This window comes from Paenibacillus sp. FSL H7-0350 (genome assembly GCF_038593195.1).
Taxonomy (GTDB): Bacteria; Bacillota; Bacilli; order Paenibacillales; family Paenibacillaceae; genus Paenibacillus_AQ.
Genome location: NZ_CP151972.1, coordinates 749731 through 865073, shown reverse-complemented (window position 1 = coordinate 865073; position 115343 = coordinate 749731). Strand labels below are relative to the sequence as shown.

97 protein-coding genes (2 of these 97 only partly in view) are annotated in these 115343 nt (G+C 52.0%); 7 read left to right on the top strand and 90 right to left on the bottom strand.

The window, feature by feature from the left end; translation table 11 throughout:
• From NYE24_RS04005 to NYE24_RS03960, 10 genes are all read right to left on the bottom strand, one after another.
• Position 1, bottom strand: a 1-nt sliver of a protein-coding gene (locus NYE24_RS04005; RefSeq protein WP_341025366.1) for a MazG-like family protein. 302 nt of this gene lie to the left of the window's left edge; a 1-nt sliver of its 303-nt coding sequence is all that appears in the window; its start codon straddles the left edge of the window (only 1 of its three bases is visible, at position 1); the stop codon falls past the left edge of the window.
• 36 nt (positions 2-37) lie between these two features.
• Positions 38-1048 carry a hypothetical protein gene (locus NYE24_RS04000; protein ID WP_342478102.1) on the bottom strand — a complete coding sequence of 337 codons (1011 nt, stop codon included), beginning with the start codon at positions 1046-1048 and terminating at the stop codon, positions 38-40.
• Between the two features lie 113 nt (positions 1049-1161).
• The gene (locus NYE24_RS03995; protein WP_076153811.1) at positions 1162-1998 is read right to left on the bottom strand and encodes a class I SAM-dependent methyltransferase; all 837 of its coding nucleotides are present in this window, start codon (positions 1996-1998) and stop codon (positions 1162-1164) included.
• 209 nt (positions 1999-2207) lie between these two features.
• Entirely contained in the window at positions 2208-3776 is a 1569-nt protein-coding gene (locus NYE24_RS03990; RefSeq protein ID WP_076153812.1) for a ClC family H(+)/Cl(-) exchange transporter, read from the bottom strand.
• A gap of 161 nt (positions 3777-3937) precedes the next feature.
• On the bottom strand, positions 3938-5404 hold the full coding sequence (locus NYE24_RS03985) for a family 1 glycosylhydrolase (RefSeq protein WP_076153813.1): 1467 nt from the start codon (positions 5402-5404) through the stop codon (positions 3938-3940).
• A 10-nt stretch (positions 5405-5414) separates the two neighbouring features.
• Entirely contained in the window at positions 5415-6254 is an 840-nt protein-coding gene (locus NYE24_RS03980) for a PRD domain-containing protein (protein WP_036690877.1), read from the bottom strand.
• Between the two features lie 47 nt (positions 6255-6301).
• Positions 6302-8194 (bottom strand): beta-glucoside-specific PTS transporter subunit IIABC, encoded by a 1893-nt coding sequence (locus NYE24_RS03975; protein WP_076153814.1) that lies wholly within the window; start codon positions 8192-8194, stop codon positions 6302-6304.
• A 212-nt stretch (positions 8195-8406) separates the two neighbouring features.
• Positions 8407-10146 (bottom strand): ABC transporter ATP-binding protein, encoded by a 1740-nt coding sequence (locus NYE24_RS03970; protein ID WP_051493157.1) that lies wholly within the window; start codon positions 10144-10146, stop codon positions 8407-8409.
• A 447-nt stretch (positions 10147-10593) separates the two neighbouring features.
• On the bottom strand, positions 10594-11769 hold the full coding sequence (locus NYE24_RS03965) for a peptide ABC transporter substrate-binding protein (RefSeq protein ID WP_342478101.1): 1176 nt from the start codon (positions 11767-11769) through the stop codon (positions 10594-10596).
• A 20-nt stretch (positions 11770-11789) separates the two neighbouring features.
• On the bottom strand, positions 11790-11957 hold the full coding sequence (locus NYE24_RS03960; RefSeq protein WP_342478100.1) for a hypothetical protein: 168 nt from the start codon (positions 11955-11957) through the stop codon (positions 11790-11792).
• A 242-nt stretch (positions 11958-12199) separates the two neighbouring features.
• Here NYE24_RS03960 and NYE24_RS03955 point away from each other — a divergent pair, with 242 nt between their 5' ends.
• Entirely contained in the window at positions 12200-12835 is a 636-nt protein-coding gene (locus NYE24_RS03955) for an FMN-dependent NADH-azoreductase (protein WP_036690869.1), read from the top strand.
• Between the two features lie 74 nt (positions 12836-12909).
• Here the strand turns inward: NYE24_RS03955 and NYE24_RS03950 are convergent, their stop codons facing one another.
• On the bottom strand, positions 12910-13275 hold the full coding sequence (locus tag NYE24_RS03950) for a LysR substrate-binding domain-containing protein (protein ID WP_342479197.1): 366 nt from the start codon (positions 13273-13275) through the stop codon (positions 12910-12912).
• Positions 13276-13290: 15 nt separating this feature from the next.
• On the bottom strand, positions 13291-13818 hold the full coding sequence (locus tag NYE24_RS03945) for a LysR family transcriptional regulator (protein ID WP_342478099.1): 528 nt from the start codon (positions 13816-13818) through the stop codon (positions 13291-13293).
• A gap of 101 nt (positions 13819-13919) precedes the next feature.
• On the opposite strand from NYE24_RS03945, the gene NYE24_RS03940 reads away from it, so the two are divergent.
• Positions 13920-14801, top strand: a complete 882-nt coding sequence (locus NYE24_RS03940) for an alpha/beta hydrolase (protein ID WP_076153818.1) — start codon at positions 13920-13922, stop codon at positions 14799-14801.
• A gap of 9 nt (positions 14802-14810) precedes the next feature.
• On the opposite strand, the gene NYE24_RS03935 is transcribed toward NYE24_RS03940, so the two are convergent.
• The 7 genes from NYE24_RS03935 to NYE24_RS03905 all read right to left on the bottom strand — a co-directional run bounded on the left by NYE24_RS03935 (position 14811) and on the right by NYE24_RS03905 (position 20649).
• Positions 14811-15560 carry an ABC transporter permease gene (locus NYE24_RS03935; protein ID WP_341025353.1) on the bottom strand — a complete coding sequence of 250 codons (750 nt, stop codon included), beginning with the start codon at positions 15558-15560 and terminating at the stop codon, positions 14811-14813.
• On the bottom strand, positions 15557-16306 hold the full coding sequence (locus tag NYE24_RS03930) for an ABC transporter permease (RefSeq protein WP_342478098.1): 750 nt from the start codon (positions 16304-16306) through the stop codon (positions 15557-15559). Before NYE24_RS03930 ends, NYE24_RS03935 begins: the two co-directional genes overlap by 4 nt.
• Positions 16303-17016, bottom strand: coding sequence for an ATP-binding cassette domain-containing protein (locus NYE24_RS03925; protein WP_342478097.1), 714 nt, complete (start codon positions 17014-17016; stop codon positions 16303-16305). Before NYE24_RS03925 ends, NYE24_RS03930 begins: the two co-directional genes overlap by 4 nt.
• A 91-nt stretch (positions 17017-17107) precedes the next feature.
• Positions 17108-18118: a HAMP domain-containing sensor histidine kinase gene (locus tag NYE24_RS03920; RefSeq protein WP_342478096.1), complete on the bottom strand. Its 1011-nt coding sequence runs from the start codon at positions 18116-18118 to the stop codon at positions 17108-17110.
• Positions 18115-18792, bottom strand: a complete 678-nt coding sequence (locus NYE24_RS03915; protein ID WP_342478095.1) for a response regulator transcription factor — start codon at positions 18790-18792, stop codon at positions 18115-18117. Before NYE24_RS03915 ends, NYE24_RS03920 begins: the two co-directional genes overlap by 4 nt.
• Positions 18782-18982 (bottom strand): aspartyl-phosphate phosphatase Spo0E family protein, encoded by a 201-nt coding sequence (locus NYE24_RS03910; RefSeq protein ID WP_342478094.1) that lies wholly within the window; start codon positions 18980-18982, stop codon positions 18782-18784. Before NYE24_RS03910 ends, NYE24_RS03915 begins: the two co-directional genes overlap by 11 nt.
• Before the next feature lie 257 nt (positions 18983-19239).
• Positions 19240-20649 (bottom strand): transcriptional regulator, encoded by a 1410-nt coding sequence (locus tag NYE24_RS03905; protein WP_342478093.1) that lies wholly within the window; start codon positions 20647-20649, stop codon positions 19240-19242.
• A 236-nt stretch (positions 20650-20885) separates the two neighbouring features.
• Here NYE24_RS03905 and NYE24_RS03900 point away from each other — a divergent pair, with 236 nt between their 5' ends.
• The gene (locus NYE24_RS03900) at positions 20886-21122 is read left to right on the top strand and encodes a helix-turn-helix transcriptional regulator (protein WP_036690848.1); all 237 of its coding nucleotides are present in this window, start codon (positions 20886-20888) and stop codon (positions 21120-21122) included.
• A gap of 320 nt (positions 21123-21442) precedes the next feature.
• Here NYE24_RS03900 and NYE24_RS03895 read toward each other — a convergent pair whose 3' ends face one another.
• The 15 genes from NYE24_RS03895 to NYE24_RS03825 all read right to left on the bottom strand — a co-directional run bounded on the left by NYE24_RS03895 (position 21443) and on the right by NYE24_RS03825 (position 40927).
• Positions 21443-22195: a (S)-benzoin forming benzil reductase gene (locus NYE24_RS03895; protein ID WP_342478092.1), complete on the bottom strand. Its 753-nt coding sequence runs from the start codon at positions 22193-22195 to the stop codon at positions 21443-21445.
• Between the two features lie 20 nt (positions 22196-22215).
• On the bottom strand, positions 22216-22911 hold the full coding sequence (locus NYE24_RS03890) for a TetR/AcrR family transcriptional regulator (RefSeq protein ID WP_342478091.1): 696 nt from the start codon (positions 22909-22911) through the stop codon (positions 22216-22218).
• A 41-nt stretch (positions 22912-22952) separates the two neighbouring features.
• The gene (locus NYE24_RS03885; protein WP_036690837.1) at positions 22953-24815 is read right to left on the bottom strand and encodes a beta-L-arabinofuranosidase domain-containing protein; all 1863 of its coding nucleotides are present in this window, start codon (positions 24813-24815) and stop codon (positions 22953-22955) included.
• A 123-nt stretch (positions 24816-24938) separates the two neighbouring features.
• Entirely contained in the window at positions 24939-26186 is a 1248-nt protein-coding gene (locus tag NYE24_RS03880) for a hypothetical protein (RefSeq protein WP_342478090.1), read from the bottom strand.
• Between the two features lie 14 nt (positions 26187-26200).
• The gene (locus NYE24_RS03875) at positions 26201-27013 is read right to left on the bottom strand and encodes a hypothetical protein (protein WP_076153827.1); all 813 of its coding nucleotides are present in this window, start codon (positions 27011-27013) and stop codon (positions 26201-26203) included.
• Entirely contained in the window at positions 27010-27699 is a 690-nt protein-coding gene (locus tag NYE24_RS03870; protein ID WP_036690830.1) for an ABC transporter ATP-binding protein, read from the bottom strand. The genes NYE24_RS03875 and NYE24_RS03870 overlap by 4 nt, the downstream gene beginning before the upstream one ends.
• Complete coding sequence (locus tag NYE24_RS03865; RefSeq protein ID WP_076154118.1) at positions 27692-28120, bottom strand: GntR family transcriptional regulator; 429 nt, start codon at positions 28118-28120, stop codon at positions 27692-27694. Before NYE24_RS03865 ends, NYE24_RS03870 begins: the two co-directional genes overlap by 8 nt.
• Positions 28121-28480: 360 nt before the next feature.
• Complete coding sequence (locus NYE24_RS03860) at positions 28481-30052, bottom strand: glycoside hydrolase family 3 protein (protein ID WP_342478089.1); 1572 nt, start codon at positions 30050-30052, stop codon at positions 28481-28483.
• A gap of 30 nt (positions 30053-30082) precedes the next feature.
• Positions 30083-32017, bottom strand: a complete 1935-nt coding sequence (locus tag NYE24_RS03855) for a DUF4838 domain-containing protein (RefSeq protein ID WP_342478088.1) — start codon at positions 32015-32017, stop codon at positions 30083-30085.
• A 326-nt stretch (positions 32018-32343) separates the two neighbouring features.
• Positions 32344-33510, bottom strand: a complete 1167-nt coding sequence (locus NYE24_RS03850; protein WP_036690825.1) for an amidohydrolase family protein — start codon at positions 33508-33510, stop codon at positions 32344-32346.
• Positions 33507-34283, bottom strand: coding sequence for a glucosamine-6-phosphate deaminase (locus NYE24_RS03845; protein WP_342478087.1), 777 nt, complete (start codon positions 34281-34283; stop codon positions 33507-33509). Before NYE24_RS03845 ends, NYE24_RS03850 begins: the two co-directional genes overlap by 4 nt.
• 46 nt (positions 34284-34329) lie before the next feature.
• A complete protein-coding gene (locus NYE24_RS03840) occupies positions 34330-37386 on the bottom strand; it encodes a DNRLRE domain-containing protein (RefSeq protein ID WP_342478086.1) in 3057 nt (1018 codons plus the stop codon).
• Positions 37387-37461: 75 nt separating this feature from the next.
• Positions 37462-39030 carry an extracellular solute-binding protein gene (locus NYE24_RS03835; RefSeq protein ID WP_036690822.1) on the bottom strand — a complete coding sequence of 523 codons (1569 nt, stop codon included), beginning with the start codon at positions 39028-39030 and terminating at the stop codon, positions 37462-37464.
• 43 nt (positions 39031-39073) lie between these two features.
• Entirely contained in the window at positions 39074-39943 is an 870-nt protein-coding gene (locus NYE24_RS03830) for a carbohydrate ABC transporter permease (protein WP_342478085.1), read from the bottom strand.
• A 15-nt stretch (positions 39944-39958) separates the two neighbouring features.
• Positions 39959-40927: an ABC transporter permease subunit gene (locus NYE24_RS03825; RefSeq protein ID WP_342478084.1), complete on the bottom strand. Its 969-nt coding sequence runs from the start codon at positions 40925-40927 to the stop codon at positions 39959-39961.
• Positions 40928-41188: 261 nt separating this feature from the next.
• On the opposite strand from NYE24_RS03825, the gene NYE24_RS03820 reads away from it, so the two are divergent.
• On the top strand, positions 41189-43483 hold the full coding sequence (locus NYE24_RS03820) for an AraC family transcriptional regulator (RefSeq protein WP_342478083.1): 2295 nt from the start codon (positions 41189-41191) through the stop codon (positions 43481-43483).
• 196 nt (positions 43484-43679) lie between these two features.
• Here NYE24_RS03820 and NYE24_RS03815 read toward each other — a convergent pair whose 3' ends face one another.
• The 21 genes from NYE24_RS03815 to NYE24_RS03715 form a co-directional block, all read right to left on the bottom strand.
• A complete protein-coding gene (locus NYE24_RS03815; RefSeq protein WP_256705328.1) occupies positions 43680-43805 on the bottom strand; it encodes a hypothetical protein in 126 nt (41 codons plus the stop codon).
• A 203-nt stretch (positions 43806-44008) separates the two neighbouring features.
• Complete coding sequence (locus tag NYE24_RS03810) at positions 44009-46684, bottom strand: FtsX-like permease family protein (protein ID WP_342478082.1); 2676 nt, start codon at positions 46682-46684, stop codon at positions 44009-44011.
• Positions 46681-47364, bottom strand: a complete 684-nt coding sequence (locus NYE24_RS03805; RefSeq protein WP_036690812.1) for an ABC transporter ATP-binding protein — start codon at positions 47362-47364, stop codon at positions 46681-46683. Before NYE24_RS03805 ends, NYE24_RS03810 begins: the two co-directional genes overlap by 4 nt.
• 82 nt (positions 47365-47446) lie before the next feature.
• Positions 47447-48436 (bottom strand): HAMP domain-containing sensor histidine kinase, encoded by a 990-nt coding sequence (locus NYE24_RS03800; protein ID WP_342478081.1) that lies wholly within the window; start codon positions 48434-48436, stop codon positions 47447-47449.
• Complete coding sequence (locus NYE24_RS03795) at positions 48423-49109, bottom strand: response regulator transcription factor (RefSeq protein WP_341025332.1); 687 nt, start codon at positions 49107-49109, stop codon at positions 48423-48425. Before NYE24_RS03795 ends, NYE24_RS03800 begins: the two co-directional genes overlap by 14 nt.
• Before the next feature lie 21 nt (positions 49110-49130).
• Positions 49131-50375, bottom strand: a complete 1245-nt coding sequence (locus NYE24_RS03790; protein ID WP_341025331.1) for an MFS transporter — start codon at positions 50373-50375, stop codon at positions 49131-49133.
• 125 nt (positions 50376-50500) lie between these two features.
• A complete protein-coding gene (locus NYE24_RS03785; RefSeq protein ID WP_342478080.1) occupies positions 50501-51994 on the bottom strand; it encodes an N-acetylmuramoyl-L-alanine amidase in 1494 nt (497 codons plus the stop codon).
• 155 nt (positions 51995-52149) lie between these two features.
• Complete coding sequence (locus NYE24_RS03780) at positions 52150-53142, bottom strand: alpha/beta hydrolase (protein ID WP_051493153.1); 993 nt, start codon at positions 53140-53142, stop codon at positions 52150-52152.
• A 122-nt stretch (positions 53143-53264) separates the two neighbouring features.
• Positions 53265-54872, bottom strand: coding sequence for a 5'-nucleotidase C-terminal domain-containing protein (locus tag NYE24_RS03775; protein WP_342479196.1), 1608 nt, complete (start codon positions 54870-54872; stop codon positions 53265-53267).
• A gap of 22 nt (positions 54873-54894) precedes the next feature.
• Positions 54895-55722 (bottom strand): carbohydrate ABC transporter permease, encoded by an 828-nt coding sequence (locus NYE24_RS03770; RefSeq protein ID WP_036690803.1) that lies wholly within the window; start codon positions 55720-55722, stop codon positions 54895-54897.
• 12 nt (positions 55723-55734) lie between these two features.
• Complete coding sequence (locus NYE24_RS03765) at positions 55735-56619, bottom strand: sugar ABC transporter permease (protein WP_036690801.1); 885 nt, start codon at positions 56617-56619, stop codon at positions 55735-55737.
• Positions 56620-56704: 85 nt separating this feature from the next.
• Entirely contained in the window at positions 56705-58000 is a 1296-nt protein-coding gene (locus NYE24_RS03760; protein WP_036690797.1) for an extracellular solute-binding protein, read from the bottom strand.
• Between the two features lie 630 nt (positions 58001-58630).
• Positions 58631-59476: a response regulator gene (locus NYE24_RS03755; protein WP_342478079.1), complete on the bottom strand. Its 846-nt coding sequence runs from the start codon at positions 59474-59476 to the stop codon at positions 58631-58633.
• Positions 59473-61293 (bottom strand): sensor histidine kinase, encoded by a 1821-nt coding sequence (locus tag NYE24_RS03750; RefSeq protein ID WP_342478078.1) that lies wholly within the window; start codon positions 61291-61293, stop codon positions 59473-59475. Before NYE24_RS03750 ends, NYE24_RS03755 begins: the two co-directional genes overlap by 4 nt.
• A 192-nt stretch (positions 61294-61485) precedes the next feature.
• Positions 61486-62292: a 4'-phosphopantetheinyl transferase superfamily protein gene (locus NYE24_RS03745; protein ID WP_342478077.1), complete on the bottom strand. Its 807-nt coding sequence runs from the start codon at positions 62290-62292 to the stop codon at positions 61486-61488.
• The gene (locus tag NYE24_RS03740; RefSeq protein ID WP_342478076.1) at positions 62279-63262 is read right to left on the bottom strand and encodes an acyltransferase domain-containing protein; all 984 of its coding nucleotides are present in this window, start codon (positions 63260-63262) and stop codon (positions 62279-62281) included. Before NYE24_RS03740 ends, NYE24_RS03745 begins: the two co-directional genes overlap by 14 nt.
• 27 nt (positions 63263-63289) lie before the next feature.
• Positions 63290-63967, bottom strand: coding sequence for an MBL fold metallo-hydrolase (locus NYE24_RS03735; protein ID WP_036690782.1), 678 nt, complete (start codon positions 63965-63967; stop codon positions 63290-63292).
• Positions 63968-64165: 198 nt separating this feature from the next.
• Positions 64166-65581, bottom strand: coding sequence for a 6-phospho-beta-glucosidase (locus NYE24_RS03730; protein ID WP_036690779.1), 1416 nt, complete (start codon positions 65579-65581; stop codon positions 64166-64168).
• Positions 65582-65594: 13 nt separating this feature from the next.
• Positions 65595-67472 (bottom strand): glucose PTS transporter subunit IIA, encoded by a 1878-nt coding sequence (locus tag NYE24_RS03725; protein WP_342478075.1) that lies wholly within the window; start codon positions 67470-67472, stop codon positions 65595-65597.
• Positions 67473-67498: 26 nt separating this feature from the next.
• On the bottom strand, positions 67499-68050 hold the full coding sequence (locus tag NYE24_RS03720) for a DJ-1 family glyoxalase III (protein ID WP_342478074.1): 552 nt from the start codon (positions 68048-68050) through the stop codon (positions 67499-67501).
• Between the two features lie 14 nt (positions 68051-68064).
• The gene (locus NYE24_RS03715) at positions 68065-68622 is read right to left on the bottom strand and encodes a DJ-1 family glyoxalase III (RefSeq protein WP_342478073.1); all 558 of its coding nucleotides are present in this window, start codon (positions 68620-68622) and stop codon (positions 68065-68067) included.
• Between the two features lie 221 nt (positions 68623-68843).
• Between NYE24_RS03715 and NYE24_RS03710 the strand changes: the two genes are divergently transcribed.
• Together NYE24_RS03710 and NYE24_RS03705 are read left to right on the top strand one after the other, a co-directional pair.
• Positions 68844-69806 (top strand): LysR family transcriptional regulator, encoded by a 963-nt coding sequence (locus NYE24_RS03710; RefSeq protein ID WP_342478072.1) that lies wholly within the window; start codon positions 68844-68846, stop codon positions 69804-69806.
• Positions 69807-69952: 146 nt separating this feature from the next.
• Positions 69953-71329: an MmgE/PrpD family protein gene (locus NYE24_RS03705; protein ID WP_342479195.1), complete on the top strand. Its 1377-nt coding sequence runs from the start codon at positions 69953-69955 to the stop codon at positions 71327-71329.
• A gap of 29 nt (positions 71330-71358) precedes the next feature.
• Here NYE24_RS03705 and NYE24_RS03700 read toward each other — a convergent pair whose 3' ends face one another.
• The 29 genes from NYE24_RS03700 to NYE24_RS03560 form a co-directional block, all read right to left on the bottom strand.
• A complete protein-coding gene (locus NYE24_RS03700; protein ID WP_076153849.1) occupies positions 71359-71856 on the bottom strand; it encodes a DinB family protein in 498 nt (165 codons plus the stop codon).
• Between the two features lie 73 nt (positions 71857-71929).
• Positions 71930-73705 carry an ABC transporter ATP-binding protein gene (locus tag NYE24_RS03695; RefSeq protein WP_342478071.1) on the bottom strand — a complete coding sequence of 592 codons (1776 nt, stop codon included), beginning with the start codon at positions 73703-73705 and terminating at the stop codon, positions 71930-71932.
• Positions 73706-73728: 23 nt separating this feature from the next.
• Positions 73729-75513: an ABC transporter ATP-binding protein gene (locus tag NYE24_RS03690; protein WP_342478070.1), complete on the bottom strand. Its 1785-nt coding sequence runs from the start codon at positions 75511-75513 to the stop codon at positions 73729-73731.
• Positions 75514-75710: 197 nt separating this feature from the next.
• Positions 75711-77015, bottom strand: coding sequence for a PAS domain-containing protein (locus tag NYE24_RS03685; protein WP_342478069.1), 1305 nt, complete (start codon positions 77013-77015; stop codon positions 75711-75713).
• Between the two features lie 418 nt (positions 77016-77433).
• Positions 77434-78990 carry a stalk domain-containing protein gene (locus NYE24_RS03680; RefSeq protein ID WP_342478068.1) on the bottom strand — a complete coding sequence of 519 codons (1557 nt, stop codon included), beginning with the start codon at positions 78988-78990 and terminating at the stop codon, positions 77434-77436.
• A gap of 241 nt (positions 78991-79231) precedes the next feature.
• A complete protein-coding gene (locus NYE24_RS03675) occupies positions 79232-80818 on the bottom strand; it encodes an FAD-dependent oxidoreductase (RefSeq protein ID WP_076153853.1) in 1587 nt (528 codons plus the stop codon).
• Between the two features lie 27 nt (positions 80819-80845).
• On the bottom strand, positions 80846-81763 hold the full coding sequence (locus NYE24_RS03670; RefSeq protein ID WP_342478067.1) for an ROK family protein: 918 nt from the start codon (positions 81761-81763) through the stop codon (positions 80846-80848).
• A gap of 236 nt (positions 81764-81999) precedes the next feature.
• Positions 82000-82833 (bottom strand): MurR/RpiR family transcriptional regulator, encoded by an 834-nt coding sequence (locus NYE24_RS03665; protein WP_036690736.1) that lies wholly within the window; start codon positions 82831-82833, stop codon positions 82000-82002.
• Positions 82820-83557, bottom strand: coding sequence for an N-acetylmannosamine-6-phosphate 2-epimerase (locus NYE24_RS03660; protein WP_342478066.1), 738 nt, complete (start codon positions 83555-83557; stop codon positions 82820-82822). The genes NYE24_RS03665 and NYE24_RS03660 overlap by 14 nt, the downstream gene beginning before the upstream one ends.
• Before the next feature lie 98 nt (positions 83558-83655).
• Positions 83656-85185, bottom strand: coding sequence for a DUF4127 family protein (locus tag NYE24_RS03655; RefSeq protein ID WP_076153856.1), 1530 nt, complete (start codon positions 85183-85185; stop codon positions 83656-83658).
• The gene (locus tag NYE24_RS03650) at positions 85178-85303 is read right to left on the bottom strand and encodes a hypothetical protein (RefSeq protein ID WP_342478065.1); all 126 of its coding nucleotides are present in this window, start codon (positions 85301-85303) and stop codon (positions 85178-85180) included. Before NYE24_RS03650 ends, NYE24_RS03655 begins: the two co-directional genes overlap by 8 nt.
• Positions 85304-85315: 12 nt before the next feature.
• Entirely contained in the window at positions 85316-86914 is a 1599-nt protein-coding gene (locus tag NYE24_RS03645; RefSeq protein ID WP_342478064.1) for a beta-N-acetylglucosaminidase domain-containing protein, read from the bottom strand.
• Between the two features lie 18 nt (positions 86915-86932).
• Positions 86933-87751: a carbohydrate ABC transporter permease gene (locus NYE24_RS03640; protein WP_083677643.1), complete on the bottom strand. Its 819-nt coding sequence runs from the start codon at positions 87749-87751 to the stop codon at positions 86933-86935.
• Complete coding sequence (locus NYE24_RS03635; protein WP_342478063.1) at positions 87751-88632, bottom strand: sugar ABC transporter permease; 882 nt, start codon at positions 88630-88632, stop codon at positions 87751-87753. The genes NYE24_RS03640 and NYE24_RS03635 overlap by 1 nt, the downstream gene beginning before the upstream one ends.
• A gap of 85 nt (positions 88633-88717) precedes the next feature.
• The gene (locus tag NYE24_RS03630) at positions 88718-90040 is read right to left on the bottom strand and encodes a sugar ABC transporter substrate-binding protein (protein ID WP_342478062.1); all 1323 of its coding nucleotides are present in this window, start codon (positions 90038-90040) and stop codon (positions 88718-88720) included.
• 239 nt (positions 90041-90279) lie between these two features.
• Positions 90280-90804: a redoxin domain-containing protein gene (locus NYE24_RS03625; protein WP_342478061.1), complete on the bottom strand. Its 525-nt coding sequence runs from the start codon at positions 90802-90804 to the stop codon at positions 90280-90282.
• The gene (locus NYE24_RS03620) at positions 90801-91520 is read right to left on the bottom strand and encodes an ABC transporter ATP-binding protein (RefSeq protein ID WP_342478060.1); all 720 of its coding nucleotides are present in this window, start codon (positions 91518-91520) and stop codon (positions 90801-90803) included. The genes NYE24_RS03625 and NYE24_RS03620 overlap by 4 nt, the downstream gene beginning before the upstream one ends.
• Complete coding sequence (locus tag NYE24_RS03615) at positions 91513-92334, bottom strand: ABC transporter permease (RefSeq protein ID WP_036690722.1); 822 nt, start codon at positions 92332-92334, stop codon at positions 91513-91515. The genes NYE24_RS03620 and NYE24_RS03615 overlap by 8 nt, the downstream gene beginning before the upstream one ends.
• Positions 92335-92336: 2 nt before the next feature.
• Positions 92337-92885 (bottom strand): nitrous oxide reductase accessory protein NosL, encoded by a 549-nt coding sequence (locus NYE24_RS03610; RefSeq protein ID WP_342478059.1) that lies wholly within the window; start codon positions 92883-92885, stop codon positions 92337-92339.
• Positions 92882-94249, bottom strand: a complete 1368-nt coding sequence (locus NYE24_RS03605; RefSeq protein WP_342478058.1) for a NosD domain-containing protein — start codon at positions 94247-94249, stop codon at positions 92882-92884. The genes NYE24_RS03610 and NYE24_RS03605 overlap by 4 nt, the downstream gene beginning before the upstream one ends.
• 221 nt (positions 94250-94470) lie before the next feature.
• Positions 94471-95862, bottom strand: coding sequence for an erythromycin esterase family protein (locus NYE24_RS03600; RefSeq protein ID WP_342478057.1), 1392 nt, complete (start codon positions 95860-95862; stop codon positions 94471-94473).
• 96 nt (positions 95863-95958) lie between these two features.
• Positions 95959-96789, bottom strand: coding sequence for a phosphoenolpyruvate hydrolase family protein (locus NYE24_RS03595; protein ID WP_342478056.1), 831 nt, complete (start codon positions 96787-96789; stop codon positions 95959-95961).
• Between the two features lie 26 nt (positions 96790-96815).
• Positions 96816-98033, bottom strand: a complete 1218-nt coding sequence (locus tag NYE24_RS03590) for a Tm-1-like ATP-binding domain-containing protein (RefSeq protein WP_342478055.1) — start codon at positions 98031-98033, stop codon at positions 96816-96818.
• 74 nt (positions 98034-98107) lie between these two features.
• Positions 98108-99307 (bottom strand): phosphoenolpyruvate hydrolase family protein, encoded by a 1200-nt coding sequence (locus tag NYE24_RS03585; RefSeq protein WP_036690713.1) that lies wholly within the window; start codon positions 99305-99307, stop codon positions 98108-98110.
• 11 nt (positions 99308-99318) lie between these two features.
• Positions 99319-100071, bottom strand: a complete 753-nt coding sequence (locus NYE24_RS03580; RefSeq protein ID WP_341025295.1) for an energy-coupling factor transporter transmembrane protein EcfT — start codon at positions 100069-100071, stop codon at positions 99319-99321.
• A gap of 3 nt (positions 100072-100074) precedes the next feature.
• On the bottom strand, positions 100075-100890 hold the full coding sequence (locus tag NYE24_RS03575) for an ATP-binding cassette domain-containing protein (RefSeq protein WP_342478053.1): 816 nt from the start codon (positions 100888-100890) through the stop codon (positions 100075-100077).
• Positions 100891-100898: 8 nt separating this feature from the next.
• A complete protein-coding gene (locus NYE24_RS03570; protein ID WP_342478052.1) occupies positions 100899-101708 on the bottom strand; it encodes an ATP-binding cassette domain-containing protein in 810 nt (269 codons plus the stop codon).
• A 29-nt stretch (positions 101709-101737) separates the two neighbouring features.
• Complete coding sequence (locus tag NYE24_RS03565) at positions 101738-103228, bottom strand: AMP-binding protein (protein WP_342478051.1); 1491 nt, start codon at positions 103226-103228, stop codon at positions 101738-101740.
• A gap of 7 nt (positions 103229-103235) precedes the next feature.
• Positions 103236-103787, bottom strand: coding sequence for a biotin transporter BioY (locus NYE24_RS03560; protein ID WP_076153869.1), 552 nt, complete (start codon positions 103785-103787; stop codon positions 103236-103238).
• A 250-nt stretch (positions 103788-104037) separates the two neighbouring features.
• Here NYE24_RS03560 and NYE24_RS03555 point away from each other — a divergent pair, with 250 nt between their 5' ends.
• Positions 104038-105015, top strand: a complete 978-nt coding sequence (locus NYE24_RS03555) for a biotin--[acetyl-CoA-carboxylase] ligase (RefSeq protein WP_342478050.1) — start codon at positions 104038-104040, stop codon at positions 105013-105015.
• Between the two features lie 111 nt (positions 105016-105126).
• Here the strand turns inward: NYE24_RS03555 and NYE24_RS03550 are convergent, their stop codons facing one another.
• The 6 genes from NYE24_RS03550 to NYE24_RS03525 form a co-directional block, all read right to left on the bottom strand.
• Entirely contained in the window at positions 105127-106839 is a 1713-nt protein-coding gene (locus NYE24_RS03550; protein ID WP_342478049.1) for a hypothetical protein, read from the bottom strand.
• 20 nt (positions 106840-106859) lie between these two features.
• A complete protein-coding gene (locus NYE24_RS03545) occupies positions 106860-109982 on the bottom strand; it encodes a family 43 glycosylhydrolase (protein WP_342478048.1) in 3123 nt (1040 codons plus the stop codon).
• 85 nt (positions 109983-110067) lie between these two features.
• Entirely contained in the window at positions 110068-110496 is a 429-nt protein-coding gene (locus NYE24_RS03540) for a hypothetical protein (RefSeq protein WP_342478047.1), read from the bottom strand.
• Between the two features lie 273 nt (positions 110497-110769).
• Positions 110770-112593: a sensor histidine kinase gene (locus NYE24_RS03535; RefSeq protein WP_036690690.1), complete on the bottom strand. Its 1824-nt coding sequence runs from the start codon at positions 112591-112593 to the stop codon at positions 110770-110772.
• On the bottom strand, positions 112590-114056 hold the full coding sequence (locus NYE24_RS03530; RefSeq protein WP_036690686.1) for a response regulator: 1467 nt from the start codon (positions 114054-114056) through the stop codon (positions 112590-112592). The genes NYE24_RS03535 and NYE24_RS03530 overlap by 4 nt, the downstream gene beginning before the upstream one ends.
• A gap of 101 nt (positions 114057-114157) precedes the next feature.
• Positions 114158-115343, bottom strand: the 3' portion of a protein-coding gene (locus NYE24_RS03525; RefSeq protein WP_083677645.1) for an extracellular solute-binding protein. Its footprint extends 437 nt past the window's final position; 1186 of the gene's 1623 nt are visible here — the last part of the coding sequence; the start codon falls outside the window, past its right edge; its stop codon occupies positions 114158-114160.

Sequence of the window (115343 nt, the reverse complement as noted above, 5' to 3'; positions counted from 1 at the left end):
TTGTACCCACTCCTATCTCCTGTCTTATTGAACTAACTTATTGAACTGATCCTATATGCTTGCGTAAATGCACTAACGACATGGGCTGGATTCGCTGAGCTTCGGCGATATTCTCATACAACAGGTGGCTCTTGCCTGCCTGGGCAAACGAATCACGTAAGGCTGCGATCCTTCCTTTTTTGAGATCAAGGAACTGGAAGTCCACCTGCTTCAGATGCTTCATTGCGGTCAAAGGCTCTAACTCCTTCGCAGTCACGGCTGCAGAAATCTCTCTTAGCTGTAACATTTCAAGCTGCGTTGCGGTCCATAAAGGGGCAATGTCATCCAGGGACTTCATCTGATCGAGTTCAAGCTGTATGAGCCCCGGCATATTCGAAAAGTCACACAGAGCCTCCAGCTTCGGCAAGGATAAGTTCAGGTATGTAAGGTTGCTCATGGACTCCAGGGCATCTATCTCTGTTAAGTGACGGATAGCCGCCAGACTCAGCATGGGGACTGTAGAATCTGCAAGCGCATCCAGTGACCCTTTCAAGATGGAGTCATGAATGAAGAGGCACAGCAGCTTCGGCAACCGGCGGACAAATTCCAGCTCATGAATCGTAGTCCGCAAGATTAAGGTATCCAGGCTGGAAGCATCACCTATCGGCGTTAAGTCCTTAAATTGCCCATGCACCGAGAGATATTGCAGCTGCTTGAAGCTTGCGAGGAAGCTTAGGTCAATTGGCTTTTTGGCCGAAATGGATAAAAACTGCAGCCGCGCTAACTTACCAAGTACACTCAGATCCACACTATGAAACAGATTCAACTCCATGGCTGTGATGTGCTGCAGTTCCGCTAGGGTCTGCAGCAATTCCTCCGGATAGCGCACTTTCTTGTCCGCTTGGTTAATCGACAAGACCAGATCCGGGCGTTCGGCAAATACATGCTGATCTAATTCCTGCAGATCCTGAAGCTTGTCCACATCGATGACATACGAAATAAGCGCCCGCTGTCTAAGCGCTTTCACCGCCTGATCCATTGTACCTCTTGTCCAAGGTGCTCCATTCATGGAGTTAGTCCATACTCCCATTCCCGTGATCCCCCGTTCCTTCGGATATAAAAAGTCCCGCCTGTTTGTGGCAGACGGGATTAAGACTAAGTCATACTTATTGAGCGGCTACCTCATAACTTGCGCACCACATAGATGAGATTCATTCCACAATCTAGCGTGCCGGGTAATTTGGTGAACGCAATTTCATGTTCGACAATCAGCTTCCAGAATTCCTGGTCACCCCGGGCATTCTCCAAGGCAGCGTCTCCAGCTTGCGTATATAGTCCGGCAGAGCTTCTCTCCAGAATATTAACCGGAAACTGGGCAAATAAAGCATCTAATTCAGAACTTCTCATCATATGGACGTAATGCTTGCTGGGAACGGGATAATGCTCTTCATCTTGAATCCCTGTGTTCATGATCCACTTGGTAGCCTCAATGCCGAACAGGTCTTTCTCATACCGGATGCCATCCAGATAATACATGGAAGCGCCGATGAAGCTCATCGATCCCAGGATCAATATCCCGCCCGGCTTCAGTACTCTCAGGAGCTCCCGGATGCCATCCGTCTCTCTGTCCAAGAGATAGTTAATGACACCGCCGATACATACCACAGTGTCGAACGTACCCTCTTCAAACACGCTCATATCCAGCACATCTAGTACATGGTATGCCTTGATTTTGTCCGCCAGGGACAGCTCTTGCATTTTGGACTTGTTGAATTCTATCTGATGGCTCGACAGATCAGCAACGGTCAACTCAGAACACATGGTCACCAGGTCCTTAGTATACCTGCCTGAACCTGCACCAATCTCCAGCACTCTATCTGCACTCTTAGTGTAACGCTGAAGAATATCCAGATGCACCTGATACAAAAGCTCGCCTGGCCCATCCTTCGTAAGCCGTGTCCATTCACGGTCACTATAGTTGTCGTACCGGGTTCTCGGGATTTCGGGGTTGTAACTCATGAAAGCCTCTCCTTTTCATATTCAATTGGAACATCGGAGTAATACCGCTAATGTCGCTAATGTCGCTAATATCGCTAATATCGCCTGCACTCATACAACCACCTCCTCCTTGGAATCCGTCTTCATCTATTATACTAGGCCTCGTTCCATTTGGCATCCTAAATTTCCCAGACCGATCAGCCGGATGATTATCGAAGTTACTACTAGAGCTATACCAGGGAACTGACATGGGCCACTTGCCGAACGGTATCCAGAATAATCGGGGAATGGCTGTCGTTGGTCAGAATGACCAGGGTATCCCCTGCCTGAAGCACGAGGCTTCCGGTAGGAATGATTTCGTCAGTTCCCCTTTTGACGGATACGATCAGGCAATAGTCCGGCCATTGGTATTGGCCTATGCCGGTTCCGTCCAGCATCGAGCCTTGATGCACAGGGATCTCCAGAATGATTTTATTTATTTCTGCATGATCCACAGCGTCCTTCCCGTGCAGGAATCTCTCCAACAGCACTTCATAGACGGGCAAGGAACGGAACCATTCGGCCGTCATATAAGCAGTGAGACATACAATACCGATCGGCAGCAGGTTCGTAAAGGAGCCGGTCATTTCCGTAATCAGAATGATGCCGGTGATCGGAGCCTTCAAGCTTGCCGTCAGCAGGCCGGCCATGGCGGCAATCAGCAAATAACCCTCATCCAGCGAATGTCCTCCCAGCAGGCCGTTGGCAATTTGACAGTATAGGGTGCCTATTAGCCCTCCGAGAACAAGCATTGGCAGGAAGATCCCTCCGGGTGCAGATGAACCGTAACTGACGAGGGTGAACAGGAATTTCACAACCAGCAGAAGCAGCAATACCTTTATAGGATAGGGGCTTTCGACCAAATCGTTGATTACGCCGTTTCCTCCCCCCAGAACTGCAGGGAATGTCAGTCCAAGCACACCGGCCAGCACGAAGGGAACTACCGGCCGGGCTTGTGCCGGAATCCACTTCACTCTGGCGTACAGATCCTGGAACAAGTATAGGCCCTTATTAAAGCCGATGCCTGAAATGCCAACCAACATCCCCAGCAGCACCAGATGATAATAACTGGACAGCGGCAGTGATCCCATCCCTGAGAAGTTGAACACGGGGGCGAGTCCGAAGAACTCTTTGGATATAAAATCAGCCACCAGCGACGAGGTTAAGGCGGAGATCATAATCAGCGGGGAGAAATTCATGTGCACTTCTTCCAGGGCGAAAATAACGCCCGCGATAGGCGCATTGAAGGCGGCTGCAAGTCCCGCGCTGGCTCCGCAGGTAATCAGGATATGTGCCTCCGTCTTAGACTTGTGGAACACCCGGCTGAAGCCTTCGGCCATCAGAGCACCGATCTGAATCGAAGGTCCTTCCCGTCCCAGAGAGAGGCCGGCTCCGATGCTGACCGCGCCGCCAACGAATTTGGCGGTGACCGCCTTCCACCAGTTAAGCTGGAGCCGGTTCTGGAGCACCGCCTTCACCTGAGGAATGCCGCTTCCCGAAATGCCGGGCTGCTTCTTAACAAGCATTCCCGTACACCAGCCGGCCAGAACCAGAACCGCCAGCCATAATGGGACCACCCATAGATGATTTCTCTGATACTGATAAAAGATTAAAGATTGCTTAAGTGACTCCTCCAGCACGAAGCGGAACATGACAACCACCGTACCTGATAGTATGCCTATGGCTATACCGCCTGCCAAAAGCCGGAATTTGAAATCAAACCAAGTATCCAGCTGTTTGCGGATTGAATGCTGATTCAATGCAAGTACCTTCTTTTCTTTTTTTGACATAGCTAATATGGTAACAGTATGAGCTTATAAAATCCATGATTTTTGTGGCGCGAGTCAAAAAAAGCCTGCTGTCAGCAGGCTTTTCCGGTTATCTATATTAGGCTATAACGCCGTATTGCGCTGAAAGCAGCTTACAGGCCATTATTCTGGATTACATCCTTATACCAATAAAAGCTGTCCTTCCGTCTGCGCTCCAGTGTGCCATTTCCGTCATTATCCTGATCCACATGGATCAGTCCATACCGCTTCTCCATCTCAGAGGAGGAGTAGCTGATCAGGTCAATGATTCCCCAGGCGGTATAGCCTATAACCTCTATCCCGTCCAGGATGGCTTCATGCATCTGTTCGATATGGGCGCGAAGGTATTCAATCCGGTAGGGGTCATGAATGGCACCGTCTTCCTCTACCTTATCGTAGGCACCTATTCCGTTCTCTACCACATACAGCGGAATCTGATACCGGTTGTACAGATTATTCATCGTCAGCCTTAGTCCGATCGGATCAATCTGCCAGCCCCATTCGCTAAGAGGGAGGTAAGGATTTTTGATGCCGCCCATCGTATTTCCGCTGACCTTCTCCAGACCTTCACTCTCCGCACTGGCCACGAAGGAATTGTAATAACTGAAGGAGATGAAATCTGCGGTATGATCGCGTAGCACCAGATCGTCCCCTTCGGCCTTCACAATGTCTATTCCCTTATCCTTGAAGAAGCGCTGAATATATCCCGGATAAGCCCCGCGAACCTGAACATCGGTGAAGAACAGGTTGAATTCATTATTCTTATGCGCCGCGAGCACATCCTGCGGATTACAGGTATGCGGGTAATGCAGCAGGCTTGTGAGCATACAGCCGATCTGTGCGCCTGGGATCATCTCATGACAATGCTTCACCGCAAGCGCGCTGGCCACAAATTGATGATGCAGCGCCTGATAGACTGCCTGCTCCACCTGCTCCGCTTCTCCGAACCGGTCTGGCACAATTCCCCCGTTCGTGAACGGATGGCGGACAATCCCGTCAATCTCATTGAAGGTAATCCAATACTTCACCTTGTCCTTGTAACGGTCAAAGACGGTGGTGCAGTAGCGCACGAAGAAATCGACCACCTCGCGGGAGGTCCAGCCGCCGTACTGGTTCACCAGATTCATAGGCATTTCATAATGCGACAGGGTTACCAGCGGCTCGATACCGCGCCCCAGCATTTCATCGAACAGCCGGTCATAGAATGCCAGGCCCGCCTCATTAGGCACTGTTTCATCACCATTTGGATAGATGCGTGTCCAGGCGATGGAGAGCCGCAAGGTCCGGAGGCCCATTTCCTGCATGTAGTCCAAATCCTCAGGGTACCGGTGATAGAAGTCTATGCCTCTTCTTTTGGGATAATCCTGGTCAGACTTGTCTTCCATGGCTTTCTTCAACTGCGCATCGCTTACCGCATTATGCTTTTTATAATCACCTTTGCCCAGGTTTCTCTTGTAAGTAGCCATGTCTGCCGTGGACAGCCCTTTGCCGTCTACGTCCCAGGCACCCTCTGCCTGATTGGCAGCGATGGCACCGCCCCATAAGAATCCGTCCGGAAAAATCCGCTGTGTACTCAATATGACCCCTCCACTATTCTTTTCTATTCATCACCCGGCTGATATGGATAATCAGATAGAGCATCTCCTCACTCGACATGAACCGGTGAAACCTGGCTCCAATGTAGGTATTAATGGATGATACACACTTTCCTTCTTCCGGGTATTTATTAGATATCTGGTCAAGCAGCTCGCTGTCTTGCGATTCAAGCATCTTGTTCTCGATCAGGCGCTGCACAAAAAACTGCAGATGAGTCAAAAAACGTGAATAGTTAATGCTCATCGTGTCAAAATCAACACCGTAATGGATTTTGATAATATTCAAAATATCGTTAACCGTCTTGGTCATCATCAGCACCTGGCTCATGTTGTCCTCGGTCTGCTGGGCATTCACCAGATGAAAGGCGATGTTCGCTGCTTCCTCTTCCGGCAGAGAGATTCCGATCTTGTCCCTGATCATCTCCAGCGCCTGCAGCCCGATCTGATATTCACGCGGGTAGAACTTCTGAACCTCCCACCGCATCCGGTTCTGGATCGTTATATTGGACTTGAAGCGTTTGGTTGCCATATATAAGTGATCGGTCAGAGATACATAGAGGTTCTCGCTAAGATGCCTGGATAGAACGCCTTTTGCATACGATATGATCTCATCGGCCAGAATCAGGTATTCCTTGGGGGTCTCGCGCATTAAGGCGGTCATATCGGAAGCCATGTCCTTGTTCTCGACGATGTAGACCTTCTCGATCTCGTGCTCATTAACGGTATCCCCCGGCTTGCTTTTGAAGCCGATTCCCTTCCCCATCACGATGACTTCCTTGCCATCCTCGCGGTCGGCCAGAACTATGTTTACATTGAGAATTTTCACTACTCTCATCGACCTATACCTCACGTTCTCCAGGGCATCTTAGACCCGATAATGTCTTATAAAACGGTAATTAACGGCATCTCCGGTCCGATCTTCGCGCTGTATTCATGTCCGAGAATCTCCAGGTAATCCGGAGTATTGGTGACGATCACTGGCGTAGTCATATCGAATCCGGCTTCCTCAATCGCCTGCATATCGAATTCAATAAGTAGTTGTCCATGCTTGATCGTATCACCTTCCTGCACCACAACATTGAAGTGCTTCCCCTTAAGCTTGACGGTATCCAGCCCCACATGAATGAGGATTTCTACTCCCTCCACCGATTTCAGACCAATGGAATGCTTCGTTCTGAATACAGTCTCTACGGTTCCGTCGAACGGGGCTACAACCTCGCCCTTGCTTGGCTTAATAGCCATCCCTTTGCCCATCGCCTCCTGTGCGAAGGCTTCATCCTTAACCTCTCTCAAAGGAATGGCTTCTCCCTCAATCGGTGCGAAGATAACCATCCGGGATTGTGGTCTTCCGGGTTCCTGCGGAGCTGCTGGTACATCGGCGGATTTCGTTACGGCAGCTGCTGGCTGCTGTCCGTCTGTGTCCTCTTTGAACCCGATGAAGTACACCGCAATTGGTGTAACGACCAGGGAGATCCCCAGCGTAATCAGGGCGTACATGAAGTTGTTCTTTTCTCCGATAAACATCGGCAGTGAAGCGATACCCGGACCCACAGCAGCGTAAGCCTTCAGATTGACGATCCCGGCGAACAGTCCGGCCGAACCGGCCCCGATCATACAGGCGACCATGGTTCTTTTCAGCTTAAGATGTATTCCGTATAATGCCGGCTCTGAGATCCCGAACAATCCGGAGATCCCTGCTGGTAAAGCGATCTGCTTCAGCTTCTTATCCTTAGCCAGGAACCATACCGCCAAAGCACCTGCGCCTTGTGCAATATTGGAGGAGAGCATGGCACTGTGAATCAGTGTTTCATAACCTGGCGACACCATAGCGGCAAAAATGACCGGGTAGAAGACTTTGTGCATTCCGAACATGACAATGAACGGGAGAATGACCGATAATATCACAACCGTCAGCCAGCCGAACTTCCCTTGAATCCAGAACAGCCCGTCGGACAAGCCTTGACCCAAGTAATTTCCAAGTGGTCCTAATACCACTAATGCAAGTGGAGCCATCACCAGAATGATAATCATGGGCTTCAGGAAGATCTTGACGGGTCCCGGCGATACCTTCTCGGCAAACCGTTCCACATAAGACATCAGCCAGACTGTCAGGATAATCGGAATGACGCTTGAAGCATACGAGACATTCGGCACCGGCAGTCCGGCGAACTGGACAGGCACTTCACCTGCCAGCAAGGCGATTAATTTAGGATGCAAGAGCACTCCGGCCAGAGTAACCGAGATGTACGGGTTGGTTTTGAACTTCTGGGAGCTGGAGAAGGCCAGCAGCACCGGCAAGAAGTAGAATGCGGCGTCTGCAATGAAGCTGAGCAGCAGGTAGAGCTGGCTCTCCTTGGTCAGCAGGTTCAGCGAGGTGCTGAGCAGCAGCAATGCCTTCAGCATCCCTGAGGCGGCAATCGCCGGAATGATCGGCTGGAAAATCCCGGTGATGATTCCCGCGAAGCTGTCGAACAGTCCTTTGAAGCTCAGGTCTCTTTTCTTCGGTTCCTCCTGGGCTGGCTTCTTCTTCGTATCTAGTAGTTTAATCAATTCATTGTACACATAACCGACATCGTTACCAACAATCACCTGGTATTGGCCGCCGCTGTATACGGCTCCCATGATGCCGTCTATAGATTTGATTTCATCGGTTTTGGCTTCTTTCGGATGCTTAAGATTCATACGCAGACGGGTAGAACAGTGAATGACTTCATTGATATTATCATTCCCGCCCACTTTGTCGAAAATAGTCTTCGCGGTTTGTTTGTAGTCCATGCTGAACACCTCACATTAGGAAATAGGAGCATAAAAAAAGGCCCAAATCGGGTAGGAATATCAAGCATTCCCACCCAATTCAAGCCTTGCCTGCCGAACAGTAACACGCTGTAATTGGATGATATGAAATTAATTTTTTGTTTTTCCGGAAATAAAAAATCAATTAACCGTTTACATTGCCACTTTAACATGTCGGGATGAAAAAGACAACACTAAATTTTCTGCTTCTCCACCATCTTGTAATACATTCCCTGTTGTGCCAGTAATTCAACCGGACTGCCCTGCTCTGCAATACGGCCCTTATCGACGACCAGGATCACATCTGCATTCTTGACAGTGGACAGCCGGTGTGCGATCACCAGGATCGTCTGCTTCCCCTTTAGGCTCAGCAAGGTATCGTTCAGGTCACTCTCCGTTAAGGCGTCCAGGGCAGAGGTGTATTCATCCAGCATGAGAATCCGGGGTTCACTCATGAATGCCCGTGCTAATAGAATCCGCTGGACCTCGCCGCCGGAGAGATTGTCTCCATGGTTCTCTACCTGCTTGTCATACCCTTCTGGCATGGCTTGTACGAATGAATTCACATGGGCAAGGTTAACAGCAGCATTGAATTTGCGCCATGTCTCTTCGTTCATGTCTTCCTTTTGCAGAGGATAAATGATGTTGTCCAGAATGGACTTATTCCATAACACTCCCTTCTGCGGGGAATAGCCAACATATCGTCTTAGTTCATGTATGTCCAGTTCTCGGATCGAGACCCCGTCCAGGCAGATCTCCCCTTCATCCGGCTCAATAAACCTGTGGATCAGCTCGAATATCGTAGATTTCCCTGAGCCGCTTAATCCAACAATCCCCACGAAGGCTCCGGGCTGAATGTCCAAAGTAAAGCCGGTGATCCCAAAAGAATCTGCCGGAGCATACCGGTACGAGACATTCCTCATCTGCAGGAGGGGGACACGGTGATAGTCGGGAGCTGTAGCTCCCGATGAAATTTTCTCCAGTTCAAGGATATCATTCAGGTTATTAATAATGACCGTCATGCGGCTCCTATCGATGTTCAGCGTAAACAGCGATTTGAATATGCTATACAGCCTTGGAAGAATTACAATGAAGGCCAGCAATGTGCCTGGTGAGATGTGCCCTTTCAGTATCAGGAACAGACTATAGCCGTAAATGATGCCTGTAATGATGGAAATGACCGTATCCGCGACCAGGTTTAACACCACATGATGAAATAGCCTGGACTGCCGGGATATCTTCCACGCCTCGTCATTCCACTCCCTCCAGCGCTTTTGCTCAACCTGATGTCCGTTACATCTGTGGACCGCCTTCAGATTCGTGAACAAATCATTCAAATAATTGATGCCCTTATCCAAAATACCATGATACTGCTTATCCAGGCGCTCCGTCTTGCTCCTGAAGCGCTTGAAGCCGTACATACATAGAGGAAATGAGAATATGGCCGCGAGTGTAAGCTCGGCACTCATTGAGAACATGATCCACAGGGTAGCGATCAGTAGAATAGCATTCGAGACCATAGACATCAGGGTGTCTACCACGAAAATTTCACACAGCATCCCCACCTGCAAGGTGATCCGGTTAATGATTTCCCCCTTGCCAATGCTGTCCACGTTTCTTGGCCGGGTCTGGAGTACGTCAGAGAACAGCCGCAGGCGCAGATTCTTGGATAAATGGTTGCCAAGCTCATTATTGTAATACGAGGTGACGCTGTTCAAGGCGGCGTAAATAACGGGAATTAGAATTAGCAAAAGCATATAGAATGCAGCCGTACCGATCTGCTTGTCTGGCAGGATGTCGTCGAACAGGTCTTTGAACAGGCGTGGCTGAAGAGTCGAGACAAATGCGGCTAAAATATTGAAGAGTAGGATCATAACAAGAATTCCCTTACTATTAGACAATATCTCCTTAATCAATACCCGGGTCGGATTCATAAGCCTGCAAAACCTCCTTCAAAGAGCAGAGCTTATGTAATCATAACGGATCGGGAAAATGAAATTAACCCGTCTAATAATAGGTGAATACCTGTCAGATTATAGGATTATCAAAACGGAACAAAATTACCCTGCGGATGAAGGGTGCGGGTGCCTTCTCTCACCGGCCGCTTGTAAGGAGCAGCATTGTTGCACTTTTGGCAGGATTCCTACCGAAAAGGTTACGGGTTACGCTACATTGTTGCATTATTTGCACAAATTTCAGTATTTAGAGCACGTTAGTGCTGGATTTGTTGCATTTTTTGCAGGATTTCAGCATAGACCGCTTCTACGTGGCAGGATTGTTGCACTTTTTGCAGGATTTCCTAAACAACCAAATAGGCCAGCGTCCGCTAGGAATCGCTGGCTTCTGACTAACAATATGAATGATTATGAATGATTGCAGAATTACTTCCAATACCCCCGGCTGAAGGCGATGGAACCGTCATAATCGATGTACACACCGGCAATCAGGGGATTGCGCAGAATATCGGCCACATAGTTATGCGACGGAAGCATGACCGCTTCACTCATCAGCAGCTTCTCTGCCTTGGCATACAGCTGAACCCGCTTCGCGGAGTCGAGGGTCTGCTCAGCCTGCTTAATGAATTCATCATACCGCTTATTCGACCAGCCGGAGTCGTTGTCGGCGCTATCCGTCCGGAAGTAATTCAGGAACGCCGCCGGATCGTTGTAATCTGCGGACCAGCCTGCACGGGCTACCTGGAAGCTGCCGCTTTGCCGGCTGGCCAGGACAGCCTGCCAGCTCTGCACCTTAATGGTGGTGGTTACGCCGAGCTTATCATTCCATTGCTTGACGAGCCTTTTCACCAATGCAGCATGGTCGTCCCCCTCATTGACAAGGACCGTGAATGGCGGCATCTTACTCAGTCCCTCTTGCCCCAGTCCTTTGGCCAGCAGCTCCTTGGCTTTACTCAGATTCTCCCTATAGTAAGCTGCATCGCTAACCTCTGTACGGTACTGTGCTCTGGAGCCAAAGATAGGCGAGGGTACGAATCCGTAAGCGGGTATGGCCATTCGCAGAGCTTTCCGGTCCACGGCCAGGGATAGCGCCTTGCGGATATTGATGTTGCTAAAGGGCTTCTGCCCCAGATTGAACTGATAATAGTAGGTGGAGGCATAAGGTGCTTGCAAGTAGTAATTCTCTGCTACTGTATCCTTGTATTTATAATCCATCATGGTATTGCCGCCGCCCGCCCAATCTACCTGTCCGTTGACAAAGGCTGCTGTCGCATTCTCCGAATTCAGGCCCAGCGGAGACAGCAGATCAACCTCGCTCAGACGGATGGACGCAGCATCGTAATAATGAGGATTTTTAATCAGCTTGATCTCCATGTTGCTCCGTGCTTGCAACTGAAAAGGTCCATTGGAGATGCTTGCCGCTTCCTTTGCCTCCTGCGACACCGGATAATATTCGGGCTCCGCCAGAAGTGTAGGGAAATAAGCGTATTTTCCCTTGAGTGTAACCTGGAGGGTATCGTCATTGATGGCCTTCACCCCAACCTTGGCAAAATCCTTCAGCTTGCCGGTATGATAGCTCTCTGCCCCGGCCACATAGTACATTCTGAATATATTCCCTGCCTTCAGTCCCGGTCTAAGCCCTCAATGCTGGCCGGGTCCAGCAGAACCGGCAGTTCATCCATACCAATGCGCAGCACCTGCTTCTCTGCCGCCGCAGCAACACCACTGCCAGGCACGCTCCCTAGCACAGTTAGCAGAATAACGAGCGTGGCTAACCAAACTTTTCTCATCTGAATTTCCCCTTAGCTATGTAATGTCACTCCCTCCCATATTAGCATATCCGGTAAATTTTACTAAGTGAACATTACTAGTCAGCTGCTCATAAGCGGAATGTGTTCCTTCGGATGAATGTGCTGCATTAAGGTAAAAATATAATTTCGTATTGACAAATGTACGACATGTAACTAATAAAATGACATGTAACAAATATGGTTACAAGACAAAAACTACATTACAAAGGATGGTACTAATTATGGCTAAAGTATTATATATCACCGCTCACCCGCATGATGAAACACAGTCCTACAGCATGGCTGTCGGCAACTCGTTCATTGAATCCTACAAGCAAGCACATCCGCAGGACGAAGTCGTGGCTGTTGATTTGTATAAAGAGCATATCCCTCATATTGATGCAGATATATTCAGCGGATGGGGAAAACTCCGTTCAGGTACAGAATTCAGCCAATTGTCTACAGAGGAACAGGCCAAAGTAACGCGTCTAGCTGAATTGTCTGATCAATTTATTCAGGCAGATAAATATGTATTTGTAACGCCTTTCTGGAACTTCTCCTACCCGCCTGTCATGAAAGCTTATATTGATGCAGTCTCGGTGGCCGGGAAATCGTTCCAATATACGGAACAAGGGCCTGTAGGGCTGTTGACAGACAAAAAAGCATTGCACATTCAGGCACGAGGCGGGTTCTACTCTGAATCACCAACAGCAGAGCTTGAAATGGGCCATCGTCATCTTGAGGTCATAATGAATTTCTTCGGCGTCCCTTCCTTTGAAGGCCTGTTCGTTGAAGGTCATAATCAAGTTCCGGCTGAGGCGCAAGAGATTAAAGAAGCTGCCATCCGCCGTGCACAAGATCTTGCCCAAACCTTCTAAGGATATGAATGGAGAACAAAGAAAAACTCTGATCTGCATGTATGCAGTCAGAGTTTTTTTTGGAATGCAGGATGTCAAGGAGCAGGCAAACCAGGGTCCACAAAACCTATTAGCTTAGCTGTGAATTCTTCAACTCTCGCTGGAACCGGTTCCCCGGCCCGGGTGATTCTTCCCAGAATGGCCTGATCCAGCGTAAGCTGCTGTAACGGAATAGTAACCAAGTGTTCATGGTAGACTGAAGATAAAGCATTCACTATAAAGTCCGGGGCGATGGTAATCGCGTTCGCTTTAACGACCATTTGGCATAAAGCATCTGTATTGTTGGTTACCAGCGCAATGCGGTTCGACGCATGTGCAGACATCAGATGGCGGGCGATCTTCCCGATATGCTCATCCTTGTAGAGTACAAACACTTCATTCTTCAAATCCTCCGGGGTGATAGTTGAATAGTAGCGCTAGGGAGAAGCGGCATTCACGATTAACACAGCAGTACCTTCTACAAGGGGCAGCCATTCAAAAACAGCATTCTGCTGGGCGCGGCTGTATGAGAGTATCCCCATATTCGCCTCCCCCTCCTGCACATGCTTCATGACGCTTTCAGTATCCCCTTCGATCATCTGCACCTTCAGGAACGGAGACTTGATCATCAGCTCCAGCGTGGCCTGAACCACCTGGTGAACCAGGCCGGGAATGGTCGATATGGTGATGCTCTCTACATGTTCTTCTTTAAGACCGGATAATTCGGTGTGCATCGATTCAATATTTTTAAGGATAGCTGCCGCATGCTGCAGGATGAGCACACCTTCTTTGGTGGGGGCAACTCCCTTTTTGGTGCGGTGAAAAATAACGGTATCCATCTCATCCTCAAGTTGCTTAATGGACTGGCTGATGGTCGGCACTGTCAGATGATGTACGCTGGCCGCTTTGGTAAATGAGCCCAGACTTGCCGCCGACATCAAATATTGCAGCTGTGAAATGTTCATGTGATCGGTCCTATCCTTAATTTTTTGTTTAGATAACTAAAATATATTTAAATATATTTTATCATAATCATCCTGTATTCTAAAGGAAGGAGGTCGATAACATGCGCAGTATACGAAGCTTCTTGGTAGAGCGGCTGCTATCCCTGAATAAAAAGAAAATTAATGCCGGGGAGTACATGGAGCAGCGCCGAGTGATAAACAGTCAACCCTATGAATTGCCCGTGAAGCTCCAGTCCAAATATAAGATCAGCCAGGACAACCGTTTTCCGGTAGACACCTATATCCTGAAATCCGCTTCCCAGGCGGACGCCAAGCAGATTCTCTTTATCCATGGCGGAGGATATGTTGAACAGCCGTTGGTATGGCACTGGCATTTTTTGCACAAGGTTACCCGGCAGTTAAATTGCACAGTGTATGTACCGGTATATCCGAAGGCTCCGAACTATCAGGTGATGGATGCAGTCCAGAGTGTTCTGAGTGTCTATAAGCATCTGCTGGAGAACGGGAAGCCTGAGAATATCGTGATTATGGGCGATTCCGCCGGCGGCGGGCTGTCCCTGGCCTTCGCTCAATATCTGTCTGAACAAGGCTTGCCGCAGCCGGGCAACATCATTCTGTTGTCTCCATGGCTTGACATTACTCTAAGCAATCCCGAAATCGCAGATATGCTGGACGCAGAACCCATGCTGGACTGGGAAACGTTAGTTGAAGCGGGGAAAAGCTACGCAGGGGATCTTCCGGGGACACACTATCTGGTTAGTCCCATCTATGGAAAACTTACGAATCTGGCAACCATTACGCTATTCATCGGGACCCATGAATTCTTCCTGCCGGATGCCCGGAAATTCAGAGAGCTGGCCTCCCTGAATTCCGTTAACATCCATTATTACGAGTATCCGAAGATGAATCATGTGTTCCCGGTGTTCCCTATTCCTGAAGCCAAGAAAGCCTTGAAGCAAATTGTAGACATCATCCAAAGATGAGTTCTAAATCTAAGCATCCCGCTTACGGTGTAACACAACCGCTGCTGTTATGAAGAGCATTGTCCATAATATGGATATGCCTGTCCCTTGCATTCGTGTAAGGACATTGTGGGGATCGGTGGAAGGCGGCGCATACATGTGATAACCAGCTACATCTGGAAGATAGTCAGGCAGATACGCTCCGGCCAATGGACTAATAATGAAATAATAACCAAGCAGGATCACCAGGGCGGGAGCAGTTCTTCGCAAAATAGCGCCTGCCGCTGCACCCAGCAGAGCGGTTAAGGTTAAATAGCCCGTGGCCCCTGCCAAGCTCGCGGCCATTAGATCTGGCTCAATGCCTGCGGAAGTGTCTCTGAGCATCGTTAAGGCATACAGTACACCAGATCCGGCCATAAGAAACGCCGCAGGCACCGCGATCATGGCCAATGCCAGATGCTTCACGGACAATTGCAGCCCGCGCCAGGGGAGTGCAGTGAGCGTCATCCTTATCTGTCCTCCTTTGTACTCTGAAGCTGTGGCTGTTATTCCAAGCATCATGAAGCCTGCTTGAAGATACCGCATGGAGGCCAGTCCTGCATTCAGCATCGTATACGTTCCACCTCCTTCCTGCAGAGCCACAGAAGTATAAGCCGCAGTCACCACGCACTGAGCAACGAATGTCCCTGCCAGAATGAGCCATACCGCGGGCAGGGTGACTAACTTCCCCCATTCTGCACCAAGTATTCTTGTGAACTTCCTGCCAGCCGGGATATTCATGCACCAACATCCCTTCTATGGAAGACAATCGCTGCGATGGCGAGAAGAACGGCTACCCAGGCCAGCATCACCAGCCCGCCTGCGAGCGGGGTGTGAAAGGCATCGCTCATAGACATGAACATATCGATGCCCGCCCTGTCCGGTAAGTAATAGGCCAGCTTTGTCACTTTGGCGAGCAGGACACTGAAGGATACCAGCGATGAATTGATCATAAGCACTGTGAGCGGGATCATGCCGTTCTTCGTCAGAACCGTGAAGCTGAAGGCGATCAGCGCAGTGAACATCCAGTAACCCATGGCTCCGGCCAGTCTGGTCCACTCCATGGCCGGGGCGAATTCTCCGAGAATCAGACGCGTTACCGGCACAATAGCCGCTATAGCCATGATGCACAGCAGGAGGGTGATTAGGCTCACCGCTGCGGCTTTTGCCAAGAGCACTTGAAGCCTGGAGGATACCGCCATTAAGCTTGTTATGATCTGCTGTCCGTGTCCGGCCTCGCTGCTCTCTGCCGCATACTCACTGCTGACCGCCAGCACCCCCAGAAGAATGACGCCCTGTACCCCGAAGCCTAAGCCAAGAAAACCAACTTCCGGCAGCCGGGTGGTAATACCAGCCAGAATATCCTCCTTCTGCGCGATACAGTCCAGAGCGGCAAAAGCCGCAGGACCCAAGACTCCTATTAGGCAGGCCAGCCAGATGCCCGGCAGCGAGAACAGCTTGGACAATTCCGCATGAACGGCTCTCATCGCAGCTCACCCGCTTGTCCCGAGGTCAGAGCGAAGAAAGCCTGCTCCAGCGTGGAGTACCTGCCGGTCACCTCTTCGATTGTGCCATCCGCAACGATTCTCCCCTGCTTAATGATCACCACATCGTCCACCGTCTCGGCCAGCTCGCCCATAAGATGACTGGAGAGCAGCACCGTATTCCCGGCCTCAGCCCGTTGCCGCAGAAATGTCCGAATCCAGCGGATACCTTCCGGGTCGAGTCCGTTCACGGGTTCGTCCAGAATCAGAATCTCCGGTTCTGCAAGCAGCGCTGCGGCGATCCCCAGTCTTCTCCCCATGCCGAGAGAATATCGCTTGACTCTAGTGCCGGCTGCCTTAGTAAGACCAACGATGTCCAGCACCTCCTCGACACGGGAGCGGGGGAGTCCGGCGGCGGAAGCAATCCAGCGCAGGTGTGCCCGTCCTGTCCGCATCGGATGGGCTCCAGATCCATCCAGTGCAGCACCTACGGTTCGCAGCGGATGCTGTAATTCTGCGAAGGGCTTGCCCTGAATCAAGGCGCTGCCGGAAGTGGCATGATCCAGTCCGAGCAGGATACGGAGTGTAGAGCTTTTGCCAGCCCCGTTCGGCCCTAGGAATCCCGTGACTCTTCCAGGTTTGGCTTCGAAGGTGATCCCGGATAGAATTTCCTCCTTGCCGCGGCGTTTGACTAAGTTATTGATGGTAAGCAACCATAACACATCCTTTCGTTATGGTGCTAAGTATACAGATGCAAGGTTACATCCCGGTGGGCAGGCCGTTTACTTCCGGGTTAACTTCAGGTTACATTCTGCCAATGACTACCCTCGTCCCCTGCCCGCTGGAGTTGAATTCAGCCTTCAGGTTCATTGTATTCAGCATGTATTCTACGGTCGACAGCCCTATTCCCGCCCCGCCGCCGTATGCGGAATGATCCATCCCTAAGCCTCTGTCAGCGACAAGAATCCGTTCCTGCTGTACATCCACGGCGATGAAAGCATATTTCCCGTCCGCTGCATGGCGGATGATATTCTGAAACAGATTATCCAGCACCCGGGTCATCCATTGGGGATCTGCTGTCCAGTGGAAGGTCTCTTCTGCGGGTAGATCAACATCAACCTGAATGTCATGTTCTTCAAAAACCGGATACCACGCAGCAACCGAGGCTCTTACCAGGCGCCCCATGTCTGTGGGTGCAGGCACGAAGGGATATTTTCCTGAAGTAAGCAGGGTATACGAGAGCAATTCATCCATCAGCTCGCCGGTACGGGTAATGGTCTGATTGATCTCGGCTAAGGAATTCTGTCCTTCTGGACTCATGGGCTCTTTGTTCAACCTGGTGACATGTCCCCGCATAATGGTCAGCGGCGTCCGCAGGTCATGGGACATGTTGGCAATGAGCCGTTGCCGCAGCCCGGCCTCTTCCTGCTCGCGCCTGCGGCTGTCTTCCAGCTGCCGGATCATCCGGTTGAAGGAACCGCCCAACTGGTCTATTTCATCCATGCGGTCCTTTTGAATCAGGACAGGCTCAGGCCGCGAATCCGCAGCAGCGGGAGTAGCGGACATAGCTTCCTGTAAGCGGGTCAGACGTTTGCGGAGTTTCCAGAAGAACAGCCAGGATAGAACAACGAACGCCACAATAATACCAGTGAACATAAGTATTGTAATGTAAAACAGGTTCAGCGTATTGAACCTTGCTTCTGGCCCGGATGTTCCGAAGAACGATGATAAGACGATCAGCGTGAGGGGCGGAAGAAGGATAAACAGAAAGTGCAGCTTCAGAAAATGCCGGAACAAGGAGCGGGGCTGCTTCATAGCTTCACCCGGTAGCCGATTCCCTTCAGCGTCTCAATAATCTCCGGGGTCTCCGGGTCACGCTCCAGCTTCTGCCGAAGCCGGTGGAGATGTACCAGTAAGGTCTTGTCGCCAGGGATATAGGCTTCCTCCCAGACGGCTTCATAGAGCTGTTCCTTCGGCAGAACCTGATTCGGATGGCGCAGGAAATACATCAGGATCTGATGCTGCTTCCCTGTCAATATAATCTCTTCTTCTGTGCGCTTGTCATAGAGGGTCTGGAGCTTCAAATCGACTTCAATATGAGTGCCCAGTGTAATACGGTCCGGGGAGACTCCGCCGCTCCGGCGGATTAATACCTCAAGCCTAGCCACTAATTCATCGGTATGGAAGGGCTTCGTGACATAGTCATCTGCGAATTGTAAGCCCTCTACCTTATCGTCAACGGAGGTTCGGGCGGTCAACAGCAGTACAGGAACGGCGGGTGCCGCCTTTTTTAACCTTTTGCCTATAGTGAATCCATCTAAGCCCGGTAACATGATATCCAGAATAACGACATCAACCTGCGTGACCTCAGCCTCGGCTCCTTCACCGGACAGCAGCCACTGTACCGAATATCCGCGCTGCTCCAGCTCCTCTTTGACCCAAGTGCCGATTTGCTCATTATCTTCAATATAAAGTATGCTAGTTCTCAAGTGATTTCCTGCTCTCTATTAATCTCTGCTGCTCTCCCTTCATATTATACTGGTTAATCAATTCATCCAATACCATGGATTGCTTAAGGACCGCAGGATGCTGAAGATCATGATGTTTCTCTGCCAGGATGTGAAGCCGGTTCCGGGCGCGTTCAATCCGGACTTGCACGAGCATGTCTCTACTCACCATAGAATCCTCCCTTTATGCTATCTTAGGGTTTTATGACAGATAATAGGATATCTATTTGATTGCACAGATAACCCCACGAAGTGAGGCTTTAGCTTGACGTTCAATCAGATACTTTGCGGGGACCCCGGAACATATAAAAAAGGCGCCCCCGAGATATCAGGAGCACCCTTGTATATTTTTACGAAAATGATTAAGTCCCCCAGCCATGTCCCATCGTAGTCACCAAGGTTAACGTCGTTGAAATAACAATTGAAATACTACAGAGCGTCAAGAAGAATAAGATCTTTTTTCGCATGGAGCTGATACACCTCACTTGATAGATTTTTGAATCTTTCCTGCAGTTCCTGATCTGCGAAATCCCTATATTCCTCAAAAAGTGTCATACAAGCAAGCATATTTTGGCTGCTATTCATGGAAATGGATATTTCCAAGCCTTTCAGCACAGTGTTCAATGCCTGCTCCTTACTCTTGTTGTGATTGAAAAGATAGATTGCCAGCTCGATGAGGAATTGCGCATAGCTCTCTTGCAGAATGGCCTGTTTGTAATCGCCTAACTCTGTCTTGTTGGATTCATAGGTTATGTATGGCGCGAACCGCTCTAAGATGCTGTCCACATTAAGCTTAAATACATTCGCCGCTTGAACGATATAACGCACTGCCACAAATATTTCATTCTCTTGAAGCGCTATATAGTCTGCATACTCATGTATGACATCCAATTCTCCGGACATTAACCGGTACAGATAGGTGTTCGCAACGGCCCATTCTGTAAATTGTGTAATGATCTGCCGGGATTGTTCATCGTTCTCCTGTACCCAGCGCTCGGGATTTGCATATAGCTGTACAAAAGATAAGGCCCGCTCGTAATCGCCGCACGCTTCGCTGGCTGTAGTTCTGGCTAAGTATGCATACAGGATATAATAGTAGAAAGGACGCTCAGGACGCTTCAACCCTTCTTCTAGGGTGTCTGACCGGCGGTTTTCCAGTTCATTTTGAACGGATGCAATCCGGTGCATTTCCTTAGCGAGTTCGTCCACTCTCTTCCACTTGTGTACCAGACCATAAATATGCATAAGCTGTTTCATTGCATCGAGCTGATCGGCTGCGTCTAAGCGGTTTACATACAACTCAAATTGTGCAGCTGCGCGTAATTTCTCTTCCAGATCGTGCTGTTCTTCTATTTCAATCCGAAATATCCGGTACTGGCATAACGCTAACCGTTCGGAATGCTGATACTTCTCGGCTTCGCTCACACCCCGATACAGGATCCTTGCAGCTTGGTGTTTATTGTCCCTATTCAAAAGTTCAGCGAATTCAAACAGTAAAGAGGCATAAGACAAATCCTCCAGCAGACGGTTCACAACCTGTTCAAGGCAATCCAGACGATCTAATTCAGCTGAGCGAAAAATAAAGGGCCGTATCCGCCGCATGGAGACTACAAAAGAAAAGCATTCCTCGATGTAGTCTTCAAAAAAATAGTCCTCCGGCAGCTTCATTCCAGCAGTAATCGCAGCAAGCTGTGCCATGGAGATTGGATGTTTACCTTTTAAGATCCGGCTGAGCGTACCTGAATTGAGACCCGATAACTCTGCAAAATGGGAATGTATCATTTGATTTCTGTTCATATATGTGAGCAGTTCTTCCCGGATAGAATTTACCGATCCCAAACCAACATACCTCCTTCCATATAATAGGATTAAAAGCATACGTATAGCTGATACTAAGGTTGAATCAAACGGCGGTCAATATAAAGGGATATTTTACTATTTAACCCGTTTACATCTATTATTATATCCTTAAAAAAAGTTTACACAATATATTTCGTGTATTATAAAACGTTAAATTAACGGGTCTCCTCCCCTATCATAAAAACATACCGAAAAGTTGAGGGAGATATTGCATTTTGAGGATAAAGGATGCACGTAAAGCCGCAGGATATACCCAAGAATCCATCGTACATCAGATTAATGACACCATGAAATGCACCTTGCGCAACTACCAGAATATTGAATACGGTGTGGTCCTCCCAAACGTTACATTGGCGCTTCTAATCAGTCATTTGTGTGGCATTGATCCCCGTGAAGTAGATGAATGGAAATACTCTAATCAGCGTGCAGATGCGCAAAAAAATGGCAATTGAATTTCCATGGCAGTCTGCAAAAAACCACCGGATAAGGGATAGCCCTTCAACGGTGGTTTTTCTTTACCTTTTATCAATACAACGCATTAATCCTTATAAATTCTCCTGTAGCTGTTTTAAACTGCATTGCCGGAACTCAAATTCCAGGCTGAGGCCGTGCTCACTTCTGTAGCTGGCTTGACAGTCAATTATAAGCTCCTGAAGCGTCCGTAAGCGATTCTCCGGGATTTCCATATACCCGCCGGATGTCATGAAATCGTCAAGCTGGTTGAAGCTACTTAACTTTCGGGATGGACTGATGTTCATCACCTCTCTCAGCATTAATCGATGGTTTCAATAAGTACAGTCTTTCCGAAATCCTCACTTACAAGAATTTCAATTAATTTAGACGCAGTATATTCCGGTGATTGCAGTTTCCCTTCCTCAGATAGCTGAATGAATTCATTAACATAGGGGAACAGCTCAGTGGAAACGGACCGTATTTCCGATTGCAAGCTTGTATCGATCATGCCGGGATATACTGCTGCTGCTTTTGCCGGATACGTAGCCAGCTTCTGTTCGATGTCTATACACTTGGTAAAAGAGTCTAAGCCAGCTTTGGCAGTACTGTAAGCGCTTTGTGAAGGTAGTATGTACTTTGCAGAAGCTGAGGATATATTCAGGATTCTTTTGTCCGCATTCATATGCTTAGTAAGCCGTAAAAAGTTGGAGGTAATCACCATCGGTGCTAACAGATTCAAGTGGAGGTTCTCTACGATCTGCTCCGTTTCTAACCGCTCAATCGGGCTTACAGGAGTCAACATGGCGGCATTATTGATCAGATAGATGGTTTCATCGCTGGAACGAAGCTTAATTCGGCTGAAAACATTTTCAACAAGCTGCTCGATACCACTGATATCCGTTAAATCATAATGGAAATAGTCCATTTGACAATCCAGTTCCTTCGCACGCGCCAGGAGTCCTTCGTTAGCCGTTCTGGATATGCATATCAAATGATGGGCCGGGTTGATTAATTGATTAGCGAGGGATTCGCCGATTCCTCTGGATGTTCCTGTAATAATAATATGTTTCAATTGTATCTGCCCCCTGTAAGTTACTGGTTATCTTCACGAAGAATCATTCGTCGGACAGCCTCTTCCCAAATCATCTGATATTCGAGATCCATCTTCATCATCTTGCATCTGGACAAATTATCTATAAGCAGGGCAAGAATCGCTGCATTAACCTCGACGGTTGAAGAAGCAATTAGCCCGAAATCAACGCCCTTGGACATAAGTTGAACAAAACCGTGTACAAAATCTTGTTGGATGCTCAAAAATGGAGCTCTAAATTGCTCATCCCGTTCAGCCAGCATCGCAAACTCACTGAGCACCCTTAATGTGGAGCGATACTCTTCCTCACCGCTTGGCAGCATCTTTAGACCGCCGCTGATTAATATTTCTGCAAAATTATCTTTATTGGCGGATTCCGTATCAAAGTATACTGAAAAATTATGGTCCCGGAAAATATGCTCAAAGGTCCGGCTGATCAGCTCTTCTTTCGTAGCAAAATGATAGTAAATAGAGGATTTGGTGATCCCCACTTTTTTGGAAATCAAGCCCAAACTCGTTTTCTCTATTCCATACTCAGCAAAAAGCTCAAATGCTGCCTGAATGATATAACTGGATGTAATCTCTTTTTTCTTAATAACCCTCAGGCTCCCTTCTATTGAATTAATGTCATTATAAGGATTAGTGTAATGAACTGTCAATATTTTAACGACCGATCGTTCAAAAAAATAATTGCGCATAAAATAACCACCTGCAAGAATGCAGGTGGCCGCTCTAACTTCTACTCGTTTCTCACCGGAAAATATACCTGATAAGGCTCGTACCCGATATCGCGGATTCTTCGGAGCTGGATGCCCGGGTCCTGACGGGTGGTCTTGAAGAAGTAACGCCAGCTTCCCCACTCCCGCTCGTTCTCCATGATAATCTCACCGGCTGCATCGGCTAACGGAGTGTATAGAATCCGCTCATTCTCCGTAATACCGGCCAGCACTTCCGGGCCATAGCGGAACGCGCCGGTCTGCTCATCGTCGGGCAGAGGAATGAAGCGGATGCCTACGGGAAGAATGATGCTGATCCGGTCGCTGTCCTGCCAGTTCCGCAGTATTGTATAGAAGGCGGAGTGATCCGCAGACTTCCCGTGCAGCTCGCCGTTCACATAGATCACAGCTTCTGACATGATCCAGTCTGGAATCCGCAGATGGACGGCAAACTCGCTGGCAGAGCCGGTATGAACGGTGAAGTCATATTTTCTGTAATCCGGCATGTTCTCATGAAGTGCAGTAATCTCATTCAATTCCTGCTGTCCTGCCGTGTTCGAGGAGTTCAGCATGCTTCCGCTCATATGGTCCTGGGATTGCTGAATCCGCACGCTCTCTCCGTGGATCTCGGTGGTCAGCTCCGAACGGAAATACTGGCAGACATAGATATCGTTCTGCTCCTGATAATAAATGCCTCTGTTCAGTGCCGCATTGGCCTGGACCATTGTTCCGTGACAGCAGAAGAAACTATCCGTCTCCGTACTCCAATCCTTGCGCAGCCCGGCCTTCATCGGCAGGAAGTAGGTGAGCAGCCCAGTTGCGGGGTCGCTGTGCTTATTGCCGGTCAGATGATATTCCTGGTAATAGGCCTGTGCCATAATCCCGTTGTACATATTATATTCAATATACTGCGCGTAGGCCGGATTCGAGGTGTGCCGGAAAAGGAATTCGGCCAGACGGATCATATTATATACCGTACAATGCTCCTGGTTCTTATCTCCGAGACGGGCCTTGATCTTCATCTTTGGCATCCACACTTCACCCGCTGTGTTGCCGCCTGTGGCCAGCATTCCGCGTTCAGTTACAGCACATTTCCAGTAAGCCGTGACAATATCCATCCAGCGCTGTTCGCCGGTGACCTCGTAAGCTCTGGCGCAGCCAAGTACCTCGGGTATGGTTGTGTTGGCGTGCATGTTAGTCAGCGGATCTTTATTTTCGAGTAACGGACGGAACAATCTGCTGCGGTAATACCTTTCCAGCAAAATATTGTATTTATCGTTCCCGGTAAGCTCCAGCAGATCGGCCCAAGCCTCCAGCATGCCGCCTGTCTCCATATCCAGAATGTCATCGAACTTCTCTCTGGTGAAGGTACTGCTCCAATCGACGAACCAGTCGGCGAATCGGTCCGCGATGTCAAGCGCCTTCTGGCTCCCGGTGAAATGATGCATATCGACAAGACCCATAAATAACTTATGAATATTATATTGCGGTGCCCAGATTGCCTTGCCTTGTGCCACCCAGTGCAGATATTTCTCGGGAATCGGCGCGGCCCATTGTCCTCCGTTGTCCTTCTGGCATTCAGCCAGCTCGTCCAGGATAAGGTCGGCCTTCACCTTGATTTCCAGATCCCCGGTCTCATGATACCGGATCGCTGCCGCAGACAGCCAGTGTCCCAGGAAATGTCCGCGGATCTGGCAGACCGGCGTCTCCCAGCCCCCATGTGCATCTTCCGGGATATCCCTGCCGTCATATCTTCCAGCTTCCACCTTATAGTTAAAAAGGAGATTGTCATTCGTCAGTTTCATCAGATAGCGGCGGTTGGCCTCTTCTCTGCGTTTCAAATCATGATCTTGAAGAATGACCTGTTTGCCCTTCAGTTCTCTCATTGCTGCAGCCCCTTAATGGAATGACATTGATTGCACAATGAAATTATAAAGAAGCCTGCGTCTTAATCCAATGATGGATACGAATATAAAGTTGATTCATACTGCTGAGTAGCCAGTGAACGATCATCTTGTGATATACATGTTCAAAAACGATACCTCATCCAGTTGATCAGCTGGTCTTCCGTTCGCTTTAACGATTGCTGGCGTGCCCTTGTAGAGAATATGGCCGTCAGCAGCATCGGCAACTGCCGCGATAGGCATGTTCTTATTCTTAAAATAGTCACCAGTCTGCAGCAGCAGATAAACCTGGCCATTCGCCACCTGTGCTTGACTGATCCTCCCTTTGGCTATTTGACTTGCCTCAATAGTCACTTGGGAATGAGCGAGGTTGGAGGACAGGTCATAGCGGTCTACGGTTACTGCTTTATCCGAGATATGCAAGGTGGTGAATATGTCTCCCTCCAGGACACGGGTTGTCGAAGTAACCGGTTCGTTTCTTAGGGTCCCCGTTACGGGCGGCAACTCCTTAAGGTCTTCAGAAGCGTAGCGATACTCAAATGTTTTTTCAGTAAATATTGTGACTTCGTTTGTTGAGACTGCTTTGCCAGACTGGCCCTCACTCTGCTCTGTCACCACAAACAACACCCGGGAGTTAGCTACAGTCGGCTTTGCTTCGGGTATACTTCTTATTCGCAGCTCCTGCCCGGTACCGGATGGTGCGCCTAATGGCAGTTCGACACTGCGAACGGGCTCTCCCCTCCCGATGTCAAACACCTTATCAATGACCTCATTGTTACGGTTTTCTCTGCTGACTTCGGTGAGGACATGCACTTCAGATCCGATTTTCTGTACATCTATCACATTAGCGTAGAATGCAGAGCTGGGCTGTTGATCCGTGTAACGGGTTTGCTCACCAGTTGTCAAATCCAGTGAATCTATACTCCAACGAATAGTCCCCTCATGAAGCGAATCTTTCGGTGTAGCATAACTAGCATTAGCAAAAATGAGTACGTCTTGATCTGAGTAAAAGCCATAAACATCCGACTTCCTTCTCATGAACCCCGAATGATCTTCATACAGCGCGTTTAGATCGGAATAAATATGTTCGAGCGGCCCTTTGTCTCTCATCCATTGATCGCTGAACGTTCGCTCGATTCTCTTGCTGCCTGATATTGACACCTCAATGGGATACGAGCCTTTGCCACCGATATAACTACCCGACAACGTTAACTTGGCTGCTATGGACGGGTCTCCTTCTATGGTCTGCAGCCGATATTCCGGCAGGCGCAATTCAGCTCCAAACGCATAATAGGTGCCAAGCGAAACTACTATCAACAAAATAAGCGCACACGTGATCGCATAACGTTTCATAAGTCATTCCCTCCTTACACAGTGATCTTCTTGGAGACTAGCCTGAAGCCCAGCGCAAGAGTTATGCCTAGCGCAGCAAGGTATACCACCAAACGGATGGCTGTGATCTCTCGCGGATAGAAAGAACTGTACGCATTAAGATGTACTGCGAACCCGATGACAGTCCCGCAGGCGGCAACATATAAGATAGCATAAACAACACCTGTCCAGCGGTAGCTTCGTTCTAACAAGATTGCCGTAAAGATAACGCAGACAGCTAGAATGCCGATACCATAATAGACAACAAATTGCATTCCATCCTGTGGTAGTAAGATTTGATTAAACACCAGGTTTGAAGCGACGGCTTCGGCAAACAAGGACGAGATGCGATATTCAGAGGGAACCATCCAGTTGAACAATTGGCGTTCTAACAGAAGGAGCAGCACCTGAAAAGCAACTAAGGCAAAAACGAACAGAAAGATAGCAGTAGCTTTGGCTATATATATGTTCCATCTTGCCGTCGGCAGGGTAAACACCCGGTAGGCAAATTTATCACGGCCGATCCAGTCCCGGTACCAAATCAGAAAGACGTACAGGCCCAATACCGTTATGCTGATCAAAATGGGGATGGTGAACAAGAACTGTGAATCCCCGATGATATCAGCAAATGAAAAGTTGCGCGGTGTTTGATTCTCCAAGCGGGCTGCCTCTATCCAGTGGTTAACTCTTATCTGTGCAGCATGCACAAGTCCGATGATTTGAATGACTGCCGTCAAGCTCATTAAGCCGAAAAGCACATACTGGAAGCGCTGGACTTCCAAATGGACAAGCTTAAGAAATCTGATCATGCGAGGTACACCTCTTTCATGACGTCTACGACGGATTTGTTCTCCTCGATGCGGAGCTGTTCGCACTCAAAGCTGCGGGCAACAGTCCCGTCACGCAGCAGCACCGCTTTGTCGATGAGATGCTCGATCTCTCCAACCTCGTGAGTGGTCAGCAGAACACCGCGGCTGCCGACCATTTCGCTGGAGAACACTTCCGCAATCCTCTCACGGCTGATCAAATCAATTCCGGAGAAGGGCTCGTCCATGATTACATAATCAGAGTCTTGAGCCAAGCCGAGCACCAGATTGAACTTGGCTGCTGTTCCCTTCGACAATCGGCGGATACGCTCCTGGAAATCCAGGTCAAAGAAGCGCATGAGTTCGTCCGCTCTATCCTTGTTCCAGCTGCAATAAAAGTCTTCCATGAACCGGAGAGCGTCAGCTAGCTTCATGGAAGCCGGAATAGACAGATGATCAGGAATATAGGAGACCCGCTCATAGGTATTCCGGTTAAGCGGTTTACCCTCAATCCGAATGGACCCTCCATGAATCGGCGTCAGTCCCATAATCGCTTTGAGTATAGTAGATTTGCCTACACCGTTAAGCCCGATCAGGCAAGTGATCTGTCCCATTTCAGCAGTGAACGTGACATCCTTTAGCACCTTTTTATAAGCGTATCTTTGGCTGACATGTTCAAGTTCAATCATCGCTGTTTCCTCCTTGCTCACTGCCGAGGGGCTCTCCCATTGGCTGCTTTATTTTTTTTACTTGAGCTTTCTCATATTTTCGTTGAACCACATCCAGGACCTCATCTAACGGAACGTCAATACTGCTGATGGAAGCGACAAACGCCTCAACGGCTGTACTGAGCAGCTCCGACCGAATCTGTCTCAACACCTTAAGCTCCATAGTGATGCGGCTTGGGGAGTTGCCTTCCGTTACAATCAACCGCTGATCCTCCATTTCTTTGTAAGCTCTCTGCGCAGTATTTGGATTAATCTTTAGCAGGGCAGCCAGCTCTCGCCTAGACGGTATGGTCTGGCCAGACTGGAGAACGCCGGTTACGATCTTCTCCTTAAACAGGCGAACGACTTGAAGATATACAGGATCACGACTATTGAAGGGGATTGCGGCCCATTCGTTGACTTTGCTCACAAGCGACACCCTCTTATCTTATCTTCACATGTGTGTGTACTAAGTGGTGCATACACTACAAGATGTATTATGTGGTTAATACACTCGTTTGTCAATCGGTTGTGGTTCAAAAAAAACCGTTGAATCTTTTCAGATCAACGGTTTCCCCAAAACTCAATTTTTGCCCTATACCTTTTAAAGTGGCGTAATTAACAATTGTGGCTTCTTCCCTGCAGAAACCGCGTTTCCTGGGCAACCTCCTCTGGCTTCGCGGTTACGGGAACTGTCGCTTCTACGCTCACTTCACACTTCAGCGGTACGAGCTGGCTGTTCACTTTACGGAGACGTTCTTCATTAACCAGCTGTTTCAGGCCTCTGAATAAGCACTTCCGCTAGAGCCTGAAGCGAATAATCGGAGGTGGAGCATAGCAGAATGCTTCCGGCGTTATGCGGCAGGTGAGCATCGTCATACGGGTTACGCAGCACCAGGTTCAGCAGCGGTCCTGCAGCGGCAAGCTGTGCGGCAAGTTCGAGCTGTCCCTGGAACAGATGGGCATTCAGCGTTCCTTGAATCACGAAATTTCCGGCGGCCTTGGCAGATAAGTCTGCAATCTCCGCAGCTTCAGGCTTCATGCTGCAATACGCAACCTGCACGGATAAGCCCCGGGCTTCCAGTAACGCAGCCAAGCCGATGTCACTACCGCCGGAGTTATCGGCGATGGTGAGCTGCTCCTGGCGCGGCAATATTAGCATATATTGATGCGTGGCAGTCAGCGGCAGCAATTGCTGCGGATCGCGGCTGATCTTGACCGTGCGGCGTGCATATTGCAGGGCCGCCTCATTCCAGCTCTCACGCGGGATGGGACGGGCCGCCGCTTGATACTGCTGGAATTTGGTATAGAGCTGGAGGATACGGTTGACCGATTCGTCAATTCTGGACTCTTCGATGACGCCGTCCAGAACAGCCTTGCGGATGGCGGCCATGACACGCTCCTGGAATTCCGGGGTATGACACATCAGAATCATGTCATTGCCGGCCAGCACCGCCAGCACTCCCACCTCATCTGGATTGAAGTTCTTCTTGATCGCTCCCATCTCGATGTCATCGGTGCAGATGACACCCGCGAAGCCCAGACGCCCCCGCAGCAGCTCTCCGGCGAAGAACGGGCTGAGCGAAGCAGGCAGCCCCTGCGACTCGGGAATAGCCGGAAAGACAAGATGGCCCATCATGATCGAATCGGCCCCTGCTTCGATGGCACCGATGAATGGCAGCAGCGGCCCGTTCATTAATTCCTCTATTGTGAGTTCGCATTCTGGCAGGACAACGTGGGAATCCCCGCTAACTTGTCCATGACCGGGGAAATGCTTGGCCGTCACGGCTACCCCCGCCTCATGCATTCCACGGATATATGCCTTACCGAAGGCGGCTACCGTTTCAGGGTCTTCGCCGAAGGAGCGCACGCCTACGACCGGATTATCTATATTCGTATTCACATCCAGCACCGGTGCCCAGTTCATCGGAATGCCGAGTGCGTGGAGCTGGCTGCCAATGATTTTACCCTGGAGATAAGCGCTCTCAGTATCCAGGCTTAATCCGGCGGCACGGTTGCCGGGGATGTAAGGATAAAAGGTCTTGAACTTGGAGAGCGTGCCTCCCTCCTCATCGATCGATACATAATAAGGCTGCGGAATGCCGGAGTCTCCGGCAATGGCCTGAACCTCCGCCATCAGCTTCAGCGTCTGCTGCTCATCCTTAACGTTATGGGGGAACAGGCCAATCCCGCCGAACCGGTTCTGGGACATCCGTTCACGGTACTCTGGCTCCGCCGCTGTGGAGGGGGTTCCGACCACACACATCAGGGATATTTTGTCCTCCAGACTCATGGCTGCCGGATCTTGTAGTGAATTTACTTCATTCAGCTGCATAACTGCTCCATCCTCCTGTCGGTTTGTTTGCTAACCCTCGCTGTGGACAAGTCCCAGCTCTTGATAGAGCGTCTGCTCCAGATAATCATGCAGATAAAAGCGTGATTTCACGAAGTGCTCGGCCATATCCCGTGGCTGGTATTGCAAAAGAGCCTCCAGCATCCGGGGCCGGACCGCTTCGCGTCCGTTATGGTTACGTGTGTAATTGTTCAGCAGGGAGCGCCATTCCGCGCTGTCGCCCGGGTACAGCTCCCAGCGGTAGGCATACTTGTGGATTGCCCTGGAGCGGTCGGTCGCTACCTCGAAATCGTGCATGATTGCGATTAGTTCGGCGTAATCCTTATTCTTCTGGACATTATCAATCAGCTTCCAGATGATATCGTAGTAATCCTCCAACAGGTAATTGCCAAGCTGTGCATGGCCTGTATCTGGAGTTATTCCATGGAACAGCTCCAGGAAGCGGTCGATGAACGTATCGGCATCCGCATGCCGGTTCCAGGTGAGATCGGCATGAAGGAGCATCGGGTACCAGGTGGTCTCGAACACGCCATAAGGAACGCCAAGGCTGAAGGGACCCGTCCAGTTCGTTGCCACCATACAGCGGATATCCAATTGCTCTGCGGTCTCTGCCCACTGAAGGAGATTGTCGGTCCGGTTATCAATCACCGGGTAGTTCTGATGCTCCGCCCAGTCGAAGCTGCGGACCGCAGGAGCACCCATCACCTCAATGCCCAGCGCCCTGAACTTATTGGTCAGGGAAGTGACTTCCGCTTGTATGTTGCGGCCGTTATAGATCCAGATCATCGCTGCACTGCGCGGATCAAGCTTCGCCAGCTCTTCAGGCGGACACTTATCCAGCATGTCATGCCAAAAGATCGCCTGCCGTCCCCGGCTGGCCGTGAATTCGATTAGGCGGTTCAGGAAGGAGATAAAAGCCCGTTCCCGCACGCCGCCGAAGGCTTCCCGGCACGCTTCACATTCACACAGGCTGTAGACCTCGTCACAGCCGAGATGGATATAACGCGATCCGGGATGGGCATCCATCATCTCCGCCAGCAGGCCGGTGATTAGTTCATAAGTCTGCGGATGGGACGGGCAGATCTCGCCGGTAGACTCCTCGGTCTCCCGCAGATGCTTCCAGGCATCATGGCGCAGCACATACTCGAGGTGGCCGAAGCTCTGCTGTAGCGGGATAATCTCGATATAATGCTCATGGGCCGCAGCCTTGAGCGCCTCCAGCTGTTCCCGGCTAAGCGAGTGCTGCGGATGAGCGAATTCCCGGTGCGTGCTGAACGGGAACTTGTCCTCGTATTCTATGAGCACCGCGTTCGTCTTGTAGCGGGAGAACTCAGCCAGATATAGGGTCAGCCGCCCCGGCTTCGAGAAGGTCTGGCGCAGATCGAAATTCATCACTCGCAGCTCCGTATCCGGCCAATCTGTAATAGACACCGCCGGAATATCGCTATCACCATGCAGGCTCTGCAATTGGAGGAGTGTCTGCAGGCCGTAATAGAGCCCAGAGGCGTCCAATGCGCGGATAATGGCTCCGTTTGCACTAACCTCTAGAATGTAGCCGTCCCTCCGGCCCTTCAGCGCGGACAGCTCCGCCTCAGCAAGATTAGAAGCCGAAGCCCCGCCGTTATTCAGACCAGCTTCTCCAGGCGCGGCCCAGGCGGCATCCTGCCTGGAAGCTCCGGGTTCAGTGTGCGTTGAAGTGCTCCCAGTGATCCCAGTGCTTTCAGTTTCCTTGCTTTCCGCAAACCCCTCAATCAGCAGCGAGTATCCCTCACCTGCTTCCGGAGCGGCGGAGGTGACTTCCCGGCCGGGAAAAGCCCGCCGGCAATGAAGCACCAGCCGGGGGTCTTCCACTTCCATAGCCAGCCGCAGAAGGACTTCCCCGCCTGCCCGCCACGGCTTCTTGTCTGTCATCCTTATCTGCTTCGGCTCGGGTATTAAGCTAAGCATCGCTCTCTCCTCCTAGTACCTCGTATGGTTAATCTTATGGATCGGATCAATAAGGCGAAGCTACCGCGCCACCCCGGTCCGACTGTAATCGATTTTTCGATTACATTTGGCGTATGCGTCGCCCCCGGTCCGATTGTAATCGGTTTTTCGATTACATTTGGCGTATGCGTCGCCCCCGGTCCGACTGTAATCGGTTTTCCGATTACATTGGGCTCACGCGTCGCCCCCGGTCCGACTGTAATCGGCTTTTCGATTACAATGGGCCTACGCGCCGCTCAGAGTCCGACTGTAATCGGTTTTTCGATTACATTTAGCCCATGCGCCGCTTAACCCTTACCGGCCGCTGCAAGCCGGCCGTTCTTCCATACCGCCTGGATCTCCAGGTCTCCGCCGCCGTTCTTGCGGAAGCCGATCAGATCCGCTGGCCTACCTGCGGTAAGTCCGGCAGCCTGCGGAAGTTCCAGCAGTTCGGCCGGGTGAACCGAGGCGCAATCGATGGCGTCCGCAAGCGGCACCAGCCCGGCCCGGGCCAGGTAGGCTACCTGGTCCGCCAGCATCATCGCCGATCCGGCCAGCAGCCGTGGATGGCCGGCCAGATGCAGCCGCCCTTCCGGCGTCAGCACTACGTCGCCGCCGATATGCAGCCGGTAGGCCCCCGGTGCCATGCCGCTCAGCGAGACGGCATCGCTGACGAGAATCGCCCGGCTCTGCTTGACCCGCAGAATCACCTTCAGCAGGGCATCCGGCAGATGGCAGCCGTCGGCAATCATGCAGCCATACAGCTCATCGGCAGCCAGCTGCTCCCACAGATAGTGAGGATGGCGCGGGAGTGTAAGGTGTGTGCCGTTGCCCAGATGAGTAGACATCACCGCGCCTGCGGCCACTGCTTGCCGGATCTGATCCGGCGAGGCGGCCGTGTGTCCGATGGAGACCCGGATGCCGGAGGCGCTACACCGGGAGATGAAGGCTGCGGCTCCCGGCCATTCGGGCGACACAGTAATGATCCGGATCAGTCCCTCCGCCGCTTCCTGCCAACGGCAGAGTGACTCCCAGTCAGGCGGGCAGATATGCTCCAGGGGATGCGCCCCGCGCGGACCATCCTCCGGCGACAAGAAAGGCCCCTCCAGATGGATGCCTGCGATCTGCCCGGCGATATCCGGCTGTATCTGCACGGCTTCAGCAATCGCGGACGCCGCCTGGGTAAGCTGGTCCGGCCCATTGGTTATCAGGGTCGGGCAATACGAGGTGACTCCCCGGGCCAGCAGGCGGCGTGAGAGTCCGGCTACAGTCTCTGGTACAAGCGGCAGCGTATTGAAGTCCAGGCCCCAGCCGCCGTTCACCTGCAAATCGACCAGCCCCGGCGCAAGCCAGGGCCAATCTGCCATATGCGGGTTCTCGGCCAGCGTATGAACCGCTTCAATGACTCCACCGTTAACGTGGACCTCAATCGGCAGTCCGGTTCTGTAATGTCTTCCCGAGATCACACCGTTCATGAGCTGAAGGCATCCCGGTCCGTGAACAGCGTAATGGCGGGATGTGTCCGCAGTACGCTCGCCGGACACGCGGTACTTATCGGACCATGAAGCGCAGCCTGAAGCGCGGCCCGCTTAGCCAAGCCGGGAACAATGGCGAACAGATGGCGGCCTGCCATCAGGGCAGGCACGGTTAGCGTCAGCGCATGGGTAGGTACATCGTCCAGGCTGGCGAAGCAGCCGTCATTTACCTGCTGTGACCGGCAGGCTTCGTCTAATTCGACCGCTTTAACAAGCAGCCGATCGGCGAAATCGGCTACAGGCGGATCATTGAACGCAATATGCCCGTTCTCCCCGATGCCGAGACAGACGATATCAATAGGAGCTTCATTCAGCAGCGCCGCGTATGTCCGGCACTCCTCTTCAATATTGCCCGTCCGGCCTAGCAGCTCGATCCGTCCGGGATTGACTCTGCTGAACAACCGTTCCTGCAGGTAGTTGCCGAACCGCTGTGGCGCATCTTCCGGCAGGCCGATATATTCATCCATATGAAAAGCGTGTACCCGGGACCAGTCAATCCCCTGTTCCTTCACCAGCCCTTCATACAACTCATTCTGTGACGGAGCCGCTGCAAATACGATACGGACCGGAGTCGTGGACTGCTTCTGCAAGTCTCTGATGCTATGCCCGACCGCTCCTGCGGCCGCTGCTCCCATCTGGCTGCGCTCGTTATAGACGAGAACACGAATACGCTCTACTAAATGCTCCTCTGCCGGAATGAACCTCTCTTCCATGATGAGCCCTCCTCCTTATGGGGGCGGGAAGACCGCCCCCTTTCTGTTACATTCCGCTATTAACCAACAAATAAGGCTTGTTATCCGAATTCTCTGAACTGGCCAGCGTTACAACGATTCCCGATGTATTAGGATCACTCCACTGGAAGGTTGGTGTAAGCCCCGCTGCCGTTGCCGTAAGCACATAAGAAGTTACATCCGCACTGTACCACCCAGCCCCGGTGACCCGGACCGTTCCGAGGTTAGTTCCGCCGCTGACGGGACGTTTATTCCACGTAATGCCGTTCTCGGTCCACTGCGCTCCGGTGTACCCTTTCAGTGCAAGGGTAACCGGAGAAGCCGGGGCAGCAGTGACATACACGTTCATAGTTACGGTCTGCACCGCCGTCCCGGAGAGATTCAGCTCAGCCTTCATGAAGGCGATGCGGTCCCCTCCGCCCTGTCCATTCGGCAGATCGGCAATCTCCAGCACAGGCTCCTGCCCGAAATTAACGGAGGGCTGATGCTCATGGACATAAGCATCCATGGTCACCGGAACCACCGGATCTGCCAGAGCACTTTTCTCGATACGCAGCAGATACAGATCCACGGTTCCATCCTCGTGATAGACTAAGACCGGCACATCAACAGGCTCTGACCCGATCGTAACGGACGCAGCCGTTCCCGATGCCACGGTCATCCCGTTAATCCGTACTGCATCCGTTGCCTTGGCGGTAACCGGGGTGACCTGTAACGAAGATACATTGCTTTTGACTGTTACGGTATAGGCCTTGTCACCCGCCGCGAAAGGCTTGTCCCACTCTCCTACAGATAACGTTAATCCGCTAAGCCCGCCATGCGGCAGCAGCGCCGTGGTGTGAGGCAGGTCATGGGCGCTGGCGTAGTAATAACCGGGAGCCTGAACTCTTCTCGGCTCGAGCCCGGCTTGACGGCCGGTCGGAATCGCCTCCGAGGTGAAGGCTGCCCGTCCATCCGCGCCCGTAACTGCCGCTGCATAACGGCCCGCCGAATACGTGAAGCGGCCTTCTATTGCAGCTCCTGTAAGCACTTCCCCTGTCGCATAGTCACGCACCTTCATCGAAGCTTCCGCAGCGGCTCCAGTGTAGGAGAGCTGCATATCCGTCACAATCATCGGCTTAAGCGCCGTACTGCCGGTGACAGCAGACACTTCACCAGATAACGGGCCGATATTGCCCGCCAGATCGCGGGCAGCCACCCGGTAATAGTAGGTGGTGTCCGGGAGCAGTCCCTTGTCCTGATAATTCAGGCCCCGGGCAAGTCCGGCGATATCCGCAGAGGTTGGCGTGAAGCCGGAGACCGTGCTGCGGTAGATGATGTAGCGATCTACCTCTAAGTTGTCAGTCGCCATTCCGTAATTCAGCCGGATGCTCTGATACTCACTGGCAACAGCGGTTGGAGTACCCGCAGGTGCAGATGGGGCTTCATGGTCTTCCGGCGCTGTCCAGAATACGCCGCCCGGTCCCCAATACGAAGGCAATGCCCGGTAGGAATCATAGTGATGGACAGCAATTCCGCCGAAGGAGCTGCTTAGCCCGGAAGCTGCATTGACCTTATCCAGCTCGGCTTCCATATGGGTGCGGCCTTCCTCCTGGAAGGTAATCGTCTCCGGGTCGCCGCTGTTTGCGATATCCAGCGTCTCCACTCCGATGACTACAGAATTCGGCTTGCCGATGGCCTCGGCATAGGCCAGCTCACCGGCAGCCCCGGCAATGATGCCTGCGGTTCCGTCTGCGGAATCGCGGTAATCCATGATCGAGATATAATCGGAGATGTCCTGGATATGCTCAGACAGCCATTTCGTTGTGCCGTTCCACTGGATATTCGCTCCCTGCTCGGAAGAATCGTACCATTTGGGTACAGCCGGGCCGAAGGGCAGCCGGATACCGGCTGTATCCCGACGGTCAATCATTTTGCGCAGACCATCCAGGTATTCGTTCTGCAGGAACTTGCTTGGAGCTTTGAAGTCCGGGGAAATATACGGCTCGATGTCCACGTTGATCCCGTCAAACTTCTCATCCTCCTCCGCCGCTAGATTGTAGTTGATAATCTGCTCAATCTCCCGCACGGCATGATGGTGGTAGCGCTCATAAGCGCCCATATAAGCCGGGGAGGTTCCGCCCGCCACAAGGGCATGAACACTTAAGTTCCGCTCATGCGCCCAGCGCATGAAGGAGCGCAGCTCGTCCTCCTGCTCCTCCAGCGCCCGGTATCCGGCATAATTGCCCACAGCCAGATACAGGGTCGTGACCGGCTCTGATCCAAAGGTCGCGGTGTCCGTTACGAAGGACTCCAGCACCTCACGCGAGCCCGGATTCAGCAGCAGCTTATAGCTCTCCGGCTCCCAAATCCACATGGCCCGGTCCTGATCCGGCAGAGGAACCGCAGGCTCATGGGTACCGGCACCGACCTGCGCATAGACGGTCGCACTGTAGCCGTAGCGTCCGGGCGCATTCGCGGCCCGGGCCTCCAGGCTGATCGTGCGGTCAACGATGCCTGCCGTACTCCATGAATATACATATTCCGTGCCGTTATAGGCGGCTTGCTGCCACGGTCCCCGGTTCACCCGGACCTGCACGTCCGAGACCGGCGTAGCCGATTCTGCCTGAACGGTGACCGCCACCTGTCCAGTCACAGCAATCCCTTCGTCCGGGCCGGTAATCGTCACCGCAGGCGCAACGCCTGCGGGGTTGTTCACCTCAAGGGTGACGGACGGACTCCACACCCCATAGCGGGTGGTGGTATCCAGCCCGCGGGCCACCAGCTCCACCGGACCGTTATTCCGGGAGGTGTCGAGCGTATAAGACCAGCTGCCGCTGTCATCCCCGTCCGGGTCATCCAGCAGCGCCTCGAACTGGACCGTCCCGTTCACATACAACCGGACATCATACAGTCCGGTATAAGTGCCGCTGACCTCCACCGGCCCGCCGGAGGATACATATCCCCCAGGCGGTTCATCCAGTGTAATGGTGCCTGCGGCCCGGGCTGTGCCCGGGACCGCCACTGCTGAGAGTACAACAATCAGACCTACCAAGGGTAGAATCCATCCAAACCGTTTACCAGAGCCGTGCAGCCATTGCTTCATAAGCGGCGCCTCCTTATAATGGTCAAGCGAATACCCTGAATGCCTTGCCTGTGCTTCAGCGGTTCTGCCCTGCAATTACTTGCTGCTTAATTGAATATTCTGAACGCGGTCATACGCCTCCTTGTAAGTCGAGAGCAGTTTGTCGACGCCCAGATTATTGATCTCCTCAACATATTTATCCCAGTCCTCCAGCTTGCGGGAGCCGGTCACGAACTTGGCGAAGCTCTCATCGCGGTGCTTCTTGATCGCCTGTCCGGTGATCGAGATGACTTCATTCTCCTTCTCGGTGAAAGCCGGACGCGGCTGCATGTTGGCCGGATCATACTTGACAGCCTCTTCATAAGCATGCTTCAGGTCAGCCGAGAACAGGGACAGATGGGCATTGAAGTCAATCCACGTATACGTTCCGCTGGTCTGAAGTCCCGTCTGCTTCCGCATTTCAATCACATCGGTGAATTCCGGCTTGAACTTGATCGTCTCGCCTTCCTTCACATACGTCTCGCCTTCCACACCCCAGCTGCTGAGCATCCGGCCTTCTTCCGAATAGAAAAAGTCCATATAACTCATGATATCTTCGATATTCTTGGAGGTTGAAGCTACCGTCAGGCCGCCCTCCATGTAATGGAAGTAAGGGTTCAGCTGCTTGCCGCCTTCAAGCCCTGCGGGAGGAGCCATGAACTGCATATTGAATTCCGGATTCTCCTTGCGCATCGCATTATTGAAGAAATCCACCCGGCTGATGTAATCCACGGTTACAAAAGATTTGCCGGTAGAGACCATATCCTGCCACTGCTTGGTCTGCAAGGACAGGAAGTCCGGCGGAATCAGCCCTTCGTCATAGAACTGCTTCCACATGCCGACCATTTCCTTGTAGCTGTCCTCAGTCGGCCCATAGCGCCATTCTTTTGCATCGAAATCGTAGTAAGCCCCTTCGCCTGTCCCATAGTTGACCGTCATATTCGCATTCATCTCATCCGGGATCTGGCCGTAACGGACCGACAGCGGGTAACTGTCCGGGTATTTGGCCTTCAGCGCCTTAAGGGCCGTATGCAGCTCATCATAAGTAGCAGGAGCCTTAATCCCTTCCTTGTCAAAAACATCCTGGCGGTACATCCAGATCATCCGGTTCGTCTCCCCGAAGCCCTGGTTAGGGAACATATACATTTTGCCGTCGGCGGAGAGTGCCGCCTTCGCCTCATCCGGGTACTGCTTCATCCAGGCGGTCAGATTCGGCAGCTTGTCCATGTACTCCATCAGGTCTACGAGTGCCCCCTGCTGGCCGAACTTGTTCGATTCCTTGCGGTTGGGCATGTACATCAGATCCGGCAGCGCATTGGAGGCCACCGCCAGGTTCAGCGCTTCAGCCAGCTTCCCGGAAGGCGTCTGCACCTCCAGGGTGGCGCCGGTCTGGTCCTTGATCCAGCCCCACACCGGCCAGTCCTTGGAATACGGAAAGGTTGGGTTGTTGTCCAGCAGTGCGGTGAAGGTATGTGCCTGCTTCGTTCCCGCAGTGGCGGCTCCAGCTTCTCCGCCCGGTGCAGCCGTGGCAGCAGGTGAGGCATTATTGTTATTGCCCCCGCTGCAGCCGCTCACCAATATTGCCGCTGCCGCGAGGGGCAGCAGTACAGACTTCCATGTGCTCATTCATCATCTCTCCCTTTAGTAGTGGTTATGGTTCAGGGCCGGATCAGCCCTTGACTGCACCGATCATGGCGCCTTTGACAAAATACTTCTGAACAAACGGATATACCGTGAGGATCGGCAGCGTAGAGACCATAATCGTTGCATATTTAAGCGACTCTTCAACCACCTGGTTGTCTCCCCCGATTCCGGTCACATCCCCGGAGCTTGCGCTTCCCGCCAGCACCAGATTGCGGAGCAGCACCTGGAGCGGGAACAGATCCGGGGTGCGCAGATACAGCAGCGGATAGATGAAGTTATTCCACATTCCCACGGCATAAAACAGGGCAATGGTGGCGAACGAAGCCTTCGACAGCGGAATGATAATGCGCATGAATATCCCGATATCATTCAATCCGTCCATTCGCCCGGATTCCTCCAGCTCCTTGGGAATGCCGGAGAAGAAGGTCCGCATCAGAATCAGATTCCAGGTGCTGACCGCGCCCGGCAGGACCATGCCCCACACGGTATCCACCATATCCAGGGAGCGGACCACAAGGAAGGTCGGGATCATCCCGCCGCTGAAGAACATCGTGACGACGATCAGCATGGTGAAGGTCCTGCGCAGCGCCATATCGCGGCGGGAGAGCGCATAGGCTCCGGTAGACGTAACCACCAGCGAGATCAGAGTGCCGAGCACGGTGTAGATCAGCGTGTTTTTGTAGGCCGTCCAGATCTTCGGGTCTCCCAGCACCAGCTCGTACATCTTCACATTGAAGCCCTTGGGCCAGAACGAAACCGTGTTCTTGATGACATTGACATCGCTGCTCAGAGACACCGCAAGCATGTGCAGGAACGGGTAGAGCGTAATTATCACAACCATCAGCAGAAAGAACGTGCTGATCACATTAAAACAGGAAATTCTCGGTGATCTCATCACCACACCCCTCCTCTACCATAGACTTGTCTCACTGACACGGCGGCTGATGTAATTGGCGCTATAGATGAAGATCAGGCTGATGATGCCCATGAACAGGTCAATGGAGGCACCGTAGCTGAAGTTCCCCTGCTCCATCCCGACCCGGTACACATACGTGCTGATGATGTCGGCCGTATCGTAGATCGCCGGGTTCTGCATGAGGAACACCTTCTCGAAGCCAATCTCCAGCACCTTGCCGATATTCAGAATCAGCGTGATGACAATCGCCGGTGAGATGCCGGGCAGTGTGACATGCCATATTTTGCGCATCCGGCTGGCCCCGTCCATGTCGGCTGCTTCATAGAGCTGCGGATCGATTGCCGTCAATGCCGCCAGATAGATGATGGTCTCCCAGCCGATATGCTGCCAGATCTCTGACAGAACATAGATCCCCCGGAACATTCCCGGCTCATTCATGAAGTTAATGGGTCCGATTCCGAAGGTGCCGAGCAGATTGTTAATCAGTCCGCCCGTCGGTGACAGGAACATAATAACCATGCTCGCCACAATAACGTTGGAGATGAAGTGCGGCAGGTAGCTGACGGTCTGCACGAATTTTTTGAACGCGGCCTTACGGACTTCATTCAGCAGAATCGCCAGGATCACTGGAGCCGGGAAACCGAACACCAGCTTGTACAGGCCCAGGAGCAGAGTGTTCTTCATCAGCGGCCAAAAGTCAGGATTCTCAAAAAACATCCGGTAATACTTGAACCCCACCCAGTCGCTGGCCCAGATTCCTTTAAACAGATTATAATCCTTAAACGTAATGACGAGGCCGAACATCGGTGCATACCGGAAAATCAGATAGTAGAGCAGGCACGGCAGGAACAGCAGCCATAGCGTTTTGTTATGGTTCCAGGTCCGCAGCAGACGCCCTTGACGCCGGTAAGGATCTTTCAATTCCTTTCGCAAATTGTCAGGTACTACACTCGTTTGAGCCATAGGCATTCCCCTCTTGTTCTTAATGATGCAGCTCACTTAATGTTAGCTTACTTCCCCTCTGGTTCCGGGGTTTGTCTCCGAATTATAGCGGGATTGCTTTGGAAAGCGCTATCAGCATGTTATATAACTTTTCTTCCGATCTGCATATTTCCCGGTTAAGGTGTATAAATCGGTAAAAGTGCATATTGTGCGTGTCAGCTTTGGGCCGCTATGATAGGATAAAACGATAACCAAGCGGCTGCAACTGAAGGGGGAATACATATGAAGAGACCGCTTACCAGCCAATTTGCCCTTAGCGGCCTGTTCGTTAAGCTCATGTTCAGCTTCCTAAGCGTTATCCTGCTGCTGGCTTCATTCAATCTGTTCTCTCATCTGTATCTTAGCGGTAAGGTCTATCAGGAGGTGGTCCGGCAGAACGAGCAGAGCCTGAAGCAGACGGTGGAGGGGTACGAGAATCACTTCCGGCTGACCCAGAATATGATTCTGGCGCTGACCCAGTCCGATACGTGGACGGCCAACCTGGGTATTCTCAGCCATCTGAAGGAGAACCGGCGGTATGATATTCTCAGCGAGGTCAAGTCGGATCTGATGACGCTGTACGGAAATCCTTTTCTGCATATTGAGAATTTCATTCTGTACTTCAAGGCGGAGGACTATGTTCTTGAGAAAGAGGGGCTGAGTACCTCGGCCGACATGTTCGGCAAATACTATTACAGCGGGGAGTATCCGGCGAACTTCTGGAGCGCAGAGACTATGGACAACCAATATCTGAAGGTCCTCCCTGCCGCCTCCTTCACAGAGACTACGATGAATTCCACGCGTCCGCTCGGGCGGCTGATGCCGGTCATGATCAAGGCTATTCCTTACGAAGAGGTCTACGGCATTGTGATGCTGAATCCGCAGCGGCTGGAGCAGGCGTACGGGGATTCCGGGAAGAATCCCTTCTATATAATGGATGCGCAGGACCGTCTGCTCTTCTCCACCGCAGAGACGGAGCTGCCGGCTCTGGAGTATGCCGTTACTGCAAGCTCACATGAGCGGATCGGGGACAACTATTATTTCTATCAAAAAGGGGCGCAGACCGGCTTCACTTACGTCCGGGTCACCGAGGTTGAAGCCATTGCGAGCGGGCTGCGCGGCATGCGGGTGCTGCTCGCCGTTCTGCTCACTGCTGCGGTGCTGGTCAGTCTTCTCTTCTCCCTCCTGTTCAGCTACCGGCTGAACCAGCCGCTCCAGCGCCTGATCGCCGCGTTCGACCGCAAATCGGGCGGCGCTCCCGGCAAGGTGAGCAGCGTTAAGGAGTTCGCCATTATCGGCGACCGCCTAAGCTCGATTATGGAGAACAACCGGTTCATTCAGAACGATCTTGCGAATAAGAACTCGCTGGTCCGCCAGTATGCCTATACCCATAAGGTTAAGAATATTCCGTTGAACGCAAGCCTTGGTGAGCTGGAGGATGCCCTGCATTCCGAGCGCCCGTATGCCTCCATCCTGTTCAAGCTCAGCTTCACCCGCCTGCCGGAGGAGCCTGAGGAGCACACGCTGGCCCTATGGCAGTTGATTCAGCGGCTATTCACCGGGGAGGAATCCGAGAACGTCGCCTTGCAGCCGGAGCAGGATCTGCTCTTGCTGCTGCTCTTCGATCCCGGCCCGCAGAGCGGCATTCTTCAAGTGCTGGGCACGCTGCAGGAGCTGCTGGCAGATGAGCCTTCCCTCTACCTCACGATAGCAGTCAGCCCGGTATATTCAGGGGAAACACCGTTTACGGATGCTTACCATAACTTGTCCGGGTTGCTGAAGGAACGCAGACTGAACGGGGAGACACAGATTATTGTAGAGCCGCGGGCCTCGTCGGCCAAGGCCTTTCATCTGAAGGTCACACACGGGGAAGAGCTGCATACCCTGCTGCAGTCCGGCAGCGAGGAAGCGGTGTTCGGCTGGCTGGACCGCCAGCTGGAGCAACTGCAGAATAAGGATGCCGCTGCGGAGGATTTCCGGGCTTTTGCTGCGGGTGTATCAGAACAGACAAGCAAAACAGTCATGAAGCTGAATCTGCCGGAGCTTGAAATAGGGCTGGTTGCGGCTCTGTCCGGTGAGCCGTTCGCCGCCTTCTATTCCTCGCAGCAGTATAGTGAATGGCTCCGGGAACTGGTGATTCCGGTCCTTGCGGCGATCCGTAGCGGCTCGGAGACCCGGGACCCGGTCATCAGCTTCGTGCTGGAGTATCTGGACAAGCATTACGGGGAAGACATCAATCTGAACCTTGTCGCCGAGAAGCTGAATCTGACCCCCGGCTATCTGTCGAGCATCTTCAAGGAGAAGACCGGCATCAACTTCAGCGAATATCTGAACACCCTGCGGATCGAACAGGCCAAGGCGCTGCTGATGAACATAGACCTGCGAATCCAGGATATCGCGCTTCAGGTCGGCTACCAGAATGTGAACTCGTTCATCCGTATGTTCAAGCGTGCCTCCGGCTTAACGCCGGGTGAGTACCGCAAGCGGGCTGCCGGGGATCTGCCGGTACAGGCTCCGGCTTCGGGGGAGGAATTATAGTTCTTTCTGAAAATATAAGAATTCTATGTCTCGCTGAAACGGCACCGATTGTATTCGGATTTCCGCATACATTAGGCCCGCCCGTCTCTTCGATAGCAATTGTATTCACTTTTTCACATACAATCGAGTGTCTTAGAATTACGTGGAGGAATAAACAAGCGTGCCCCAATTACTGGCACGCTTCATGGAACAACGATTACGGGCAAGGATCTTCCCCGCCCATATAAATACGGATGACCGCATCGATATATTGCATAACCTCGGTAGTCGTTCCGTACACCCGCGTAGACTGGCCCTCCTGCTCCCATTGTAAACCCTTCACTATACGTCAGGGTCAAGCTTGGGAGTAATGGGATTACCTATCGTCACCTGATTTTTTAGCAAACAAGTGGAAGAACGTACCTTCATTTACCGCTTTCCGTCGGATTTGCCGAAGCAAGTGGACAAAATCCAACTGTTTGCCGCTAAGCGTAACGACCCGCGTGCATGCCCCTACCCATGCATGGAGTTCTATTCTACTTGCTATCAAGTCATATCATCCCGCAGCGCATCAATGATATTCTCCCGCTTGATTGTGCTAACCGAATACAGCATGGTCACGAATACGATCAGGAGCACGCTGAACACACTGATGCCGATGCTGGCCCAGGGGAAGATATAGTCAATCTGGTCCGCGCCGCCAATGAACATCCCCCGGTAGATTAGCCAGGAGAAGACCAGCCCGATGGGAAGCCCGGATATAAGCGCCCTCATGCCATAAAAGGCACATTCGAAATTCATCATCCGCTGGAAATTGCGGTCAGACATCCCGATAGAGCGGAGCATCGCCAGCTCCCGGCGGCGCAGCTTGATGTTCGTCGAGATTGTGTTGAACACATTGGCAATCGCAATCAGCGAGATCATGATAATGAAGGTATAGGCGAACACGTTGATGATAAAAATCATATTGCGGCTCTCATCCATCATCGCATACACATTGTACAGCTTATACTCATCCGTAATTTGTGCGCCTTGGATCGTCTTCTCCATCTCCGTTACCGACTGTGCCGGATGCTTGGAGTGAAAGGTCAGGCCCTTCACTGCCGGCGGACTATCCACCGGCTCAAAATTGCCGATGAGCGAATAAGGAGCGATCACCCGAAAGAAGAACGGTTCACTGGAGCCGGAGCTTCCCGTAATCGGGAGTGTGTCCGGCGGTACGGTCTTTACGAACGTAACCGTTACGTCATGCCTCTGCCCAACCTTCGTCCCTCCCTCCGATTCAGGGGCAATGGTCAGGGTAGAGGACGAACGCTTGAACAAATTACGGAACTCGTCAGCTTCCTTCAGCCGCTTATCGTCGGCAGGACTCATCAATTTGGCAACGGCGATGAACTTGGCGTCCGGACCCGTATATTCCGCTGCGGGTAAGCCCAGCCCTTCAAGAATCTTCAGATAGGCGCTGTCATCCAGAAACTGCAGATCGACGGGCAGAGATACCTGCTCATCCGAGCGGACCGGCGAAGGAACAACTGCATTTCCTGCTTTTCCATCATTTCCCGCTTTCCCCGCGGCTCCCGAAGCCCCCTCTTCGCCCCAATAAGCATCCGAGAGATCGCTTGCCTGAGCTATCCCGGTCACTTTCATGAGCGTCTGGTAGGAGCTTTCCCAGATCCCGCCTGCGGTTCTGAGCTTGTCGTAGAGCGCCAGCATCTCACTGTCTTTCATAGATTGTGTGGCGAAGCCGATATCATAGGTGGTGAACGCAACTGCCCGCTCCGACATTTGCTTCATATATGTGACAAAAGCGCTGGCCGATATAAACAGCACGACGCTTAACATGAGCGACAGCACAATGCTGCGGTAGCGTTTCTTGTTTCTTTTGAAATTCTTAAGCGCAAGGGTGCCTTCGAGGCCGTAGATACGCTGCGCCCGCCCGGATGTCTTCACGGCCTTGGCTTCAACCTTAACCTCGTTCGACTGGCGGATACTCTCCATCACGGGAGTGCCTGCCGCCTTCCTGGCCGGAATATAGGCTGAGATCAGAATCGTGATCATGCTCAGCGCAGCTGCACAGGCAATGGCTGGAATGGACACCTGCAAGTTTAAAGGGACATGGGAATAGAGGATATTCCCGAAGTTCTTGGATACGACCGTTAGTACAAGTCCCATGCTGCCTATTCCCAAGAGAATGCCAACCGGTATTCCGGCAGCACCAATACACAGACCTTCGAACAACACGGCGTTACGCAGCTGCTTCGCTGTGGCTCCCACCGATGAGAGAATGCCGAACTGTCGTGTGCGCTCATTGAGGGAGATGGTGAAGGCGTTGTAGATCATGAAGATCGAACCGGTTACGATGATAAAAGCTACAATCCCCCCGACCGTGTACAGCAGAGCGGTGAGCAATTCATCGCTTGAGACGCCCATGAAGCGCAGCACATTATCGTTGTAGACGTAAGCATGGCCTGCGGCGGTGCTGTTTGCGTAAGCCTTCACTTCACGCGGGTGCTTCAGGCTAACATACAAGCTGAAGCTGTCCGCCCGTTCTGACGGATTAGCTCTGGTAATCAGGGTATAGCCTGGGGCAGCGGACTCCTCAAAAGCAGGTCTGGCGTAGATTCCTACAACCTTGTAGGTCTGCTCTGCCCGGGGCACCAAAGCTTCTGCGCCTTTCCCAGACTGGTCTCCCGCCAAAAAGACATCATGCTGGTTCAACTGCTGGTTGCCGTTCATCCGGTCTCCGACAGCCAGTGTGAGCGTATCGCCCTCAGCGAACTTGATCCCGCCATTCGACGCCAGATGGGACGGGACTAGAATTTCTCTGCTGCTATCTGGCATTCGGCCGGAAACCAGAGTGACAGGCAAGGTACCCGGGGAAGCTTCATCTTCATTAAAGCCTGCAATAAACAGATAAGGCTTATCCGGGTTCTTCCCGCCACTAAGTGCCGCGTAGCCGATATTCTCGAAGGATGCCGTACTGGATACGGCCTGATCGTGTGCCCGTTCCTGCACGAAGGAGGAATCTACAGCCGGGAACCCGATATGCCAGCCGCCGTATTTGGCGATGGAACCCTGGATCATATAGCTCTGCAAGGACACGGCGAAGGTGGAGACGGCAGTGATCATAGCGGTAGACAGGATGACTCCGATAATCGTTACGATGGTCCGCGTGCGGCTTTTTTTGAGGCTCTGGAGGGTAACCTTGTTGAAAATATTCATGTCCGTACCCGTTCGTCCCGCACAACCCTGCCGTCGGAGATGCCGATAATGCGGTCTGCCTGGAGGGCAATATTCTCGTCATGCGTGACGATGAGCAGGGTCTGCCGGTACTTCTGATTGCTTAATTTCAGCAGATTGATAATCTCATGTCCATTCCGGCTGTCCAGACTGCCCGTGGGTTCATCCGCCAGCATGACCGCTGGGGCATTCATCAATGCGCGTCCTATAGATACACGTTGCTGCTGTCCGCCCGAGAGCTGATTCGGCAGATGCGTTCTCCGGTCAGTCAGCCCCAGTAGCTCAAGCAAGTCGTTCAGCCGTTCCTCGTTGACCTTGCGTTTGTCCATCAGGATCGGCAAGGTGATGTTCTCCACCACATCCAGCGTAGGAATCAGGTTGTGGAACTGGTAGATCAGCCCGACCTGCCGCCTGCGAAAAATAGCCAGCTTGTCATTGCTCTGGGCATACACATCCTGTCCGTCCAAATAGACGTTGCCGCTTGTCGGCACATCGACACCGCCGATGATATGAAGCAAAGTGGATTTGCCGGAGCCGGAGGAGCCAATGATCGCCGTGAACTCCCCCTTCTCAATCGTCAGCGACACCTCGTCCAGCGCCGTAACCCGATTGTCTCCTTTCCCGTAGATCTTACTCAGCTTCTCAATTCTCAAAAACTCCATACTGCAATTCTCCCTTCACCTGATTTATCCCTATCATAGAGCCGCAAGCTTACATCTCTGTGACTTTCAGGTGAGAGATCTGTCACTTAGGGAAACGAAGCCTGAAGAGCGCACCGCCCTGCGGGTGATTATGTGCGGTAACGCTCCCTCCCTGCCGGGTGATAATCAGCTTGCAGAGCGCAAGGCCGATTCCGTAGCCGGTATGGTTAGGGCTGCTGCCGCGATAGTACCGGTCGAACAGCCGGGGGATTTCTTCCTTGCTAAAGCCCGGGCCGTTGTCATGCACCGTAAGCTCGGTGTACAGCGGATTGTCTGAGCAGATCAGCTCAATCTTCCCGTTCTCTCCTGCACTTTCCAGGCAATTCTTCAGGATATTCTGGATCGCTTCCGGGAGCCAGGCCGAATCGCCTTGGATCACTGCTCCAGCGGGGCAATCTATCCGTAAGTCTACATTGCGCAGCTCCATCTGGATTAGGAACGGACGAACAGCGGTGCGGAGCAGGCCGTTAATGGCGATAGGCCCGCTTTGAAATACAACAATGCCCGCATCCAAACGGGATAACTTAAGCAAGGAGGTAATCAGCCAATCCATCTGCATCAGCAGCTCCTCGGTCTCCCGTATAAAAGCTTTCCGCTCCTCTTCCGCAGGACTATTCGCAAGCAGCGTCATAATCAGGTTCACTGAGGTAAGCGGGGTGCGGAGCTGGTGGGCGATGTCAGCCAGTGAATCAGCAAGATGCCCCTTTTCCTTGATTAGCTCGCGGTTCTGATCCCGGATGCGCTGCGTCATTTTGGTAATCTCGCTATGTAAAATGGATAACTCGCCTTCTTCCGCATCAGCGATGAACAGATGGTCCGCATTATGCAGCACCCGGTCAATCTGATTAGAGATGCGCGCAATGCTCTTGTACCGGGCCCTGGTGAACAGCAAAAATGCTGTGCCGAAGGCAACAGCACAACCAGTGGCAAGGAACCCCGCTGCCGTATGTAAGGTGAACCCGATGGTAATCGCAACAGCAGACATGATGATATACAACAGGCTGAAGTGCCGGATCTCTTTATTCCGCAGCATCGCTGCACCCCAGCCGATATCCTGTTCCCCGCACCGTCAGAATGATCTGCGGACTTGCCGGATCACTCTCGATCTTCTCCCGCAAGCGCTTGATATAGACAGTTAGCGTGTTGTCATTAACAAATTCGCCCGCTGCGTCCCATAATTCGTCGAGCAGCCTGCTTCGCGTAATAATATTCCCGGGGTTGTTCACAAACACCAGCAACAGGCGGTATTCCAGCGCTGAGAGGTAGACCTCCTTGCCCTGCCGGGTTACAACACCGCTTGCCGGATCTACATGAAGCCCGCCGATGTCAAAAGCAGACCTGGTCCGTCCGCTCTTCCGCAACGCCGTTCCAATCCGCGCAATCAGTTCACGCGGGCGAAACGGCTTGGTAATATAGTCATCCGCCCCCATGTTCAGCCCGGTAACCACACTTGCCTCATCCCCGGAGGCCGTCAGGAAGATGACAGGCACCTCCCTTGTGGCCTTGATCTCCGTGTACACCGTAAAGCCGTTCCCGTCAGGCAAAGCAATATCGATCAGTGCCAGGTCAAACGGATTTCCGCCGAGCATGGCCACAGCCTCACTCCGCGTAGCGGCATGGGTAACTGTGAAGCCTTCTGAGCGGAGCAGCAGCACGAGATTTCTTGCAATGGCCTGATCATCCTCAACCAGTAATATTTGCGGCATTCTTCAGGGCCTCCATTTTATTTATTGTGCAGGCTGTGCCTGATCCGGCGCCTTTTGCTTCATAATCGGCAACATCATCATTGCGCCCAGGAGGAACAGAATTCCGGCTCCGCTGTAGATGGTACTGAGCGGCAAGGCACTCTTCAACGCACCGGCGAACGACATGGACACCACCATCATCCCGACGAACATCGGATTCAGCACCCCGTTGACCCGGCCGACAATCGAGCTATTAGACCATCTCAGAATCATCGTGCTGATCCCGATATGAATGCAAGGGAACATCAGCCCGTTCAGGAACTGGATCGTGAGCGTAAGCGGAACGCTTGTTGAGAACCCGACGATGGTGGTGCATACGGCACCTGCCAGCATCCCCATGGCGAGCAGCAGCTGGGGCGGAACTTTTTTGGCGAAGGCGGCCACCAGCCCTCCCCCGATCAGCATGGCTGCACCGTTAACCATAAGCATGTACTGGAGGAACTCCTTGCTTCGGCCCAGCCGCTCGGTGACGATGAACAGATTCAGTGCCTGGGCTGCGCCCACGGCAAGTCCCGCCAACACAAACGCAAGTCCGAGCATCCGCAGCACCTGACTCTGCCAGACATACCGGAAGCCCTCGGTGAAGTCCTTACGGAATTGCCCCTTCGCGGTAACTGTCCCTGCTTCCATATGATCCTCCGGCAGACGAATAAGCACAAGTGCTGACAGCAGAAAAGCCACGCCCATTACAGCGATGGAGATCTCAAGGCCGAAGGTGCTGTATACGAAAGTGCCTAACATTGGTCCGAGGACCATGAAGATAGCCATCAGTGATTGGAAGAGCGCCATCCCCTGCTGCAGCTGTTCCTCCGCCACATGGAATTTAAATAACCGCATGCTTGAAGGCTGTGAGAACTGCGACAGAATGGCCGAGATGAACGCGACCAGATACACCGATTCCCAAGAACCGAAGTGAATACTGAGCAGAACGGCGAATACCGATACCGCAGACAGGGAATCACACCAGATCATCGTCCGCTTCGGGCGCCACCGGTCCGCAAAAGTCCCTCCAATGAAGGAAAAAACAAAGATAGGCGCAAATTCAGCAACGCTGATCAGCGAAATGGCGTAGGGATCATTGTTGGTCCTCTCCGCAACATACAGCAGAATAGCAAAATTACGTACCCAGATCCCGATCTGCAGCAGCACGCTGGATAACAGAATCGTCTGGAGGAACTTGTTACGGAACAGGCTCGGTGGATTTGCGCTTTGGTCATACCGATTCAATCGTTTAACCCCCTATTGATTCATAAAATACGCTCAGCTACTTAAGTCCGGGTTCTCCTTTCACTGTCTATATTATACGGAGCGGACCGCGATCTTTAAAGCTATAAATGCGGGGACGGAGTGGATCAATTCACCCCGAAATATTCCTTCAGCCCCGCTACGAGTGCTGCCGCTACCCGGTTCTGGAAATCATCGGAGAACAGGGCGGCTTCTTCGGCAGCATTGGACAAGAAGCCTACCTCAAGCAGCGTAGCTGGCATGTTGGAATATTTCAGTACGATATATTTGTTATATTTAACCTTGCGGTCTGTGAAGCCGGTTGCCCCCAGCAGGTGCTTGTGCATGATATCGGCAAAAGCTCTACTCTCTTGACTGTAATAATAGGATTCGGTGCCGCGCACCTCAGGCCGTCCTTCTACCGAATTGGCATGGATGGATACAAAGGCATCCGCCTGAAGCTCATTGGCCATCTCTGCCCGTCTTTTATTGGCCGGATAGGTATCATCGCGGCGTGTCATTACCACCTGGAAGGCCGGATCCTTCAGCAGCAGGGCTTCCACCTTGAGAGCCAGGCTCAGATTAAAGTCCTTCTCCAGCGTCTTGGTGATTCCGATCGTACCGGGGTCCGCAGCACCATGTCCGGCATCAATAACAATAATCTTCTTGCCATTGCCAGGTTGAACCGGCTGTACAGGAAGAGGCTCCGGTGAAAGAGTGTTCAAGTCAACGACCAGGAGTCTGTAGGCTGCGTCCTCCTCTATGTAAGTGGTGTAACGTGAAACTGCAGTCAAAAACAGGGTGACCCGTACCGTGGAAGCGTCTGTCCCTGACAGCTCGTAAGCCATCCTGCTGACACCCGGGACTCCAGTAATCGCCTGCTCCCCTGATAGAGTACTGCTATCCCACAAGACGGTTTGTAAGAAATCTGCGGAGAATGACGTTAAGGGAAGCTCCACCACGATCTGCAGTGGTTCGTTTCCGGTATGTACGGATGGCTGGACATCGCCGGTAAAAGCAAGCATCAGGCGGTTATCGCTGAAGCTGAGCCCGCTCAGCGTTGAAGTCCCCGTTGCGATGACGGGCAGGGCCGCCGGAGGAGCTGTGCCTTCAGGATTTGCCGGGGCAGCGATCACTGCCGGATCTGTAGCAGGCCCGGAATCCGGCTGCACTGCTGGAGGTCCCGCTGAAGTTAAGCCCACCACCTTGCGGCTGTTGTCCCAGCTCACCTGGACGCCCATGGCTTCGCTGATGAATCTTAACGGGACAAGCGTGGTTCCGCTATGGTTGCGGGGCGCTGTGGACAGCGAATGGGAGGTTCCATCGATCAAAGCCTCCTTGTGGCCAATGGTTAGTTCAACGCTGCCGGATTCCTTCGGAATGGTTACGGTTCCAGCCTGTTGATTCCAGATGACCCCCATCCCCATATTCTCTGCAATGATCCGAAGGGGAACCATTACACTGCCGTTAATAATTTCAACCTTGTCTTTTTTTTGCATAGGGATTGCCTGACCGTCCAATACTATCGTGGGGTTTGTCTTCGCGGAGGCTTTGGCCTGACCGCTGAGCGGGAAGCACAAGAATAGCGCTGCCAGCAGGAGGAACCAATTACATTTTTTCATGCGTGCATCTCATCCATTTCATCTGATAGTAGAATTGCTGATTCTTAAATTAGACTCCAATAATTGGAATTGGTTGCGGAATTGAACATTTACAATTGGGTAAACACAAAAATGCGGCACCCCGTGGGGTACCGCATAATAATATTCTATACTCTTTATTGGACTTGCTTTAATTGAACGGTCTTCATATATTCCTTGAATTCCTCGGCGATTTCTTTGTACTTCGTATGGTGCAGGTAGTGGGAGCCTACCATTGGGATCAATTTACCCTGTGAAGACTGCTTCGCCTGCTCCTCATGCAACGGAATCCACTGCTTGTTGTGTTCGTTATTGGATTGCGCGAACAACAGCACCGGCAAATCCTGCGGGTAGGTCAGCTTTGAGCCGTTTTTGAAATTGGAACCAAGGTGGCTAAGCTCATTCATCAGCGTTGAATTACTGCCGTGCACGGCAGAGATGAATTTCATCTGTTCTTTGGTATGCTCATCATAGTCAAGCGATTTAAACGAATCTCCGCTGAGCTTCGTTAGCAGCCGCATCACACCTGAATCTTTAGCAAACTTCATCGCTCCGAGAGGCAATTTGACATCCATGCCAGGCTGGTTGGGAACACTACTGTCAATCCCTACAAAAGCTTCAACTTCATTCGGGTATGCATTCACATAAGACACGGCATAAAGTCCCGTGATGGAGTGGCCCATCAGGATGTAACGCTTCAGACCGAGTTGCTGCACCGCTTCATGAATTTCGCTGATGATATTCTCTGTCGTTCTTTCTTTGTCCGTTTCATCACTGAGACCGTAACCGAAAGGTTCAATTGCCACGACTTTGTAGGAAGGTGACAGTTCATCAATCAGCGGCTTAAAGTCCAGTACAGGCGACGGGGTCCCTTGCCCCGGCAGGAGAACGATAGTTTGCTCCCCGCTGCCTTGAATAGACACATTCATCTTTTTGCCCTCTACATTTACGTACTGCCCGTACGTTTCAATCTTCTTCTTATCGCTTCCGTTACTGATTACATTGACAACATACGTGATGCCTATGAGCAATACCAGTGCTGCGACAATGCCCCCGAGTATTTTCAACCATAAGTACCGCTTCTTGCGGCCCTTAGTCTCAGTGTTATTCTTTCCGGCCATCTCTGCCATGTCCATCTTCTCCTGTCTATGTCTCTGTTGATCCACCTTAGCGGTATATGTAGAGTCTACTTGAGCAAGATGTCCTCAACATGACGGCATTATGAACGGAGTATGAACACGGCTTCGTTGATTCAATCCATCCCGGTAATTGACCAGTTATGATCGACCTCCGGTACGATCGTCTGGCGCTCCCGGATGTAATGAACCAGCAACTCGCGGACGCTGCAGTCCGACTCCCAGTGCTTGACAGCGCTGACTAGTCCCGAAGCCTTCAACAGGCTGCTATAGCGGTAATTGTTGACGGCAAGCTGTAGCTCGTCCGTATCGGCAAGCGGTCTGCCCCGGTAGGCCAGATGGATGATCCGCTGGCCTACCGGCTGCGAGATGTCGATCTGATAATTAACCCCGGCAAACATATCATAGAGGTAGCTCGGCACCTCAGGATCGGCAGTAATATTCGTGTCCCCGTGTTGCCACTGCCGGAAATGTGAAGCGGAAGCTTCCATATAAGCCTTCAGCTCCTTGCCGGTGACGGTAACGACATACAGCACATTGTCAAAAGGATAAATGCGGTAGACGTCTGCATACGTCAGCGGTCCCTGCTTCAGGTCTGCGTTGTCGTTGAACAGGCTTGTAGCGGCAACATCCGCTCCGCTGGCCTCCAGCATGGCGCGCTGGATCAGGGTAATGACCGCCGTATCCTGCACCCGTCCGGCGGGCAGCCCTGCAGTCTCTTCAGGCTGGAAATCGGCGGCTGCATAGCCCAAAATGCCGCCCTCCCCTTCTATGGAAGAGCCACCACCGCCATCGGCGATGAACCGGAGGGTCTCTTCATGCGCCCCGGCAACCATACTGCGCAGTTCCGGGTCCGGCTCCCAGCCGCTCATATCTACCACCGTGACCTCCCGGCTAACGACCTTGGGCTGTCCGCCATCAACCTCAACCGTCAGGTCGAAGCGTACCACTTCCCGCCCCCGGTCTCGGGGCCCTCCAATGACGGTATTTCCTATACGCTGGTTCACGGTAATATGCATATGGCCGACCAGCAGCACATTTGCTTCAGGAACAAGCTCCGCAATCCGTCCGGCGGCATCCGAGCCGCCCTCTTCATCGAACTCTGCGACCATGCCCGCGTGGGCGCTGATCACAATGAGGTCCGCCTTTCCTTCCGCACGGAGAGAAGCCGCTATCGCCTGCGCGGTCTCGGCCATATGACCGAATCTTAGGCCCTCAACCTTGCCTCCGTCCCAGCGCGGAACGTTGGGGTTCGTCAGACCGATAACCGCAATCCTGATGCCGTGCTGTTCTAAGATCACATATGGGTCTGCAAAGGGTCTGCCTTCCGTGTCCCAGACATTGGCAGCAAGCACCGGGAAGCTCAGCTCCTGCCGGATTCGCTCTATCAGGCCAAGGCCGAAGTTAAATTCATGGTTGCCCAGGGTCAGCGCAGCATAGCCCATGGCATTAAGTGCTGACGCAACCGGATGCCTGTCCTCCGGCCGCTTATTGTAGACATCGTCAGTCAGCATATTTCCCTGGAAGACGTCACCGTTATCGATCAGCAGAATCTCCGTTCCGCTCTCTCTAAGTTCGCGGACATAAGCGGCTACTCTGGCGAGTCCGTCATTTACGGTATCGAGTCCGTCTTCATAACGGTAGCCCCACAGATTGCCGTGAACATCCGAGGTAGCGATAATCACAATCTTGCGCAGGTTATGGCTTGCTGCCGGTTCCATCATCTCATTCACCCTTCTTCGTCTCTTATTTCAGAATTGCGCCTGCGGTGAAGCTCTTCTCCATCTGGTCGCTGAACAGCACATAAGCAAGCAGAATCGGCAGCGTAGAGATTACCATTGCTGCGGCCAGCGGTCCCCAGCTAATGCTGTACTGGCCGCTGAAGTTCATCAGCCCGAGCGGCAGCGTCCGCAGCGATTCCTTCTGGATGAAGGTTGCCGCCATCAGCAGCTCATTCCACACGGCGAGGAACACGAAGATGGCAACCGAGGCCAGCGGCGGCTTCAGCAGCGGCAGCACGACCTTGAAGAAGGACTTCACTACCCCGCAGCCGTCAATGAACGCTGCCTCCTCCAGCTCCTTCGGCATGCTCCGCAGGAAGGCCGACAGCATATACACGCCAATTGGCAGATTCACAGCAATGTACGGCAGGATAATCGACAGCCGGGAGCTGAGAAGGCCGAGATTCTTTAGGATCATGAACAGCGGAATCAGCGTAGCATGAATCGGCACCATGACCCCCATGAGCAGAATGAACAGAATGAGTCCGTTATATTTGAATCTCATCCGTGTCAGCGCGTAAGCCATCATCGAAGCGAACAGCAGCACGCACAAGAGGGTAATCAGCGTAACTGACACACTGTTGAAGAAGTATTGATTCACCTTGGCGCTTACCCAGGCCTCTGAGAAATTGCTAAACCGCCATTCTGTGGGGAGCGCCCAGACCACTCCGCCGATAATCTCCGAATTATCCTTAAACGCACTTACCACAAGCCAGTATAGCGGGAACAACTGGAGGACGGCAATGAGGATCATCAACAGATAGATGCCTGTATTTTTCGTAGTCTTCAGCATGTCCGGTCCTCCTTAATATTCAATTTTTTCACGGGTCAGCACTTTATTGAGCACCCAGGCGATGATCAGACACTCCAGCACCATGAACACGGCAAGCGCACTGCCGTAACCGAAGTTCTGCTTCAGGAACGCTTCCTGGAACATTTTCAGCGCAATCATTGTTGTAGAATGCAGCGGTCCGCCGTTAGTCATCACATACACACTCTCAAAGGTCTTGAGCGCGTAAATCACGTTCAGCACGACGCAGATCCGCAGCACATCAGACAATAACGGAAGCGTGATATAACGGACTGCCTTCCAGCCGACAGCGCCGTCCAGCTTCGCGGCCTCATAGTACTGCTCCGAGATGCCTTGAATACCGGCGAACAGGATCAGCATATTATAGCCTACATAATGCCAGGTTGTTACGATCAGGACTGATAAGAGAGCTGTCTTGGTATCTCCAAGCCAGGCCTGCGCCCAGCTGCCGAGGTGAGCAGCTTCCAGCAGTGTGTTCAGCATCCCGATGTTCGGATCGTAGATTTTGACCCACAGCAGACTGACCATCGTCGTTGACATGACCACCGGGAAAAAGTAAATATTGCGGAACCATTTGCGTCCCTTCATTTTGCGGGAGACCAGCAGGGCCAGGCCGAACGAGAGCGGAAGCTGGACGAACACGCCTGTCAGCAGGAAGGCCACACTGTTCCATACCGCCTTCCAGAAGCTTTTATCCGCGGTGAACATCTTGGTGTAATTGTCCAGGCCCACGAAGGCCATAGGGTTAATCCCGTCCCACTCCTGGAAGCTGTAATACGCCGTCATGAGGATCGGCACGAAATAGAAGACCAGAAATACGGTTAAGCCGGGCACTAGAAACAAAGCGATTAATTTCTTATCCGAGAGCGCTCTTTCCATCACTATCCACCTATCAGAGTGCAGAAAAGCGATGCGGTCCAAGAGACTGCATCGCCTTTCCCCTATTATATTTGTAAAGCGTGTCTTACTCTGCCGAACGAAGCAATGTTTCCAGCTGGGCCGTGTATTCCTCAGGCGTCAGATTGCCGCCATAGAGCTGCTGCGTCATATCACGGTATTCCTGACCTGTATCTGCCGACAGCAGGCCGAACCACATCGCCTGGGTTTTAGCTGTTTTGCTGATATCAGAAGCATAAGCGGAGAGCTGCTCATTCTGCGACTCCGACTTCACTTCGCTTGATGCATAGCCCGGCAGGCCTTTGCGTACGAACTCATCATTGAGCTTAAGGGACAGCTTGATGGCGAATTCCTTGGCTTTGTCAAGGTGCTTGGAACTGTTGTTCACGAACAAGGAGTAAGGCGCCGCCGAGTTCTGGAAGCCGATCGTCGCACTGTAGACATCTTCTGCACCAGTCTTCGGGAATGCGATATATCCGAGATTATCGCCCATGGCCTTCGACAGCGCGCCGAAGTTGAAGCTGCCATCAATCCAGATCAGAGCCTTATCGTTCTTGAACAGCTCCTGGGCATCCAGGTAAGCCGAGCCGAGGAAGCCCTTCTGGAAGGCATTACTGCTAACCAGAGTGGCTATCTGCTTCGCTGCATCTACAAATGGAGCATCCGTAAACTTCGCTTCGCCTTTAATCGCATTATCGAAGGCGTTAACGTCCTGACGCGCTACGAGCAGATTGTACAGCAGATCGCCCTGCCATCTTTCTTTGCCGCCGAGGGCGATAGGGATGATCCCTTTATCATCGGCCTTGGTTACAAGCGCCTGAAGATCGTCCCAGGTTGCCGGAGGCGTAGCGCCCAGATCGCTCATCAGCTTTTTGTTATAGTAGAAGACCAAGGTTGTACTGATGTTGGAAGGAACGGAATAGATATTGCCGTCTTCCTCCTTCACCAGCTGGTTGTCCAGAAATTTCGCGCCAAGTCCCGTGGAATCCAGGGTGTCGTTCAGTGGGGCTACCGTTTTCGATTGCAGCACTGGTGTCCGGTAGGACTTCCCGGCATGCTGCTGGAAGACATCCGGAAGCTCATTGGCAGCCAGCGCAACACTGATTTTGGTCTTGTAGGTCTCATCCTGTATGTACTCATAATTCAAATCCACGCCGACTTCCGCTGCGGTAGCCTCGGCAGCAGCCTGATACATCGGATCTGCATCGAACATCCATAAGGAGACAGATTCCTTGCCTTCCGCCGCTTTTGCATCCTGTTTCTGAGTTGCCCCTTCGTTACCATTGGCTCCTCCGCAAGCACTAAGCACTATACTGCTAAGTGCGATGGATGCTGCAACTACCCCAAGCTTTTTTCCGAACATTTGTGTTGGACCACCTTTCAATATTTCGGGATTTGACTTACAGGTATCATCTTAACAAGTGAACCGCCGTGTACGAATGGAGATATATTGGTTCTAACAGTAAAATTTTTAGGTATGTCAGATTACTTTACACTCAATTTACGGGGCGTTCCCATGTTTACGGCAGCTTTACACAGGGTTAACTTTAACCGACAGAAAAGCAATCAGGAACAAAATTACCCAGCGGGTGAAGGATGCGGGTGCCTTCTCTGACCAGCCGCTTGTAAGGAGCAGTATTGTTGCACTTCTTGCAGGATTTCTCTATAAATGTTACGGGGTTGAAGTACAATGTTGCATTTTTTGCACAAATTTCGGTGGTTAGAGCGACTTAACGTTGGATTTGTTGCATTTCATGCAGGATTTCGGTATACGTCGCTTCTATTGAGCAGTATTGTTGCACTTCTTGCAGCATTCCTCTATAAATGTTACTGGCTGTGAAGAATGAGGACCACCTCCCGGCGTAGCAGCACCCCTTGTGTTCGGTTTTTTGATTACATTCGCGTACAAACCTATTCGCAGACGGGTAAATCATAATTTCTTAACATAGAAAAGCCCGGCTGCAAAACACCGGGCCCTGCCTACAGTTGCTCTTTATGTATCTAAATAGGAGCCGTTGTATACGGTATTAGGGGTCATTCCGTAACGTTTTTTGAAGCATTTGCTGAAATAGAACGGGTCCTTATAGCCCACCTGCCGGGCTATCGTCGCAATCTTGGGTGCCGGGGCTTCCTCCTCGGAGGTCCCCTGGCTAAGCAGCTTCATGGCTTCGCCAAGACGGACGTTCGTCACATATTCCACAAACGACTCGCCGGTCTCCTTCTTGAACGCATGGCTTAAATAGCTAGGGTTCACAAACAGGGCGCTGGCCGTACTCTGGAGTGACAACGTATCCTCGGCATAATGTGCCGTCACATAGGCGATGGTCTTGCCGATTAAGGCGGTGCTGCTGCTCTGCCGCTTCTGCGCACGGGTATCGCCTGCCTGCGGCGCCTGCACATCCCCGGCTTTGATTCTGAGCCGGTTGATATAGCGCTCTGCCCCCCACTTCTCTGTCAGCTGCGTCCGGATCGTGCGGAGAGCTTGTTCGACAGCATCCTCATCGACGGGCTTCAGCAGATAATGGTCCGCTCCAAGCGAGATGGCCTGCTGTGCATAAGAGAAATTATCGTAGCTGGTGATGAAAATCAGCTTAGCCGCCGAATTCAGCTTACGGACTTCCCCGATGAATTCAAGCCCGTTCATATTTGGCATCTCAATATCCGTAATGATGAGATCGATATGCTGCTCCCCGATGATCTGCAAGGCGGCCGAGCCGTCATCGGCTTCTGCGGCCACCTCGAACCCGGCGGCTTCCCAATCCACCAGACGGATCAGCAGCTGCCTGAAATAATACTCGTCATCCACAATCAGGACGCGGGCTACCGGTGCTGTGTTCATAGTCTGAGCGTCCCCTCTTCCTGTTCGTTCGTCTGCTTAAGCAGCGGCAAGCGCAGCTTCACTTCTACGCCCCGGCCCGGCTCAGAGGTTAGCAGGATTCCATAAGCCGCTCCGAACCGCAGGCGGATACGGTCCTGAATATTCCGGAGTCCGAAGCTGTATCTCTCCGCGCTGTCATGCTCCGACCAGATCAGCCGCTGCTGCTCTTCGCTCATGCCTTTGCCGTTGTCACGGACGGTGAAGCACAGCAGATTCTGTCCGTCCGTGCTTTCCGCTGCGCAGGTAATTTCACACCAGCCGCCGTCCGCCATTCCTCTAATGCCATGGTGTATCGCATTCTCAACCAGCGGCTGAAGCAGCATGGTCGGCACCAGGCAGGCTTCCAGTCCCGGCCCGAACGATATCCGGTAGTTCAGCTTAGGGAATCGGATCTGCTGAATATAGAGGTAGCTCTCCAGATGCTTCTGCTCCTGGGCCACCGTTATCAGCTCCTGTCCGTTGCTAAGCGATATCCGGTAGAACTCACCCAGCGCCTTCAGCATCTTGCTGATGTCCTTCGCCCCCGACATCACAGCCATCGCACGGATCGTGTCCAGTGTATTGTACAGGAAATGAGGCTTGATCTGCGAATAGAGCAGCCGCAGCTCCAGCATCCTTTTGGTCTGCTCTTCCGTCTCCACCTGGACCATCAGGCGCTGGATGCGCTCCACCATTTCATTGAAGGTAGCTCCCAGCCGGCCGACCTCGTCCTCGGAATCGGCGGCCGCGCGCCGCTCCAGATTCCCGCTGCCCACCTCGACTATCACCTCGCTAAGCTGGCTGAGCGGCCGGGTCAGCCGGCGGGCGAACAGAATAGACAGGAGGACGGCCGACAGGATGCTGATCAGGCCGAACCCGGCCAGCAACAGGGCGATTTTCCAGTACCCGTAGGTTAGCTCTGATATCGTCACCAGCTGGACTACCTTCCAGTCATAGGGAGCGAGACTCTGCATGGATACTAAATAACGGTCACTGGCGACTGCCTGGGTCCGGGTCCCTTGTGAGACTGACTTGATCCAATCCGTGAGGGATTCCTCGGGAACCGGCTGGTTCACCCTTGAGGCTTCATTCGCAGAGATGATTCTTCCGTTTCGATTAATGACCAGCGTAGCGCTCTCCGGGTTCTGTTCATTATGATAGAGGCGGGCAAGTGTCCGCTCGTCAATGTTGACATAGATATAGCCCAGCGGGGTCCCCTTCTCCATGCTCTTAATGACCCTGCCCACACTGATCATGTTCTTATGCTTCATCCCGGACAGAAAGGCAGGCGTAAGCGAATCCGCCCACACCGCACCGCCTCTGGCTGCATCAATCTCCGCCCGGGGATAGATTCCAAGACTCTCCCGGGTCACTCCGGTCAGATTGGAGGTGTAATAAAGGTTGCCGTTCAAGGATTCAATAATAACAGAATCAATATTCGGTTCGGTCACCAGCATCGCAGCCAGTGTATTGTAGATCGACTTCAGTGCAGCCACATCATTGCCATCACCGGTATCTCTGCTGAGCAGCTTCTGGGTGTCCTGATTGATCAGCACGAACTTCGTGAAATTCTGGACCGACTGGAACACCGTCTCCATCGACTGTTTGACCAGCCTCACTTCCTGCTGTGAACTTGCCGTGGTTCTCTCCAGGGTCTGATTGAAGACAATCCGCTGAATGCTGACCATGAAGATCACCAGTGCCAGCAGGACAATCAGGAGGTTGCTTAGCAGAATCTTCCGCCGCAGCGGCATACTACCGCTGAACAGAAAGGGCAGCTGCGACTTTAGCCTCTTCAAGAGGGATGGATATGGCATGAACCGCTTCATCGTTCCCTCCGTTACATGTATGGTTGTACATGTATTATACACAAATTACAACAACAGAAAAGCAGCAGCTCTCCATAACTTAGAGAAACCGCTGCTTGCGGGGAGTTGCGGGTAATCAGATAGAGGACCGAATAGCCCAGTTGCTTCCGGGCAGCATAATGCTCACCTCTCCGCGGCCTTTGCAGTGTTAGCAAGGCTTTCAGGCAACAGCCCCTGCAAAGCTTGCAGCAGCCGGGATTCCGTAGCATCGGTCATGGCTTTGGCCGGAAGCACAAGGGTATATACATATTCATTGCGGAGGACAGATACCGCCTTGAATTGCGGGAAATTCTTGAACTGGCTAATGACCCCCTGCCCGCTCCGGCTGCACTGTTTGATTTCGAACAGCTCGGTAGGAACGGTGAACCCGGTCTGAATCACCTTGGACATCGCTTCCTTAGCTGTCCAGAGTAAGGTCAGAAAGAGCGGCGTTGCAAGCAGGGTACCCGGCTCGTTGTTCAGTTCTTCCTCCTGACTGCTGGTGATTCTTCTGATGGCCTCCACGGCCTTCTCGTCCACAAGCTCCATATCAACGCCTGCCAGTAGACGCGGATCATAATCCACCGCTGCTCCCAGCGTATCGCAATGGGTAATGCTCACCCGGCGGGTGCTTCCCGCTACAAGCGGCTGGCACAGAATGCCGTGTTCGATCTGAATCCCGGCCAGATCCTCCTGCTCACCAGCCACAGCCATTTTGGCTGCCAGCTTACCCAGCAAATAGCTATTGCGTCTTCTGGGATAATGGAAGCCGTAATACTTCTTCTTCTCCTCCGCGCTGAGATAATCGAGTGGCCCCCCCTCCGGCGGCAACGAAACCAGACTCAGCTTCAGCGGGTAACATCCCTCCTCTCCTTCCAGCTCCAGTTGAATTCGTCTCACGGTCTCGGAGAGAAACACATGGTATGACTTTGGCAAGCTAGTAAATTGCATCTTTAGTCCCCCCTAAGGTATCATTCACAATCTCATTCAGCTTCTTCAGCTCGCTGGCCATCGGCGTAATCATTGAGCGGACCTTATGGGCCAGCGGCTTGCCGAGAATATACTTGCTGAAGTTCTCCAGTGTACCCGACGGGCTCAGATCGAGCAGCAGCCGCGGCCCGCCGGCAGTCAGACCTTCCAGTGCCGTGCGGAAATTCATTGGCTTCCTCACCACATCCCACAGGAAGGATTCATCCACCGTATGCACCTTCCCCCCGGTCATGGCCGATACCAGTGTCACTCCCCGAGCAGGCTTCTTGTAATCGAACTTTTGCATATATGTACGGTAAGGCTTTTCCAGTTCATCGATGAATGCGGAATGAAAGGCGTAGTTCACAGGCAGCTTCAGGCTGGCTACGCCCTGTTCTCTGAGGAACTGCTGGATTTCGGCGGTATGCCCGCTTCTGCAAGCGATGGTGAAGTGACTGTCGAAGTTAACTGCGATCAGCTCGGAGCGGGTGTGAAGCTTCGCGTTCCAGTGATAGAGCTGCACATGATCTAGAACAGCAATCATCGCGCCGTTGTCGCAGGTATCCTCGAGTAGCCGTACTTGCGTAACAATCAGCTCCAGCACCTGTTCAGGCGTCAGTACCTTGGCCACCGCCAATGCCACATACTCCCCGAGACTGACTCCCAGCGTGTAGCGCGGGGTTATTCCCTCAGCTTCCAGAGTCTCCGCCAATGCGTATTGCACCATGAAGATTGCAGGGTGGGAATAGACAATATTTTCGAAGCTGGCGCCCTTACCTCGTGAGTTCTGATACAGTTCTTCGATCACGCTCTTGCCGGTCAGCTGATGAACAATCCGGTCCAGGCGTTCCATCGATTGCCGGAATACCGGCTGCTTCCCGAACAATTCAAGCCCCATCTTATTATATTGCGAGCCTTGCCCCGAGAACATAAACACGATTTCGCTGTGCATTTCCGTACCCCCTGATTGTAGAGCGGCTTATTTGAAATCAAGCAGTCTGGCATTATTCTTACGGTTCCTGAATTTCACAAAATGATTGATATCATCAATCTGGAAATACAGATTATTTTTGTAGAGATAGCTCATCTCTTTGCCTGGCGGATCGCCGAAGGAATGTCCCGGGTATACCCGGGTGCTGGGAGGAATCAGCCGGATGAGCCGGTGGATGCTGTTGAACATATCCTCTGCCGAGCCTCCGCTACTGTCACATAAGCCGCAGCCTTCAATAAATACCGTATCCCCGGAGAACAGATGGTCCTGCCCCCAGTAACAGACACTTCCCTGCGTATGTCCGGGCGTCACAAGACAGGTGATTCGTGAATCACCGATACGAATGAGGTCCATATCCTCGACGGTGCGGAGCCTGTTGCAGCGGTATTTATAGTAATCGGCCTCGGTTTTGGAGATGTAGACAGTAGGACGATAGAGCAGTTCAAGCTTCTTCACCATATTGGTATGATCAAAATGAGAGTGGGTCAGCAGAACAGCCGTGACTGTGGCCTCATGCGAATCCAGAATACGGATCATCTGTGATACATCCCAAGACGGATCAACCACAAAAGCTTTGCGGGAGGTCTTGTCAATACCGAGATAAGCGTAGTTCAGGAAATTCATACATTGTGTTTTGATCGTAAACAGATCATAGGTTGCTTCCATGCCTGCCTCCTTGAAGATTTGATAGATCTAATTTCCATAATTTACAGGATGGATCTATTAAATTATCATCTACTTTTTCACGAACTGTCAATGAATGTTATTGCTTCCATAACAAAAAGCCTGCAATCTAACATTGCAGACTTTTTGCTATGGAAGCATATAATTTATTTTATAGCAATTCATGTTTTTTATTGTTATCTACAGATTCTCACCATGACTGGCGATACAGTCCTTATACCAGTAGAACGAATCTTTTCTGACCCTTCTTAAGGTGCCTTTGCCATCATTGTCTTTATCAACGTAGATCAAGCCGTATCTCTTCTTCATTTCACCTGTTCCGGCACTGACCAAATCAATGCATCCCCATGGAGTGTAGCCAATCACTTCTACCCCATCTTCCAGAATGGCTTTTTTCATCTCATCCACATGACGCCTGAGATAGTCAATTCGGTATGGATCATGCACTGAGCCATCCTGATCAAGTGTGTCAACGGCCCCGAGCCCATTCTCTACTATAAAAAGTGGTATTTGGTACTTGTCATACAGCAAGTTCAGCGTAATTCTTAGGCCGACCGGATCAATCTGCCAACCCCAATCACTGGCCGGCAGCAGCGGATTCTTGTACCCGCTGATCTCATTTCCCTCGCTCTTGTCCTGGTATGTGGGATTAGCCATCACAACGGAGCTGGAATAATAGCTGAAGCCGATATAGTCTACAGTTCCTTCAGTTAGAATCCTTGCATCCTCCGGCTCTGTCTGGATTTCCAGATGATGCTGCTTCAGGAAGGCATAGTACGCCGGCGGGTACTTCCCTCTGACATGAACATCAAGCAGAAAGTAGGCTTGTTGAAGCTTTTTGACATGAGCCAACACATCATCAGGATCACAGGTCGCAGCGTAAGACGTTGGATGAAGGAACATACCGCCTATTACGAACCCGGGATTGATTTCTTTTCCCAGCTTGACAGCCCTTGCACTGGCTACCAGCATATAATATGCTGCCTGGTACATTGTCTGCAGCTTATTCTCCCCTTCAGCCCATTTGATACCACCTGGCTTCCAGGGCTTCCGCACAATCATGTTGATTTCATTGAAAGTCATCCAATACTTGACCTTGGTGCAGTATCTGGTATAGATGGCTTGGCAGTAACTCAAGTAGAAATCAATCAATTTGCGATTGCGCCATCCTCCGTATTCCGTCACCAGATGATATGGCATCTCGAAGTGCGAGATAGTGACTACCGGCTGAATTCCGTAGGCTAGGCAAGTATCGAACAGGTCATCATAGAACTGCAGCCCTTCCTCATTCGGCTCTGCTTCATCCCCGTTCGGGAAGATCCGGGTCCAGGCGATACTGGTTCTGAAGCATTTGAACCCCATCTCATGGAACAGCTTGATATCTTCCTTATAGCGGGAATATAAATCACTTGCCTCATGGCTGGGGTAGTACACATTCTCTTCAATTCCATCGGTAATTCTCCGCTCCACACCATGGGCAGCTGCTGTCATTACATCTGCAACACTGACACCCTTGCCGCGCCGGTTCCAGCCCCCTTCAACCTGATTGGCTGCTACAGCGCCTCCCCACAGGAAGTCTTCTGCTAACTTGCTCATGACGTCCCCTCCTTCAGACTTGAATGCGCAGCAGGTGCTGAGTCGGGGCAACATGACCGGCAGTAACCTGTTCTACACCTTGATAATCAAATGTATTAGAGATAATAATGGGAACGACGGTATCATATCCGGCTGCCCGGATCGCTTCCACATCATATTCCAGCAGCACATCACCTTGCCGGATAATCTGATCCTGCTGCACATGTGCAGTAAAGTGCTTGCCTTTCAGTTTGACCGTATTGATTCCGACATGTACCAGCATCTCAACACCTGCATCGGACATTAGACCGATCGCATGACGGGTTGGAAATAAGGATACAACCTTTCCGTTAAACGGGGCATATACCTTTCCATCCACGGATTCAACGGCCGCTCCGCTGCCCAGAGCAAAGATCGGATCGTCAATTGCTGAGATATCTTTGATTGTTCCATTAATAGGGGAGCAGATCATAAGGGGGCCTGCCGGACGGGCAGTTCCGCTGGTCACAGGACTAACCGGTGTGGCAGGAGTCCCGGAAGCTGCATTAGCGGTTGCCGGTATATCCTCTTCTATGCCCCAGATCAGCACAGCACCCATAGCAAGAGTAATACTGATTGAAATACCAATTATGATGTGAATGTAGCTGTCCGCAATATACGTTGGCAATGCCAGGATGCCCGGCAAGATTAAGGCGGTAGCACCGCCGCCCCAGAAGTTGATATAAGCGGCTCCAATACCACCGGCTAACATCGCACAGATAAAGGGTCTTTTGTACTTTAGATTAAATCCGAAGATCGCCGGCTCCGTGATTCCAAACAATGCGGTTACACCGCTGGATAATGCACTTGACTTGCTGGCTTTATGTTTCAATAAAAGGAATACCCCAAGACAAGCCCCGGCTTGAGCCAGATTCCCTGTCAGATTCGCCGGAGAAATTACGGAATAGCCGTACTCCGCAATTAGCTGGCTGTTGATAGGTGTAATCGCATAGTGCATGCCGAAGATAATCAGAATCGGTCTGAAGGTTCCGAACAAGAAGGAGCCTATGACACCATTCACGGTATACAAATAGGTAACAACTTCGGCTACACCCTTGCCGATGTAGGTTCCAAGCGGCCCGATGGCAATCAGTCCCAGGGGAACCATAATGAATAGCACAAGCATGGGTACGAATAGAATTTTGAACATATCCGGGATACGTTTATCTACGAATCGGTATACATAACTCATTACCCATACTGAGAGGATGACCGGAATAATGGTAGATTTATAATTCACCAGCAGCAATGGAAGCCCGAAAAAGCTCAAGCTGGTAATTCCTGTCTCCGCTGCTTTGGCCGCACCCTCCATAATAGTAGGGTACATATACGCTCCTGCGAGAGCAACCGCCAAATATTCGTTTGTTCTGAATTTCTTGGCTGCACTAACCGCAAGGAAGAAGGGGAAGAAGTAGAAGATCAGATCACTAATCAGGTTAAATGTTACATACGCGCCGCTTGTTGTCTCCAAGAGCTTCATGGTAGTCAGAATGGCCAGTACAGACTTAACCATCCCGCATCCGATCAATACTGGAATTACAGGCCCGAATATACCTGCAATCGTCTCTACAACCCGTGATATCACATTCTTTTTCTGCTTCACACTCTTGACTTCAATATCTAAATTCTCCAGATTGAGTCGTTCACTAACTGCATCGAATACGATTTTGACTTTGGCACCAATTATGATTTGCAGCTGTCCGCTGTTGAACTGGGCTCTGAGCACACCTTCCAATCGATCAAGCGCTTTCAAATTGACCTGAGATTCATCTTTCACATTGAATCTCAATCTTGTCGCACAATGGGTGGCATACGTAATATTATCCTGACCTATGTTGGCAATAATCTCTTTTGCCAAATCTTCTGTTGTCATAAATTCCCCCGCCTTCTTAGCTGTCTTTACTTGCCCCCGGCCAGATGGTATAACATCTTCTCACGTAGAGTTGAAGTATCCTTACCGAAGATTTCTGCAATCTTATAAGCGAACGGATAAGGCGTTGCCGGCCCCTGGCTCGTAACAAGATTCTGATCTGCTACAACAACCTGGTCTTTGAAAATACCGCCAATCAGCTTTTCCGCATAGCCTACATATCCAGTTACCTCTTTGCCTTCAATGACTTTAGCGTCGGATAAGACAACGGTTCCCGAGCACATTGCAGCAATGTATTTGTTGTTCCGGTTGAAGTCTTGCACCATTGCAATAACTTCCGGATTCTCTTTCAGATTCTGTCCGCCTGGCCGGCCGCCCGGCAGAACAACCATGTCGTACGCTTTAACTTCTTCGCCAAAAGGCTTGTCACCCTCCACATAAATGCCGTGCATGCCCTTGACCAGCTTGTCTCCGAAATAGAATGTATCACAGGTCAGTCCGGCTCTTCTCAAGATATCTACAATGGTTAATGTTTCGCCTTCTTCATAACCCTCTGCCATCAGTACTGCTATTTTACTCATGATGTGTATTCCTCCTATTCAGCATCAAATGCATTGAAATATACCATGCGGTTTTTGACAGCCATACTATCTCCACCTAGTGCATCTACCAGTGCATAAGCGAATGCATACGAGGTTGCCGGTCCCCGGCTTGTGATCAGGTTCCCGTCAATGACAACAACTTCTTCCTTAAAGGTGCCGCTCGTTTCAATCTTGTCCTCATAACCGGCATAAGCGGTGAAATTCCTATTCTCAAGCACCCCTGCTTTGCCTAGTGCAAGAGGAGCTGCACATATGGCTCCTACAAATTTCCCCGCTTCATTCATCTCTTGAAGCAGTCTGATGACCCGGTCGTCATCACGAAGATTAGCCGCTCCCGGCATGCCTCCGGGCAGTACGATCATGTCATAGCTTTTAACATCGTCACTAATAATTGCATCTGCTTTGACTACAATGTCGTGACTGCCGCGAATGAGTTCACCTGCTGTACTGAACATATGGCACTCGATCTGCGCCCGTCTCAAAATATCCACAATGGTCAGTGTTTCACTCTCTTCAAATCCTTCTGCCAGTATAACTGCAACTTTGCTCACGTTCATACCCTCCTGTTATTTCAAATGTCTGCAGGACTACAGTGGCCTGCTTACGCTTACAAACGCTAAGGTAGCCGCCTTTACATTCATAATTTAGCACGAAGTTACGCAACCTCAAAGCACATATATGCTGCTTGTATGTAACTATTAGCTGCAGTATGATAATACCGTTACTATCAATTACCATCAAAATCTCGAATGGATCTATTCAGGAGGTACTCATGCTCAATAACTATAAATACTTTCTCGCTCTGGCCGAAGAGCTGAACATTTCAAATGCAGCCAAACGTCTCTATATTTCCCACCAATCCTTAAGCAAATACTTAAAAGGCCTGGAAGAGAAGCACGGTGTTGCTTTTTTTGAGAGGAAGCCCAAAATAACTTTAACAGCCGCTGGAAAAATCATGCAGAACACCTTGCGTCAGATTGAGCTTCTGGATCAAAATATGGAGAATCAGCTCACGGACCTCAAGGAGGATAAATCGGGTACCATCCACTTCGGTATCACTGAAGGACGCTATCCCATTATTGTTCCGAAACTGTTAAAAGAGTTCTACGATCTTCATCCCAAGGTCGAGTTAAATATTCATCGAAAGACATCACCGCAGATGCAGGAGATGGTAATGAACAATTCGCTGGATCTGTTTCTGTCTGGTGTTGATAATATTGTTACTTCTCATGTGAAGTACGAGACCATTCTCCATGAGCAAATGTACATTGTGATCTCGGACAATTTGCTGAAGCAGTATTTTTCGGATCAATATCCGGGTTGTATCGATACGTTTACCAAGGGTGCCGACCTTAGACTGTTCCAGCATGTGCCGTTTGTGCTGAATAAGAAAAACTTCAATTCCCGTATTCTGCTGGACAAGCATCTGTCTGAACTGGGGATTTCACTCAACTGCATTAATGAACTGACTCAGCCTGACATCCATCATCTGTTGTGTGCCGAAGACTATGCAGCCAGCTTCTGTCTGACGATGTACCTCAGCGGAATCGACGGGCTTAATGAGTCGGGTAATACGAACTCCCATCTTCATGTGTTCCCTATTTCGGACTTTGCTTACTTTAACCCGCTGGCGCTGATTTATCATCGAAATAAAATTTTCCCGTCCTATACGGAGGACTTGAAAAAAATCGTAAAACGCTACTGTAACCCAGTTTCGTATCTCCAGCAGTCGTAAAGTTGCTTGAATCGCTCTATGCATCCAAAAGTTGAGTTAGTGCAGTTAACTTGTGCTTGAGTAAAACAACACCGCAACCTTATATTTTGTTATGTAAACTTCAGCAAATTGAAGTCAAAATAACGAGGTGGATGGTTGTGAGTTATATGATTGATGAACTGGCGGATTATGTGGCCCGTCTCCGGTATGAGGATCTATCCGCAAGGGCTATAGAGGTTGGTAAACAGGTGATCCTTGATGCTTACGGGAATATGGTGTTCGGCCGTTACTCCGAAACAAGTGAGCGCATTATGGAGTACGCGCATATGGCAGATAGCATCAATATGAAAGAGGAACCGGTTACTCTTATCGGAGAGCAGGAGGTCCGCACCAGTTCAGATACCGCAGTGTTCGTACATACGATGCTGGCGCGCTGCGCAGATCTGGATGATGGATACCGCCACGCTATGGGGCACCCCGGCTCTGTGCTGGTTCCCCTCCTGCTTACTATGGCTGAGTTGTACCACAACGACGGCAAACAGATGATTACGGCAATTGTGGCAGCATATGATGTGTACGCCAGGTTAGGCGAGGCGATTAATCCCTTTATGTACAGGGAAAGGGGCTTCGATGCTACGGGGGTATGCGGTGCGGTCGCGGCTGCAGCTTTGGTAAGCAAATTAACGGATGCTGATGCCGTCCGGACCAAGGATGCCATGGGGATTGCTTCGCTGTTCACAGGTGGACTAATAGAATATCAGAACGACGGGACTTCCGGTAAAATTCTGTGCAGCGGCTGGGCTGCGCTAACAGGGATGAGGGCTGTAAGACTGGCAGCTTGCGGATTTACCGGCCCGGATGCTGCGCTTGAAGGGAAGTACGGGTTTTTCCAGGCGTTCAAGGGGACCAGCGGTCATTGTAATACGGGTCAGGTGCTTGAGGAATTGGGTCAAAACTTCAAAATAACCAGTATCTATTTCAAACGTCATGCCTGCCAGCGAGGGCTTCATGCCACAATGGATGCCATGCTGGAAATGCGGAAGAGGTATGATCTCACACCTTCGAAGATAAAATCCGTCGATGTGAGAACGTCTTCCTTCGTCTATCGTCTAAATAATCCCAAACCCAAGACAGCCATAGGAGCTCAGGCCAGCACACAGTTTACTTCAGCTGTAGCACTCAAGTATGGCCGCATGGATTCAGAGGCTTTAATTTTCAGAAGCTTTGAAGATCCTGAGATCCATGAGTTGGTTCAAAAAATAACAGTCACTCTGGATGAGGAAGTACAGCAGTATTTGCATGAGAATCCGACGCATTTTTGTGCGGCACGTATTGTGTTGACATTACATGACGACAGTACGTACGAGAAGTGGATGCCTGTTCCGCTTGGCGATATAGAATCCCCATTCGGCTGGGAGATGCTTGAACACAAATTCAATCAACTGATTGCAGATACGCCGTGCGAAAGAACCCGGAAGGACAGAATCGGGCTGATCAAAAATCTTGAGAACGTCAGCAATGCCGCTATGCTGCTTCGTTTCTGAGAGGAACTGTTGCTTCGTTGCACTGTTCCTCAGGCAGGATACCCGCCCCCTGGCGGAGGCCATGCTCCCTGCAGACGGCGGAGCAGAACAATCTCCCCCAGGTGATAGGAGTTATGGGAGGCGATATTGCGCAGCAGCCCGCCCTTGGTCTCCCCTGGAAAATGGGCTAATGGCTCGTCAAGCTGGGCGGTCTGAGCGATGGAAACCGCCTTCTCGACCCCTTCCAGCAAATGCGTGATCGCTTCTTGAAGCTGGGACTCCTCTGATGGGGCCTTCTCTGCAGGCCAGCTCTCCTGTACGCTTGCAGGCCGCTGCGGCTGGCCGCCCTCCAGATGGGTCAGCATGAAATCCTGCCAGTAGCCCATATGCTTCACCAACTGATAGATGGAGTAGGGAATTCCCTCTATAGTATAACCTGCAAGCTCCAGTGTCAGATCCGGCAAAGCCCGGGCGATCGGAATATGTCCGCGCTCCCCTACCAAAGATTTCACCAGCGCTTGACCAAAAGCCTGATTGGATTCGGACATCAGTATGCTCCTCCTATTAATTGCGCGAAATATAATTTACCGAAATCAAATATAGCCGGATTCTAACGCTTTGTCAATAAGCATCCGCCTGTACCTTAAACATCTGGAAGTAATGTCCCTGAAGGTTCATCAGTTCATTGTGAGGGCCAGCTTCAAGAATACGGCCAGCTTCCATATAATAGATGCAATCCGAGTCTCTTACGGAGGACAGCCGGTGCGAAATTACGATGACCGTGCGGTTCATTGCAGCTTTGTCCATCCATTGCATCCACTTATATTCTGAGATGGAATCTAATGCACTTGAGGGTTCATCTAGAATCAACACGGAATGATCTCTGTACAGTGCGCGGGCCAATGCCACCTTTTGATTTTGACCGCCAGATAGAATGATCCCCTCCTCTGAGAATTCTTTGGTTAACTCAAGCTCTATCTTGCTCTTATCCTTTACAAATAAAGAAAAATCTATGTTGTCCAATATATCCATCATTTTGTCAATCTCTTCTGCTGTAGGGTTAGACTCAAACAGAATATTCTCAATCAGTGAACAAGCATAGCTGTTATGATCCTGAAACACGGTATCGAACTGAGACAGGTATTCTTGTCTGTTGAATGTTTTAATATCAGTCCCTTTAAATTCTATTGAACCTTTGGTGGCGTCGTATAAGCGCATCATCAGCTTGATTAACGTACTTTTTCCTGCACCATTCTTACCTACAATCGCTATTTTCTGTCCAGCCTTAATGGCAATGTTTATATTGTTCAGAACATCGGACTGATTATTATAGCTAAACGACACATTAGTCAATTGAAGAAGATAAGGTGATAAATTTCCCTGCGGAATCCCGGAATTCCCGTCTGTTACCTTGTTTCTATAGTTGCAAAAGGCACGGAACCTTTCTATGTAAATGTTATGCTCCTGAAATGCCTGGATTCTCTCCATAATCTTGCCGAGATTGCTGCTCATAAGCGCAACCGCTTCTTTAATCGCGATAAAATCCCCTGCGCTAAGTGTCTGTGTAACGACGATTTTATATATGAGGTACAGCAGGATCAGAGTGTTATTAATATGAGTAAAAGCATCGCTAACTAAGTACAATTTCGTAAACCGGTTACTGAATTTCTTGTAGAGTTCGATTATATTTTCAACACCTTCTAGAAACAGGTCCTTAAGCACTACATGAATATTGGTTATACGAATATCTAGCGCATTGTCACGAAGATAACTGGTCCGGAGCACATAATCCATTTTTCTTTTTTCGGGGATGATGGCATGGGTTCGCTCCATTCGTGCCTTGATCATCCTTGTTCTGACAAACGAATCTCCAAGAATAGGAATAGCAACAAACAGCAAGATTAAAGGGTCACTAGTCAAAATAAAAATACCGGAAAAAGTTATGGAGAAAATCGTTTGGCACAGTTGAAATAAACTATCTAAGAAGTGAATAGGCCTTGTTGAGCTTTCTTCTACAGAGTAGATATATTGGTTGTAGTAATCCGTATCATCATAGCAATTGATATCTACCTCATTAGCCTTCTTAAAAGCAACATGCTGAAAACCGGAAATGATGATAGGGTCAGAGCGTTTCACGTAATATGCCCAGGCAGAATCATAAGCAAGTTTAATGGTTTTGCAGCCAATAACAATTGCAACCATAATCATCATTCGTCTGAAGTCAAAATCATTCATTAAAGCGTCTAAGATTACTTTGATGGCGTACACCTTAATGAACCAAGTATCGAAAGCAACCATTAATGCGGTTAGTATGATGCCAGGGATCCTGATCCAGTCATATTTGAAAATTGATTTCAGGTAAAATATGCTGTTGCCAAGAGAATATTTCTTGCTCATCTCATTTCACCGCCCGCTCTGTACTACAGGTATTTTTCTGCTTGAAGTCTATAGAGTTCTGAATATTTCCCATCCTGACTCATGAGCTGTTTATGTGAACCGCTCTCCTTGACCGTGCCTTCATCAATCAAATAGATCTTATCTGCTGATTTTGCAGCTGTTAAACGATGGGAAATAATAATAATCGTCTGATCATGGAAATGCTCTAAAATGTGATTGAACAACTGATATTCAGCTACAGGATCTAACGAACTGGTCGGCTCATCAAGGATGATAAAATTTCTTTTACTCACAAAGATACGGGCTATAGCCATTTTTTGATATTGCCCTTTGGATAAGCTGAGTCCATCGGTACTAAATTCAGAGGTTATGTACGTATTCATTAGTTCTTCGGGCGTACGATCCAGGTTCAAATCAACCTCATGGATGGCTTGCCCGATTTGCTCGGACACAGCATCTGCAGATGTATCCACTTTGTCCATAAGTATATTTTCCGCTACTGTACATGAATAATATTGGAAATCCTGCTGCACTACTGAGAACTGCTTACGATACTGCTGAAGATCATGCTTCCGAATAGGTTCCCCGTTAATGGTGATTTCACCCGAATAATGGTCATAGAGACCGAGCAATAACTTGATGATAGTGCTTTTTCCTGAACCATTTACTCCTACCAAAGCTATCTTTTCACCTGGATTAAAACGGAGGTTTATATTTTCTAACACTGGTTTATCATTTGCTGCATATCCAAAGCTTACATTTTCAATAGCGATAGTATTGCCGGTGTTTAATGGAACAGGTAATCCTTTTCGACACTCCAAAGACTTATCCGGTTGCAAAAAACGAAATAACTTATTTGCATATAGCTGATATTCTTTAAGTGAGGTAATGACTTCGGTCAAGCCGAATAAATAGCTCGATAAACTATATACTGCAATTGTTATAGGAATTATATTAGCAGCCGAGGTCCCGCTTTCACTGTGAATTAATGAGAATAGAAGAACTGCCATGGTTCCCCAATATAAGATGACCTCCTGATTAAAAGCTCTCAAGAATTGCAGAGCGCCTGTTGTCCAGCCATACTTTTTCGTGGAGTGTAAGATTTCCTTTACAGCATTATCGTACAAATTCAACAAGATCTTCTGTATGGGGTACAACCTTAGCTCTAACGCATATCTTTTCATATAAAAGGTTCTTTCAACATATTTCTTCTTTCTATTGGGCGAGAGGATGTCCTGGTCAAACTGGTATTGCGTCTTTATTAATGTAGTATTGATTAAAAAGGCAGCACAGACCGTTATAATTACTATAGCTACAAGTTCAACATGCATAACTCCAATGACTGAAACGGTTGCGATGATCCCCACTACATTCGATAACAAATTAGAGATTAACAATATGCTCCCCGTCGTTCTCTGCTCAACCTGATTGATGGCAAAGGAAAAATCGTTAAGATAAGCTGCGTTGTCCAAGTTTTTAGTATCTGTGTGCATTATCGTATGTATTAACTTTGCAACTATTTTTTTGTGAAGAATCTGCCGGGCAACGGGATCTATTTTGCTGTAATACAAGGATGTACTTATTCCCCCAAGCATGACCACGGCTTGAATGAATATAACAGGGATTATGATCTCCACAAATGATTTATTCGTGCCTATACCGTTCAATACGACTCGGATTAAAATAACCGAACTCAAAAAGTTGCATACAACACCAAATATATTGTTGAAGATTGTATAAGACGACCAAAGTGGTATAGATTTATAGGTTAACTTCAACATCTCTACATAGCTTCTAAACAATTCCAAGGAAGTCCCTCCGGTTCCACTTCAGACTAAACTGTAATCCTATATTGTTATTGTATTCCTTTGTTTTTTTTCAACAACCTTACAGATTATAGGCTTTCGGTTAGCGCGTTCCGAAATTTGCAACACAAAAAAAGCGAAACGCTTGAAGCTCCATTTCGCTCTTTGATCTCAATTATAGTGTTCCATTCCATTAACTCTTATAAAGTACGCAGAATATTTAACAGCTCCTCCGACATCCGGCTCACATCTTCAATCGACGCATTGACCTCTTGGGTTAGAGCGGCCTGGGCTTCGGTGAGGCTGGACATGCTGTTAATCCGTGTAATGATGTCGTCAACCTTCTCATTCATCTGCTGCATGGTGGTTTCAATGTTACCCGATGCCGTCTTGCTGTGCTCCGCGAGCTTCCTCACTTCACCAGCCACAATGGAGAATCCCCGGCCGTATTCGCCCGCATGGGCAGCTTCAATCGCAGCATTCAGTCCAAGCAGGCCTGTCTGGTTCGAAATCTCGCTGATGAATTGGGTGATCTCCTTGGTCTCCCCTGTCTTGACCTTGACTTCCATGGCGGCCTTGTGCGATTGCTCCTGGACCTCAGCCATGTCCTGAGCCTGCTCGGTAACTGACACGATGCCGCGGACGATCTCATTAATCGCTGCCAGCAAGCCCTCCATCTGTACATTGACCTGCCGTACAATTTCCTCTTTGGTGACTTCGTGGGTAACATCCCGGATCGTACCGGCAACTCTCAAAGGGATGCCCTGCTCATCGCGAACGGTTTCACCGCCAGCGTGGTACCAGCGGTATTCGCCATTTTTGGAGCGCAACCGGTAGTTCACTGCATAGTCCGTCTGCCCTGTGTAATCATTCAGATGATGGGCGAAGGCATCCAGCGTGGGCTGAAGATCCTCGGGGTGAAGCTGGTTGCTCCAGCTGCTTAACAGGTTCGGGAAATCATGCTCGCCTTCAAAACCAATCGTTCTGCGGAATTGCTCCGACCACCAGAACTCATTATCCGGGTTGACCGGATCGCCTGCGATAACCACCATATCCCAAGGGGCTTCCACCAGGGCACGGTTCACCAGATCATAGCGGACAACCAGTGCGCTCAGCTCGTCCTGCTTGATTTTTTTATCATGTATATCCAGCAATGCTCCAGCTACCATAATAGGTGATCCGTCAGCGGCACGTACGGTTGTGCCCGTCGCCTGGAACCATTTGTACTCGCCTGCTTTCGTCTTCAGCCGATACTCGATGTCGTATTTGATCGTGCCGCTCCGGTCCAGCATATGATCCGCGAACAGCTGCAGTACGCCCTCTTTGTCCTCGGGATGAAGGCAGTTGGACCAGCTCTCCAGCACATTGGGGAAATCATGCTCATCCGTATAGCCGATCATCCGGCGCAGCTCATCAGACCACCTGAACTCATTATTAGGGTTCACCGGATCACCCTCATACACATCCATTTCCCACAGGGAGATCTCAATTGCTTCAGTGATCATATTTAATCTGACCTTATAGTAATCCTCACGCTTATGTATCACGGACGTTAGTCGCATTAACAATGCTTGCAGTTCACCTGGGGCTGTAGCGGAGTAAGTATCGGCTTGCTCCTCTTCCTTACGTTCAGCCCGCTCCACATAGTTTCTTAATAGGTCGATCAAATGATGGTCTGTTTGGGGCGGCGGTCCTGCGTGTGTATTTCCTTTGAATCTGTTCAGAATAGGCATGTTCTCTCAGTTCTCCTCATCTCATGGTGTGCGCTGCTTGGGAAAGCTAGATTGAGTATATAACACGCATGAGATTTAATATATAAATTTATATTTAAAAATTAATATAAAACAGCGGCAGAATAAGACTTGACAAAAAGTCTCAGACTGCCGCTGTTATTTGACTAATGTATAGTGGTTTCCCGTTAAGTTAGTTCACTTGTATGCTTTGCAATATGTCATTGAATTCCGCCTTGGCTTGTCTGCTGATTTTCGCTGGAAAAGTTGACAACAAGGTGTAGATTTCATTATTCTGCTCAAACAGAATCATTTGAAAATCGAGCTTTCCATCTGCATCTCCCACACTATAGACCAACTGCTTTGCATCGATTTTCCCTACCTTTACAGATTGCTCAGTGATTTTCGACGCATCCTTCTTCGCTATATCTTTTTTGAGATAGCTGACATATTGTTCGAAATTCATATCCAGATAATCCTTACTATAATGACGAATGGTAAGCGTGTTATTCTCGGGCGAGACCATAACAAGCTGGAGATCTCCAGCAATCTCCATAGAAACCGGTATTTCTTGCCAATCCCCGTATGCGGTAATTTGGATTTTTGTATCCTTGGTTGTAAAAGGCTGCTTCGTAGATATTGTGGCGGTCTGAATCTCCGCGAGCCAGTTCACCTTCGCATCCACGGCTTCGCCGATGAAACGTAATGGAACGTAAGTGCTCCCCTTGATGTTAGCAGGGGCTACGGTCAGTTTTTTCTGATTGCCATTAATCTCAGCAGTAGTTGAACCCAGCTTAAGCTTGATCAGCGTACCCGGTTTGCTTCCTTTAATCGTTTGCGTTTTGGAATCCCATTCAACCTTCAGTCCCAATGCTTCAAAAATAGCGCGGAACGGAACCATGACTGATCCATTTTGCTGGATAGGCGGAGCTTGGAATGTAATACGCCCGCCATTCAAATGCACCATGATTTCGTCAGGATTTGAAGGCGGTGCAGGTTCTGAAGTATCTTCATCAAGCACTTCGACGCCTTTGGCAGCGAGCTCGGTCAGGATTTGCTGTGCATCTGCATTCAGAGGATTATTGCTGACGGAAACCTCCTTAAGCTTCGGAAGAGTAGTTAAGACGCTAATGTCCTCGACCAGATTATTCTCAAAGTAGACATGCTCCAGCTCCGGGTGATTTCTTAGCGGTTCAAGAGACTGGATTTGGTTATCGCTTATGATTAACCAGTTCAGCTTGACTAATGATTGAATGGGCTTCAGATCTTTAAGCTGATTATTGCCGATTAACAAATCTGTTAATTGGGTTAATCCTGCTAGTGCATCAAGCTTCTCTATGTTGTTCGAATCAAGATTAAGCTGCTCCAGCCGGGACAACTCCTGCAACGGCTCCAGCCCAGTGATCTGATTGTCGTTCAGAGCCAGGAAGGTGATTTTATGTAGATTTTGAAGGGGCTCAATATTGGTAATGCCAAGCCCTGGGAGCATTAAGCTTTTCATATTAACAGCGTGCTGAAGTCCGCTTAGACTGTTAATTTTCTGCTCAGGATCACTAGGATAGAGAGATGTTAGGGTCTGCAGATCTTCTTTGGTAAGGGGAGCGGCCGGCTTCTTCAGCTCGACACGAATCGCCTGTTCCAGATTCTTGTCTGAGATGAGAGCGGCTTCTGCAAATACGGATGGAAAAGAAACGAAGCATAGCAGGAAAGCAAGTACAGCAGTTGATACAAGTTTGATTGTCTTACACAAAATAAATTCACTCCTTGAATTGTCATAGCGACTAGATTCGACATTTCTCTACCATTTCCTTCATAGCATAAGTGTTTAGTGTATTGAACTATTCTTAGGCCAAGAGGAAGCCGCTGGATTTCCAATTGCTTGCTGCCAGGTAACATCTACTAAGTAGACCATACCAAAAAGGCACCCCGCTGACGGGGCACCTTACCTTAGATAGGGGTTGAGCTAGGATGGATTGCTGGAGCATGTGCGTTTAGGTCTCCAGCTCCTCAGGGGTCCAGTGCAACTGGACTCCGAGCGCAATCAATTGCTGCTGATAGGCCTCTAGATGCTCCGCTGATTCCCTGACTGCCGATGGTTCGACCTGTTTCCTGATGGCATAGGCCGCGAGGGTGCCTGCCGCCTCGCCGATATTCCATTCTGTGGGATGCAGGCGGTAGCAGCCGTTCGCAATCTGGGTCATGGATATGTTCTTGCAAGCCGGGAGCAGGTTCTTGACCCGTACCGGGATCAATGATCCGAGAGGAATCTCATAAGGATGATTCGGGATATAAAAGGTACGCTGGCTCACTGTCGTGGGATGAAGATCCAGATGATAGCTGCCTACCCCTACGCTGTCCTTATAACGCTTAGGCCCGGCTGGTCCGCGCAGTTCCTTGCTCACATCTTGCTCGGCTACTGTGTACAGCCCGCGAATACGCCGGGATTCCCGGATATACGGGGCTTTGGCCAGCCCATCCTCCGTGCCGAGCATATCCCCGCGCAGCCTCACCCCCGGGTAACCCTTCCCGCCGTCCAGGCGGGGCGCTTCAGTCTGAAGCCAGTACACGAGCGAAAGGGTGAGCTGCCGCGCTCCTTCCAGATGCCGCTCCTGTTCCTCTGGCGATACGCCGATAATAGGCCCGGCATAGTAATCGTTCAGCGCCCAGTTCAGCAGAGTGACTTCGCCGTCATTCAGCGGCTCGGTCCAGATGGCCGGATCCACGATCCGCCGGTAATCCCAGAGGGAGACAATCCCCTGATCATTCGGGAACATCGTGAACTGCTTCAGCTTGCTCGTATCTTCAGCATCTGAAGCAAACCAGCTTAAGATTGGATACTGCGAGAACGATGGGACATATTCACGCCAGTAATCATAATCTCTTGGTCGCGGAATTATATAGTCTCCACCCTGCACATAGTCCACCGCCGCCACATGGGTAATCGACTGCATGTCGAGCGGGTCATGGGTCTCCAGAGCGTGCGGCTCCCCTGTCTCGCTGCGGGCTTCAGCGCCGCTGACATGCTCCACTCCAGCCAGCGGCAGCAGATCACCGCACTCCGTGGCATCCAGATAGTAGTCGCCGAGCAGTCTGATAAGGTTTCCGCCCGGCTCCTGCCGGACAGTCACTCCAGTAACGTAATCCCCATCAGTATCGGCCGCAACCGGCACCGTGTGATAGAGCACCTCAATCCGTCCGGTGTTCACATACGGAGACAGCATCTCCTGCAGAACAGCCAGTGCCACCTTCGGTTCATGTGCTAAACGGCTGACCCAGCCGTTGCCGGGATTCAGTATAGGATTACTCCTGGCAGCCTCCGTAAGCGGATAATTCCGCCTGTAATACTCCCTGACTCTACTGCGGAACTCCCGGTAAGATGCAGTACTGCCCGATTGCTCAATCCAGCGGTGCTCATCCGGTGGCACGGCCTGGGAGGTCAATTGCCCGCCCAGCCAGTCCGTCTCCTCTGTCACAAGCACACGCAGCCCGGCTTTGGCTGCGGCCAGTGCCGCCGCCGTTCCTCCAAGGCCGCCGCCGATAATTACTACATCCGAACGCTTCTCCTGTTCGCCAGTCATTTCTCCATCTCCTCCCTGCCGCAGCAGTTAGATCTGCCTTACGCCTTCGTCCCGGCGCAGCCCTTCCAGAGCCAGCCGGGCCGCGCCGAAGCAGCCTGCCCGGTTGCCCAGCTCTGCCGGTACAATCCGGGCGGCCAAACTGTCGCCTACCTTCCCGGCCAGCAGCGGCCACCAGACCGCGCGGCTCTGAATGACCCCGCCGCCGATAATAATCAGCTCGGGGTCTACCGCCGCCCCGATGTTAGCTGTCACCAGCGCAAGATCCGCTGTGAAGCGCGTAAGCACCGCCAGCGCTGCCGCATCGCCCTGCTCTGCCGCCGCCATAATCTCCCGCCCGTGCGCATACGCCCGGCCGGTCTCCTCCAGTGCCAGCCGCAGCAGCGCCTGGCCGGACACATATTGCTCCGCGCAGCCGAGCTTGCCGCAATTACAGGCGCGACCTCCCGGCACCAGCACGCTGTGCCCCCAGTCGCCGCCACTCCAGGCGGCTCCGCGCAGCAGCCGGCCTTCCGCCAGATTCGCCCCGCCGACCCCGGTGCCCAGGGTCAGCATAACCAGGCTCGCCCTGCCGCGTCCCGCGCCCAGCCAGGCCTCGCCCAGCAGCGCAGCGTTGGCATCGTTATCGGCCGCCGCAGGCCGTCCGAAGGCAGCTGTTGCCCACTGCACAAGCTGCACCCCTTGCCAGCCGGGCAGATTACTGGTGGCGTAGACTACCTCGCCCGTATCTGCGTTCACCCTGCCCGCCGAGCCAATCCCCAGCGCTTCCACGGCAGGATGCTCCGCCAGCAGCTCCTCCACCAGACTGTGGAGCTGGCTTAGAATAACCTCCCGGCCCAGCCGTGCCTCCGTGTCGCGCCCGGCTTCCGCCAGAATCGTCCCGGTTTCATCGGTCACAAGCCCCTTGATTCCCGTCCCCCCGATATCCACTCCTATGACTTGCCTCATTCGCGCCACCTCCACTACTGCGTCTGTACCATACGGTAACGGCTCATCCATCGTTACAGGAAAGGTACCGTTATAGCGCTAAAGTGTCAGCTCTTAAGTGACACCTCATAAGTCACACCTCATATGTCTCCATTCGCCTGCTGTCTGACGGCATACAGCATGATCCATGAGGAGCAAATACACTTGTAATCGGTTTTTCGATTACATTTGGCCGTCCGCCCTATTTACCACGCACTCTAATAAATCCGGTCAATAACCGCCCGGGCGGTCAGCTCCTTCATCCGCTTGGTCTCATCGGCATGGAGCTGCTCCAGCCTCTGGCAGAGCAGGTCGATAATGAACAGCTGGGAGACCTTGGCCCCTACGGAGCCGCCTTCCAGCGGCGATTCCTTCCCGGCCGTCAGCAGCACAATGTCGGCAATCGAAGCGATGGGGGACTTGGCGTAGTTAGTCATGGCAATGACTTTGGCTCCATTCTGCTTGGCCTTCATCAGCATGTCATTCGTATCCAGCGTACTGCCCGATACACTGATGCCAAAAGCGACATCGCCCGGTCCCATCGTCACAGCCATCATCGACTGGATGTGGCTGTCGGAGCTGGCTTCGACCCGCCGCCCGATCCGCAGGAAGCGGTTCTTGGCGTCCAGCGCCGTGATTCCTGAAGAACCTACGCCGAAGAACTGGATATACCGGGCCTGATCCAGAGCCTCCACTGCCCGCTGCAGCTGCTCCCGGTCCAGCATGCCCAGGCTGGATTGCAATACACCAACCATCAGGGCATACAGATGGTCAGCGTAATCCCCCTCGCCAGCCCCCTGCCCGCCGTCCGCCAGAGTCTGCCGCTTCGGCAGCCCCTGGGCCAGCATCAGCTTGAAATCCTGATAGCCCTTGAAGCCGATTTTGCGGCAGAAGCGCATCACTGTGGTCTCACCCGTTCCGGCAAAATCAGCCAGCTCAGTCACAGACAGATAGATCAGATTATCCGGATGCTCAAGCACACACCGGGCTACCTTTTGCTCAGCTTTGGTCATGGATGGGTAATACGTGTTGATCCGGTCATTCATTTCCATTACGGTTCATCCTCACTTTTCTCGCCGCTGCTGCGAACTGCCGGGTGATCAGCTGCGGCCGGGTAATTGCGGAGCCTACCACCACCGCATAGGCCCCCAGGTCCAGCGCCGCTTCCACCTGGGCGGGCTGGCTGATCCGGCCTTCGGCAATGACTGGAATCTTCAGCCGCCGTGCGGCCTGCTCCAGCAGCTCCAGATTCGGCCCCTCCTGCTGGCGGGAATACGGTGTATATCCCGATAAGGTGGTCGAGACACAGCTGACCCCAAGCGACTCAGCGTATAGCGCTTCCTCCAGTGTGGAGATATCTGCCATAGAAGCCGCCGTGCTTGCCTTCAGCAGGTCTATGATCTGCTCCAGCGTACAATTCTCCGGCCGGGTCTGCCGGGTCCCGTCAAATGCTATAATATCCGCTCCCGCTTCCAGCAGCTCCTCAATCTCTCTAAGCGTAGGGGTAATATAGACGTCCGAATCCGGGTAATTGCGCTTCACGATACCAATCACCGGGAGCGCAACTGCCTGCTTGATCGCCCGCACATCTGCTGCTCCGTTCGCCCGGATGGCGGTGGCCCCGCCTTCCGCTGCTGCCACCGCCATCCGGGCCATAATCTCCGGCCCGTGCAGCGGCTCATCCGGCAGTGCCTGGCAGGAGACAATCAGCCCCAGATGCAGGCTTTCCAGTATATTTTTGCTCAGGGTCCCCACCCTCTCTCTTATAGTCTGCATAAATTGAACCTGCTACAGCTCCTCCAGCTCCAATATTTCTCTACGTCACTCTTCCCTGTCTGTATTCTTCAAGTTCAATTTATATCATCTTCCAGCCCTCACGAGGGGACATACTCTACTGTCAAGCCCACCTCGAACATCCGGTTCCAAGGCATATAGCAGTCGGTGATCTTAACGCTCCCCGATGGACTGTCAATCCGTACAGCCAGTTCCTTACTCAGCCGTTCCTGCACACGGGCAGCTACGCGCCCGCGCGGTCCATCCAGTTCGTATTTGCCATAGCCCATCTCTTGCACAGGGCCATCACTTAGCTCTCCGCGCACTACTGAACAATAGCATACATCTTCGGCATAGCGGAGCGCCAGGAAATCCAGATGCCCTGGTGTACGGCCGTAGATCAGAAAGAGCATCGCCTGCGAGATTACAGTTCCAAGTGAGTTGGAGCTGGTATTCCAGGCGGCGTAACCGGCCAGATCGAACAGGAGATTCTTCTGCCGCAGCAGCTTAACCAGCTTTTGGTCTCCACCATTGGCATACCCGACATCTGCTACAGCCACCGGTATCTTCCGGTCACGAAGCAGATACTCCCCATACTCCACCAGCTCCATCAGATTCCGGTAGATATCATAGCTGAAGTAAGCATGATGCTGCGACACCGCCTCCGCCATCGTCTCCCCTGGTGTACTGACCAGCAGAACCAGGTCTGCCTCGGCAGCACTGGATGCGATCAGTCCACCTGCTGCCAGGATCTGATACTTCAGCGTCTCATAGAAAAAGCGGTCCTCGAACAGCGGCGTCACGAACGCCCCCTGCACAGCGGACAACCGCGGGTAGATCATCGGCCTCCGCTCTTCGGCCATATTCAGCATCCGGGCAAGCAGCGTGCAGCCTACTTCATCCGCTCCTGGATACATATAGACCTTAAGCTCCAGATCAAGCGCCGTGATCCGTGCCCGCATTTTCTCCTGATCCTTGGCGGTATGTCCGTACGGAGCCGAGTCATCCTGCGGCACAATCATGAAGTCGATTATCCCGTCCCGTACCAGCTCCAGCGCCTGCTTGTTCGCTTCGATATTCATTGCTCTGCGGCCAAGATAATCCTGCAGCACCTCTGGCGGGAGCCGGAGATCAATATCGGCCAGCTCACGGATCTCCTCATCTGTGGCAATGCCCAGCTCCAGCCGGTGGCCGATGAAGCCCTTGCGGAAGATCTCCCGGCCCCAGTCGGCATAATAATCCGGCTCCTCATCCGAGAGCGAGTACTGCGGACAGCGCATAATCAGCTGGAATGCATACAGCTTCAGCTGCGGATAACGCCGCCGGATCTCCCGCAGCCGCTCCAGGCGTGCAGTCAGCTCTTCAAGCTCCAGCTGGTGCAGCCGTGAGGGAATAATGCCGCCGTAGAGCAACGTATCCAGCGCGACCACCGCGCCGTCCGCTCCTTCACAAGCAGCCTCGATCCAGGACCACAGCCGCTCAACATCACCCGGACGTTTCTTCAGGCCCATAATCCCGGCGGGTGGACGCTCTACACTATAATCTGTTCCCTGAGCCAGCAGATAAGGGAATTCATAATTGCAGGGCCGCTCATCCAGCGGAACCAGAATCAGCTTATGATGTTTAGACATGCTGGTCCTCCTCCTTTGTCTCCACCTTCATCTCTGCCTTGATCTCCGCCTCTATCTCCGGCAGCTCGATCCCCAGCGCTTCAGCCGCACGCACAGCCGGATCACTGCCGAGGCGCACACCACAGCTGCGTCAGATCTCCAGACACGTATACACTTCTTCCCAATCCTGCTGCTCCAGCGGGTTCTCCAGCTGTCTGCGCACAGCCCGCCACAGCACAGCATCCGCGATCGCCCGGCGCAGCCAAGGCCCAGCTTCTTCGATAAATTTAGCTTTATCTAAGCCGCCAAGCCGCACGGCTGCCTCCTCCAACCGGCTGAAATAAGAGTCAAGCCGCTCCAGATCGCGCTCCGCCAGCGCATCGTCCAGCTCCGGGTAGCCGCCGGAATACAGGCGGTTATTCAGGTTCTGGCGGCAGAAGAACATCATGTCCTCCGCAAGCGCTCCGGCGAATTCACGCACGGACAGTTCCCAGGACAGCTCCGGCATGTAGCGCTCGCTGTTCCACATATAATGGGCCATCGTGCCAAGCGTGATCTTGGAGCATTCCCACTGATTCATCGGATTGGCAACGACGGCTGTATGCCCGTACCTGCCGAGCCGGGAGCTGCGCCCGCGCACCGGATCGAGGAACAGCCGGTCCTTATCACAGTCATTCACCGGAATATTGTCCCACAACCACAGCTCATGCCCGTAAAATCCATGGTTATCCTCCGCATGCCTCCGTCCGATCTCCGGGGCGAAGACGAAATAGCCGGTCCAGAACACTTTGACAGCAGGATGAAGCTGCTCGCGGATGTCCTTCTTGTACTCCGTATTCCAATACGACCAGTATTCCGATGGACACATAGCCAGGGTGAAGTGCGGCAGACATCCGGCTAAGTAATCATTGACCCGGTTCGTCACATAAGCATGTGCGGTCCCGGAGCGCTCCAGGAACTGCTTGTTGTCACCTTGGAGCACATAATCTATGTCATCCATTAATAGTGCGAAATGGCGCACTCCAACTGCGATCATAGCAGCAAGTTTCTCCTCCAGCTTCGCGAAGTCGCCTTGGCTGCGGAATTCCAGATCATTACCCGGGCTTATACAATAGTAGAAATCCACCAGATGCTTATCGCATTCCTGCTTAAGTTCATGAATCTTGGTGAACATATCGTCCGGGTACGGCTCACGCCACAGCTTCCGGTGATAGGGATCATCCTTCGGCGCGTACATGAAGGCGTTCATCCGGTGCCCGCTCATATATCTGACCGAATCCATCCGGTCGGCGAAGCTCCATGGCACGCCATAGAAGCCTTCAATAATGCCCCGCACCGGAAAAGAAGGCTCATCCTCCACCGTAACCACCGGCAGGCGGCAGCAATCCTCCTCCACGGTAAGGAGCATTGTCAGCGCATCCAGCCCGTATTTTAGCCCCCGCCTGTTAGACGCAGCAATGACCAGCTTCGCGTCCTCTCCAATCACCAGGCGGTATCCGTCCGCAGCAAGCCCAGCGTCATACTCCAGCATCAGCTGCGCATTGCCTTTATCGGCGGTGGCTACGCCCGGTCCCGCTGGTTCCAGAATTACGATGTCTCCGCCTTCTTCCATCAGACCGTGGACATCCTGATTCATGGCATACCGCGAGGCCAATTCACAGCGCAGCTGCGGGCCCTCTAACACCAGCTCTTTCCCTTGCGTATAATAATCGCGGAACAGATACTGGCAGTCCCGTAACGAAATTCCCATTGAGTTGTGCCTCCTTAGTTAGCCTTTTATAGCTCCAGCAATCCCTTCCATATAATACTTCTGCGTGAACAGGAACACGAGGATGATTGGCAGCACCGAGATCATGGTTCCGGCGGCAATCCAGCCGAAGTTATAGGAGAATTGCCCGTTCAGATACGTCAGGGCCGCCGCGAGCGGATACTTCTGCGGGTCGTCCAATACGACAATCGGCCACAGGAAGTTGTTCCAGAAGGCCATGACCTCCAGCAGCCCGATGACGGCAATTCCCGGCTTGACGAGCGGCATCACCAGTTGGATGAAGATCCGCAGCTCGGAGGCCCCGTCCATTTTACCCGAATCCCGGATGTCTGCCGGAATACCCAAGAATGTCTGCCGCATCAGGAAAATATTGAACACAGACACCGCAGCCGGAAGAACAACGCCGAAGAATGTATTGCCCAATTGAAAAGCTTGAATCGTCAGATAATGCACAATCATAGCGGTGGCCGACGGAATAATCATGGTCGAGATCAGCAGCGTGAAGACCAGGCTCCGGCCCTTGAACCGGAAGGCTGCCAGCGGATACGCTGTCAGACAGGACAATATAATGTTGAACACGACTCCCAGCAGCGTGATGATGACCGTATTTAGAATGTAACGCGGGAAATTCATGAAGTTCCACACCTGCACATAGTTGTCGAATGCAATGAAGGTGGGCAGAATCGCCGGCGGGTTCGCAAACACGTTGCGCCCCGGCATCAGCGAGACGCTGAGCAGCCACAGGAACGGACCCATCATGAACAGGGCAAGCAGGATCAGCAGAAGATAAGTAATCAGAACACGTAAGCTACGCGGCATCAATAGGAATTCACCCCGCCTTTCCGGTTCAGCCTGAATACGAGTATACTAAGCGCTCCCACCATCACACTGACGATCAGCCCGAGCGCCGAGGCATAGCCGAAGTTGAACTGCTCCAGCCCTTTTTGAAAAATATAGACGCTTGAGGTCAGCGTGGACGTTCCCGGCCCGCCCTTGGTCAGAATGTAGACCTCATCGAACACCCGGATCGCGCCCATGACCGAGATTAGTGTGCAGAACAGAATATGAGGGCGTAATAGCGGCAGCGTCACATGTACAATCAGCCGCAGCGGCCCTGCCCCATCCACTCTTGCGGCCTCATACAGATCAGCCGGAATGCCCTGAAGCCCCGCCAGATAGAGCATCATGTAATAGCCGAGGCCCTTCCACATCGTAATGAACATTAGAACATACAGAGCCGTGCTGCTCGTGGATAGCCAGGAGACCTGTTCACTGATAATCCCTGCCTTCAGCAGCAGGTAATTGACAACTCCGTTATTGCCGAGCAGCCAGCTCCAGATCAGCGCTACCGCAACCATCGAGGTCACGACAGGTATATAGTAGGCGGCCCGGAACATTTTGACTCCAGGAATCCGGCTGTTGACCAGAATCGCCATTAAGATCGAAATGATCTGAATCACCGGCACAATCAGCACATACACCAGTGAATTCCACAGTGAAATCAGGAAATTATGATCCTGGAAGGCCCGGGTGAAGTTATCCAGACCTACATAATTCGTCTCGGCAATGACCGAATAATCTGTCAATGAGAGCGGTACTCCGTATATAATTGGCCAAAAGGTAAATACCGCCAGAAACAGCAGCCCCGGCGCCATAAACGCCCATGCAGTAAAAGATTCAGACCGAAACCCCTTGTACACCCGCTACACCTCCCACTCCTTCAAATACCCTCAATTGATATGAATCGGGGGAGAAACTCCCCCTTATCAGCTATGCTTCAGCAGCTTAGGAACCCTGACTGATAATATTATTGACTTCCTTCTCTACCTTGTTCAGCGTCTCCTTGATGTCTGCTCCGTTCATCAGAATCTCCTGCAGGCCCCGTGCCAGTGCAGAGTTAATATCTGCGGCGCTTGGGACGCCGACCATATAATCGGTAGCCTTGTCGAGACTCTGCGAGGAAGCCACCTTCGCTTCAGCTTCGAGTGAACCGTCAGAGTCGGTGAAGAACGGATCTTGAATCGACGCCTTGCTTGACGGCAGTGTGTTGGCGACCTTGGAGAAGGCTGTCTGGTTCTCGGCGTTCGTAATGAAGGCGGCGAATTCGACAGCCTGCTGCGGGTTCTTCGACTTTTGCGGCACCACCAGGTTCATGGAGTTGGAGAGACGCAGATTCGCTTTGCCTGTCGGCAGCGGGACAGCGATGGTGTTCTTGTAGACATCCGGCGCGGAGGTCTTAATGAAGTTAATGAACGTCGGGCCGGATAGCTGGAAGGCCACCTGCTCACCGGAGAAATACTGGATTTGCTTGCTGAAGTCCGCATCCTCCTTGAGTACCACGCCTTCCTTCATCAGATCGCGCATCTGGGTGATCATGGCCTCGGCTTCCGGCGTATTGAAGGCTGCAGCCGTCTTGTCCTCGTTCAGAATCGGGATGCCGTCAATCGGGAAGAGCTTGGAGACCAGCTGCTGCGCATATCCCGCAGCCCCGGTCTTCTCATGAACCTGGCGGGCCCACTCCACCAGCTCCTCACGGGTCTGCGGCGGACTGGCAGGGTCGAGGCCGGCCTTCTCTACCAGCTTTTTGTTCATGAACAGCACCTCTGTGCCTGTGTACCAGGGAAGCGCGTAAGCTTGGCCGCCCAATACCGTAGAATTATAAATCCCCTCGAAATAACTCTTTGCCTGCTCATCCGTCAGGTACTCGTTCAGATTCAGCAGCGCTCCCTTACTGCCTAACTGGCTGGCGAATTCGGTGTTCAGATTCACGACATCGGGACTCTTGCCGCTCGCTGTACTAGTCAACAGCCGCTGCGAGATTGCATCATAGGGATAGTCCTTCCACTCCACCGTCACCCCGGGGTGACTGCTCTCATACTGGGTGATCAGATTATTGAAGTAATCATTGAACGTAGGCTGAAGTGCAATCGTCCAGAATTCAAGCTTCAGCGGCTCTGCCGCAGCCGTAGCTTCAGCGTCCGTGCCGGGTGCTCTGGTGCTTCCGGCATCCGGTGTCCCCTTGGTATTGCCATTTCCTCCGCAAGCCGCAAGCAGCATAGACATGGTCAGCAGCAGCGATACTGTGAAGCCCTTTCTGTTAGTTCCCACACCACATTCCCCCTCAGATTAAGTGTAAGGCGAGCACCCTTTCCGCGTCAGGATTCCTGACTTATTGCTCCCTCTTGGCATAGAGTATAGCAGAATTTGGATTATAATAAAGTATTTTTCCTAAAATAAAATATAAAAAGAAATAATTTTTCTTTTTTGTATTCAAAAAAGCCTCCGCCTGCACCGGAAGCATCTTCCCGGCAAGCGGAGGCTGTAGTTAGAATAGAATATCCCCGTCATTAGTCAGCTCCGGCCTCAGCCAGCCATTGCTTGAGCGTATCGAGATCGCCGATCTCTCCGACCACGACTCTGCTTATCTTACCCGTCTTATTGATGATATAAGTTGACGGCAGTGCATTGACGCGATATGAAGCAGATATCCTACCGGTAACATCGATAATTACGGGAAAAGAGAATTGATGCTCCGCCATATACTCCGATACCGTCCCCTTGGATTCCCCTGCGTTCACGAACAAGGTCTCGACTGGAAGCTCTGCGGATTCGCTAAGTACATTCAACAACGGCATTTCCCGCATACAGGGCTTGCACCAGGTAGCCCAGAAGTTAAGCAGCACGACCCGGCCCTTGTATTCGCTGAGACTCACCTTCTCTCCCTGCAAGGTCACCGCTTCGAACACTGGAGCCGAAGCGCCTGCGGTTATTCTCCCTGACGGAGGCTGTTTGGATTGATGAAGGTACACCCAGATTCCGGCAGTAGAGGCAGCGGCAATAATCAGCAGAGTAACGATCCGGCGCAGCTTCATCCCAGTCCCAGACTGTGGTGAAAGGCGGCGTACAGCGAACCGAACTCTGCCCGGATCTCTGCCGTAGTCCCTGACCCCACATGCTTGCCCTGATTCAAGAAGACAATCTGATCGGCTACCCGATCCGCAATCTCCAGTTGATGGGTGGAAAAGAGGACGGTATGCCCCTCTTCCCGGATGTCCTGCAGCAGCTTCACGAATTCGTTCATCCAGAACGGGTCCAGCCCGTTAGTCGGCTCATCCATAATCAGGAGCGGCGGCTTCGCCAGCAGCGCTTGCGCGAACAGCACACGCTGGCGCATCCCCTTGGAGAAGGTGGTCACCAGGCTGTTGCGCTTATCCGCCAGTCCGACTAGAGCCAGCACCTCCTCTACCCGCTCTTTGCGTCTGGGAATCCGGCGCAGCGCCGCCCAGAAATTCAGCAACTCTTCCGCAGACAGCCCATGGCTGAATTGATAGTCATCCGGCATATAGCCGATTTGCATGGAAAAGCGCTTGCGGGATTGCTTCCACTTCAGCTCGTTCACCGTAATTTGTCCTGAAGTCGGCTGCACTATCCCGGCTACCATCCGCAGCACCGTGCTTTTGCCGGCTCCATTCCCTCCGCACAGGGCAAGTATGCTGCCGCCGGGAACCTGGAAGCTGATCTCTTCGACCAGTGTTTGCCGCCCTATGACCTTGGTAATCTCTTTCACCTGCACCAACTGGTTATCCACGGGAACGCCCCCTCTCCCAAATCCAATATACCGCTAAGATGGACAGCAGCACCCAGGCCGCGCAGACCCCGAGGAACAGCAGGCTGCCGCCTGGACGGCTAATCCATTCCACCCACTGATAATATTCCGGTCCCAGGACCGACCCTCCGCCCAGCTTCACCACCACGAACAGGCGCACCAGCTCAGCCGGATTCAGAATCGTCAGCACAATTAGCGCAGGCTTGATCCAGAGATACGGGAGCAGCCCGAGACCTGCGATCAGGAATGTCGGCCAGCCGATTACGGCGAAGAACCAGACCGCTACCGAGATCGTCAAGGCCTGCCAGCGGTTGCGGGATAACGAGCCGATGAAGAGGGCAAGCGTCAGGAACAGCAAGACCAGACCTGCCGAGAAGGCCAGGAACAGGAAGTAAGTCTCCGCCGCAAAAGCCATCCCGAGCAGGCCGCTGACCAGCCCCATCAGCCCGTAGCCAAACGCAACAATCGTCAGCAGGACTGCGGCCAATCCGGTATATTTTCCCAAAACAAAGGATAAGGTTCCAATGGGATAGGTGGATAAGAGCTGCCAGCTTCCGTCTTCCCGTTCTGAGGTCAGTGAGAAGGAGCCCAGAAATAACGTCATCAGCGGCAAAAGATACAGAATCAGGCTCAGCATGGAGCCCGTAACCGCAGTATAGCCTTCGACTACGTTATTCGCATGGATCAGCAGCAGCCCGAGACTGAAGGTGCAGAATAAGACCAGGAAAGAATAGGCCCACGGGTTGCGGAAGCCCATCTTAAGCTCTCTGCGGGCAATATGCAGGATGTCAGCCATACTCACATATCCATCTCTTCGGAATGCGTGCCTTCCTCTGAGCTATGCTCCTCCATATGACCTTCCCCGCTCTGCATGCCCATGTTCATCATATCCTTGTTCTGCTTCCATTCATGGGAGGCCAGCTCTCCGGCGGTCAGCACAGTGCCTACCCCCTGCTCCTTCACGAACGCTTCTGCTGCCGACTTGTCCTTGAAGCTGATCACTCCATAAGCCATCGGCGTACGCAGAGAAACGTCATATACATAGCTCGCCTTGCTGAATTCAACCCAGCTCTTGTCATTATAGTCGCGGACATAATCCATTCCGATCTGCTCCGTGCCGTTGCTCTTCTTCCACTCATTCATGCAGCCGATATCATCGAACTTGTAATTCTTGCCGTCCTTGGTCGTTAGCTGAGTGGCGAAGGCATCATCTTTCACCTGCATATTGCAGACCACACAGATGTCGACGTCTTCATTGATCGCTACCGGCTCATACTTCTTCTGCCCGCAGGCCGCGAGGATCAACAGACTCATTGCTATCATCAAGACCAGACTCCATCGTTTCATAATCGCAGTACCCCCAAGTATATTATTGTAATGACGGACAGGAACAGCAGCAGCCAGCCCGCAACCATGACCGTGCCTTGTCCGCCTGCCGCCTGATCCGTGCTAACCGTACCTGCTGCAAGCTGCATGAGCGGCGCTGCATCCGTGGACCATTGTGCCGAATCACCGGTGTACATATCGCTCAGGAAGGTCATTCCCGGTGACTGGAAAAACAGCTGATACGCTGCATTCCCCGCAACCAATTGCTGATAGAAGGGGTTAATCGCATACTTCAGGTCGCTGACCCCATCCCCCGTGAGATCCAGTCCGCCAAAGGCATCCCAGTAATTCCCGTTCATGTGATTATCCCTGCTGCCTGTGGCCTGGGCCTCAATGACGTTCGCTACAAACCCGTTACGCTCGAAGCGATTGCCCTCGGCATTCTCGAACTGTACACCGATATAGTTGCGGAGTACCAGGTTCTGCTGCAGCTTGTTATCCGAGGACTGCTGCATGTAAATCCCTACCCGGTTGCCTTCCACCCGGTTGTTCATAATCGCTGAATTCCGCACATCGTAGAGCAGAATCCCCTGTGAATGCACATTCCGGCTCTGCTTGCGGAAGGAGTTCCCGGACACCACCACATCCGTAACACCCATCACCATCGCGCCGGTTATGTTATATTCCCCGGTGTTGTTAGTGATCTTCGAGCCATTGATATACATGCAGTGGACCCCGTACCGCAGATAAGCAAGCTTGTTCTGATCCACCACCGTATTGCGGCTGTTCTCCAGATAGATGCCATCCCGCAGATAAGCGATGTCGTTGCCCCGGATCACAGCGCCGTGAGAGTTATAGAGATCGATCCCGTTGCCTCTCGTCCCCGGTGCTTCTCCTTTGGGGATGAACCAGCTTATTGTGTTATCCGAGATCACCCCGCCATCGGCTTCACGCAGCAGTATTCCGTACCCTGCCGAATGAATTACCAGTCCCTTCAAGGTGACCCTATCCGCTTCAACGCGTACAGCCGCTGCTTCCCCGTCATTATTCTGCTGAATCTTCAGGTTCTCAAGCCTTACACCGTCTGCAAGGATCTGCACCGCTGCCTGCTCGTCCTTAGCCGTATGCAGTAGAATCGCCTTGCCGTTACCGTTAATCGTTACTCGCTTATCCAGCCGGACCGGACCGGAATAGGTTCCCGGAGCCAGGGTGATGAGATCTCCCTCACGGGCTGAATCAATGATGGGCTGGAGTGGAAGAGCTCCGCTGTTGGTGTCTGCGCTTACAATGCGGCTATGATTGAAGGAGAAGAAGAACAGACCAGCAATCATCAAGACAAGAACCCTGAAGCCGATGGAGCAGTCGTACCTTTTCTGTACAAGCATTGTTCACCCCCATTGTAGGATGGTTTCTTGTGCAAACCCGCATTAAGTGTAAATAAAAGGAATTAAAGTGCCTATAGCCCGAACTGGCTATACCGGCTGGAGTCTGTGACCATTCTGTGATTTATATCATATCCTCTCTGCTATGAACATTCGAAAAAGACACTCTTTAATTAAAGAGTGCCCATTTCCAGCTAATATAGAAGCTTTTACATGCTGCAAGACTAATCTTTTATGGGGGTGGACGGATGAAGCTGCTGAATGAACAATATTCCGTCATATTGTTCGCGCGGAATCATTTTCTCGTCCAGGACTCCCCATGCCTTCGCTGTACGCGGGGTGTACATCCATTCCGTGGACGCGCTTAACGTGGTGTCTCTTAAGTTGATAAACTGCGCAGCGCCTTCGCCTGCACCTATAATCTCTTCAAGACTTCCCTTGTCATGCGGCGTAACCTGCTCCACCTTACCGTTGTTCTTATGCGCACTGCCTTCATAAGCATACAATCCGATCACATAGCCTTCCTTCTTCAAGGGCCAAGGCAGCATTTCCCCCATTGTAGGATAGGGTGTCTGATCATAACCGAAGCCATTGTGCTCGGTAATCATCGTAGAATTGTTTTTACGGATATGGTAGTTGTGTCCCCACAGAATGAGCTTCTCGCCCGGATACACTGTGTTAGCAAGCCATGCTACATTCCCAGCCATTACGCGGTCCCGCTCATAGCTCCCCTGCTTCACCTGATTCTCCTGATCTACCCCCGCCAGCAGTTTAACAATATGAGGATGGTAATACTCCAACATATCTATCCGGTTCTGAAGCACACGCTCAAGGATCTGAACCAGCTTGGGCTGATTAGGATGTACTGTGCTTAATGCTGCTGCATGATCCTTCACGAAGGCCTGGAAAATCATATATTTGCGCTTGATTGCCTCCTTCTGGGCGGCATATTCTCCGATATCATCAATCATATTAAGCTTCAAATACCATTCTTCCGTCTGGGCAAAGGCTTGGGCTTTGGCAACATCCACCCCGGCGAACCATTGTGTAACCAATGTAATAAAAGAATCGGTAACGGCTTGGGAGTCAAATCCGGTCAGTATGAGCGGATGATCTGTACGGCTCTGCTCCGCTATGTACTCGAACAGCGGCAGATTCTCTTCCACCTGCCATACGCCGTATACGGAATTCTCCATCAGCTGTTGCGGCTGTAGCTCATTAACCTGTGTATACGCTGCGGTTGCATCCGCCAGATTGGACTCGAAGGCGATGACGTTATAGTCCAGCTTTTCATGCAGATACTTAATTAGTCTTACCTTCACCGAATTATATTCGGCTGCCCCATGCGAGGCCTCGCCCAAGCTCACGATCCGTTGATCCGCCAGAATCGGCTGAAGAAACGCCAGGTCGGAATAGGTGTCGCCCTGCTCAGGCTTAATGGTTGTAATGGTGTTCGCAGTGGCCCGGATGCTATCCTTCCAGGCGGCCTCTGCGGACAACATGCTCGTAACGTCAGTTGCCGGCACTCCTTCTGCATGTACAGCTTCCCTAACGGTCATTAGAGTGACACTGCATAATACGGCTGACAATACGGCTTTGCGAAGCAATGGATTCATAATGATAACCCTCCCCTTGTATATGACATCAGCTTAACAAGGGAAGGTTAAAACGAGCGTGGTGTCCTGTTTAAAATTAGGTTAAAGCCAGCTTTCTTATTGCCCAATCGCTTTGAACGACTCGGTCTGGCGGGTAATTCCCTGCTCCGCGGCGAAGCGCTCAATGCTTGATGCGCCGAAGAATCCGTGGATGCCCTTCGTGCGCTGAATGACATAAGCCGCATCCTCCGGCTCGGCAATCGGGCCGCCGTGGCAGATAATCATAATCTCCGGGTTGACCGCCCGTCCGGCTTCGATAATCTCTTCAATACGCTCTACACAATCGTCCAGCGTCAGCGCGGTAACTGCGCCGATGGTGCCCTTGGTGGTGAGGCCCATGTGGGCAACCAGAATATCTGCGCCTGCTTCTGCCATGGCCCGCGCTTGTTCAGGATCAAATACATACGGGGTAGTCAGCATATCCAGCTCATGGGCGATACGGATCATTTCGACCTCCAGGCCGTAGCCCATCCCGGTCTCCTCCAGATTCTGCCGGAATACGCCATCGATCAGACCCACGGTAGGGAAATTCTGCACACCGCTGAAGCCCTGCTCCTTCAACTGCTTCAGGAAGACCTCCATCACCCGGAATGGGTCGGTGCCGCATACTCCTGCCAGAACGGGCGTATCCTTGACGACAGGTAACACCTCCGAGCCCATCTCCACCACAATCTGATTGGCGTCGCCATACGACAGTAAGCCTGCCAGTGAACCGCGTCCTGCCATTCTGTAACGGCCGGAATTATACACAATCAGCATATCCGCTCCGCCTGCCTCACTGCTCTTGGCAGTAATCCCCGTACCTGCCCCGACACCAAGAAGAATCTTCCCCTCCTTCACCTCTTGCTTGAATCTATCCATAATCTCAGCTCTGGTCTGTTTATTCATTAGTAGCTCCTCCTTAATGTGTTGGTTCAGGCCTTCGCGGCCTGCATGAGATCAATCAGCTTCCGGGCTGCGGCCTCAGCAAAGGCAGGATCATTAATCGCCAGGTCCATTTCGATCAGTTCAACCCTTGAGCGGTCCACCTGCTGGCGCAGCGTATCGAACAGCATCCGGTCCTCTTCAGGGCCATAGAAGGGCTGCCCCTCCACATCAATGGCTGAAATGCCGCCAAGCGGCAGCATAAGCACCGTGTTATCCGTCGCCATATTAAGCTTCTCGGCCAGCTTCCTGCCGATCCGTTCATTCTCCTCCACAGTCGTCCGCATCAGCGTAACGGTCGGGTTATGATGATAGAAATTGCGATCCTTGAACTTCTCCGGTACGGTATCCGCCGGGCCGAAGTTGCACATATCCAGGGCGCCCACCGAGACGACCTGCGGTATACGGTTGCGGCCTGCCGCCTCCAGGCGGTGCGGCCCTGCATTCAAGACGCCGCCGATCAGCTCATCCGACCATTCGGTGGTGGTTAAGTCCAGTACCCCTTCAATGAAGCCCGCTTCGATCAGCGCCTCCATCGATTGTCCGCCGATTCCGGTTGCATGGAATACCAGCACCTCGTAGCCGCGATCCTCCAGGTATTTGCGCGCTTCGGTCACACACGGCGTAGTCACTCCGAACATGGTGGCTGCTACGAGCGGCTTTTTCTCCGGTTCATGAGCCGCTTCGAACGTGAGCATGCCCGCGATTGCAAACATCGCGTTGCTGAATATTCTCGTCGAGATCGAATTAAGGCCTGATACATCCACGACAGACGGTATCATCATAATATCGCTGGTCCCGACATACGGGGCGGTATTTCCGGAGGCTACCGTCGACACCAGTACCTTCGGTACACCGATCGGCAAGGCTCTCATCGCAGGGGCAACCAGTGAAGTTCCGCCGGTGCCCCCGAAGGAAATGATGCCGTCGAATTTGCCCTCCTGATATAACCGGGGAACGAGCTGCTCCAGTCCTTTGGACAACACTTCTGTAGCTAATGCCCGGTCCTTCTTCGCAGCAAGCTCGTCCAGCTCCATCCCTGCGGCGGAAGCGACCTCCCGGTTAGACACCTCAGGAAGGAAGGCTGGCTCGAATACACCAGTATGGATCATCAGGGCTCTGAGGCCAAGCTCCTCTGCAAGCTTCTTGATGTACAGGTACTCTTCACCCTTCGTATCAAACGTTCCAGCTATAGCGATCGTCTTCATTCTGCTGCCTCCTCGTATACGAATCATAGATTCATCATACCGGGCATGTTTATGAATGAAAACGCTTTTATGTTCTATGTTTTTGTGTTTAGGTTAGATTTGTACTGCTTGGGCGAGCAGCCCGTCAGCTTCTTGAACATTCTGCTGAACTGGGCATAGTCGGGGTAGCCGACCATTGCGGACACCTCGGATAATTGCAGGTGCGGGGCCTGGAGCAGTATAGCAGCCTTTTGCATACGGAAGCCGACCAGATAGCTCTGGAAGCTGCAGCCCATTTCCTTTTTAAATAAGCTGCTCAAATAACTGCGCGACACATGTGCCACCTTGGCCAGATCCGCGAACACCACTTCCTCGCTGTAATTCTGGGCGACATATTCTTTGACGAATTCTACGTAATCATAATGCCGGGTGATGCCGCTGAGCATTTTAACCATGAGATCATCCTCATCCAGCTTCCCCAGGCGCTTGAAATCGCGGGTAATGGCCGTAATCGACTGCTCGGAGGGAATCCGTTCAAAGGCAGAGCCGCCAATGTAGCCCATAATCTGCGTGTTGCTGCTGTACATGTACTGGACATCTACCGGAGTCTTGACCGGACCGCCGTAGATCATCTTAATGACTTCAGGCTTAACCTCCCCGCAGGCAGTGAGAATGCGCAGGGCTTTCGCCTTGGCAGCTTCCAGGGAGACCACTTTTCGCGCCCCCAGCAATCCGCCTACGGTCAGGCCAAGATGCACACAGATTACATCTGCCCCCGCTTCGGCCATCTGGACGCCTTGGGCTTCGTCGAAGACGAAAGCCACCGTGAACAGCTCCTGCTGATGAGCCAGACGTATAGCCTCAACCTCCCTCTCATAGCTGATGCCGTCCTCCTCCAGTGCCTCTCTGAACACCCCGTCGATCAGACCGACCGTTGGATAATTATTCACTCCCGCGAAGCCTCTGGCCTTGATCTCATCTATGTATAGAGACATTTCTCTCGTTGGATCATTTGCATTCAGCCCGAACAGCACCGGAGTGTCCCTCACCAGCGGCACAATCTCCTTCGAGGCAAAATCCATCACCATCTCATTGCTGTTGCAGAAGGGCAGGAACCCCGCCAGCGAGCTTCTCCCCATCTGCCGGAACTTGCCGGAGTTCAGCATTAGAATGAAGTCTGCTCCGCTGTCAGCGGCAACCTTGGCTGTAATTCCCGTACCTGTCGAGACGCCGATAATATGGTTGCCTTCGCGCAGCTCTGACTGAAGCCGCTCCAGTATGGCTGTTCTGTTCAAGCTCTATCTCCTCATCTCTCTAGCAGAATTCCCAGCAGAATATATGTAATCATGATCCCGCCGGCTGCATAATCCAACGGTGTATATTTTAGCACCCGATAGGAAGTCCGACCCTTCCCGTTGCCGTAAGCCCTTGCCTCAATCGTCATAGCCAGCTGCTCCGCCCGGGCAAGGGTGGTTGCGTGCAGCGGAATCACTAGTTGGATGTAAGCCTGTATCCGGTTAAGGCCTTTGGTATCCTTGATATCATACCCTCTGGCCTGTTGCGCCACAAGAATACGGTCCAGCTCCTGGGTAATGGTGGGGATAAAACGAATAGCCAGCATGACCGTCAAAGCCAGCGCCTCTACCGGAACGCCCAGCCGGGTTAACGGCTTGCACAGCTGTTCCAGACCTTTGGCCAGATCGAGCGGCTTCGTCGTTAATGTCAGGATAAGAGCAAGCGAGACCAGCAGCAGAATCCGCCAGAGTGCGAACAGCTCTTTCCCGATCCCTTCCTGGTTGAACAGGAGATGATAGACCATTGGCAGCAGCAGGATGAGCAGAATCGGCCGCAAAGCCCGTAAGAGTAATCGAAGCGAAATTCTGGACAAGAGGAGCTGTCCTCCCGCCAGAACTGAAGCCGCAATGTATCCGGTAATCGCCTGGAGATGCATACTGCCAATTGTGAAGGCTACAAGAATGAGCAGCTTCGTTCGCGGATCAAGCCGGTGAATGACAGAGTCTGAGGAGACATATTGCCCGAGTACAATTTTATCCGTCATCGCTCAGAGACCTTGTGCCTGCCATATCCCACTCACCATTCGAAAAATCTCTGCTTCCCTACAGCTTGCAGGCTGGGGCTTCGCTCCAGAACATTCTTCGATGATTCTCAAGAGCTGAATCGGCTCCGGCACAGGCAGACCGGCTTGTTCCATACGCTCCGCATGCTCCAGGAACAGTTCGTTTACCTCCCAATGTCCTAACAAGCGGCCCTGCCCCATAATCATCACCTCATCCGAGTATTCGGCAACATCCTCCAGCTGATGCGACAGGAACAGGACGGTCCGCTTGTGCTCTTCCTGCCAGCTTTTTAGCCGCCTGAGCAAGTCGTTCTTGTTCGCGGGATCAAGCCCTGCGGCCGGTTCATCCAGAATAAGCAGCTCCGGCCTGGCGATCAGCACAGAAGCAATAGCCACCAGCCGCTTAATCCCTCCGCTGAGCTGTAAAGGATGCTGCGGAAGCAGTGCTGCGGGTAAGCCCATCTGTTCCATAATCTGACGGATCGCCTGCTCCACGTTCGCCCCGGATTCCCCCTTCATTCTGAGCGCAAAAGCCAGCTCCTGATTCACCGTTGCCGCAAAGAGCTGCTGCTCCGGATACTGAAAGACATAACCGATATGCGGCACAGCCTTCGGCCTGCCTTGCTGATCCTTTGGCAACGGCTGCCCGCGATAGGTATATTCGCCTTTACTGATCGGCAGCAGACCCTTGAATACCTTGGCGAGGGTGGATTTACCGGCCCCGGACTGGCCGGTCACCGAAATCCATTTCCCCTCCTGGAGCGTGCAGCTTACGGATTCAAGAATATCCTTCCCGTTCATCTTCACATTTACATCCTGCAATGCGTAGACCATATGCTTCTGATCGTCTCCTTCCATTCTGCGTGTTGCGGGGCGTCCAGCCCGAGGGCCTGAAATAATCTGACGGTAAAAGGAGGCGCAAGCTGCTGCTCCGTCATGCTTACACTGCTGAACAATCCAGAGGGCGTCCCGTCAAAAGCCAGCTCTCCCTGGCTAAGCAGCAGCACGCGGTCAGAAGGCAGAATCTCATCCATATGATGGGTAATATGGATGATCGTCAGCCCTTGCCGGTGAAGCGTGTGCATCACCTGAAGAAGGTCCTGCCTGCCCTGCGGATCAAGCATCGAGGTGGCTTCATCCAGGATGAGGATGGAGGGCTCCATAGCCAACACGGCTGCTACTGCAACCCGCTGCTTCTGACCGCCCGACAGCTGATATGGAGCAGCGTCCATATAGTCCTCCATATGAACGGCTTGCAGTGCACGGGTTACCCTGCCGAACATTTCGATTCTTGGGACGCGCAGATTCTCCAGCCCGAAGACCACCTCATCCAACACGGAAGCCGTAATGAACTGATCGTCAGGATTCTGGAAGACCAGTCCGGCCCGCTCGCGGATGCTCACAAGATCCTGGCGGTTCAAGGTACTCAGCGCTCCCATCCGCACCTCTCCTGCGTTTGGCAGCAGCAATCCGTTCATCAGTTTGGCGATCGTGGATTTACCGCTGCCGTTCGCGCCGGTTATAGTAACGAACTCGCCTTGGCGTATATCAAAGCTGAGCTGACGCAGAACCGGCTGCCCTCTCCGGTACGCAAAGTCTACCTGGTCAAAAACGAGCATGGGTGATACTCCTTTCTGCACGGCCTTCTTCATGTCAACTCCTCTGCCGCGCGGTTCTTCATGAGCTGGCGGGCGATTTTGCCGGAACCGGTGTAGCTGAATTCCTCTACGCTAATCAGCTGCTTCGGCAGCTTATAGCTAGCCAGATAGGGGCGGCAATAAGTTCTTATCTCATCGAGTGTAAGCCGTTCCTGCCCCTGCCACTGTATCATTAACGTTACCTGCTCCCCCCAGCGTTCATCCGCTATGCCGAACACCATCGCCTCCCTGATATTCGGATGGCGAAGCAGCACCGCTTCCACTTCTTCCGGGAACACCTTGAGTCCCCCGCTCTTGATCATGCTGCCCGCGCGTCCGGCCAGGCGTAGATGCATCTGCCGGTCCTGATACACGTAATCCCCTGTGCGCAGCCAGCCGTCCCGGAATACCCGCGCCGTCTCTTCCGGCAGGAGATGATACCCGGAGAAGATCATATCGCTGCGGATGTACAGCTCCCCCGCCGTGCCTGGAGGAACCTCGCGGAATTGTTCATCACAGATCATTAGCTCTACACCGCTGAACGGCTGGCCCAGAGAGTCCTGCGGCTCCGCTCCGGTAAGCTCCAGATAGCTGATGTAGCTGGCTTCAGATGAGCCGTAATATTCATAGAGCCTAACTCCTTTGAACTTCTCGCGGCACTTAAATATAGAAGACACAGGCCATTTGCCGCCGGAGCTAATCAAGGACTGGATGGATATTATGGCGTTACTTGATTCTGTTTGGCGCAATAACGCCTCAGTCATAGCAGGCACAACGAACAGAATCATATCCGGTACGCGGGAGCACAGGGTGAGTACGCGCTCTGCATCGAATTCCGGAAGGAGATGGAATGTGGCTCTGCTGTACAGGGATTGCAGCAGGGCGAACAGCGACAGCGAATGAACGAACGGCCCGGGCGCAAGCACATGCTGCATCCGGTTCAGGCTGAACGCCTTATCTGTAGCCTCCAAGCTGCTTAACCACGACAGATGGGTTCGCATATACCCCTTCGGGATACCTGTGGTGCCTGAGGTATACCCAATGAACAGCAGTTCAGGGTTATCTGCTGCTTCAGCCACCGGATCGAAGCCAGCCACCCAAGCCTCATAGCTGCCGGAGACCTGTTCCCTGCTGAAATATAGCTGGGGAATTCTACTGTAACGACCAGTCAGATCAGCTGCGAAGCCTGCCTCACTGACAAGCAGCCCGGGAGCGCATTGCCGGATAACCTGCTCTATCGCTGCTGGAGACCATTTCGGGTCCAGCAGCACGGGAATGCTGCCTGCGTAGATAGCACCAAGAACAAATTCGGCGAATTCCATGCGGTTACCAGACAGAAGCGCAATGGTCTGATTCGAGTGTCCGCCCTGCCGCAGACCGCTGGCAATCTGCTGAACCCGCTTTGTAAGCTGCTCATAGGTACGTTCATCGTGTCCATCTGAAATTGCAATGCGGTGAGGGACGAGTGCGGCACGTTCCAGAATGTGTTCTGCCAGATTCATCGGGATCTCACGCCCCCTTCTTCTCCTCAACCGGACTGAATGCCCGGAGCTGCATGGTGATGACGGCGGCCAGCAGAGCCTTGATCAGATCTCCGGGCAGAAAAGCCGCAGACCCGGCAAGTCCGGTCCAGAGCGGTGTATTCGTGATCCAGGCCATGGCAGAAGCGCCGATCAGATTAACGAGCAGAACGCCAAAGATCAGATTAACAGTGAACAGCTTCCAGGCCCGTACTTTCGGCCAGACCGCTTCAGCGAACCAGCCGATCAGCCCCGCCGCCAGCGGCCAACTGAACAGATAGCCTGCTGTCGGTCCAACCAGGATAGCCAGCCCGCCGCGTCCGCCTGGTAATACCGGCAAGCCTAAGGCGATGAGGATAAGGAAAATGATCAGGCTGAGCGCACCCGTCCGCCAGCCCAGAAAACAGCCGGCCAGCATGACGCCGAGCGTCTGGGCAGTGACAGGTACAGGGATAATGCCGAGGGATACGGGCGGAATCAAACCCAGTACCGCGATAAGCGCGGCGAATAAGGCCGCATAGACTAACTCTTTGATTCTCAATTCAATAACCTCCACGAGATAAGATACAGGAATTGGACGGCCTTCCGTTCACGGAGCCCAGCCAACAAGCTGAATTATAGTGGAGGATGGTTTTATTGTAAACCTATAATTATTTTTAGGTTCACAATTGTAGTGTGTACGATGCACTAAAGAAATAACGAAAAGTCTTAATTTTTCTAATATCAGCTAAGCATGTTAATATACTTAAAGAGATGAGCTCGGAACGTTATACTTGTGGAGGGTTATAGGCATGACAGTCAAAGAACATATCCTGGCCTTACTGGACAGCAATAAGGGTGAATACTTCTCCGGGGAGGACATCGCCGGGCGGTTATCCGTAACGCGCAGCGCAGTCTGGAAGGCCATCAAATCGTTGCAGACCGATGGCTATTCCATTCAGGCCGTCACCAATAAGGGATACTCCCTGTCCCCGCAGACGGACATTTTGTCCGCCGCAGCAGTTGCCAAATACCTGGATGCCAGGGGACAGAAGCTGCGGCTTGAAGTCTTCAAGAGCGTGGTTTCCACGAACGAGCTGGTGAAGGCGCTGGCTTCCGGCGGAGAAGCGGAGGGCAAGGTCATCCTCTCGGAGGAGCAGACCGCCGGGCGCGGCCGGAAAGGCCGGCCTTTCTTTTCCCCTGCGGGAACGGGCATCTATATGAGCATTCTGCTGCGTCCCCGGTTGTCGGCGGCAGATGCTACACTTCTGACTACCTCTGCTGCCGTTGCGGTCGCTCTGGCGATCGAGAGCATGTCCGGCTTCAGTACGCAGATCAAATGGGTGAATGACGTATTCATGAACGGTAAAAAGGTGTGCGGAATCCTCACCGAGGCTTCCCTGTCCCTGGAGAGCGAGTGGCTGGATTATGCCGTGCTCGGAATCGGGATCAATGTGACGCTGCCGTCGGGCGGCTTTCCCGCAGAGCTGTCAGAGGTGGCAACCTCTATCTATGAGGCAGGCAATCCGCAAGGGGATTTGCGGAACCGGCTTACAGCCGAAGTGTTGAACCGCTTCATGGGCTATTATGAGCAGCTTAAGGAACGGCTGTTCCTGCCCGACTACCGCCAGCGCATGATGTCCCTGGGTGAGACGGTCATGGTTGTTAAGGAGCATCACGAGCAGGAAGCAACCGCTGTCGATATCGATAACGATTGCCGCCTGAAGGTCCGGTATCCGAATGGCGAAGAGGAATATCTGTCGAGCGGCGAGGTTCGTATTCTGCTCTAACGCATGCCAAAAAACCGCACCCCGCAAGCAAAGTCTGCGGAGTGCGGTTTTTCAATTGCGGCTTATTTATGGCTTACGCTACAAATATGGCTTATTGCTCCAGTGCTGAAGTCACTTACTCCCTTGCGCCTGTTGGGTAGGCCCGTAATTGGCTGCTCCAGTAAAGTGAATATCTTCCTGCGTGGGATACACTTTCGGGATGCGCAGATCCCGCTGATACAGTCTCAAATGCTCTCCCCGGGGAGCGATATCAACGACATCACAGCCTCTCCAGGATACCTTATATTCCTCGCCCCGCACTGTCTCCTTCACCACCACTGTGTCCAGCGGATGCGTAAGCTCCATAGTGTCCCCTGCTCTTACACTACGGATCACAAGCAGATTGCCTTCTCGTACGGCTACGCATACGGCTCCATTTACCCTCACCGTGAAGTCCGTTCCCATCCAGTCATAGACCCGTACCGCAACATCGCACGGCTGCTTGGCTGTAATGGACATATAGCCCAGATCGGGATAGCTCATGGTGACGGCAGCCTCGTCCGTCTCCTTATCCACCGGCATGTTGACGAATACCGTGCCATTCTGGAATTCCACCGCCCGGTTCCATACGAGCTCCAGGGCTACCGGAGCCATGCCGACGCAGCAGCCCGCAATGGAACGGAATTTGGATAACGACATGGAGTTCACGAGAGAGCCCCCGGTGAAGCCCCCGATCATTCTCTTATCAATCTCCCTGTAGGTTATACCTGCTTCGTCAGGCCGGGTGTTGTCTGTGACTACGTAGGAAGATACCTTTAGCTGATTCTCCACCAGCTGGTTCCGCGCATACAGGGTCATATCCTCCCAATATTCCTCATATCCGGCCAGAATCAGCTCATTCGCACATTCGATCATGTCCTTGATGCAGCAGGTTTCGCAATGCTCTTCATGCAGCGGATGCCACTGGGCATATTCAGGCACCCAACCGAAGGAGGAAGACAGGCTGCGGATATAATCATAGATCCCTTTGCCTGCGGTAATATACCGCTCCTTGCCAGTTACCCGGCCCAGACGTACCAGACCGGAAGCTACCCAGCCTGCGGAATGGACATGTCCGAAGAATTCCATCTTATAGTTGAAATAGCGTGAAGGTCCAAGCAGGTGGTTGGCGAGACCCGTTGCGAGATCAAGTGCCGCCTCATCTCCGGTAATCTCATATCTGCGCACCAGAGAATGAAGAACGATGGCATTGCGGATCGCCTGCTCCCCCCGCCCGGTATGCCTGGACAGATCGAAGCCGCCGTCCTTCAGATACACATCATTCGGGAATTCGTACAGCGGCTCCTGCTCCTCATAATCCCCCGACCAGAATGTTCGGACCGTCCGCCCGATCACCAGGGAGCGCATTCCCCTGACCAGCCCGGCCGCTCTGCTCTCCGCCTCCTTATCCCCGGGATCATTCTCCAGCATCCGGTTCAGCGCGGGAAGAATATAGCCCATTTCGTGAAAAGAGCTATGGTTCGTATGCGTCCACGGATAAGGCTCATGAAAGCGCAGGCCGTGCTCCCCCCAGGACTTCATCAGATGACGGTAAAAGGATTGCTGCACCGCAGCGCCTTCCCCCGTCTTCAGCATTTTGCGCACCGCATCTATAGCCTCATACCAGGAGCCGACCAGCTCCGCATCGTCCACCCGGCAATGGGCAGCCTCGGCAGGCTTCTTATGCGGCAGTACAAGCCAATAGGGCAGGTTGTCTTCCTGCGCATCTACCATCGAGGTCAGATAACCCAGAACGAGCTTGGCATTCAGTAACGGCGTGAACTTTTCGTAAGCTTGACTTGCCATGTTGTCTATCCCTCCGCTGCTTAATCTCCGGTAACACTGACCTTGAAGTCGTCGAAGTCGATAGACGCGTTCGCGTAGCCGTCAACGCCGAACAGTTGTCCGGTTAGTGTGCTGCCGCCGGTATGGCGGAAGGCGAAATCCGTAGCGGCCGGAACAGATTCATTATTGATATAGACGCTGTAGGTCTTGGCGTCCCAGTTGGCGACCATTTTGATGGCATACCAGGTGCCCAGCGCGAAATCTCTCACCTTGACCTTGTTGGAGCCGCCATTTTGCACCAGGATTTTACCGGAATCAAACGCTGTCACCATAGAATAGTTGCCGGTCCCGCTATCATTTCTTACCATAGCGCCGTTGGCATACTGGAAGTTGCTGTTTAACCGGACACGGTACTCGATAACAATCCGCTGATTCCCCTCAGCGTTTACATCGCCCGCATAAGGCAGGAAGAGGTTGGCTTTGCCCGCTACTGAGGTTGTGGTTAGCCGCAGGAATTTATTACCTGCTTCCTCCTGAACCACAGCGGCGGCGCCATTCGTCAGATCCTGCGTTGTAATACCATAGGGGTATTTGCCGGTTGTATCGCCGGAGAAATTCCGGTAAGCCTTATAGGTTATCCCGTTCTGTGTGGTATTCAGCGAAGCCAGCAGGGCGGCTTCCGCTTCAGCAAGTGCATTCAGCTCTGCAATGAACTGCGCCTGCGTCAATTCCGCATTGCCCGCCGACGCCTCTGCATGATCCACGGTGGCAACGAAATCAGCATACTTGGCTGCGCTATAATTGCCTGCCCCGTTCCCAAGCGGATAGGAGTTATTAGCCAGCTTGCTGCGAAGCAGGTTCACGATCTCATCCAGGCCATAGCCCGGCACAACCTCTTCAGAAATCGTGGAAGAGAACTCCTGCCCGCCTATCTTGAGAGTCACAGGAATCTGAACCGTGCCAATGGTACTGAAGTCCAGACCTGCCAGCTCGCTGCCGACCACCTGGGCCTGCACCGGTTGATTATGGTAGACGGCATTCACAACTCCTGGAAGTGCAGGAACCACTCCCGAAGGCGTCTTCAGTGTTGTTGTGACCTGAACGGCATCTGAAGCGGCAATAACCGTTATGCGGCAGGTCGCTTGCTTGCCCCCGGTTGAGGCAGTAATTAGAGCGGTGCCCGGTTGAACAGCACTTACTGTATGGGTTGCCGGGTCAATGGCCGCCACGCCTGGATTGCTGCTGGTGTACTGCGCACTCCCGGTTACATCCTGAACTTCATAATTGTTGTAATGTGCTGTTACCCTTAGCGGTGAACTGGTCTGGCCGCTGATCAGCACAGGCTCCAGACCGCTGAGCGCCAAGGACTGTACCGTTCTAGGATCAGCCTTGACATTAACTGCAGCGGTTGCGGTTTTGCCGTTATAGGTGGCGGTAATGGTTGCACTTCCTGCCCCGGCCGCCTTCACCTGATTCCCTGCTTGAATAATGGCTACGTTCGTATCAGACGAGGTCAGGACCACGCCTGCCGTGACAGCAGAATAGGTAGTTCCTGTTACTGTATAGAGGGGCAGGCTGCGGGTCTCGTTAAGTCCCAGCGTATATCCGGGAGCTTCGAACAGCAGCTCCGAGGTATTCAGCCGGGATAGATCCAGGCTGTCGATGTCGGCCAGATTATTCCCCTTGAAGATGCGGAGAACGTTGTCTCCCTGCTGAAGATAGATCTTCGCCGTAGAGACTCCCCAGCGGTTCGCGCCGGAATAGACGATATTCATCGACGCTCCGGGCCCGCCGTTGACCGATAGGATATGAGAGGCATCACCCGCATTCGCTGAGCCGTTGCTGTTACGCACGGACAGCACATAGAAGCCCGCTTCCGGCACATTGACATTGAACTGGGCATAGTCGAAAGTGTTCGCGAGGTTGGTAATCTTCATCCCGCCGGAGGCGGAGCTTTCGCGCCGGACCGCTGGGGATGAAGCGCCAGCGGGATCTTGCACGAGCAGAGCTTGTTCGGCTTCATAACGAATTCGGGCCGGCTCGCCTGATGGGATTGCTATCGGACTGTTCGGATTAACAGGCTCTCCCAGGTTCGGCGTGTTGTCTGTGTTCCAGGAGAACTTCTGCGCGCGGACATTGCGGGTCCAGCCTGAGCCCGGCCAGCGGGCGGAATGGTAGATGATCCAGTCCTCGGTACCGTCCGGTGAAGTCACAATACTGTGATGGCCCGGGCCATAGACACCGTTCGCGCTTGAGAAGATCGGCTGATTACGCTTGGTCCAGGCAGCGGGATTCATCAGATCGGCGCTGGTGCTGGCGGTAATCAAGCCGAGACTATAGCTGTCTGTCCAGCTTCCGTTGGCGGAGTACACCAGATTGATCTTGTTCCCTTTGATCGTAATCTGCGGGCCTTCATTAATCCGGCCGGGGGAGGTCTCCCAGTCATACTCCGGCGTGGACAGGAGCACGCGCTGCGAGCTAATCGTCCATGGATTGCTCATTCTGGCGATGTACAGATTCTGAAAGCTGCCGTCGGTGTCCTCCCAGCCGGACCAGATGAAGTAGTGCTGGTCACCGACCCTCAGCACAGTGCCGTCAATCGCCCAGCGGTCCGTGGCATCGGTAATCTTACCTTTGAAGGTCCAGCTTCCGCTCATAGGATCGGAACTGGCATTCTCCAGCACATACATGCGGTGGTTGGCGTTGGTTCCGTTATCGGCTGCGAAGTAGATATACCATTTGTACTGGCCGTCCGTATCCTTGAGATAATGCATCTCCGGCGCCCATACATTGGAGCTGTACATGGTTCCTTTAACGGGCGACCAAGCCAGACTCCGTTCGCCTGCTTCAATGCCGGTAATAGTCTTCGATCTACGGACCATAACTCCGCTGGCATTGACAAAGGTGTTGTAATAATAGCCGTCCGTGTGCTTGTATACCCAGGGATCGGCCCCGGTCTGCATGATGACATTGTAGAAATTCGTCACATTCGTTCCTCCTTGTGCAGCCGCTACACTCTCTGGTGCGCTAGTACCCGACTCTTTCGCCGCAGCGCCCCCTCCCCACTGAGGCAGCATGAGCAGGACCACGAGGCTGAGCAGCAGAGCTTTGACGCTTGTTCTGGACCACTTCTGTTCTTTCCGGGTTGAATTAACCGCTTTCATTTTTTCATCTCCTTCTCATAGGAATGATGACTCGGCCTAGCGTCCTCATAATACCTTCCGGGACGGATTAAAAAAATGGACAATCTTAAAATGTTTTTGTAACCGTTTTAGTTGTAAATACTGCCAGTTCAGCGACGAGCCCAGACCCGGTACGGAAACAAACAATTAGATACTTGGCAAACAAATAATTGGATAAACGCAGCTTAATTTCTCGACTTCTGATGATTGCAGAGGAAGAAGTGGAAAAAGAGCAACTGCTGCTCACGGATTCAGGCACTTTAAGTAAATAGGGCTTGAATAAGTGTTGTTTATCCACCTGCTGCGCCCTGGCCGGACGTATCTCCATCAGCAGGTGGACTAAATCCAACAGTTTCCCCTTCCGCCTGTCCCAGAGGGAGAGCTCGCCAGATTCAGGTGCATTAGTGCTCTTCATTTCTGGATATTGCCTGCATTCGGCAAAATCAGGTGCACAAATACCCCTCATTCGCCCGAATATGGTATCCGCCGAATTCAAGTGCACTAATGCACCTCATTAGCTCAATTAGCCATTATCCGCCGAATTCAGGTGCACTAATGCACCTCATTGCTCAATAGCTTTGAGCTCAACTCGTCCAAGGTAACATCCACCTTAATGATCACTCTCACCTTCCGACCATAATCATCACTCTTCCCTTCCCACTTGAATCATCCAGAGGCCTTACTCTGTTATAGAGACGGTGTGCGGCTAAGCCCTCCCTTACAGCCAAACAGGGCACCTCCCGCTAAACGGAGGTACCCTGTTCGACACTCACTTGCTATCTCCGCTGCCCGGCAGCTTCGGAATCTTCACGTTCACGATTGTCCCATAGCCTAACCGGCTGTCAACGGTAAGTCCATAACCTTCTCCGAACAGATGGCACAGCCGGTTATGAATGTTCAGCAGCCCGATGCCTTGCGCCGATTGCCCGGTCAGGGCAAGCTCCTTAGGCTCCTGGCCAAGCTTGGCCTGAAGGGCAGCCAGATCCTCAGGCTCCATTCCTCTGCCGGTATCCATAATACTGAAGCACACATCCCCGCGCTCATCCAGGCTCCCGGTAATCTGAAGGCTTCCGCCCTGATCCATCCGCTCCAGCCCGTGATAGACCGAATTCTCCACAATGGGCTGGAGAATCATCTTGGGCGTCTGCAGCACAAGCAAGCTCTCCTCCACATCAAGCGACAAGGAGAATTTATTCTCGTAGCGGATCAGAATAATCTTCATGTAAGCTTGAATGCAGTCCACCTCTTCCCGGATCTGCACAAGATCGTCCTTCTTGATGCTATAGCGGAAGATCTTAGACATGCAGTACGTAATTTGGGCAATCTCCCGGCTTCCATACTCCAGTCCGATGCTGCTGATACAATTCAGCGTATTATACAGGAAGTGGGGGTTAATCTGGCTCTGCAGGGCAGAGAACTCAGCTTGCTTCTGGCTCAGCTCGGATTCGTATAGTCTGGCCTGGGTATTGAACATCTCCCGGGTCATTTCGTCCATCTCGTCCATCATCCGGTTAATATCCTGGGCCAGCAGGCCAACCTCGTTCGTGAACCGGACTTTGATCCGGAAGCCTCTATCCCGCCCTGCCACCTTCTTCATATCCATGACCAGTCCCATCAGGGGACGCATCAGATTGCTCATGAAGAAGCTGCCGGTTAGTATCATGCTGACAATGATGCCAATCCCCACGATAATGCTGACCTTGCGCATGGGGATCATATCGGCCGTCAGCTCCTGCACCGGAATCATACTGACCACCCGCCACCCGTCAGCCTGCTCCAGCCCCTTAACCTGAATGAGAACCTCCTTACCGTCAATCGTTGATTTTATCCCGTTAAGCAAATGGTTCTTATCCATAGACAGCACATCTTTGATCACATTGCCCCGCGCATAGGAATTGGTGGAGGCAACCACCTCGTCCCGGTTATTCAGAATGGACAAGGTGGAGTTCTGCGTTAATTCCGTATTCGCGACCAGCCCCTGCATTTTGTCCATATTGACCATCACCATGCAGTAACCTGTAATCTGTGAGAAATGAACACCGCCGATGGACTCGACAATGGGAGCAATATAGAAGAACTGTTCCGTTCCTGTCCGGTCATCCTTCAGAATAGCAGTGAACTTCCCCTTCTGGCGAAGCGCAGGATCGTTCTTGTACGGGCGGATAAAGCTGTCATACAGGTTAATATAAAAAATATCGCCACTTGCAGAATCCTCGCTGGAGAGTCGTCTTCCCTGGAGGTCATTGATCATGATACCGTTCACATACGAATTGAAGGACCGCATATATTCCATTAGATCCAGAGCATAGGGAGCGCTGTCGAACGCCCTTTTGTAATCGTCATCGGCTATGGTGAACTCCTGAATCAGCTTGCTGTTGACCGCAATGCCGGTGCTGACCCGGATATCATTGAATACAGAATCAATTTTGCGGCGGGTCTGCTCAATCATCTGGTTGCTATACGTGACAGCCCTCTTTTGCGTCAGCGCAGAGAAATTAAAGAAGAAGTAAAATTCCATCACAGTAAATATAACAATGGAGCAACAAAAGAACAGCCATAGTTGATGCTTCAATTTCACCTTGCGGGTCTTCATAGCCTGCGGCTCCGTTCGGCTTCCCTTTTCCTGAATTTGGCGGGCGTCATCCCGCAGTGCTTCTTGAACACCTTATTGAAATAATAATAATCTACATACCCGGACTGGATGGCAATGCTCTCTATGGACAGGTCTGTCTGCTGCAAAAGCCCGCGGGCTTTCCTGATCCTCAGCTCGGCCACGTATTCAGAGAAAGTTTTGCCCAGATTCTTCTTGAACAATTGACAGCAATACACCTGATTGATGAAAAATTGGACCGACAGCTCCTTCAGATACAGCTTCTGTTCGTAATTCCGGTCGATATAGGCGACCATCCGGTTGAAGCAGGAGAGAATATCCCCTTCCTGCAAAGCACGGCTGTTCCCTTGCCGGAGTACTGTAAAAACGTCTTGCAGGAAGCTGCACAGCGATCCCAAGTCCTCGAACCGCTCCTTCAGCTCGGCATAATTCAGGAATTCCAGCTCCATGTCCCTAAGCTCCTCCGAATAAGAACTGCTCAGAAGCCCGACGGCCTGATTCCATAAGTAGACAACCTCGCTCATGCCCAGCTGATGAAGCCTGAAATACTCCTGCAAGCCCGCGGTGTAGGACTCGATGCTGTCGTATTGATTACCATAAACTATAGATTGCAGCTCATCGATACAAGGCTTCACCAGAGGCAGTTTGGGATTATAGTGAACCGCGCCGGAAGCTTCATCCACGAATACCCGGGAGGCCGCCAGCTCGGCTTCCTTGATCAGCTTGCCGATCTGCTTAAGCCCGCTGCCGATGCTGCTGATCCCCACCACAGAAAACCCTGGACTGCCCGCGGCCGCAGGCCATTCATCTGCAATTCCTTCAAGCTCACTCTTCTGCTCTGTGATTAGAACCGCCAGCAGGGTGCTTGCTCCGTTCTCTACCTCCAGCAGATGAACCGGCAGCCCGTCCAGCTTCAGCAGTTCGCTGAGCTTCGGTCTGTCTGACTCATAATGGACAGCAAGCACCTGGCAGCAGCCTGCATTCATGCCGGCAGGAAGGCAGCGCCTGATCTCATCTTCATCTGCCGAGGTAAGCGCATCCAATAGAAGGTGATTGCGCGCCGCACTTCGCCGGGAGAAGTGCAGGGCGAGCTTCGCCAGGAACGAATCGGTCATATCCACATCAAGCGGCTTCAGGAAATAATCGAGTGCCCCGAAGCGCAGCGCTTCCTGGGCGTATTCAAATTCCGCGTATCCGCTTATAATGACAAATTCAGTATCTATTCCATGTGCTTTGGCCCGCTTCATCAGATCGAGTCCGGAAATCTCCGGCATCCGGATGTCTGTGACCACCAGATCCGGCTCCTGCAAGGCAATGGCTTCCCACGCCTGGGAGGCACTTGTGAATTGTCCCGAGATTTCAAAGCCATACTGCTCCCAGTCAAAGGCATTGCTGATCCCTCTAATCGCCCACGACTCATCATCTACAATAATGACCTTGTACATGGATATCCTCCTGAACCTGTGAATTCATCTGGGCTTACCCCGTAAACGAAATGCGGATAAACCACTTCTATCATCCTCGTGGTTTATCCGTATATCAAGATTTATTTGGTGTTTGCTGTGACTTCCCTGTAGTTCTTCACATTCTCATCCTGAACCGCCTTACCGCCGGCGTCCATATACTCCTTCACCAGCTTTTCGTATAAGGCATCGAACTCGGCCGCCTTGGCCACGATCAGCCGGTCAATCATCTGCTTGTTCATATCGCCCAACGTCTTGCCGTATTTAATATTGGCTTCGTTCGGCACCCCGTAATAGAAGGAGGAGTAGCCGTCTGTAGTATTGATTTTGTACGATTCCATCGCGAGCTCCTCATACTGCTTATCCCCGGAGGCCAGAGCTGCGGCATAGGTTTTGACATTCTTTTCGGTGTCGCCCAGCTCAGCGCCGTTCACAATCATCGTATAATCCATGTTCAAATTACTCATCTGCATTTTCTCGCCGGTCTGTGCAATCCCTTGCGGGATGCCGTCTTTCAGCGTATGATGAACGCCTTCTTCACCAAACTGCAGGAAGAACATCACCTCCGGGTCCGCCATCCAGTTCAGATATTTGACCGCCAGCTCCGCGTTTTTGCTGCTTTTGGGAATGAAGGAGAAGATTCCGTTCTCATTATATACCTCTTTGAGGTATTTGCCTTCAGCATTCTTGAAGGTATCCACCGGAACATAGTGGGCATCCGGCGAGTTTTGCTTCAGCGGAACACGGATTTTCTGGGTCATCGGATAATCCCAGTTGGCTGCATAGAAGCCTACCTTGCCGTTGGTGACATCGGCATCCGCCTGCTTGGTGGTTTTGTCTAGGGCAAAGTCGGGGCTGATCAGCTTCTCATTATACAGCTTGTTCAGCCATTTATACGCATCCTTGTTGCCCGGCTTCAGCCAGTTTGGCGTGGTGACGAATTCCTCCTCTGACATCTGGCCCCAGAAGGATTGAACCAGGTTGCCGAACGTGTAGTTCATGCCCGCTGCCGCCGTTGCCCAGGGAATGACGCCGTTCACATTGCCCGGATTCTTGTCGCGGAAGGCCACCAGCGTCTCGTATAACTCATCTTTGTTGGTTGGAAGAGGCATCCCGAGCTTGTCGAGCCAATCCTTACGGATGAACATCCCGTTCCAGGCCAGCAGGGTGCGCTTACCCGGAATCGATACCTGCTTGTCGTTATATTTACCGTAAGCGAGAACATTCTCCCCGAGATAAGCCTTCAATTGCTGGCCGTGGCTCTCCAGC

Bases quoted from the DNA above. Each gene is read 5' to 3' on its own strand.
- NYE24_RS03610 (WP_342478059.1), bottom strand. From the start codon at position 92,885: ATGAAACGATGGAGTCTGGTCTTGATGATAGCAATGAGTCTGTTGATC.
- NYE24_RS03770 (WP_036690803.1), bottom strand. From the start codon at position 55,722: ATGCTGAAGACTACGAAAAATACAGGCATCTATCTGTTGATGATCCTC.
- NYE24_RS03755 (WP_342478079.1), bottom strand. From the start codon at position 59,476: ATGAACACAGCACCGGTAGCCCGCGTCCTGATTGTGGATGACGAGTAT.
- NYE24_RS03685 (WP_342478069.1), bottom strand. From the start codon at position 77,015: ATGATCACTGAAGCAATTGAGATCTCCCTGTGGGAAATGGATGTGTAT.
- NYE24_RS03850 (WP_036690825.1), bottom strand. From the start codon at position 33,510: ATGAACGGTGTGATCTCGGGAAGACATTACAGAACCGGACTGCCGATT.
- NYE24_RS03695 (WP_342478071.1), bottom strand. From the start codon at position 73,705: ATGAGCAAGAAATATTCTCTTGGCAACAGCATATTTTACCTGAAATCA.
- NYE24_RS03660 (WP_342478066.1), bottom strand. From the start codon at position 83,557: ATGCAGACTATAAGAGAGAGGGTGGGGACCCTGAGCAAAAATATACTG.
- NYE24_RS03785 (WP_342478080.1), bottom strand. From the start codon at position 51,994: ATGAAAAAATGTAATTGGTTCCTCCTGCTGGCAGCGCTATTCTTGTGC.
- NYE24_RS03910 (WP_342478094.1), bottom strand. From the start codon at position 18,982: ATGGTGAGTAGAGACATGCTCGTGCAAGTCCGGATTGAACGCGCCCGG.
- NYE24_RS03670 (WP_342478067.1), bottom strand. From the start codon at position 81,763: ATGAGGCAAGTCATAGGAGTGGATATCGGGGGGACGGGAATCAAGGGG.
- NYE24_RS03830 (WP_342478085.1), bottom strand. From the start codon at position 39,943: ATGAGATCACCGAGAATTTCCTGTTTTAATGTGATCAGCACGTTCTTT.
- NYE24_RS03875 (WP_076153827.1), bottom strand. From the start codon at position 27,013: ATGATCAGATTTCTTAAGCTTGTCCATTTGGAAGTCCAGCGCTTCCAG.
- NYE24_RS03795 (WP_341025332.1), bottom strand. From the start codon at position 49,109: ATGCCGCAAATATTACTGGTTGAGGATGATCAGGCCATTGCAAGAAAT.
- NYE24_RS03860 (WP_342478089.1), bottom strand. From the start codon at position 30,052: ATGCAGCTGAATGAAGTAAATTCACTACAAGATCCGGCAGCCATGAGT.
- NYE24_RS03820 (WP_342478083.1), top strand. From the start codon at position 41,189: ATGAAGAGACCGCTTACCAGCCAATTTGCCCTTAGCGGCCTGTTCGTT.
- NYE24_RS03535 (WP_036690690.1), bottom strand. From the start codon at position 112,593: ATGAAGACCCGCAAGGTGAAATTGAAGCATCAACTATGGCTGTTCTTT.
- NYE24_RS03740 (WP_342478076.1), bottom strand. From the start codon at position 63,262: ATGCACAGCGAAATCGTGTTTATGTTCTCGGGGCAAGGCTCGCAATAT.
- NYE24_RS03765 (WP_036690801.1), bottom strand. From the start codon at position 56,619: ATGGAAAGAGCGCTCTCGGATAAGAAATTAATCGCTTTGTTTCTAGTG.
- NYE24_RS04000 (WP_342478102.1), bottom strand. From the start codon at position 1,048: ATGAATGGAGCACCTTGGACAAGAGGTACAATGGATCAGGCGGTGAAA.
- NYE24_RS03570 (WP_342478052.1), bottom strand. From the start codon at position 101,708: ATGCTCGTTTTTGACCAGGTAGACTTTGCGTACCGGAGAGGGCAGCCG.
- NYE24_RS03890 (WP_342478091.1), bottom strand. From the start codon at position 22,911: ATGCGCAATTATTTTTTTGAACGATCGGTCGTTAAAATATTGACAGTT.
- NYE24_RS03530 (WP_036690686.1), bottom strand. From the start codon at position 114,056: ATGTACAAGGTCATTATTGTAGATGATGAGTCGTGGGCGATTAGAGGG.
- NYE24_RS03710 (WP_342478072.1), top strand. From the start codon at position 68,844: ATGCTCAATAACTATAAATACTTTCTCGCTCTGGCCGAAGAGCTGAAC.
- NYE24_RS03810 (WP_342478082.1), bottom strand. From the start codon at position 46,684: ATGAATATTTTCAACAAGGTTACCCTCCAGAGCCTCAAAAAAAGCCGC.
- NYE24_RS03545 (WP_342478048.1), bottom strand. From the start codon at position 109,982: ATGAAAGCGGTTAATTCAACCCGGAAAGAACAGAAGTGGTCCAGAACA.
- NYE24_RS03955 (WP_036690869.1), top strand. From the start codon at position 12,200: ATGGCTAAAGTATTATATATCACCGCTCACCCGCATGATGAAACACAG.
- NYE24_RS03640 (WP_083677643.1), bottom strand. From the start codon at position 87,751: ATGCCGCGTAGCTTACGTGTTCTGATTACTTATCTTCTGCTGATCCTG.
- NYE24_RS03775 (WP_342479196.1), bottom strand. From the start codon at position 54,872: ATGATGGAACCGGCAGCAAGCCATAACCTGCGCAAGATTGTGATTATC.
- NYE24_RS03580 (WP_341025295.1), bottom strand. From the start codon at position 100,071: ATGACGGATAAAATTGTACTCGGGCAATATGTCTCCTCAGACTCTGTC.
- NYE24_RS03725 (WP_342478075.1), bottom strand. From the start codon at position 67,472: ATGACAACAGAAGATTTGGCAAAAGAGATTATTGCCAACATAGGTCAG.
- NYE24_RS03675 (WP_076153853.1), bottom strand. From the start codon at position 80,818: ATGACTGGCGAACAGGAGAAGCGTTCGGATGTAGTAATTATCGGCGGC.
- NYE24_RS03625 (WP_342478061.1), bottom strand. From the start codon at position 90,804: ATGAAGCTGCGCCGGATCGTTACTCTGCTGATTATTGCCGCTGCCTCT.
- NYE24_RS03615 (WP_036690722.1), bottom strand. From the start codon at position 92,334: ATGGCTGACATCCTGCATATTGCCCGCAGAGAGCTTAAGATGGGCTTC.
- NYE24_RS03975 (WP_076153814.1), bottom strand. From the start codon at position 8,194: ATGGACTACAAACAAACCGCGAAGACTATTTTCGACAAAGTGGGCGGG.
- NYE24_RS03745 (WP_342478077.1), bottom strand. From the start codon at position 62,292: ATGCAATTTACTAGCTTGCCAAAGTCATACCATGTGTTTCTCTCCGAG.
- NYE24_RS03720 (WP_342478074.1), bottom strand. From the start codon at position 68,050: ATGAGTAAAATAGCAGTACTGATGGCAGAGGGTTATGAAGAAGGCGAA.
- NYE24_RS03665 (WP_036690736.1), bottom strand. From the start codon at position 82,833: ATGGAAATGAATGACCGGATCAACACGTATTACCCATCCATGACCAAA.
- NYE24_RS03655 (WP_076153856.1), bottom strand. From the start codon at position 85,185: ATGTCTAAACATCATAAGCTGATTCTGGTTCCGCTGGATGAGCGGCCC.
- NYE24_RS03605 (WP_342478058.1), bottom strand. From the start codon at position 94,249: ATGCTTGTACAGAAAAGGTACGACTGCTCCATCGGCTTCAGGGTTCTT.
- NYE24_RS03930 (WP_342478098.1), bottom strand. From the start codon at position 16,306: ATGAGAGCCGTTCATGCGGAATTGTCCAAGCTGTTCTCGCTGCCGGGC.
- NYE24_RS03730 (WP_036690779.1), bottom strand. From the start codon at position 65,581: ATGAGCAAGTTAGCAGAAGACTTCCTGTGGGGAGGCGCTGTAGCAGCC.
- NYE24_RS03555 (WP_342478050.1), top strand. From the start codon at position 104,038: ATGACAGTCAAAGAACATATCCTGGCCTTACTGGACAGCAATAAGGGT.
- NYE24_RS03700 (WP_076153849.1), bottom strand. From the start codon at position 71,856: ATGTCCGAATCCAATCAGGCTTTTGGTCAAGCGCTGGTGAAATCTTTG.
- NYE24_RS03965 (WP_342478101.1), bottom strand. From the start codon at position 11,769: ATGTACTATGTGGCCGGGGCAGAGAGCTATCATACCGGCAAGCTGAAG.
- NYE24_RS03565 (WP_342478051.1), bottom strand. From the start codon at position 103,228: ATGAATCTGGCAGAACACATTCTGGAACGTGCCGCACTCGTCCCTCAC.
- NYE24_RS03980 (WP_036690877.1), bottom strand. From the start codon at position 6,254: ATGAGAGTAGTGAAAATTCTCAATGTAAACATAGTTCTGGCCGACCGC.
- NYE24_RS03880 (WP_342478090.1), bottom strand. From the start codon at position 26,186: ATGAAACGTTATGCGATCACGTGTGCGCTTATTTTGTTGATAGTAGTT.
- NYE24_RS03840 (WP_342478086.1), bottom strand. From the start codon at position 37,386: ATGAAGCAATGGCTGCACGGCTCTGGTAAACGGTTTGGATGGATTCTA.
- NYE24_RS03845 (WP_342478087.1), bottom strand. From the start codon at position 34,283: ATGGAAGAGAGGTTCATTCCGGCAGAGGAGCATTTAGTAGAGCGTATT.
- NYE24_RS03870 (WP_036690830.1), bottom strand. From the start codon at position 27,699: ATGATTGAACTTGAACATGTCAGCCAAAGATACGCTTATAAAAAGGTG.
- NYE24_RS03935 (WP_341025353.1), bottom strand. From the start codon at position 15,560: ATGAATATCCCGGCTGGCAGGAAGTTCACAAGAATACTTGGTGCAGAA.
- NYE24_RS03645 (WP_342478064.1), bottom strand. From the start codon at position 86,914: ATGGGAATTTCGTTACGGGACTGCCAGTATCTGTTCCGCGATTATTAT.
- NYE24_RS03705 (WP_342479195.1), top strand. From the start codon at position 69,953: ATGATTGATGAACTGGCGGATTATGTGGCCCGTCTCCGGTATGAGGAT.
- NYE24_RS03735 (WP_036690782.1), bottom strand. From the start codon at position 63,967: ATGGAAGCAACCTATGATCTGTTTACGATCAAAACACAATGTATGAAT.
- NYE24_RS03590 (WP_342478055.1), bottom strand. From the start codon at position 98,033: ATGAAGACGATCGCTATAGCTGGAACGTTTGATACGAAGGGTGAAGAG.
- NYE24_RS03805 (WP_036690812.1), bottom strand. From the start codon at position 47,364: ATGGAGTTTTTGAGAATTGAGAAGCTGAGTAAGATCTACGGGAAAGGA.
- NYE24_RS03995 (WP_076153811.1), bottom strand. From the start codon at position 1,998: ATGAGTTACAACCCCGAAATCCCGAGAACCCGGTACGACAACTATAGT.
- NYE24_RS03940 (WP_076153818.1), top strand. From the start codon at position 13,920: ATGCGCAGTATACGAAGCTTCTTGGTAGAGCGGCTGCTATCCCTGAAT.
- NYE24_RS03835 (WP_036690822.1), bottom strand. From the start codon at position 39,030: ATGAGCACATGGAAGTCTGTACTGCTGCCCCTCGCGGCAGCGGCAATA.
- NYE24_RS03970 (WP_051493157.1), bottom strand. From the start codon at position 10,146: ATGAATCCGACCCGGGTATTGATTAAGGAGATATTGTCTAATAGTAAG.
- NYE24_RS03920 (WP_342478096.1), bottom strand. From the start codon at position 18,118: ATGAAGCAGCCCCGCTCCTTGTTCCGGCATTTTCTGAAGCTGCACTTT.
- NYE24_RS03760 (WP_036690797.1), bottom strand. From the start codon at position 58,000: ATGTTCGGAAAAAAGCTTGGGGTAGTTGCAGCATCCATCGCACTTAGC.
- NYE24_RS03855 (WP_342478088.1), bottom strand. From the start codon at position 32,017: ATGCTTAGCTTAATACCCGAGCCGAAGCAGATAAGGATGACAGACAAG.
- NYE24_RS03600 (WP_342478057.1), bottom strand. From the start codon at position 95,862: ATGAATCCATTGCTTCGCAAAGCCGTATTGTCAGCCGTATTATGCAGT.
- NYE24_RS03780 (WP_051493153.1), bottom strand. From the start codon at position 53,142: ATGGCAGAGATGGCCGGAAAGAATAACACTGAGACTAAGGGCCGCAAG.
- NYE24_RS03550 (WP_342478049.1), bottom strand. From the start codon at position 106,839: ATGGCAAGTCAAGCTTACGAAAAGTTCACGCCGTTACTGAATGCCAAG.
- NYE24_RS03885 (WP_036690837.1), bottom strand. From the start codon at position 24,815: ATGAGAGAACTGAAGGGCAAACAGGTCATTCTTCAAGATCATGATTTG.
- NYE24_RS03800 (WP_342478081.1), bottom strand. From the start codon at position 48,436: ATGCTGCGGAATAAAGAGATCCGGCACTTCAGCCTGTTGTATATCATC.
- NYE24_RS03575 (WP_342478053.1), bottom strand. From the start codon at position 100,890: ATGAACGGGAAGGATATTCTTGAATCCGTAAGCTGCACGCTCCAGGAG.
- NYE24_RS03945 (WP_342478099.1), bottom strand. From the start codon at position 13,818: ATGAACATTTCACAGCTGCAATATTTGATGTCGGCGGCAAGTCTGGGC.
- NYE24_RS03595 (WP_342478056.1), bottom strand. From the start codon at position 96,789: ATGAATAAACAGACCAGAGCTGAGATTATGGATAGATTCAAGCAAGAG.
- NYE24_RS03825 (WP_342478084.1), bottom strand. From the start codon at position 40,927: ATGGCTCAAACGAGTGTAGTACCTGACAATTTGCGAAAGGAATTGAAA.
- NYE24_RS03960 (WP_342478100.1), bottom strand. From the start codon at position 11,957: ATGAGAAAAGTTTGGTTAGCCACGCTCGTTATTCTGCTAACTGTGCTA.